Origin of the sequence: Pseudomonas sp. Q11 (assembly GCF_024494355.1) — a bacterium.
Lineage (GTDB): Bacteria > Pseudomonadota > Gammaproteobacteria > Pseudomonadales > Pseudomonadaceae > Aquipseudomonas > Aquipseudomonas hefeiensis.
The window spans coordinates 173,014-269,649 of the sequence record NZ_JAKNQY010000004.1 but is presented as its reverse complement, the minus strand read 5'-3'; the positions used below and the strand labels follow the sequence as shown (position 1 = coordinate 269,649).

Below are 96,636 nucleotides of genomic sequence, written 5' to 3'. Positions count from 1 at the left end.
GCAGTACCCTGAGTTTTGCTCCCACAGGGCAGTACCCTGAGTTTTGCTCCCACAGGGCAGTACCCTGAGTTTTGCTCCCACAGAGCAGTACCCTGAGTTTTGCTCCCACAGGGCAGTGCTCGGAATGAGGCACTAAGGGTGTCATCTGTGGGAGCAAGGCTTGCCCGCGATGACGTTCGCCCAGACACATCCTGCTCCAACATTCCAAGTCAGATCCGTTGCCGCTGTCCTAGCCTTGAGACAAAGGACAGATCAAGGAGGATCACTGATGACGACACTGCCTCACTCCAATCAGTTGCGTTTCGGGCGTTATTCGCAGCCTGGGCAAATTTATTTACTGACGGCGATTACGCGGGATCGCGAGCCGGCTTTTGGCCGCTTCGAGACAGGACGCTTGGTGGTTGATGCCTTTCGCAAGGCCCAGCAAGAACAATTTGCCCATTCGTTGGCCTGGGTGGTGATGCCAGACCATTTTCACTGGCTGATCGAGCTGCAGGGAATCGGACTTTCAAAACTGATGGCGCGAACGAAGTCTCGGACCACGGTCACCTTCAATCGATTGATGCAGCGGCAAGGATCGCTTTGGCAGGCGGGATTCCATGACCGAGCCATTCGCAAGGAGGAAGATTTACACGCAGTCGCACGGTATATCGTGGCGAATCCGCTGCGGGCAGGTCTAGTTAAGAAAATTGGGGACTATCCATTGTGGGATGCCATATGGGTATGAGTCGGTTCAGGCTGTGTCCATGAGGGCCTCATCGCGAGCAAGCTTTGCTCCCACAGAGCAGTACTCACACACACTTTTGCTCCCACATAGCAGTGCTCTGAATTTCCTCCCACAGGGCAGTACTCGGAATGAAGTACTGAGGTTGTCATCTGTGGGAGCAAGGCTTGCCCGCGATAGCAATATGGCTAACCCCGCAAAAACGCCCGATGCAACTCATCCAGCGTCTTAAAGTGATACGCCGGCCCCTCGGCATTCAGCTCCTCATAACTGCCAAACCCATAGCCCACCGCCGCCGCATCCAGCCCATTGCTACTAGCGCCAATCAAATCGTGCTTGCGGTCGCCAATCATCAAGGTATTCGCCGGGTCGAGGCCCTCTTCAGCCATCAGGTGAGCAATCAACTCAACTTTGTCGGTGCGCGTACCGTCCAGCTCACTGCCATAGATCACTTTGAAATGCCGGGCGAAATCGAAGTGGCGGGCGATTTCCCGGGCGAAGACCCAGGGTTTGGAGGTGGCGATGTACAGTTGCCGGCCCTGCTCACCCAAGGTTTCCAGCAGGGGCACTACGCCGTCGAAGACGCGGTTTTCGTACAACCCGGTGACTTTGAAGCGCTCGCGATAAAAATTCACCGCCTCCCAGGCTTTCGTTTCATCGAAGTCATAAAACTGCATGAAGGCCTGCAACAGCGGCGGGCCGATGAAGTGTTCGAGGCGAGTGAGGTCGGGTTCGTCGATGCCCAGTTGGCTCAAGGCGAACTGGATCGAACGGGTAATGCCCTCGCGGGGGTCGGTGAGGGTGCCGTCGAGGTCGAAGAGTACGGTCTGGTAATGCATTGCAGTTCCTGGGAGTAATGGGGCTGCTGCGCAGCCCAGCGGGAGCAAGCTCCCTCGCCACGATGATATGGAGGTGGCAGGCGACCCCGTCAGGCCTGGTCGTAGCCTTCGGCCAGGTGCAGGTCCTTGAGCTTCACGTAGTTCGCCGCGCTGTAGGTGAAAAAGGCGCGTTCCTTGTCGGTCAGTGGCCGGGCCTGTTTCACTGGACTGCCCACATACAGAAAGCCGCTCTCCAGGCGTTTGCCCGGCGGTACGAGGCTGCCGGCACCGATGATCACGTCATCTTCCACCACCGCGCCGTCCATGACGATGCTGCCCATGCCGATCAGGACCCGGCTGCCCACGGAGCAGCCATGGAGCATGACTTTGTGGGCGATGGTCACGTCGTCGCCGATCAGCAGCGGGAAGCCATCAGGATTGAAGGGGCCGGCGTGGGTGATGTGCAGCACGCAGCCATCCTGGACGCTGGTGCGGGCGCCGATACGGATGCGGTGCATGTCGCCGCGAATGACCGTCAGCGGCCAGACGGAGCTGTCTTCGCCGATCTCGACGTCGCCGATCACCACCGCAGTGCTGTCGACAAAAGCACCCTGGGCAAGCCGTGGGTGGTGATTCTGGTACGTGCGAAGGGTCACGATAGGCTCTCTCTTTTTGGCTGATAGCGGCTGCTAGCTGCGGTGAACGTCGATTGTAATTAAGATGGGCCCATGTTTCTTCCAGCCAAGGTGTCAACCGTGAGCGTGAACAACCCTCTTTTGCAACCCTACGACCTGCCGCCGTTCTCAGCGATCCGTGCCGAGCACGTGCAACCGGCCATCGAGCAGATCCTGGCTGACAACCGTGCCGCCATTGCTGAAATCCTCAAGACCCAAGGCCAGCAGCCTACTTGGGCCGGCCTGGTGCTGGCGATGGACGAACTCAATGATCACCTGGGCGCTGCCTGGAGCCCGGTGAGCCATTTGAACGCCGTGCGCAACAGCCCTGAACTGCGTGAAGCCTACGAGGCCTGCCTGCCGGCGCTGAGTGCTTACTCCACCGAGCTGGGCCAGAACCGCGAGCTGTTCCAGGCCTTCGAAGCCCTGGCGAACAGCCCCGAAGCCGCCGGTTTCGACGTGGCGCAGAAAACCATCCTGGAACATTCCCTGCGGGACTTCCGTCTGTCGGGTATCGATCTGCCGCCCGAGCAGCAGAAGCGCTACGCCGAAGTGCAAAGCAAACTGTCGGAACTGGGCAGCCGCTTCTCCAACCAATTGCTGGACGCGACCCAGGCCTGGACCAAACACATCACCGATGAAGCCGCCCTCGCCGGCCTGACCGACTCGGCCAAGGCGCAAATGGCCGCTGCGGCCCAGGCCAAAGAACTGGACGGCTGGCTGATCAACCTGGAATTCCCCAGCTATTACGCAGTGATGACCTACGCCGAAGACCGCGCCCTGCGTGAAGAAATCTACGCTGCCTACTGCACCCGCGCGTCAGACCAAGGCCCCAACGCCGGTCAGAACGATAACACCCCGGTGATGGAACAGATCCTCGACCTGCGCCAGGAACTGGCCCAACTGCTGGGCTTCGCCAACTTCGCCGAGTTGAGCCTGGCGACCAAAATGGCTGAGTCCAGTGATCAGGTCCTCAGCTTCCTGCGCGACCTGGCCAAGCGCAGCAAACCATTTGCCGCCCTGGACCTGGAACAGCTGAAGGCCTTCGCCGCCGAACAAGGCTGCCCCGACCTGCAAAGCTGGGACAGTGGTTTCTACGGTGAAAAACTGCGCCAGCAGCGTTACAGCGTCGCCCAGGAAGCCCTGCGCGCCTACTTCCCGATCGATAAGGTGTTGAGCGGTCTGTTCGCCATCGTGCAACGCCTCTATGGCATCGAGATTGCCGAGCTGAAAGGCTTCGACAGCTGGCACCCGGACGTGCGCCTGTTCGAAATCAAGGAAAACGGCCAGCACGTCGGCCGTTTCTTCTTCGACCTCTACGCCCGCGCCAACAAACGCGGCGGTGCCTGGATGGACGGCGCTCGCGACCGTCGCCGCACCTTCGAGGGCGTGCTGCAAAGCCCGGTCGCCAACCTGGTGTGCAACTTCACCCCGGCCGACAGCGGCAAACCAGCGCTGCTGACCCACGACGAAGTCACTACCCTGTTCCACGAGTTCGGCCATGGCCTGCACCACCTGCTGACCCGCGTCGAACATGCCGGCGTGTCCGGCATCAACGGCGTGGCCTGGGATGCCGTGGAGCTGCCGAGCCAGTTCATGGAAAACTGGTGTTGGGAACCCGAGGGCCTGGCGCTGATTTCCGGCCATTACGAAACCGGTGAACCGCTGCCCCAGGACCTGCTGGAAAAAATGCTCGCGGCAAAAAACTTCCAGTCCGGCCTGATGATGGTCCGCCAGTTGGAATTCTCGCTGTTCGACTTCGAACTGCACGCCACCCACGGCGATGGCCGCAGTGTGCTGCAAGTGCTCGAAGGCGTGCGCGACGAAGTCTCGGTGATGCGTCCGCCGGCCTACAACCGCTTCCCTAACAGCTTTGCCCACATCTTCGCCGGCGGTTATGCGGCGGGTTACTACAGCTATAAGTGGGCGGAAGTGTTGTCGGCCGATGCGTTCTCCAAGTTCGAAGAGGACGGCGTACTCAACGCCGATACCGGTCGCGCCTTCCGTGAAGCGATCCTGGCCCGTGGCGGTTCTCAGGAGCCGATGGTGCTGTTCGTCGACTTCCGTGGCCGTGAGCCGTCGATTGACGCACTCTTGCGCCATAGCGGTCTGACCGAGGATGCAGCGGCATGAGCGAGGGGCCTGTGATTACCAAAAGACGCTTTATCGCCGGGGCAGTCTGTCCGGCGTGCAGCGAACCGGACAAGTTGATGATGTGGAACGAAGACGGCGTGCCGCACCGCGAATGCGTGGCCTGCGGTTATTCCGACACGCTCAACGAACAAGGCCTGTCGGTGCCCAAGGAATTGGGCACCCGAGTCAATACATCGGCGCTAAAAGTCCCGGATGCCAAGGTTCAGGCGGTGCAATTTTTCCCCAATCCCAAGCTGAAGAAAAAAACCGACTGAAATCTTCGGCATCACCTTCCGGGCCGCCCGGCCCGGAAGCGATACATATATACCACCAGGCTTTATCCCTTCCCGCCCAGACTGTTCAGCAAGTCCAGACTGACAGGAAGGCTGCCATGCCCGACGATGACAACCCGCTGTTGCAGGCCTACGACCTGCCCCCTTTTTCGCTGATCAACGCCGAACATTTTTCACCGGCCCTCGACCGGATCCTTGCTCAAAGCCGGGATCAGGTAACCGAAATCATCAAGACCCAGACAGCTTTCCCCACCTGGGACGACCTGGTGCTGGCCATGGACGAAATCCATGCACGATTGAAAGGTTTCAGCTACGTGCTGGAGCGTCTGACCTTGACCAGGACGGGGGACGCCTGGACACAGGCTTGGCGCGACTGCAGCGAACGGTTGCACGATTACCAGAGGTCGCTGAAGCAAAATCCAGAATTGTTTCAACTCTTCCAGCAACTGGCGAACAGCCAGATAGCCAGGCATTTCACATCGGCGAGAAAACGAACGCTGGAAAAGATCCTCCGGCAGTTTCGCCAGAACGGATTGGCACACACCTCACCGGCAGACCTGAAAGACCTGACGCTACGCATCCAAGGCGCCCGGAGCTTGTTCCTGGAGCACTTGCACGAGGCCAATAAAGCCTGGAGCAAAACGTTTGTCGACGAGGCTCAGTTGAGCGGCCTACCGTCGTCTTTCAAACAACGCATGGCCGACCAGGCGCGTGAGGCTGGGCGCAAAGGCTGGTTGCTGACGCTCAATGAGGAATCGTTTCGTATCGTCACCCGCTACGCTGACAATCACCTTTTGCGCAAGCAAATCTATGTCGCCTTCAGCACGCGCGCATCGGATCAAGGGCCGCATGCCGGGGTGTTCGACAACGGCGACGTACTCTCGCAGTTGCTCAGGGATCGTCATCAGTACGCCACCTTACTGGGCTATTTGAATTACGCCCAAATGGCGATCGAGCCGGAGCAAGCCGAGTCGCCCGAACAGGTCCTGTCGTTCTTGCAAGGGCGGCTCGCCCAGCAGCACAGCGCGTTTATCCAAGACGCCGAGCAACTGCAGGCATTTGCCACGACACAAGGTTTCAACGGGCTTGAGCCTTGGAACCTTCAATACCTGGCAGAAAAGCTCCGTCGGCAGACAGCAGGTATTTCAGAGCAAACAGTCAGCGCCTGGTTTGCGCTGGAGTCCACTTTTTCACAACTGCGGCTGATCGCCAGGGACCTGTTCGGCGTGATCATCGCTGAACGTCGGGATGTGGCTACCTGGCATCCGGACGTGCGTCTTTTTGAAGTCCGTGAGCGGGACGAAATCATTGGCTACATCTACTTCGACCCGTTTGAAGTGGCGAACCAGGACGGGTTCCCCAATACCACGACCCTGCGCAACCGTCGCCTCACGGCCGAGGGCCGCCCCCGCCACCCCATCGCCGCCTTGCATGGCTGGTTGCCGCGTGGCTCAAGTGCAGACCCCGTATTACTGGATCATCGGCAGCTACGAATCCTTTTTCATGAATTCGGCCATTGCCTGCACCATGTATTGACTCGGGCAGAATATCGCGGGGTTTCAGGTATCTCGGAGCTTTCCCGGGATACGGCCGAATTTGCCGGAGTATTGTTCGAGAAATGGTGCTTCTCCAAACAGTGCCTGATCCGTATATCAAAGCATCATCAAACCGGGGCGCCCTTACCGGACAAAATCGCCGATCAGTTGCTGGTTTACCTCAATACCCAAACCAGTTGGGACACCGCCGCGTTCTTGCGCGATGCGTTATTCGACATGGAGTTGCACCGCAGCCACGGCGATGGACGTACAGCCCAACAAGTATTCGATCAAATCAGCGGACAAGTAGGGCATCTGCCGGTGTTCGCGAACGAACGTTGGCCCAATGGCCTGGACTACATCGTCACGGGCTATGCAGCCGGGATCTACGCCTATGCCTGGTCAAGGGAATCGGCCAGTACCGTCTTCCAGACATTCAAACGCGATGGACTGTTCAACGCGGCAACGGGCCGGGCATTGCGCGAAACGATCTTCGCACCGGGGGATTCGCGACCGTTGTCCGAATCCATAGTCGCCTTCCGGCACGCAACCGATCATCGCCCGGGGACATCCCCGTGAGGGTCGAGATAATGCGCTGTGGTGGTTGAGTTGACCCAACTTTTCAGGGAGCAAAGAGCAAAAGCGCTGGTGCTGCAATCGCCGTTGGCCAGCGCAATGCGGAGCTTCTCAATATCGGCCCGCATCATGTAACGAATCCCGTCCTTGAAGTGCGGGTTGTTGCCAAAGCCGCCTTCCGTCATTTCATTCAAGGCCTCCTCTTTGCTCCAACCCTGTACGACCACTCTGTACATGGCTGCCACCAACCCGGTGCGGTCCGAACCATGCTTGCAGTGCATCAGCACCGGGCCATCGGCTTCGGCGACCTGAATGGCGCGCAGGGCGGCGAGGATATCGCTGTCGTCCACATGATTGGTGCGATAAGGCAACTGCACTTGCTTGACGCCAGGTGTGGATAACCAATTGGCATCCGACTCCGGCAGAAAGGTGATGACCGTGCCGATGTTGAGTCTCGTCAGCAGAGGCAAGGCATCAGTGTCCGGCAAGGCGCTGCGGTAAAGCGCGAGCGACATTTGATAAAGGTTGTAGCGCTTTTCCACTGGTTGGGCCCATTCGGAAGACCTCGCCTCGTCCAAGTCGGCCGCCAGGGCCTGGGACTCGGCAAATACCAGGCACAAGGACAGAAGAAGCAGCGAGCGGTAATGGCGTTTGAACATGCGTGGACGACCGAAACGAAGAAGAACGAGACCGTCAGTTTCGGCACGAGCCAGTTAAAGGCCTGTGAGCAAGACGTCAACACAACGTGAACACCCTCCATAAGTCGTGGGCTGCTGAACGGCGCTGGTCTAATTCAACTCCAGCGAATACTGTATGTACATACAGCAACGGAGCCTTCCAATGTCCATCTCTCTTCCGCCCCGTGGCCGTGGCACCGCCACCAACCCGCACAACCGCTTCGCCCCGAGTCGCTCGGTGGTCGAAGATGATGGCTGGTATCAGGAAGTACCGCCGACCCAAGGCACCGAAGTGCGGATCGAAACGGCCAAGACCATCATCACCCGCAACACCTCGCCGGATCTCCCGTTCGACCGCTCCATCAATCCTTACCGGGGCTGTGAGCATGGCTGCATCTACTGCTATGCGAGGCCCAGCCACGCTTACTGGGACATGTCGCCCGGGCTGGATTTCGAAACCAGACTGATCGCCAAGACCAATGCCGCCGATGTGCTGGAGGAGCAGCTGTCCGGGCGCGGTTATCAATGCGCGCCGATCAATCTGGGTTCCAATACCGACCCTTACCAGCCCATCGAACGCGAACATCGCATTACTCGTCGGATTCTCGAAGTGCTGCTGCGCTACCGTCATCCGGTGACCATCGTCACCAAAGGCTCGCTGATTCTGCGCGACCTGGACCTGCTGACCGAGCTGGCGCAACAGCGCCTGGTCAAGGTCATGATCAGCCTCACCACTCTGGACGATGAACTCAAGCGCATCCTCGAACCGCGTGCGGCGGCGCCCAAGGCGCGGTTGCGGGCGATCAAGGTCATGCGCGAGGCAGGCATTCCCGTGGGGGTGCTGTGTTCGCCGATGATCCCGATGATCAACGACAGCGAGATCGAAAACCTGCTGGCCGAGGCCCATGCCGCCGGCGCGCAAAGTGCCTCATACATCATGTTGCGCCTGCCATTGGAGGTCGCGCCGCTGTTCGAAGAATGGTTACAAGCGCACTACCCGCAACGCGCAGCTCATGTGCTGAGCCTAGTTCGCCAGAGCCGTGGCGGCGAACTGTATGACAGCCGCTTCGGTTCCCGGATGCGTGGCGAAGGCCCGTTCGCCGACCTGCTGGCCCAGCGTTTCGCCAAGGCGCTCAAGCGTCTGGGGCTAGAACGCCGGGAAGGTTACAATCTCGATTGCAATGCCTTTTGTCCGCCGGGCCGACAGATGTCTTTGATTTGATTAAAGTTGAACGTGAGGCATGGGCTGGCATGACCGGCACTTGCGCTCCCGGCCACACCTGTAATCGTTGTTCTAGAGCCTTTGATTCAGTTTGAGTTAAGTTTCGGCCGCTACCTTGTTCATCGAGTGACTGACAGGTCGAACACCTCGATCTGGATGTTTTTTAACCAGCCACACTGGTCACCAAACCGTCAAAGAGGATGAATCATGAGTGACAAGGATAAACAGCCGTTGGCTGCGTCGGCTTCAGCCCAACCCGAGGCGGAAACCGCCGATGCAGCGCTGCAGCATATTGTTGACGGCTTTTTGCATTTCCATCACGAAATCTTTCCGCAGCAGGAAGAACTCTTCAAGAAACTCGCCACCGCGCAAGCGCCCAGGGCGATGTTCATCACCTGCGCCGATTCGCGCATCGTGCCCGAGCTGATTACCCATAGCTCCCCAGGCGACCTGTTCGTGACCCGCAACGTCGGCAACGTCGTTCCGCCATACGGGCAGATGAACGGCGGCGTCTCTACCGCCATCGAATACGCCGTGCTGGCCCTCGGAGTGCAGCACATCATCGTCTGCGGTCACTCCGACTGCGGCGCCATGCGTGCAGTGTTGAATCCCGACACCCTGGAAAAAATGCCCACGGTCAAAGCCTGGCTGCGCCATGCTGAAGTGGCCAAGACCATGGTCCATGACAACTGCCCGTGCGGCGACGAAAAACAAATCATGCCTATCCTCACCGAAGAGAACGTGATCGCGCAGTTGCAGCATTTGCGAACGCATCCCTCGGTCGCCTCTCGCATGGCCAACGGCCAGTTGTTCATCCATGGCTGGGTGTACAACATCGAGACCAGCGAGATCAAAGCCTACGACGCGGACCAGGGCTGTTTCCTGCCGCTCGATGGCAGCCATCCGATTCCGGTGGCGACGCCTAAAGCGCGCTTCTAACCACTCCTAAACATCCTTGCGTGGTACAAGCCCAGCCTGCCATTTGAGCGGTCGGGCCTTGCCATGCCTGAAGAAAACTTCGGGAGAGTCGCCATGCGTGCTGCTCAATTAAAAGCTGTTCTGCCACGGGAGCTGTTGGCTTCCGTAGTGGTGTTTCTGGTGGCGCTGCCCTTGTGCATGGGCATTGCCATCGCGTCCGGCCTGCCACCGGCCAAAGGTCTGATCACCGGCATCATCGGTGGTCTGGTTGTGGGTTTTCTGGCCGGGTCCAAGTTGCAAGTCAGCGGCCCGGCCGCCGGGTTGGCGGTATTGGTCTTCGAACTGGTTCGCCAGCACGGCGTCGCGATGCTCGGGCCGATCCTGCTGCTGGCCGGTCTTCTACAGTTGCTGGCCGGGCGCTTTCGCCTGGGTTGCTGGTTCCGGGTGACCGCGCCCGCGGTGGTCTACGGGATGCTGGCGGGTATCGGCGTGCTGATCGTGTTGTCCCAGGTCCATGTGATGCTCGACGCGGTGCCGAAACCGTCAGGGCTGGATAATCTGGCGGCGTTTCCTGCGGCAGTGGCTCAGGCGTTGCCGTCCTTCGGCTGGCAGGCTGGTCTGCTCGGTTTGTCGACGATTGCGGTGATGTGGCTCTGGGAAAAGTTTCGCCCCCACAGCTTGCGCTTTGTTCCCGGTGCCCTGCTCGGCGTGGGTCTGGCGACCATTGCCAGCCTGCTGTTGGCCTTGCAGGTCAAGCGCGTGGAAGTCCCGGAGAACCTCGCCGAAGCCATTGATTGGCTGCGCCCGGCCGACCTGCTGAACCTGGCCGACCCCACGTTGCTGATCGCCGCGTTCGCCGTCGCTTTCATCGCCAGTGCCGAAACGCTGCTGTCGGCCGCTGCCGTGGACCGCATGCACAGCGGCGAACGCGCGGATTTCGACCGGGAACTGTCCGCCCAGGGCATCGGTAATATGCTCTGCGGCCTGCTCGGTGCCCTGCCGATGACTGGCGTGATCGTGCGCAGTTCGGCCAACGTCCAGGCCGGGGCGACCACGCGGATGTCGACGATTTTCCATGGCCTGTGGCTGTTGCTCTTCGTGCTGTTGCTGTCCAGCGTGCTGCAGAGCATTCCAGTGGCGAGCCTGGCGGGCGTGTTGGTGTACACCGGTTTCAAACTGGTGGACCTCAAGGCGTTCCGCGGGCTGGGACGTTATGGCCGGATGCCGATGTTCACCTATGCCGCGACGGCGCTGGCGATCATCTTCACCGACCTGCTGACCGGTGTACTGATCGGTTTCGGCCTGACCCTGGCGAAACTGGCCTGGAAAGCTTCGCGACTGAAAATCAGCCTGATCGACCTGCCCCCGGACGGTGAAATGGAACTGCGGTTGGTGGGGGCGGCAACCTTCCTGAAGGTACCGGCACTGACCCAGGTGCTGGGCACCATTCCCGCAGGCGCGACGGTGCATGTGCCGCTCAACAACCTGAGCTACATCGACCATTCGTGTCTGGAGTTGCTGGAAGAATGGGGCCGGGCGAATGCCAGCAAGGGCTCGAAGCTGTTGATCGAATCCCGCGGGCTCAAGCGCAGGCTGGAAGGGCGCTTGCGCACCACGGTGGGGGTGGGCGCAGCGGCTACCTGACACCTTGAGCACAATGTGGGAGCGAGCCTGCTCGCGATAGCGGTGAATCAGTCGACATTAATGTTGCAGGTTCAACCGCTATCGCGAGCAGGCTCGCTCCCACAGGGATCTGTGGTGGACACAATTTCTGTGAACACCCACAAGGGAATGAGCGTTTCAGCCAGATCAAGCCGCCGGTTGATCCAGCTCCAGCCCTACTCCCAACTGCCGCGACAGGCACGGCCAGCGTTTCCAGGCAGCGCCGGTGTCCGGGTTGCTGAGTTTTTCCCGGTAAGACTCCACCGACTCCAGCGCAAAGCTGTCTTCGTCGAGCATTTCATCTACCGCATGATGCACGGCTTCATCGAGCTGATTGGCAAAGGGTTCGCCGATCAAATGGTGAGCGATCAGGTTGGCCACCGTCATATCCAAGGGAATCAAGGGCTGGCCGAAGTGCTTGATGTACAGGTCGTTGACCTCCTCCACCAGCCGATGGGCCAGGTAGGCTTCATCCAGCAGGCTGTCCAGGCCAACGTGACCCTCCATGACCTTGGGTGGCTGGAGGAAAAACTGCTCGGCGATTTTCAGCACCGGTTTGATCTGCGATTCGATGCCAGCTTCGCGGGCCACCTCGTTGGCTGCGTCCAGCAGGTCGGGCACTTGCTCGATGTATGCGGTGACAAAACGGGTCATCACGCCCTTGGCGTCGATGTCCGGTAGTTGGATCGCGGCGTGCAGGTTCGGCAGCTGGGTTTCCAACTGACGCGTCAGCTGGCCGGTCTCGGCCTCGTGTTGTTGGGCTTTTTGGATCTGCTCGCGCAATGCGGCGGTGTTCATGACAACTCCAGGAAACAAGGCAATGAAATAAGAAAGACATAACTTAGCTGGCGCAAAAACACTCCTAAGACCTATTTTTCATAACTGGCTCGTCCTTGATACGCCACCGCTATATCGGTTTGCCATCACTCAGGTTCGCATCCTTCTCCATTCGTGGGCTCTAGCGCAAGCCCTGCCTGTTTCAAACGATTTACGCCATCGCGTTGCGAGGTTGCAGTCGCTGTCTATACTCGGTTTGGAATGGAGTTAGCTGATGACACCCGATTGCATGTGCAGCAAGGCGCGGCGAGTCAAGTTGGTAGTCTGAAGAGCCGATCCCTTGCCGCTGGCGTTACGCCGACGGGATAACAAGAACGATAAGGGGAACCCGCAATGACGCGACATCCACACGTATGGATGGGCCTCCTGTTGTGGTCGATTTTCAGTCCGGCGCAAGCAGCCTGGACTGTGAATATGGCGCCTGGAGCGACACAGATCAGCAATGCAGTGTTCGACCTGCACATGACCATCTTCTGGATCTGTGTAGTGATCGGCATCATCGTCTTCGGCGCCATGTTCTGGTCGATGATAATGCACCGCCGCTCAACCGGCCAAAACGCGGCCAATTTCCACGAAAACACCCGCGTCGAAATCCTCTGGACCATCGTGCCCTTCCTGATCCTGGTTGCAATGGCGGTTCCCGCCACCGCGACGCTGATCAAGATGTACGACTCCAGCGAGTCGGACATCGATATCCAGGTCACCGGCTATCAGTGGAAGTGGCACTACAAGTACCTGGGGCAGGACGTCGAGTTCTTCAGCAACCTGGCCACCCCCGCCGAACAAATCAATAACCAGAGCGCCAAGGGCGAACATTACCTGTTGGAAGTCGACAAGCCGCTGGTGCTGCCGGTCGATGCCAAGGTGCGCTTTCTGGTGACCTCCGCCGACGTGATCCACTCCTGGTGGGTACCGGCGTTTGCGGTCAAGCGCGATGCGATTCCAGGCTTCGTCAACGAAGCCTGGACCCGCGTCGACAAACCCGGCCTGTATCGCGGCCAGTGCGCCGAACTGTGCGGCAAGGACCACGGGTTCATGCCCATCGTGGTCGAGGTCAAGAGCAAGCCCGACTATGAAGCATGGCTGGCCGAGCGCAAGGCCGAAGCGGCGCAGCTCAAAGAGCTGACCAGCAAGGAATGGACCCTGCAAGAGCTCATCGAGCGTGGCGACAAGGTCTATCACACCACCTGCGTGGCCTGTCACCAGGCCGAAGGCCAAGGCCTGCCGCCGATGTTCCCGGCCCTCAAGGGCTCGAAAATCGCCACCGGGCCGATCAAGGATCACCTGAACATTGTCTTCCACGGCAAACCGGGCACCTCCATGGCGGCGTTCGGCAAACAATTGTCGGAAGTCGATATCGCCGCGGTCGTGACCTATGAACGTAACGCCTGGGGCAACAACAAGGGCGACATGGTTACGCCTAAAGAAGTGCTGGAACTCAAACAGGCAGAAAGCCAATGAGCCGGCCTGACGTTTGTTCCCGCAACCGGTCGCCGCTCACAGCCGCGCGCCGCCCAGCCCACTCGTTCGAAGGAGACAGGACATGAGTGCTGTGATCGATGACCACGGTCATGCCGACCACGCCCACGGCCCCGCCAAAGGGCTGATGCGCTGGGTACTGACCACCAACCACAAGGATATCGGCACGCTGTACCTGTGGTTCGCGTTCTCCATGTTCCTGCTGGGCGGCTCGTTCGCCATGGTGATCCGCGCCGAGCTGTTCCAGCCCGGCCTGCAGATCGTGCAGCCGGAGTTCTTCAACCAGATGACCACCATGCACGGCCTGGTGATGGTCTTCGGCGCGGTGATGCCGGCCTTCGTCGGCCTGGCCAACTGGATGATCCCGCTGATGATCGGGGCGCCGGACATGGCCCTGCCGCGCATGAACAACTTCAGTTTCTGGTTGTTGCCGGCGGCGTTCCTGATGCTGGTGTCGACGCTGTTCACCCCCGGCGGCGGGCCGAACTTCGGCTGGACCTTCTACGCGCCGCTGTCCACCACCTATGCGCCGGAAAGCGTGACGTTCTTTATCTTTGCCATCCACCTGATGGGCATCAGCTCGATCATGGGCGCGATCAACGTGGTCGCCACCATCCTCAACCTGCGCGCCCCCGGCATGACACTGATGAAAATGCCGCTGTTCGTCTGGACCTGGCTGATCACCGCGTTCCTGCTGATCGCAGTGATGCCGGTGCTGGCCGGCTGCGTGACGATGATGCTGATGGACATCCACTTCGGCACCAGCTTCTTCAGTGCCGCCGGTGGCGGTGACCCGGTGCTGTTCCAGCACGTGTTCTGGTTCTTCGGTCATCCCGAGGTGTACATCATGATCCTGCCGGCCTTCGGTGCCGTCAGCTCGATCATCCCGGCCTTCTCGCGCAAACCGCTGTTCGGCTACACCTCGATGGTTTATGCCACGGCGGCCATTGCGTTCCTGTCGTTCATCGTCTGGGCGCACCACATGTTCGTGGTGGGCATTCCGCTGGTGGGCGAGCTGTTCTTCATGTACGCCACCCTGCTGATCGCCGTGCCCACCGGGGTGAAGGTGTTCAACTGGGCCAGCACCATGTGGCAAGGCTCACTGACCTTCGAGACGCCGATGCTGTTTGCCGTGGCGTTCGTGATCCTGTTCTCCATCGGCGGCTTCTCCGGGCTGATGCTGGCCATCGCCCCGGCGGACTTCCAGTACCAGGACACCTATTTCGTGGTCGCGCACTTCCACTATGTACTGGTGCCCGGCGCGATCTTCGGGATCTTCGCCTCGGCCTACTACTGGCTGCCGAAATGGACCGGCCACATGTACGACGAAACCCTCGGCAAGCTGCACTTCTGGCTGTCGTTCGTCGGCATGAACCTGGCGTTCTTCCCGATGCACTTCGTCGGCCTGGCGGGCATGCCCCGGCGGATCCCGGACTACAACCTGCAGTTCGCCGACTTCAACATGGTCTCGTCCATCGGCGCGTTCATGTTCGGCACCACGCAGTTGTTCTTCCTGTTCATCGTGATCAAGACCATCCGCGGCGGCGAACCGGCTCCGGCCAAGCCGTGGGATGGGGCTGAAGGGTTGGAGTGGAGCGTGCCTTCACCGGCGCCGTATCACACCTTTACTACGCCGCCGGAAGTGAAATGAACACGCAAGCTTTTGTGGGAGCGAGCCTGCTCGCGATAGGTCCTACGCGGTGTGCCAGGCCCACCGCTATCGCGAGCAGGCTCGCTCCCACAGGGTTTGGTGCAAGAGATGACTGCCATGGCTGACTCGATTTCGCTGAAAAAACTGGTCACGCGCCTGTTGCTGGTGGTGGTGGCGATGTTTGTTTTCGGGTTTGCCCTGGTGCCGATCTACGACGTGATGTGCAAGGCCTTCGGCATCAACGGCAAGACCGCCGGGCAGTACGAAGGTGAACAAGTCGTCGATGAATCGCGCCAGGTGCGCGTGCAGTTCCTGTCGACCAACTCGGTGGACATGGTCTGGGATTTCTACCCCAAGGGCGATGAGCTGGTGGTTCAGCCGGGGGCGGTGAACGAGATGGTGTTCGTTGCCCACAACCCCACCGATCGGCCGATGAGCGCCCAGGCGGTTCCCAGTATCGCGCCGAGCAATGCGGCGGCCTATTTCCACAAGACCGAATGCTTTTGTTTTACCCAGCAAGTGCTGCAACCCGGTGAACGTATCGAAATGCCCATGCGCTTCATCGTTGACCGGGACATGCCCAAGGAAGTGAAGCACCTGACGCTGTCCTACACGCTGTTCGATATCACCGCTCGTCATCCACCGGTGGCTGTAAACACTGACCGATAGCGTGCCCGATAAGGAGAACAATAAATGGCAACTCACGAACACTATTACGTTCCGGCCCAGAGCAAATGGCCGATCATCGCCACCGTCGGGATGTTCGTCACGGTGTACGGCCTGGCGACCTGGTTCAACGACCTGAAGGCTGACCGGCCCGATTCCAACGGCCCGCTGATCTTTTTCGTTGGCGGCCTGCTGGTGGCCTACATGCTGTTCGGCTGGTTCGGCGCGGTGATCAAGGAAAGTCGCGCCGGGCTCTACAGTGCGCAGCTCGACCGCTCGTTTCGCTGGGGCATGAGCTGGTTCATCTTCTCCGAAGTGATGTTCTTCGTCGCGTTTTTCGGCGCCTTGTTTTATGTCCGAATGGTGTCGGCGCCGGGCTTGGCCGGTGAAGGCAGCAAGGGCCTGTCGGAGATGCTTTGGCCGAACTTCGAATACGTCTGGCCGTTGCTGAACAACCCCGATCCCAAGCTCTTCCCACCGCCCAAGGATGTGATCAGCCCTTGGGGCTTGCCGCTGCTCAACACCATCCTGCTGGTCAGTTCCAGCGTCACCGTGACCATCGCCCACCATGCCCTGAAAAAAGGCCATCGCGGTGCGCTGAAAATCTGGCTGGCTATCACCGTGCTGCTGGGTTGCGCCTTCCTGGGCTTCCAGGCCGAGGAATACATCCACGCCTATAAAGAGCTGGGCCTGACGTTGGGCTCGGGAATCTATGGCGCAACGTTCTTCATGCTCACCGGTTTCCACGGCGCTCACGTCACCATCGGCACAATCATTTTGTTCGTGATGCTGATGCGCGTCATGCGTGGGCACTTCGACAACGAACACCAGTTCGGTTTCGAGGCCGCGAGTTGGTACTGGCACTTCGTCGATGTGGTGTGGATCGGCTTGTTCTTCTTCGTCTACATACTCTGAGGCAACCGTTACCAGGGCGGCTCTTTACCAAGGAGCATGCGACACCAACTGGCCGCTGAAAAAGCCCCAGGCGATCAAGCCGACGGTGATAGCGGCCAAGCTGACCCGAATCGTCAGGGCGATGACCAGGCGATTGGAATCGCTTTCGTCCTTGACCAGAAAAAACAGGCCGCTGAACAGGCTCGCAATCGTAGCAATCAGCATCAGGACGATGGCTGCTTTTAGCATTAGGGACACTCCGGGGGGACGCGATGCACGTGAGTATAGCTATCTCGTTCGACAGCTTTGGAACGGCGCCATGAAGGCCTTCCGGCCAGGCATCGTGCCGTCACTGGTGGTAGCGGTTCTGTTGCCGGTGATGGTGTGCCTGGGGTTCTGGCAATTGAGCCGGGGCGAACAAAAGCGCGTGCTCATGGACAGTTACGCCGAACGCCGCGTGGCGCAGCCGATGGCCAGCGTCGAGTTGCAAGAGACGGCGGACCCGGCCTTTCGGCCGGTCAGCCTGCGGGGCCAGTTCGACGCCGAACACAGCATCCTGCTGGATAACCGCCAGCACGACGGCAAGGTCGGCGTGGAGTTGCTACAACCCTTTCTCGACCAGGCGACCGGGCTCTGGCTGCTGGTCAATCGCGGCTGGTTGCCCTGGCCTGACCGGCGCACTCCGCCGGCCTTCAGCACCCCCGAACAAGCGGTGAACCTTCAAGCCTGGGTCTACGTTGCTCCGGGCACCACGTTCCAGCTCCACGCCGACCCGGCCGACGCGCCGTGGCCGCGACTGGTGACCACCGTCGAACCGGACAAACTCTGGGCCGAACTGGGCCGCAACGGTTACGCCTACCAATTACGCCAGCAAAGTGGTCCCGGCGCCTATCGGACCGATTGGCCGGTAGTGGCCATGGGGCCGGAAAAACACCTCGGCTATGCCGTGCAGTGGTTCGCCATGGCGGCGGCGCTGTTCGGCCTTTTCCTTTATCTCGGATGGCACAACGCAGGGAGACAGCATGGGAACCACCATGAATCCAACCAACACGTCTGAGGCACCTACGGCGCGCAACCGTCGCAAGGGTCGCCTGCAACTGCTGCTGATCGTGCTCGGAGTGATCGGCCCGATGATCCTGGCCACCGGCATGTACAAATTCCAGTTCTGGGTCCCGGAAAACCGCAGCTACCACGGCGAACTGATCGGCAACGGCCAGACCCGCGCCGAGATTGGCGTACAGGCCGATGAGCAGCGCTGGCAGATCCTGGTCACGGCGCCGCAGGCATGTTCGGTGGATTGCCGGCAACTGGTGTACCTGGCCCGTCAGGTGCAGATCGGCCTGGGCCGCGACGCCTCCCGCGCCAGCCATGCCCTGGCCATCGCCCAGCCGCTGGACGCGGAATACGACGCCCAGTTGCAACGCGAATACCCCCAACTGCAACGCTACCCGCTGGACCTGCCGGCCTACCAGAAAGGCGCCCAAGGCAGCGGGGAAGCGCAGCTGTGGATCATCGATCCCCACAGCAACCTGGTGCTGCGCTATGACGCCCGGATCAAGGGCAAGGCACTGCTCAACGACCTGCGACATCTGTTGAAACTGTCGAACATCGGATGAGGGCAACGACATGGCCAAACCTGGATTTCGCCTCGCGCTGTTTGCCACGTTGCTGGCACTGATCGTCGTCCTGCTGGGCGCCTATACCCGGCTCACCCACGCCGGCCTCGGCTGCCCGGACTGGCCCGGCTGCTACGGTTTCATCAGCGTACCCAAGAGCGAAGCCCAACTGGCCCATGCCGAACTGCACTTTCCCGACGCCCCGGTGGAAGCCCACAAGGGCTGGAACGAGATGGTCCATCGCTACTTCGCCGGCCTGTTGGGCCTGATGATTACGGTGCTGGCCGCTCGGGCCTGGATGAACCGGCGTCACCCGGGCCTGCCCCTGAAGCTGCCGCTGTTTCTGCTGGCGGTGGTCTTCGCCCAAGCGGCGTTCGGCATGTGGACCGTGACCCTCAAGCTGTGGCCGCAAGTGGTGACCGGGCATTTGCTGGGCGGGTTCGCGACCCTGAGCCTGCTGTTTCTGCTCACGTTGAGATTGTCTGGTGTGTTGCCGGCGCTGACCGTGCCCAAGCGTCTGCAACATTGGGCCACCGCCGGGTTACTGCTGGTAATCGGCCAGATCGCCCTCGGCGGCTGGGTCAGTTCCAATTACGCCGCCGTAGCCTGCATTGATTTCCCGACCTGCCACGGGCAATGGCTGCCCCCGGCGGATTTTGCCAACGGCTTTCATCTGACCCAGCACATCGGCCCGAACTACCTGGGTGGCCAGCTCGACAGCGATGCGCGCACCGCCATTCACTTGACCCACCGTATCGGCGCGTTGCTGGTGACGGTGGTGCTGTTGGGGCTGGCCTGGCAATTGAAGACCGTCGGCATGACACGCCTGGCGGGGCTGGTGTTGGTGGCCCTGGCGGCCCAGATCAGCCTGGGCATCAGCAACGTGCTGTTCCACCTGCCGCTGCCCGTCGCCGTGGCCCACAACGCCGGAGGCGCCGCGCTGTTGTTGAGCCTGGTGCTGGTCAATTATCACGCCCGTACCAGCCTGGTCCGGGTCAAGCATCAAATCCCGCTGCGCTGGCGCTTCAATGCGCATAAACACAGCGCCAGCCCCCTCACAATAAAAGGAGAGATGCCATGGCAACCCTGACCGGTGAACGCCACAGCCAGGCGATCTGGCGCGATTATCTGGAGCTGACCAAGCCCAAAGTGGTGGTGTTGATGCTGATCACCTCGCTGGTGGGCATGTTCCTCGCCACCCGCGCCGGGGTGCCGTGGACGGTGCTGGTGTTCGGCAACCTGGGCATCGCCCTGTGTGCCGGCGGCGCGGCGGCGGTCAACCATGTGGTGGACCGGCGCATCGACGCGGTGATGGCCCGCACCCATAAACGCCCACTGGCCGAAGGTCGCGTCTCACCGGCCGCCGCACTGACCTTCGCCCTGGCACTGGCCGTGGCGGGCCAAGCGCTGTTGCTGGCGTTCACCAACCCGCTGACCGCCTGGCTGACCCTGGCCTCCTTGCTCGGTTATGCGGTGATCTACACGGGTTTTCTCAAACGGGCGACGCCGCAGAACATCGTCATCGGCGGCCTGGCCGGCGCCGCGCCACCATTGCTGGGCTGGGTGGCCGCCACGGGTCATGTCAGCGCCGAACCGCTGCTGCTGGTGCTGATCATCTTCGCCTGGACCCCGCCGCACTTCTGGGCCCTGGCGATTCATCGCAAAGAGGAATACGCCAAGGCCGACATCCCGATGCTGCCGGTGACCCACGGCGAGCACTACACCAAGATCCATATCCTGCTGTACACCCTGGTGCTGCTGGCGGTGAGCCTGATGCCCTTTGTGATCCAGATGAGCGGCTTGCTGTACCTGGTGTGCGCGCTCGTGCTGGGCGCCAGGTTTCTGCAATGGGCCGTGGTGTTGTACCGTGGCAGTCGGCCGCACGCGGCGATCAACACGTTCAAGTACTCTATCTGGTACTTGTTCCTGCTGTTCATTGCCCTGCTTGTAGATCACTACTTACTGTTGAGCCTATGACTCGAACCCAGAAAACCGTCTTCATTCTCGTGGCCGTGATCGCGCTGATCCTCGGCCTGACCATCAATAAAGTGCTGACCGGCAAGGGCGAAGGCGACCCCACGGCGCTGATCGACGCCGGCATCATCCTGCTGCCTCAGAGCCGCAACCTGCCGGACGTAAAAATGACCGACCAGGACGGTCAGCCCGTGGCGATGGACGGGTTGAAAGACAAATGGAGCCTGCTGTTCTTCGGCTACACCTTCTGCCCGGACATCTGCCCGACCACCCTCGCCCAACTGCGCCAGATCAAAAGCGAACTGCCGGCGGAGGCTGTGGATAAGTTGCAGATCGTACTGGTGAGCGTCGACCCGAACCGCGACACGCCCAAGCAACTCAAGCAGTACCTGGGCTACTTCGACCCGCAGTTCATAGGCCTGACCCCGTCATCGATCGAAGACCTGCAGAAGGTCGCCAACGCGGTGAGCATCCCGTTCATCCCGGCGGACACCAGCAAACCCAACTACACGGTCGATCACAGCGGCAACCTCGCCGTCATCGGACCAGACGGTACTCAACGCGGGTTTATTCGTGCGCCGTTGAATAACCAGAAACTGGTGGCGCAGTTGCCGGAGATGCTTAAGCGTAAATAACGGCGCAACCTTTATAGCGCGGGGACTCGCCCCACCCGTAGGAGCTGTGTAGGAGCTGTCGAGTGAAACGAGGCTGCGATCTTGTCCCAGACAATTGAGTCATGAGTGAAAGATCAAAATCAAAAGATCGCAGCCTCGTTTCACTCGACAGCTCCTACCAGTTCCTACCAGTTCCTACCGATCTAGTTTTTTCAGGAACACCGTCATTTCCGCTAGATAGCTATCGCGAGCAGGCTCGCTCCCACACCGGACGGCGGTGAACACAATATCTGCAACACCCCCGCCCCCCTGTGTGGGAGCTTGCTCGCGATGACACCCGCCCAGGCAACCCCGTGGCGAGGGAGCTTGCTCCCGCTCGGCTGCGCAGCAGTCGCAAAACCGGACGATGCGGTTTGCCTGAAGAAATGCAGGGGCCCGCTGCGCAGGCCAGCGGGAGCAAGCTCCCTCGCCACAGGTGGTTTGTGTCGAACCGAATATCCAGCCCAACGCAGCCCCTGTAGTATCTGCAACAGCCCCGCCCCCCTGTGGGAGCAAAGCTTGCTCGCGAAAGCGTCGGGTCAGCTTGCATCAATGTTGAACATGCCGCCCTCTTCGCGAGCAAGCCCGCTCCCACACCGGGTAATGGCCGAACACAGTCTCTGCAACAGCCCCGATCCCCTGTGGGAGCAAAGCTTGCTCGCGATGAAATCGACGCGGTTCCAGACCAAAACAAATCACCCGCATCGCCGGCAAAACCTGCTCCTACAGAACCTGCCTACACACCTTCACCAAGCCACGCATCCTTGCGCCTTTGCCTACAACTACGCCAGAATCCGCCCGCTTGTGCGCCTTGTCTCCGGGTTCTATTGTCTTCCTGCCACTGCCCATCAGTGGTCGGGTTTAGTAGCCCGGATGACATACCGGTCGCATGAGTCTCATCAGTTAGGCATTGCCTGCACTTGATGGTGGCTGTGCGCTTGGCGCCCTCGGGCGCGCCGGTTTTAGGTATGTCACCGGTCTACTAACCTGCGCACAGCCGCCACCCTATCGTTTAGTAGCGAGAGGGTTGCGGCCTAACTGAGAAGACATACCTATGTTCAAAATAACTCCGAATCCGCCAGAAACAGATTCCACTGCTACATCCGCAAAATCCAAAGCCAAGCAGCAAGACGAAACCACCAAACGCGTGCTCGATCACTACTTGCTACCAAAGCCGGATAAATCCCAAGACGACCCCAAACCGGGCCAGCTATTCACCGTTGTGAAAGGCCTCGATAACGAATGCTTGCTCGCCAACCTCAGCGAGACGTTGGCTTCGGCTGATGCCATGGTGAGTGATCTGGCGTTTGATCTGGATGGATCGAGGCGTCATGTGGCGCAGGGTATCCAGCAGCTGATTGAGCTGAGTTCGCTGCTGGCGAATCGGGTGTTGGATAACGTGGAGCCGCGGCAGTAGTATTTTTTCTCCAATGAAAAACCCGACGTTTTGCGTCGGGTTTTGGTTTTTCTATCCATAGAAGTGGACGATTAAACTCGAAATATTCTCAAATTCTTTTCCCGGGTAGCCCACGACTGTCCTTTCTAGCGATAGTCAGCAAACGGACCAGAAGCCGCCGAGCATGAACGACGGCTTCTGAAATGAACGACGGGTAAGATGTATGACTATCTTTGGAATAGGACACGGTATGCCGCTACTCATATGGGATCCTTATGATATTTTCGCCGTGCTTGGCGTCATTCCTTCCCACGATGAATATGAAACGTCACATCAATATTTGATTGAACAAGGCTCACTCAGACTGGAACTCACAATCTGGCAATATGATTCTGATGTAGAAATTCAGATGTGGGAGGCGTCGTTACCAAAACCCATTATCAAGTACACGCTGCTTGGATGTCCCGGTATCCGCGTTGTTAACGATAAGCGCGGCACATTTCTGGAGTTCGCTGCGTCGAACGCTTTCACCGGCCGATATGACGGATACTCGGTAATTCCCTACGGGTTAAGGCTTTGGGTCGATCCACAGTTTTTTCTAGAACCGTTTAGCTACGGGCCTGTTTAAGAGCAAAGGTGGTCACCTACGGATGACCACCACGGTAAAAGCGGTAAAAGGGGACAGATTTATTTCCAGCAAATAAATCCCCTTTTCACTGGTATCTGCAACAGCCCCCGATCCCTGTGGGAGCGAGCTTGCTCGCGATGAAAACGACACGGTTCCAGTACAGAACACCCCGCCCGCATCACCAAAAAATCTCCCTCCTACAGCCCCCACCTACACCCCGCTATCAAGCTACGCATCCTTGCGCCTTTGCCTACAACTACGCCAGAATCTGACCGCTTGTGCGCCTTGTCCCTGGGTTCTATTGTCTTTCCTGCCACTGCCCATCAGTGGTCGGGTTTAGTAGCCCGAGGTAATCGAAGTTGTACAAGCGCTTCTCAAACAGGGCCCAACCCCTGTTCTTGATGGTGGCTGTACGCAGGGCGCTTAGGCGCGCCGGCTTCTTCGGTTCCCCGGTCTACTAACCTGCGTACAGCTGCCACCCCATTGTTTAGTAGCTTCGGGGTGTCGGCACCACATCAGGAACCGAAGCTTATGTTCAAAATTACCCCGAATCCGCCAGAAGCGGCTTCCACTGCTACATCCGCAAAATCCAAAGCCAAGCTGCAAGACGAAACCACCAAACGCGTGCTCGATCACTACTTGCTGCCGAAACCAGACAAATCCCAAGACGATCCCAAACCGGGCCAGCTATTCACCGTCGTGAAAGGCCTCGACAACGAATGCTTGCTCGCCAACCTCAGCGAGACGTTGGCTTCGGCCGATGCCATGGTGAGTGATCTGGCGTTTGATCTGGATGGCTCGAGACGTCATGTGGCGCAGGGTATCCAGCAGCTGATTGAGCTGAGTTCGTTGCTGGCGAATCGGGTGTTGGATAACGTGGAGCCGCGGCAGTAGTATTTTTTCTCCAATGAAAAAACCCGACGTTTTGCGTCGGGTTTCTTTTTGCCTCCGTCCTCCTAGAGTGCTCGAAAACGGCCCAGAGTGTGTAAAAACACCAACCGCGCTATCGCCGCTGAACTCAAATGGGAAGGAATGCCAACGTTTCAAGGTCGATCTCAGCGTAACGCCCCAAATCGGCCTTGTAGAGGCAGATCCTAGAGACCCCAAACTCCGCCTGCAAGAAAGTGACGAGCTGTCTAAGGTTGCCGTTGGCATGCGCCGTGGTCGGACTTACGACAGTCGCACACCCTGGTTCGTCGTCGTAAGTTCTGATCAGGAACATATTCCCATCGTTCTGCACGCTGTAATTATGACCACGGTACTCATACCCTAAATCGTGGTCGACATCGTCAAAACGGGTAGATTTCACTATCTTCACAGCAGCATCCAACATTCGGGTTCCACAAGAGAGACGGAAACGGGCGGAAACGGGGACAGACCACGATTATGCAAGAGACGGAAACGGGGACAGACCACGATTATGAGACGGTCCGATTACAGGTGAGCGCAAAATCGTGATCTGTCCCCAGTTTCCCGCAACAACTCAGATTTTCAGCTCGATCACACGCCCCTAAAAATCGCCGTGATCCATGAAATTATTGGTGTTACGGACGGTGCCGCGTTGTTGAGCAGAGTTGAAAACGAGGCCAAAGTCATTCTTCAGTATCCGTCCGAAAAGATTCAACCAACGCGCAACGGATGCCGTGCAGTGCCTCTATTTAACGAACCTCAGGCATGCGAACCCAGTCTTGATTTGCAGCTGTTGAATGGGTTCGACGCTCTCCTGATCGCCGACTTTCTTGATCACGCCTACCCCGCAGAAGTATTCGTCGCGGTTGAAGATTGGGAGAATGCCCACCTTGGGCTTGCTCCAGGAGCCTTGGATCAAGGTGTAGGTGGCGCCGTTCTGTGGCGTGAAGGAGAACGGTATTTGACACACGCTGCTTCCTGCGACCTGCCCATAGGTCAGGATCAGCTCCTTGTTCACGGCGACCCGGGATTCGATGTAGTCGCCGTTAGAGGGCAGGATTGTGTAACCCGCATAGCATCCATTATCGCTGAAGGTCATGGCATCCAGTCTCGCACCATTTCCAGCCTTGAGGCGAACCGTTGCGGAGGGTTCATTGGGGCCGGGAACGACATACTGCTTGCCCCGCAAAAACGAAGTGCAACCGCTAATTACCAGCGCACCGGCCAACAAGATACAGCGGCTGGACTTTTGATTGAGGTACATCCATCTCTCCCTGATTTCCATTGGGTGCCCTGACCTTTCCGGGGCTTGGGGCTGCCGAATCGCGGGCTGATGATAATGGATTCGGTGGTGTATCAACCAGATTCGGGACCAACAGCTCCCTAGGCACTCACTGAAGCGGCGACAGCCCACGATGATGAGACGGTCCGGCTACAGGTGAATGCAAAATCGTGGTCTCTTTCCGAAGTAGCGCCAAGGGCGTAGACCCAACTTGCAGTTGACGGAGACGCGCATCGACGTAAAATCGCGCCCCCAAAATCAGCATGCGTAGCGGAAAGGAGCTTCGATGCAACGGGTGATGATTGTTGGTCAGCCTGGGTCTGGAAAAAGCACCTTGGCACGTAAGCTTGGCGAGCATACGGGCTTGCCCGTCGTTCATATCGACACTATTCACTGGCTGCCAGGATGGGTCGAACGAACCTGTGACGAAAAAACACGCCTCTGTCGCGAGGCCGAGGCCCGTGATCGCTGGATATTCGAAGGTGGCCATTCAGCCACTTGGGACAACCGATTGAGCCGCGCAGATCTTTTGATATGGATTGATCGATCGGCGACGCTTAGATTCTGGCGCGTACTGCTCAGAACGCTGCTTAAGCACGGTCGATCTCGGCCTGACTTGCCGGAGAACTGCCCCGAACTACTGGCTAATCTGCCGGAATTTTTCAGGTTCATGTGGCGGACGAAAAAATCAGCACGAGCGAAGATGGTACAACTTGTGGCGACTGCGCCATCGGCATGCCGCGTAGTCTGTCTGCGGTCTAATCGGGACACCAGGATTTTTCTCGCGAACATTGGAAATGTCGACTGACTAGGCCCCATCACGATTCTCCTTGGACAAAGGGATTCATTTTCAGAAGATCTCTCCCTTTCCCCAGGTCAGTCTCCCTTTTTCAGTCGTCCCCTTTTCAGTCAAGGCAGGATGCACCGACCGCTGTCGCCCGGCGCAACTGCGACATGACGCTCCCCGCCGTAATCACCGTAGGCGACATTGGGCAACCGCTCGCGGTCAGTGCCTCTGCGACCCAGGTATTGCAGGTATAAAACAGCGAATAGCGACCCTCGGCCTGGTAGAACCGGCTCTCTCCATACAGGCCAGGCCCGAGCACCACCAAGGTGCCCGTCGCTGAGCGGGTGAAGGTCCCGGCCACGAACGCGAGCAGTCGTCGGTAGCCGTCCTCCGTCACCCGCACCTTGATGACCTCGCTTGCGGCGAAACGCCGCCTGGGGTCCCCGTCAATCTTGACCGCATGCAGCACGGTTGCCGTCGACCCGAACAAGGCTCCCAGGGCGAGACTCAAGGTGGCCTGTGGGGCTCGGTAAAAATCCTCGTCACCCCAACCGAACTCAACGAAGTCGCCGTCGCTGAACGCTTCGGCCAGTGCGGGAAGCACCTGAAGCAGATTGGGGCGCGCAATTATCAACCCGGTATGCAGGCCATGATTCACTACATAGAAGGACCGCCAATCACCACCCTCGCCCCTCGGCGGGTCCGACGCGGTAGCGCAGCCGAACAGCGTGAGGACCAGGGCCAGCACTACAATGCGCATACACAAGGGCTTGGAGGCTCGCTAACGAAACGTGGGGAAACCCCAGCGGGGGTTGGCGCTGTATACAAGCATAGATGCTGGCTCGCGCCCTCAGGCAGGCATTCGTGGGCCGCACGGTCGCTTGGTCGTCGAGGCGTTCAGCCGAAAAAAGGGTATTTATTTCCAGCCAATAATTCTGTCCCCTTTTCACGTCCCCTTTTCAGTCCTGTCCCCCTTTTCAGTCCATTATTCGTACTACTCTCTCATCACTAGTGCGTCCGCCGGAGCCATCGACGTGAAAGGAGTGCCAATGCGAAGGACATCTACACAGCGCGGCCATAGCCCAATAATTTGGGCTTCAGCGATTGTCATCGTTATCTTATTCACTGCGGTGGCATACCGAGTGGTAACCCAGTGTGAAAACAGTACATTTCAGCTTATGAAATATATCCAAGTTCAGCTCGGCGGATGCAAGTTGAATGACGAGACAACGAAGACACCTAAGTGGGTTGTATATTTTGAATATGATCAAGGCTCTCCCAATAACTCTGGGGTCGCGACGATTGAAGATGCATATCAGTGGTTTTATCAGCACCCAGGTAAAAAGATATTAGTTGAAGGCCATGCAACGTCCGAGGAAGGAGCGCAGCAAAAACTTGAGGAAGGTCAGGAGAAAATTGGTACTGCCACAATCGAATACGCTATCGCTCTTTCAGATCGGAGAGCTAAAGCGGTGGCTAGTCGTCTAATCCTCAGAGGAATCATTCCATCAAAAGTCGAGACGGTTGGCTACGGGCTGAGCCGGCCAATCGCAACTGGAACAGAGTTTGCCGACGCAAAGAATCGTCGTGCGGAAATAACTATAGAGGATGATGAAAAACATTAGATCTCATTAATAGGGACCCTCGTTAACCGCAACACCATCAAGCTGTGTGGCGAGGAGATATTCCCCTCGCCACACATTGCAGGCCCTCATTCCTGGCGACGCATGAATTCTGCGAAAAGGGGAACTGTAAAATTCAGATATCCGTGATCTGTGCTGTAGATCATTCCCTTGGAAATGATGTTGGCCCGAGTCGGACCAAGCGATGATTGAGGGCGCCCCATCACCTTCGCAACATCAGCGATGGCATAGGGGCCATCGCCAAGGGTGGACATGGCTTTTACAAACTGAACCTCCGAAGGTGTAAGCCGATCGATACGGACCCTGAAGAAGCCCGCATCGAGAGAGGCCAATGTCTCCGAATAAGAATGCTCGACATCGTCAACAGTAATTTCGGGCCCCTCAGCGTTGTTCCATGCCGTAGATGCCCACTCTTGAAGAAAGAACGGATAGCCCTGTGTCCGATCAACAATGCTGTCCAAAGCTGCGGTGTCGATAGAGGCTTGCTCGTCTAGGATCGGCTTTTGAACGGCTTGAGTCGCAGACGGTTGATCAAGCGCCCCCACCTCCGGGTAAAGGAAAAGCCGCTCGGCATATGACTTCGCCTCACCCGCCAGCCGAGCAACTTGCGGAAGACCTGCACCGACCAGCAGCACCGGAAGCCCTTCTTGCGACATGCGATGGATGGAGACAATCAGTGCCGATAGATCTGCTTCGGTGAGGTATTGGACTTCATCAATGAGCAGAATCCAGCCTTTACCGGCGGCCTGTGCGGCTTCACCTATTACAGTAAAAAGATCGGGAAGGTCGTATTGAAGATTTCCGCTATCCGCGAGTCCAGGCTCAGGCTCAACACCCATCTCAATACCGCCAATATCAATCTTGAAGATTGATGCAAAGCTGCGAAGTCCTTTTAGCCCACGATGAGCAATTTGCTTGGCGGCCTCAACGCTGGAGAGCGCGCGCATGACCTTTCGCATTTCAGGATAAAGAAGACGTGCAAGGCTTTCACGTTCTGGCGCCTCCACTTTGGAGACGAGAAGACCTTCCTCCTTTGCAATTTTTCCTATTTCATTCAACAGGACCGTCTTACCCGTGCCTCTTAAGCCAAGGAGCATGATGGAACGAGCACTTCGCCCATTGACGGCTCGTCCACAGGCAATTCTTGCCGCCTCAAGAATCAGGTCGCGCCCCGCCAATTCAGGGGGCCTGCTGCCCGCGCCGGGCGCAAACGGATTACGGTAGGGATCCATGTCGGCCTCACAAAATAGCAAAAACTATAGAAATATAGCCAAAGCTAGCTTAACTAGCTAGCTTTGGCTATATATCACTAGCATTCATTAGAATGCGGATTTATTTCTGATGTTTTCTATGAGTGCTGCGCACTCAAGCGGGAGCAAGCTCCCTCGCCACGGTAGATCGAGTCGCCGGGGGGTATGAGGGGGTATCAGGGGTGGCGGTCCAGTTTCTTGAGAAACAGACCAAAATGGGGACAGATTTATTTCCAGCAAATTCTATCCCCTTTTCGAGCACTGTCCCCTTTTCAGTCAAGGCAGGATGCACCGACTGCTGTCGCCCGGCGTAACTGCGACATGACGCTCCCCGCCGTAATCGCCGCCGTAGGCGACATTGGGCAGCTGCTCGCGGCCAGCGCCTCTGCGACCCAGGTATTGCAGGTATAAAACAGCGAATAGCGACCCTCGGCCTGGTAGAACCGGCTCTCTCCATACAGGCCAGGCCCGAGCACCACCAAGGTGCCCGTCGCTGAGCGGGTGAAGGTCCCGGCCACGAACGCGAGCAGTCGTCGGTAGCCGTCCTCCGTCACCCGCACCTTGATGACCTCGCTTGCGGCGAAACGCCGCCTGGGGTCCCCGTCAATCTTGACCGCATGCAGCACGGTTGCCGTCGACCCGAACAAGGCTCGCAGAGCGAGGCTCAAGGTGGCCTGTGGGGCTCGGTAAAAATCCTCGTCACCCCAACCGAACTCAACGAAGTCGCCGTCGCTGAATTCTTCGGCCAGTGCGGGAAGCATCTGAAGTAGATCAGGGCGCGCAATTACCAACCCGGTATGCAGGCCATGATTCACCACATAGAAGGACCGCCAATCGCCACCCTCGCCCCTCGGCGGGTCCGACGCAGTAGCGCAGCCGAACAGCATGAGAACCAGGGCCAGCACTACAATGCGCATACACAAAGGCTTGGAGGCTCGCTAACGAAACGTGGGAAAACCCCAGCGGGGGGTTGGCGCTATATCTCGGCCAGAAGCAACCATGGCGCTTGGACACTCAAAGCAGCAATACGCAACAAGATATCTCAGAGACCAAGCCTAGCATTCAAAGCTTGGGGCACTTGCCAATGCTCTCCCTAGAGAGCTGGGGTAGAAACGGGACGAATTTATTTTCAGAAAAATTCCCCGGCTTCTTTTCTCCTAACGCAGTAGCAACAAGTACCCCGCCCGCAGGCCAGATGTAGCCGCAAACCTGTGGGAGCAAAGCTTGCTCGCGATTGGGCCAGGTCAGTCGACAACGGGTTTGGCTGGTCTACCGCTATCGCGAGCAAGCTTTGCTCCCACAGATTTTGCGTCGGCTGAGCTTTTAGCGGATCAACAGTGGATTGGGGGTGAATAGAGAAGCAAAGGAGAAAAAGGGACAGATTTATTTCCAGCAAATAATTCTGTCCCCTTTTCACAATGCACCGGTCATCTCCACCTCGGACTACCTGAGCCGCTGAACCGTTGCACCGAGTGGGTAGATGGACGGCCATGCGCGTTCGTCTGCCTGCCGTTTTCGTAGTCTATGCTCATCGTCTGGACCGATCTGGCATGGAGGCTGCCCTCCGCTATATATGGGTTGAGTGAGGTGGGCGATGCAGCTGATCTGTTCAGAGTTCGACGAATTCGAAGAAGCGTTATACGGGGTGCAAGGCCGGTACGTGCTGCGCACGCGACAGCAACGCGACTGGCAACTCAACGTCGTTGACTTGAACGGCGTAGCACTGATGAGTGGCCGCGAGGGCGCCAGCACGGTTTACACCGGCATCGGCCTGCCAGGTTACTTCAACATCTTCCTGCCGCTGACGGGGCATGAGTCCACGGTGGTCGACGGTCATCCCTTCAACCGCCGACGAATCGGCTGGATGGTGCCCAATGCCATGTTCCACATCAACGCGAAAAGCCCGGCCAGTTGGCTGACGGTGGCGATGTCCTGCGAGCTAGTGCTCCGTTGGGCGTCGGTACGTGAAGATGAGTTCGACTTTTGCGTATTGCATCGCAACCTGGTCAGCAACGCTCAGCGCAATCTCGGCCCATTGTTGTGGCTGGCACGTCGTCTGTTCCACATCGAAGCCCAAGCCCCTGAGGTTCTGCACAACGAGGAAGCTGAGGAGGCCGCGCGCCGGGAGGTGATGGATGTGGTCTTCCGCATGCTGCTGCCCGTAGACCCGCTTCACGCCGCACCACGGCACCATCGCGATCACAGAGAGATACTCAAGCGTGCATTGGAGTTGCTGGATACGCTGGAGATCCAGTCCGTTTACACTGAAGACATCTGTCAGGCCGCCTGTGCCTCGGAGCGCACTGTACGCAATGTATTCAACGAGTACCTCGGCATGAGTCCTCATCGGTATCTGATGATCCGCCGCTTGCATGGGATGCGTGATGCCATCCGACATGCAGGCCCTGATGATACGATCACCAGCATTTGCGCACGCTTTGGGGTCTGGGATTTTGGCCGTTTCGCCAGCCTGTACCGCCAGTATTTTGGAACGCTGCCGGCGCAATCGCTCAAGGCCACGAAGGCGTTGTCGCATCCATGATGCTTGAGACGTTCACAGCAGCGTCCGAATCAGGGTTTGGCGGGGGTATTCCCCGAACAGCCTCCGATAATCGGACGCCATTCGTCCACTGTCGGAAAAACCGAAGCGCGAGGCGATATCACTGACGGATGTCGTGTTGGCGTTGGCTACTGACAGTGCGGCACGGACCAGATGTAGCCTGCGAATGTGCAAGTAACGATTCGGCCCTATACCGAATACCTCTTTGAAAATGGAGCGCAAGGTGCGTTCGCTGATGCTTGCATGGCGGCACAAATCGGATAGGCGAATCGGTTTTTCCTCATACACAAGCAGTAGGTCCAGCACCTTGGCGACGCTTTCCTGGTGTTTGGCACCTTGCCATCCGGCTCGCAGTTTTTGTGGGTGTTCCGCGTGTTGGGGCGAGACAGGGACCTTTTGCATTTCAACCTGCCATTCAACTCGTTTCAGGTCGGCTAAGGGTCTCTTAACTCACTGCACTGAACTACGTAAAACAGGCAAAAACACTGAGTGCATGGATCGGCGAAGCTTCGATTCTAATTGCCGTTTTTACGTAGCTCAGCGGCTTTGGCATTGGGATCATCGGCGGCATGTCATAGATGAACTTCCACAAGGTCATTAATCATGAGCAGTCAGGTGCTAGCAAACTCCACTCGCAGAAGCGTCATCAAAGCCCCCTCAAAAAAACCATGGAGTGCATAAAACCATGAGTACCTTCACCACCAAAGATGGCGTGGAAATCTATTACAAGGATTGGGGCAAGGGCCCGGTCGTCGTGTTCAGCCATGGCTGGCCGCTGGATGCGGACAGTTGGGAATCACAGATGTATCACCTGGCCCTTAACGGCTTTCGTTGCATTGCCCATGACCGCCGCGGCCACGGCCGTTCCAGTCAACCCTGGGATGGCAATGACATGGACCACTATGCCGATGACCTGGCCCAATTGCTCGACCACCTGGATGTGAGGGATGCCACGTTGTTCGGTTTCTCCACAGGCGGAGGCGAGGTGGCGAGATACATTGGTCGTCATGGCACCAAGCGAGTGAAGAAGGCCGGCCTCATTTCTGCCGTCCCACCGTTGATGGTCAAGACCGAAGCCAATCCCGGCGGCCTGCCCATTAAAGTCTTCGATGACATCCGCGCAGCCTTCCTGGCCGACAGGTCGCAGTTATTCATCGACATCCCGAGCGGTCCTTTCTTTGGCTACAACCGCCCTGGTGCGAAGCCATCGCAAGGGGTCATCAACGCCTGGTGGATGCAAGGCATGTTGGGTGGGCACAAGAACACTTACGACAGCATTAAGGCCTTCTCGGAAACCGATTTCACGCAAGATTTGAAAAAGTTCGACGTACCAACGCTGATTATCCACGGTGACGATGACCAGATCGTGCCTATCGATGCGGCAGGTCGTGCTTCAGCCGAACTGATCAAGAACAGTAAATTGATCGTCTACGAAGGCGCCCCTCATGGCATTACCGACACCCATAAAGAACGACTGAATGCCGACCTTTTGGCATTTGTAAAATCCTGAGAAGCACATAGCCGGAACGGCGCGTAGTCCCTTCGACTGGAGGCATTCTTATGTTGGGTATGACACCTTTCGGCATGCTGCATACAGCCCTCGCCCTGATAGCAGTGGCAGGGGCAATTGTTACGCTCCTGAGTCACGGCGAAATCAGCTTTCGCACACGATCGGGGCGAATCTATGTGTGGTTCACCGTAGCAACCAGTATCACTGGGCTGTTTATCTTTCACCACGGAGGTTTTGGCGCTCCGCATGTCCTGTCGATCACAACACTAATCGTGTTGGCCATTGCCTATTTGGCAGAGACCCGCGCCAGCCAGCGTGGCCTTTCGCGGTACATTGCCGTTTTGGGTTACTCACTGACTTTCTTCTTCCACTTCATCCCCGGTCTCACTGAGACGGGAACGAGAGTGCCCGTGGGCCACCCAGTTTTTGCTGGTCCGCAGGACCCAACACTCAAGATGCTAGTAGGGGGCTGTTTCCTGATTTACCTAGCAGGCGCGGCCGCGCAAATTGTAAGTATTCGAAGGACACAACGACTCGCCCGTATTGCATGACGCGGTTCGCTGCCGGCCGTATCGTGGTGGAGGGCGGTTGACGCGAACACCGGATGACACGGCGTTACTGATTTGGCTGGAGAGGAGGGGGCCAACTACTTATGTGACCGTCTAAACTTCCTGCGCATACATTAACTATCAACCCGCGCAGGTCGCTGAGGCCTCCTACGCTTGAAGGAGCACGCCATGCACTATCGCATTTTAGGCAACACCGGCCTGCGGGTATCTTCGCTAGCGCTCGGCACCGGCAACTTCGGTAAAGGATGGGGCTATGGCTCCGAGCCGGATGAGGCACGTAAAATCTACAACGGCTACCGTGAAGCGGGGGGCAACTTCATCGATACGGCCGATCAATACCAATTTGGCCAGTCGGAATCAATGCTCGGCGATTTCGTGGCTACCGAGCGCGATGACGTCGTGCTGGCGACTAAATTTTCACTCGGTGATTCACCCGGTGCTGGCGTTCTGCGCTCCGGCAATAGCCGCAAAGCCATGCTCAGCTCGGTGGAAGCGAGCCTTAAGCGCCTCAAGACGGATCGAATTGATCTTTTGTGGGTACATATGCCCGATGGCGTAACGCCTATCGACGAAATTGTACGGGGTCTGGACGACCTGATCCGCTCTGGCAAAGTGCTTTATAGCGGACTGTCCAACTTTCCAGCTTGGCGTGTGGCAACGGCAGCCACCCTGGCCGAGCTTCGTGGTTGGTCTGCAATATCGGCGGTGCAATTGGAGCACAGCCTGGTGGAGCGGTCGGCCGAACGCGAACTTCTGCCGATGGCGGCTGCATTCAATTTGGGAACCGTCGGATGGTCACCGCTAGGAGGTGGTTTGCTGACAGGTAAATACCGCAAAGGGGAAACCGGTCGTGCGCAGGGTTTGGGGGCGGTTATCCACGACGAGAGCAGCGAGCGCAAGACCACGACTGTGGATTCAGTATTGGCGATCGCCGAAGAGACCGGCCATACACCGGGTCAGATCGCAATCGCCTGGGTGCTGGCCAAGGGAACACTCCCCATCATTGGTCCACGCACGCCGGAGCAGATGGCCGATAACCTTGCGTCAGCAGACGTTCACCTGACGGCGGATCAACTGGAGCATCTGGACGCTGTTAGCGCAATAACCCTTGGGTTTCCACACGACGTGGTTGCGGCTTCAGGACCCTCGCTTGCCGGAGGCAAGGCAGACCTCATCGATGCAACGAACCGGATTGTTCGATGAGTATTGTGGGCCCTGACTCCACGGTGCAGGATGCTGCATGAGCAACGGCGACTTTTTACGGAATAAGGGGACCGGACTAAGGGGACAGATTTACTTTCTGATAACTCAGTCTGTCCCCTTCTTCTCCTCAGCCAATCTGCTCAAACCGCCGCCCCTTTTCAGTCCAAAATGACCGACCAGGACGATCAGCCAGTGACGATGGACGGGTTGAAAGATAAATGGAGCCTGCTCTTCTTCGGCTACACCTTCTGCCCGGACATCTGCCGACCACCCTCGCCCAACTGCGCCAGATCAAGAGCGAGCTGCCGCCGGAGGCTGTGGATAAACTGCAGATCGTGCTGGTGAGCGTCGACCCGAACCGCGACACGCCCAAGCAACTCAAGCAGTACCTGGGCTACTTCGACCCACAGTTCATAGGCCTGCCCCCTCATCGATCGAAGACCTGCAGACACTCGCCAACGCGGTGAGCATCCCGTTCATCCCGGCGGACACCAGCAAACCCCACTACACGGTCGATCACAGCGGCAACCTCGCCGTCATCGGACCGGACGGCACCCAACGCCGGTTTATCCGCGCGCCGATGAATAATCAGAAACTGGTGGCGCAGTTGCAGGAGATGCTCAAGCGTAAAATAAGGCCAAGGCGAGGCCTCGGCCTGGGGTGTTCACAAATACTGCATCCAACCCAACTCCCCCTGTGGGAGCGGGCTTGCTCGCGAAAGCGGCAGCTTCGGAACGACTTCAACTACTAAAGTTTCAAAAAAACGAAAGAGGCCACAGGGCCTCTTTCGTTTACTACACCGCCCTATTTGAGCGGTCACCTTGGTGGGCATGTCTCCCCTCGCTTGTCGTTCGAGGGGTTTATTTCACACGGGGCATGTCGATGTAGGTGTCATTGATGCGGTTGAATGTATTGGTGAAGATCGTCAGGGCAATCGTCAGCGAGATCTCTGCCAACTGCACTTCGCTATAGCCTGCCCCACGGATCGCGGCAAAATCAGCATCGGCAATAGTGCCACTGGTCTTTTGCAGCAGTAGCACGAACTTGACCAAGGCATCGCGTTTGTCATCCCCCGTCGAGGCGCCCTGGCGAATCTCAGTCAACACTTGCGATGACAGCCCGGTCATCTTGCCCAACATCACGTGAGCCGCGACGCAGTAGTCACAGCCGGTCTGCTCGCTGACCACCAACTTGATCGTTTCGAGGTCCTGCTTGCTCAGGCTGCCGTTGGCCAGGACCCCTTCGGCGTTGAGTACAGCCGACAGCGCATCAGGCACCAGGTGACCTAAAGCCGCGAACACATTAGGCACTGCACCGCCAGCCATTTTCTTGACTTCGGCATAGACGTCAGCGGTAGCGCCAGTGGCATTTACGATTGCGGGAATTACGATACGGCTCATGGTGAAGCTCCTACACGGTGGGTTAGATGGCTCCACTCTATCCAGCCAAGATGAGCTTGTAGAGACTAAATATTCTTAATATAGTGCTCTAAAGTATCAACCAATGGACAATATCATGACCGTCTCTTCCCGCCAGCAGGACTGGCTCAGCCGACTGCTGGACATGATTACCGTCAAGGGACGCCTGGAAATACGCTGCTCATACGGAGCGCCGTGGCAGGTTGTCTACGAAGACTCGGAACCGGGCGAGATGCCTTATCACGTAGTAGTGCGAGGGTCGGCGCTTCTTGAAACGCCCGGTATGGGAGCGCCGCAGCGATTACAGGCCGGTGACGTGTTGCTGATGCTGCACGGCTCTCAACACGTGCTGCATGACGGAAGCGGAATAACCCCGCCCCAGGCAAACTACCGTGATGAGCTCAACCTGGTTGTCAGCGAAAATACTGGCGCCGGTGAGCAACTGGAAATGCTGTGTGGCCGCTTGGTGATCAAGCCGCCGCATGACCGCTTCATCAGGGACTATTTACCGGGCCGTTTGATCGTCCGTACGGCAAGCCAGGCATCCGACACGCAGACCCATATTCAATTGACCCATCTATTGGCAGTGATGAGGAAAGAGTCACTGGCTGCGAGCCTGGGCGGTAACGCTATGCTAAATGCATTGTCTACCGCGTTGTTCACGATGACTCTGCGCCTGGCAAGCGAATCAGCCGACACGCCAGTAGGTCTGCTGGCGATGGCTGGCCATCCAAGGCTTGCGCCTGCACTGACCGCCATTTTCAACGACCCGGCCCACCCCTGGACGCTGCCCGAACTGGCGGACCTGTGCAACATGTCCCGGGCGACCCTCATTCGCCATTTCCAGGAGAAAGTGGGGAAGTCAGCAAATGCCATTTTGACCGATGTGCGGATGAGCATCGCGGCCAATGAGCTCACCTCCACGACACTTCCCACCGAAGCGATTGCCGAAGCCGTCGGGTATCAATCGGTCGCCGCATTCAGGCGGGCCTTTACCCAACGGATGGGTATGACCCCAGGCGATATTCGCAAATCGACTCACCTCGGCCCGGCTTCCTGAGAGGGCAATCCACACAGAAAAGCCAGGCGCCACCCTGTTTTCGGTGACACCTGGCTTATGGGCAGAACGTGCTGAAATCCTCAGACGGATTTCACTTCTCCCCCGTCCATTCTCAAGGCCGATCCGGTCATCCATCTTGCAGGCGGCGAAACCAGAAACGCCAGCAGGTTGGCAATCTCCTCGGGTTCGCCAAACCTTGAAATTCCGGCGTTCTGCGGAAACTTGATCGTCGCCTCGTCAACACTCATGCCATTTGCAGGCGCCCATTTTTCCAAAAATGAGCGTCGACGCCCCGTCATCACGGGCCCGGGCAAGACGCTATTGACCTGAACGTCGTCCTGGATACCGCGGTCGGCGAAGGCCTTGGCCAACGCCACAATGGCTGCATTGATGGTCGCAACTGCTGCATATCCGGCTTTAGGCACGTCAGCAGAGTTACCCGACATCAATACCACCGAACCTTTGGAAGCCTTCAACGCAGGCCACGCCGCCAGCGTCATCCGCCGTGCACCATGCAACTTGAGCTCGGTACCGCTGCTCCATTGCTCATCCGTCATCTCGAACAGATCAATCTGAGGTACGGCTCCGGCGATGTTCAACAAGGCGTCAATCCTGCCGAACCTGGCCAGCACCTGCTCGACCACCACCTCCGGCATACCGGGTGTTGAGATATCGACATCCACGACCAGTGTTTGAGCGCCAATCGCCTGCACCAGCCGCGAAGTGTCCTTAAGGTTTTCACGATTTCTCGCCACCAAAACGAGTACCTCAAAATCCTTGGCCAATCGAATGGCTGTCGCGCGTCCGATCCCCTGACTTGCACCTGTGACAATAGCTACTGACTTCACCATCGCAATTTGCTCATTCAAAAGGTTGGGTAAGGAGATCAATCGACAACCACGACCATTTTTCCGGCCGCCTCGTTCGCTTCCATGACGCGATGAGCCTCATGGATTTCTCCGAATTTGAAGATGCGCGTCGGCTTGACGTCGAGCCTGCCGGCAGCCGCTTCATGCGCGATTGCCTGCAGCGGGACATCGGCCAATGGAAACCCCTCGGTTCCAAAGACGAAGCTTGCGAAAAAGGTGAGATAGACGCCACTCGACATTTGCAGCAGTGGGTTGAAATCGGCGATTGGCTCAAGCCCGCCCAACCAGCCTGCAAGGCACACACGACCACCCCGACGAACAATCGCCAGCGAATCGATCACCGTGCTGTTGCCCACCAGATCAAGTACGGCATCAAACGTCTTCGCGCCCCTTATACGGGTGGACAGCGACGGCCCCTCCAGCTCAACGACCGAAGCGCCGAGATCCTTGAGCATCTGCGCGCGTTTCTCGCTGCGAGTCGTCGCCACCACTCGTGCTCCCGCGTTCACTGCAAGCTTCACCGCTGCCTGTCCGAACGACGAGGTAGCACCTCGAATAAGAACGGTCTGGCCTTTCTCGATTTCCAGGTTGCGGAAAAGACAGGTCCACGCCGTGGCATAGGTTTCTGGAATCGCTGCCAGCTCGGCCCACGACAGATCCGCGTCGATCAAGGCCACGTTGGAAACCGGCGCACGGGTATAGTGCGCGTAACTGCCGTTGATGGTTCGGCCCAGGCCTCCCATCAATGCAGCCACTTTGGCGCCAACCGGGAATTCGCCTCCCGGGCATGACTTCACGATTCCCACGCACTCAATGCCGCTAACCGACGCAGCTTCTGCCCATTCACCGCGGCGCATGTGCATCTCGGCATGATTGATACCGAACGCCTTGATCTGAATAACAACGAATCCTTCTCTGGCGGTGGGCTCAGGGATGTCTTGGTACACCAGGCTATCCAGACCGCCAAATTTCTCTAGTACGATCGCTTTCATAAGATTCTCCTATAGAGGCCGTATAGGCGCCTAATCTGATTGGCCGCTTGAACGTCGCGTGAAAGGCACCACACCTTCGTCATCCAGGGGAGCCCTGTTGAAATCCGCAGTGGCGAAGGTCGCCATTGAGTAACCTCTCTGCTTTCAGTTTGGAGGTTAGTAATAGCGAAGTAACTTGTCAAATACATTTTGAGCGGTTACTGTTTTTTGAAATTTTTAGCGAAAGAGAGTATTCGATGAGCACCCATTTGCACGGCCCGGCGATGTTCATCGCAGACGCCCCGGCGCTGGACTTCCTCAATTCCATAGCGACCCCGGTCGACGAGATCGTTGACTGGCTTGGCGATGCGCAAGGATTACTTGACTGGCTGCGGCAAGCCGGATGGGTGAGCGACGAGACGCTGGAGCAAATTGCCCAGGAGGCCATGCCTGGGGAGCTCGATATGGTGGCCGCGCAAACCAGAGCGTTGCGCGACTGGTTCAGAGATTTTGTATCGAGGCATCGAGGCAAACCGCTGTCGTCGCAGGCTCTGGACGATCTTGCCGCCCTTAACCGCCTGCTCGCGAGAGACGACGGTTTTACCCAGATAACTGTCGCCGACGGGGCCTCCTCAAGACTCGAGCTTCAGCCCCGCAGGCGCTGGAAAACCCCGGATTCCCTGCTGTTACCCATCGGTGAACAGCTGGCGAAATTCATCTGCGAGGAAGATTTTTCAGACGTCAAGCGCTGTGAAGGTGCCAGCTGTACGCTGATTTTCGTCGATCACACCCGAGGCAAGAAGCGTCGGTGGTGCAGCATGGCGGTCTGCGGTAATCGCGCCAAGGCAGCAGCGCATCGCGAGCGCAAGAAATCCGACGCCGGGTGATACAAAGCTTGAGCGCCGGTTCCAGAGCAGGCGAACGCAGGATTAGCTCGAGAGACACGCCAGAGAAATCTAATAACCCATTAAAACGCATTTGACAGGTTACTTTTCGTGTGCAATCTTCAGATACGCAGCTGCATTGCCTATCCCTGCATACGTCAAAAAGGATCACGTCATGAATACTGCAAGCGCTTCCTCACCGTTGATCAGCCACAAGTTCGCAGACGCAGACGGCGTCAAGGTGTTCTATCGAGAAGCGGGAGACCGCACCCGGCCGACCATGCTTCTGCTTCACGGTTTCCCAAGTTCGTCTCATCAATTTCGCCAGCTCATCCCCCTTCTGGCCCCTCATTTCCATGTCATCGCCCCTGATTTGCCGGGGTTTGGCTTCACCGAAGTCCCAGATGCCAGAGGCTACGTCTACAGCTTCGACGGGCTGGCCAACACGCTGGCGGACTTCGTGGATGCCCTGGCGCTCAAGACCTACTCGATGTTCGTATTCGACTATGGAGCGCCCACGGGGCTGAGACTCGCGCTCAAGCATCCAGATCGCGTCACCGGGCTTGTCAGTCAGAATGGCAATGCGTACCTGGAGGGGCTGGGGGATGCCTGGGCTCCGATCAAGGCCTATTGGGCAGAACCCACCGCTGCGAACCGGCAGGTGATCGCCGATGCCGTGTTGAACCTTGAAGGAACCCGGTGGCAGTACGTGCACGGGGTCAGTCAGCCTGAACTCGTCGCACCAGAATCCTACACGCTGGATGCACTACTGATGGAGCGGCCGGGGAACAAGGACATCCAGCTCGATCTCTTTCTGGACTACGCCAACAACCTGAAGCTATATCCAGCATTTCAAGCGTTCTTGCGTACCCATAGGGTCCCGACACTGGTCATCTGGGGCAAACACGATCCGTTCTTCATCCCGCCGGGCGCTGAGGCCTTCAAACGGGATAACCCGCAAGCGGTGGTCGAGCTTCTGGATACCGGCCACTTCGCGCTCGAGACCCATGCCGGACATATCGCTGCGCGCATCATCGAAGTGATCCGCTGACGCAGGCAGGACCGCCCTTCGCGAGTCGATGCCATGGACGGCTTTGCCTTTCCACGACCTGACGCCCGTCGCGGCCAAGTTGAGTCTATGTCGGTCCACACGCTCACTTTGAAACTTTAGAGCATCTTTTAGAGATATTTAAGACTTATAGGTATTACAGGTCCGCCATAACATGGCGTCGTTGACGAATACCTAACATTCGATGGAGTTTTCCAATGTCACGCATTCACATCCCATTACTGACGCCTGTCACTCACGCTGCGCACCGCGCAGCCCCAGCGAGGAAGCAACCATGAATTACCTGGTCAATCTTCTCGGGCGCTCGAGCCTTATGAAACGCGATCTCGATTACCACCTGCTCCGCGCCGCGATGGTGGTCATTTTCGTCTGGTTCGGCTATGACAAATGGTTCGAGGCAGAGATCACAGACTTGCTGCCATTGATTACCAACGGCCCGCTGATTTCCTGGACAATTCCGGTGCTGGGAGTGAAAGGTACAAGTATCTTCCTGGGCTCTGCCGAATGGACGATTGGCTTGCTGATTTTTCTGGGATTCTGGAACAAGAAACTGGGAATATTGGGCGCTCTCGGGTCTTGCGCCACCTTCCTCGCAACCGTCACGATCATGCCCTTCGCACCCGGAGCATGGCATGAGGGCGCCGGGGGTTTTCCCGCAATGACGATAGTGGCGGCCTTCCTTCTGAAGGATCTGGTGTTGCTCACAGTCTCTGTCTACTTGCTCAAGCAAGATGTTGCTCGGCAGTTAAAGGTGATGGATCACGTAGTTTGAGCCAAATCCTGGCTATCCGAACTGCCTCGCCGATCGTCGTCCTCTGGCAGAATTTGACGCCTCGATTCTAGGCCCAATCGCAAATATCAAAGAAAATGCCGACCATTTAATTGAGCTGATATTACCTGTGGCGGACTCCTGAGAGTCCGCTTTGGGAGCGCCCCGCGCACTGATTTGCAGCTTGTCCAAGGTAAATTACGGACATGTACGTCTCCAGTCAGGTCTTGATGATCAATGTCGATCAGTTGAACCGCAAACCTGTAGGAGCAAAGCTTGCTCGCGATTGGGCCAGGTCAGTCGACAACGGGTTTGGCTGGTCTACCGCTATCGCGAGCAAGCTTTGCTCCCACAGGTTTTGCGCTGTCTGAGCTTTTAGCGGATCGGCAGTGGATTGGGGGTAGGCTTTGTTGTGAGTGCTGCGCGCTGGAGCCAGCCCGGTCAAGCGGGAGCAAGCTCCCTCGCCACAAAAGCGGTTTTGTGTGAATTCAGGGGTGGCGATCCAGTTTCTTGAGGAACACGGTCATTTCTTTTTCGGCTTGTTTGTCGCCGTGGGCGCGGGCGGCTTCCAGGCCTTGTTCCCAGGCTTGGCGGGCTGCCGGTAGATCGCCTTGGCCTTGATGAGCCTTGCCCAATAGTTTCCAGGCTGCTGAATACTTGGGGTCGAATTCGACGCAGCGCTGAAGGTGTTCGGCGGCGCGGGCGAATTCGCCGAGGTCCAGGTAGCCCTTGCCCAGGCCGAAGCGCAGCAGGGAGTTATCCACACCCTTGGCGAGCATTTTTTCCAGGGATTCGAGCATGGGGGTGGGTCCTTTGGGGGTGGGTCAGTGATTGATCTGTTGAATGTTAGATGGCTATCGCGAGCAGGCTCGCTCCCACAGTGGATCTCAATCGATCACAATTTTTGTGAACGTCAGCGAACCCTTGTGGGAGCGAGCCTGCTCGCGATGAGGCCATGACTGCCACCGCAAATTCTGGATCAGAAGAAACTCAACCCCACATGGAACAGCTTCTCCACATCGCGAATGTGCTTTTTGTCCACCAGGAACAGGATCACATGGTCGCCGGTCTGGATCATGGTGTCGTCATGGGCGATGAGCACTTGTTCGTCGCGGATGATCGCGCCGATGGTGGTGCCTGGCGGCAGGCCGAGGTCGCGGATGGCCTTGCCGATGACTTTGCTGGACTTGGCATCGCCATGGGCAATCGCCTCGATGGCTTCGGCCGCGCCACGGCGCAGGGAGTGCACGCTGACGATGTCGCCACGCCGCACGTGGGCCAGCAAGGTGCCGATGGTTGCCAGTTGCGGGCTGATGGCGATGTCGATCTCGCCACCCTGGATCAGGTCGACGTAGGCCGGGTTGTTGATGATGGTCATCACCTTCTTCGCCCCCAGGCGCTTGGCCAGCAGCGACGACATGATGTTGGCTTCGTCGTCGTTGGTCAGGGCCAGGAAGATGTCGGCGTCGGCGATATTTTCTTCCAGCAGCAAGTCACGGTCCGAGGCGCTGCCCTGCAGCACCACGGTGCTATCGAGGTTATCCGAGAGGTAACGGCAGCGCGCCGGGTTCATCTCGATGATCTTGACCTGATAGCGGCTTTCGATGGCTTCGGCCAGACGCTCGCCAATCTGCCCGCCGCCGGCAATCACGATGCGCTTGTTGTTTTCGTCGAGACGGCGCATTTCGCTCATCACCGCACGAATATTGGCCTTGGCGGCGATGAAAAATACCTCGTCGTCCGCTTCGATCACCGTATCGCCCTGGGGCAGGATCGGCCGGTCACGGCGGAAAATCGCCGCGACCCGCGTCTCCACATTCGGCATGTGCTCGCGCAGCTGGCGCAGTTGCTGGCCCACCAGCGGTCCGCCGTAGTAGGCCTTGACCGCGACCAATTGCGCCTTGCCTTCGGCAAAGTCGATCACCTGCAAGGCGCCCGGGTGTTCGATCAGGCGCTTGATGTAGTTGGTCACCACTTGCTCGGGGCTGATCAGTACATCCACCGGGATCGCTTCGTTGTCGAACAGGTCGGCGCGGGTCAGGTAGGCCGCCTCGCGCACCCGGGCGATCTTGGTCGGGGTGTGGAACAGCGTGTGAGCGACCTGGCAGGCCACCATGTTGGTTTCATCGCTGTTGGTAACAGCCACCAGCATATCGGCATCATCGGCACCGGCCTGACGCAGCACCGTAGGCAATGAGCCACGGCCCTGTACGGTACGGATGTCGAGGCGGTCACCGAGATCGCGCAGGCGGTCACCGTCGGTGTCGACCACGGTGATGTCGTTGGCTTCACTGGCCAGATGTTCAGCCAGCGAACCGCCGACCTGCCCTGCGCCGAGGATGATGATTTTCATCCGGTCACTCCTATCGAATCGGTTTTAACCGCGTGCGGCGGCGATCTTGATCAGTTTGGCGTAGTAGAACCCGTCGTGGCCGCCCTCTTGGGCCAGCAACTGCCGGCCATGGGGCTGCTTCACCCCGGCCGGGCTGGCAATGTCCAGCTCCCGGGCACCGGGGGTACGGGCGAGGAAGGCTTCGATCACTTCGGTGTTCTCGGTCGGTAACGTCGAACAGGTGGCATATAGCAGCATGCCGCCGACTTCCAGGGTTATCCACAACGCATCGAGCAATTGCCCCTGCAACACCGCCAATGCGGCGATATCGTCCGGCTGGCGGGTGAGCTTGATGTCGGGATGACGGCGGATCACGCCGGTGGCCGAACACGGAGCGTCCAGCAGGATGCGCTGGAATGGCTTGCCGTCCCACCAACTGGCGGTGTCGCGGCCATCGGCGGCGATCAGTTCGGCGTCCAGGCCAAGACGTTCGAGGTTTTCCTTCACGCGCACCAGGCGCTTGGCTTCCAGGTCCACCGCCACCACGCCGGCCAGCTTCGGCTCGGCCTCAAGGATGTGGCAGGTCTTGCCACCCGGTGCGCAACAGGCATCCAGCACGCGTTGACCGGGCGCCAGCTCCAGCAGGTCGGCAGCCAACTGCGCGGCTTCGTCCTGGACGCTGATCCAGCCGTCGGCAAAGCCCGGCAGCGCGCGTACATCGCCGGGGGTTTCCAGCACGATGCCGTCGCGGCTGTACTGGCACGGGATGGCCGGGATGCCCGCCTCGCCCAGTAACGCCAGGTAGGCATCGCGGGTATGGTGGCGACGGTTGACCCGCAGGATCATTGGCGGATGGGCATTGTTGGCCGCGCAGATGGCCTCCCACTGCTCGGGCCAGAAGGCCTTCAGGGATTTTTGCAGCCAGCGCGGGTGGGCGGTGCGCACCACCGGGTCGTGTTCCAGCTCAGCCAACAGGGCTTCGCTTTCCCGTTGGGCGCGGCGCAGCACGGCATTGAGCAAGGCCTTGGCCCACGGCTTTTTCAGTTTATCGGCGCAGCCTACGGTTTCACCGATGGCGGCGTGGGCAGGCACGCGGGTGTAGAGCAATTGATAGAGCCCCACCAGCAGCAGCGCTTCGACGTCGGCATCGGCGGCCTTGAACGGTTTCTGCAGCAGCTTGGCCGCCAGGGCCGACAGCCGCGGCTGCCAGCGGGCGGTGCCGAACGCCAGGTCCTGGGTGAAACCGCGATCACGATCTTCAACCTTGTCCAGTTGGGTCGGCAGGGAACTGTTGAGTGAGGCTTTTCCGCTCAGGACCGCGGCAAGTGCCTTGGCGGCGGCCAGACGCGGGTTCATGAAGCGTCCGCCGCTTGGCCCAGCAGCGTGCCGACGGCAAATTTCTCACGACGGCTGTTGTACAAATCGCTGAAGTTCAGCGCCTTGCCACCGGGTAATTGCAGACGTGTCAGACACAGCGCCTGCTCGCCACAGGCGACAACGAGGCCGTCCTTGCTGGCACCGAGGATTTCACCCGGCGCGCCCTGCCCCTCGGTGCAGTTGGCCGCCAGCACTTTCAGGGCCTCGCCGTTCAAGGTGCTGTGGCAGATCGGCCACGGGTTGAAGGCTCGCACCAGGCGTTCCAGTTCGATGGCCGGGCGGCTCCAGTCGATGCGCGCTTCGTCCTTGTTCAGTTTGTGCGCGTAGGTGGCGAGGCTGTCATCCTGCACGTCGCCTGCCAGCGTGCCAGCGGCCAGGCCGGCAATGGCCTGGACCACGGCGGGCGGGCCGATCAGTGCGAGGCGGTCGTGAAGGCTGCCGCCGGTGTCTTCGGCGCTGATGGGCGTGCTGACCTTGAGCAGCATCGGCCCGGTGTCCAGGCCGGCTTCCATGCGCATCACCGTGACGCCGCTCTCGGCATCACCGGCTTGCACGGCGCGCTGGATCGGCGCCGCACCGCGCCAGCGTGGCAGCAGCGAGGCATGGCTGTTGATGCAACCCAGGCGCGGGATATCCAGCACCACTTGGGGCAGGATCAGGCCGTAGGCGACCACCACCATCAAGTCGGGCTTGAGCGCGGCCAATTCGGCCTGGGCCTGAGCGTCGCGCAAAGTAGGCGGTTGCAATACCTGCAGGCCGTTCCCCAGGGCCAGTTGCTTGACCGGGCTGGGCATCAGTTTTTGCCCGCGACCGGCCGGCCGATCCGGCTGGGTGTAGACCGCGATGATTTCATGGGGGCTGGCCAGCAGGGCCTTGAGGTGTTCGGCGGCGAACTCGGGAGTGCCGGCAAAGACGATGCGCAGTGGCTCAGTCATGGGAAGCTCTCATTTACAAAGCAGTCGCAAAAGAAAAAGGCTTGCCGCGGCAAGCCTTTGAAGGGGGCGTCAAGCATTCTGGCGATGGAGTTTTTCCAGTTTTTTCTTGATCCGGTCACGCTTGAGGGTAGACAGGTAATCCACGAACAGCTTGCCGTTGAGGTGGTCGCATTCATGCTGGATGCACACCGCCAGCAACCCTTCGGCGATCAGTTCGTAAGGCTGGCCATCCCGGTCCAAGGCCTTGATCCTGACCTTCTGCGGGCGGTCGACGTTTTCGTAGAAGCCCGGCACCGAGAGACAGCCTTCCTGGTACTGCTCCATCTCGTCGGTCAGGGTTTCGAACTCGGGGTTGATGAACACCCGGGGCTCGCTGCGGTCTTCGGAAAGGTCCATCACGACGATACGCTTGTGCACGTTGACCTGGGTCGCGGCGAGGCCGATGCCTGGCGCCTCATACATTGTTTCAAACATGTCATCGACCAACTGACGCACTTCGTCGTCCACTACGGCCACCGGTTTGGCGATAGTGCGCAGGCGCGGGTCTGGAAATTCGAGAATGTTCAAAATGGCCATAAGCTTGATAAATGCACGTGTGAGGTAAAGTCGGGTGGCAGGCCTGGCGTGTCTTGGGATGCAGGCTACCGTTGTAAAACGTTGCTCCTCACATCTTACGGAGCGAGCCACGGGGGCTCTGGCGTTTTACGCGAACGCACATAATAAAGGGATTCACCGCATGAGGAAATCACTACTCGCCCTGCTGCTTCTGGCCTCGGCCGGTATCGCGCACGGGCAAGTGCAACTTCGGGAAGGTTTTCCCCAGCAATACACAGTGATGACGGGGGACACGCTGTGGGACATCTCCGGCAAATACTTGCGTGAACCGTGGAAATGGCCCGAACTCTGGCAAGCCAACCCACAGATCGAAAACCCCAACCTGATTTATCCCGGCGACACCCTGTTGCTGGTCTACGTCAACGGCCAACCGCGGCTGACCCTCAATCGCGGCGCTTCGCGGGGCACCATCAAGCTGTCGCCGCGCATTCGCAGCTCGCCGGTGGCCGACGCGATCCCGAGCATTCCGCTGCAGGCCATCAACAGCTTTTTGCTGAGCAACCGCATCGTCGACACCGCCGAGGATTTCAACAAGGCGCCCTACATCGTTGCCGGCAATGCCGAACGGGTTCTCAGCGGCACGGGAGACCGGATCTTTGCCCGCGGCCCATTCGACGCGAACCAGTCGGCGTACGGCATCTTTCGACAGGGCAAGGTCTACACCGATCCTGAAACCAAGGAATTCCTGGGCATCAACGCCGACGACATCGGCAGCGGTGAAGTCGTGGCTAGCGAAGGCGACGTCACGACCCTGGCCCTGCAACGCACGACCCAGGAGGTGCGCCTGGGCGATCGCCTGTTCAGTGGCGAGGAACGCTCGATCAACTCGACGTTCATGCCCAGCGCGCCGAAATCGGACATCAACGGGCTGATCCTCGATGTACCCCGAGGCGTCACCCAGATCGGCGCCCTGGATGTGGTCACCCTGAACAAGGGAAGCCGCGACGGGCTGGCCGAAGGCAATGTGCTGGCGGTGATGAAGACCGGCGAGACCGTGCGCGACCGCATCACCGGCGAGCAGGTAAAAATCCCGGATGAACGTGCTGGCCTGCTGATGGTTTTTCGTACCTACGACAAGCTCAGCTATGGCTTGGTGCTCTACGCCTCGCGCTCGCTGGCGGTACTCGACAAAGTGCGCAATCCATAACGTGTCTCACAAGTTACCAACAGAGTTATCCACAGCTTGTTCCCGTTTCGGCGGGGCTTAATAACGATCAAGGATGATCCATGTCATTGCCTGAATCTGCTTCGGTTTCCCCGGCGGAACTGGAGGCCCGTCTGCGCCTGCACCGCTTGCCGGAACTGGGCCCCAAACGTTTCATGACCCTGATGGAGGCCTTTGGCTCAGCCTCCAAAGCCATCAGCGCACCGGCCAGCGCCTGGCGAGCGCTGAGGTTGCCCGCGGCGTGTGCCGAGGCTCGGCGCAACCCGGATGTGCGTGACGGTGCCGCCCATGCATTGGCCTGGCTGGAGCGTTCGGCCCAGCATTTACTGATGTGGGACCAGCCTGACTACCCCGCGCTGCTGGCGCAGATCAGCGACGCGCCACCGCTGCTGTTCGTCGCCGGCGACGCGACCATTCTGGAAAAACCACAGCTGGCAATGGTCGGCAGCCGCCGGGCATCGCGACCGGGCATGGACACGGCCGCGGCGTTTTCCCGAAGCCTGGCCGGTGCCGGTTTTGTCATCACCAGCGGCTTGGCCCTGGGCATCGACGCGGCAGCCCATCAAGCGGCACTGGATGTGGGCGGGCAGACAATTGGCGTGCTGGGCACCGGGCTGGAAAATTTTTATCCACAGCGCAATCGTCGGCTGGCGGACGCGATGATCGCCCAAGGCAGCGCGGTGCTGTCGGAGTTCCCGCTGGACGCGCCACCCCACGCCAGCAACTTTCCTCGCCGCAACCGGATCATCAGCGGTCTGTCCCTCGGCGTGCTGGTGGTGGAGGCCAGTATCGCCAGCGGTTCACTGATCACCGCACGCTTGGCGGCCGAACAAGGCCGCGAGGTGTACGCCATTCCGGGGTCGATCCATCACCCCGGCGCCAAGGGCTGTCACCAGTTGATCCGCGACGGTGCGGCGCTGGTGGAAACCGTCGAGCACATCCTTGAGGCATTGCGGGGTTGGCAACAGTTGCCGCTGTCCATGGAACCGGTGCCGGTCACCCATCCACTGTTGCGCTTGCTCCATGCCGCGCCGCTTACCAGCGAAGCGCTGGCCGACGCCAGTGGCTGGGGCTTGCCCAAAGTACTGGCGGCGCTGACTGAACTGGAAATGGAGGGACGGGCGGTCTGTGACAGCGGACGCTGGTTTGCACGCTAGGTTTTATGGGGAAGATCGGTAAACTGCGCACAGCCTTATTTGCGTTGTGGAGAGTCTTTCATGGTCAACAGTTGGCGTGTGCAACAAGCCGCGCGAGAAATTCGCGCCGGGGCGGTGATTGCCTATCCAACCGAAGCGGTCTGGGGCCTGGGCTGCGACCCGTGGAACGAAGACGCGGTGGAGCGCCTGCTGGCAATTAAGTCGCGACTGCCCGACAAGGGTTTGATCCTGGTGGCTGACAATATCCACCAGTTCGACTTTCTGTTCGAAGATTTCCCTGAAACCTGGATGGACCGCATGGCCAGCACGTGGCCGGGGCCCAATACCTGGTTGGTGCCGCACCAGAACCTGCTGCCGGAATGGATCACCGGGGTACACGACACCGTCGCGCTGCGAGTCAGCGATCACCCCACCGTGCGGGACTTGTGCTCGTTGGTGGGGCCGTTGGTGTCCACTTCGGCCAACCCTCAGGGCCGCCCGGCGGCGCGCACGCGGATTCGCGTCGAGCAGTATTTCCGTGGGCAGATCGACCTGGTGCTGGGCGGCAACCTGGGAGGACGCAAGAACCCCAGCGTGATTCGCGACCTGGCGACCGGCAACGTCGTGCGGCCGGACTGATACCGCGTCATCGTTCATCGCGGGCAAGCCTTGCTCCCACAGCTGGAGTAGGGCTTGCTCTCCCGGGTGGAGTGGAGCTTGCTCCCACAGGTGGAAGTAGAGCTTGCTCTCACAGCTGGGAGTAGGGCTTGCTCTCCCGGGTGGAGTAGAGCTTGCTCCCACAGGTGGGAGTAGAGCTTGCTCTCACAGCTGGGAAGGGCTTGCTCTCACAGCTGGGAATAGGGCCTGCTCTCACAGGTGGGAGTAGAGCTTGCTCTCACAGCTGGGAAGGGCTTGCTCTCACAGCTGGGAATAGGGCCTGCTCTCACAGGTTTTACTCTGTGGGAGCAAGGCTTGCCCGCGATGAGGCCATCAGCAACACCCTGTCATTCAGGGCAAAAGAATGGTCGACCCGGTTGTACGCCGCGCCGACAACTCGGCCTGGGCCTTGGCCGCTTCGGCCAGTGGATAGCGCTGATTGATATCCACCGTGAGTTTGCCGCTGCTGATCATGCCGAACAGCTCATCGGCCATGCGCTGCAGGTTCTCGGCGTTATTGGCGTACGTCGCCAGGGTCGGGCGGGTGACGTACAGCGAGCCTTTGGCCGCGAGTATCCCCAGGTTCACGCCGTCCACCGCACCGGAAGCATTGCCGAAACTCACCAGCAGGCCACGGGGCGCTACGCAGTCCAGGGAGGTCAACCAGGTGTCCTTGCCGACACCGTCATAGACCACCGGGACTTTCTTGCCGTCGGTCAGTGCCAGCACCCGCTGTACGACGTTTTCCTTGCTGTAGTCGATGGTTTCCCAAGCACCGTGGGATTTGGCGATTGCGGCTTTTTCCGCTGAGCTGACGGTGCCGATCAACCTCACGCCCAGGGCCTTGGCCCACTGGCAGGCCAAAGAACCCACGCCACCGGCGGCGGCATGGAACAGGATGGTTTCCCCCCCTTTTAGCTCATAAGTCTGACGCAACAGGTATTGCACGGTCAGGCCCTTGAGCATTACGCCAGCCGCCTGTTCAAAACTGATGGATTCGGGCAAATGCACCAGGTTGGCCTCGGGCAACACATGCACATCGCTGTAGGCCCCCAGCGGACCGCTACCATAGGCTACCCGGTCACCGACCTTGAACCGCGTGACGTCTGAGCCGACTGCCTCGACCACCCCCGCCCCCTCGGCCCCCAAGCCCGACGGCAGGGCCGGTGGCGGGTAAAGGCCGCTGCGGTAATAGGTATCGATGAAGTTCAGGCCGATCGCCTTGTTGCTGACCCGCACCTGCTGCGGGCCCGGCTCGGCAGGCTGGTAGCCCACGTACTCGAGCACTTCGGGGCCGCCATGGGAACTGAACTGAATACGTTTGGCCATCTTCACTTTCTCCTTGCCGTGGACTTTTTACCAAGCCTGCTATCGGACTCCTAAGCTTGACCTTCGTCAACTGTGGCGTAGGCAAGTGCGGTGGTATCCTGTGCGCCCATTTGCCACCGGCCCGCTGCAAGCCGCGTAGCGCAGCCCTGATCAAGGTGATGTCATGACCACTCGCACCGAGGCCGTGAAAGCCTACCTGCTCGACCTGCAAGACCGCATCTGTGCGGCCCTGGAAACCGAAGACGGCGGCACTCGTTTCGTCGAAGATGCCTGGACCCGACCCGCCGGTGGTGGCGGTCGCACGCGAGTAATTGAAAACGGGACGCTGATCGAAAAGGGCGGCGTCAACTTTTCCCACGTCTTCGGCAGCGGCCTCCCACCCTCGGCCAGCGCCCATCGGCCGGAACTGGCCGGGCGCGGCTTCGAAGCCTTGGGCGTGTCATTGGTCATCCATCCCCACAACCCTCATGTTCCGACGTCCCACGCCAATGTGCGTTTTTTCATCGCCGAAAAAGACGGCGAAGAACCGGTCTGGTGGTTCGGCGGTGGCTTCGACCTGACGCCTTACTACGGCGTGGCCGAAGACTGCGTGCATTGGCACCGCGTTGCCGAGCAGGCCTGCGCCCCGTTCGGCCCTGACGTGTATTCGCGCTACAAGGCCTGGTGTGACAGCTATTTCCATATCAAGCATCGCAACGAGCCCCGAGGCATCGGCGGCCTGTTTTTCGATGACCTGAACGAATGGGACTTCGACACCAGCTTCGCCTTCATCCGTGCCATCGGCGATGCCTACATCGAGGCTTACCTGCCTATCGTGCGCCGCCGCAAGCAGGACCCGTTCACAGCCAAACAAAGGGAATTCCAGGAGTTTCGCCGCGGACGCTACGTGGAGTTCAACCTGGTCTACGACCGCGGCACCCTGTTCGGGCTGCAATCGGGCGGGCGTACCGAATCGATCCTGATGTCCCTGCCGCCGCAAGTGCGCTGGGGCTATGACTGGAAAGCCGAACCGGGCAGCGAAGAGGCGCGGCTGACCGAGTACTTCCTGCAGGATCGCGATTGGCTGGCGACGGCCTGACGGGGGAATTTCCATGGACCGCTACGTTGTAATGGGTAACCCGATCGGCCACAGCAAATCGCCGCTGATCCACCGTCTCTTCGCCGAGCAGACCGGGCAAGTGCTGGACTACAGCACGCTGCTGGCGCCCTTGGACGATTTCGCCGGTTGCGCACGGGAATTCTTCCGCGAAGGTCGTGGGGCGAATGTCACCGTGCCGTTCAAGGAAGATGCCTTCCGCTTGGCCGACAGCCTGACCAAGCGGGCCCAGCGGGCCGGGGCGGTGAACACGCTGAGCAAGCTGGCTGACGGCCGCCTGCTGGGTGACAACACCGATGGCGCCGGGCTGGTACGGGACCTGACCGTCAACGCAGGTTTAAACCTCAAGGGCAAACGCATCCTGTTGCTGGGAGCCGGCGGCGCCGTGCGCGGCGCCTTGGAGCCGCTGCTGGCCGAAGCGCCAGCCTCGGTGATCATCGCCAACCGCACGGTGGAAAAGGCCGAATTGCTGGCCGAGTTGTTCGCGGACCTGGGCCCGGTCTCGGCCAGCGGTTTCGACTGGCTGCAAGAGCCGGTGGACCTGATTATCAACGCCACATCGGCGAGCCTGTCCGGCGATGTACCGCCGATTGCCACAAGTTTGATCGAACCCGGCATGACGTTCTGCTACGACATGATGTATGGCAAGGAGCCTACCTCGTTCTGTCGCTGGGCCAGCGAACAGGGCGCGCCGGTGGCGATGGACGGCTTGGGCATGCTGGCCGAACAGGCGGGCGAAGCGTTCTACCTGTGGCGCGGGGTACGCCCGGACACCGCGCCGGTGCTGGCCGAATTGCGGCGCCAACTGGCACTTTAAACCGCTGTGGGAGCAAAGCTTGCTCGCGATGAATGCGGCGCGGTCTCTGGAAAAACCGAGGTGCCTGCATCGCGAGCAAGCTTTGCTCCCACATAGCCCCTCGCCACAGGGTGTGTCTACCTTAAGCCCTAGTCTTCGAAATGGATCGGACAGTGCTCCGGCCCTTCCAGCTTCTTCAACTCTTCCACCACATGGGGCCTGGCCCTGCGCAACGTCAGGCTGCGCCCTTGGGTACGCAAGCGCCGCGCTTCCTGGTGCAGCATTTCCACGCCGGAATAATCGATGAAGTTAATCTGCTGCGCATCGATCACCACCCGTTGTGCCTGCAACCGTTGCAGGCGCACTTGCAGGTAATGGCTGGCACCAAAAAAAATCGAACCACCGACCCGCAGGATGTCAGCTTCCCCCTCACAGGAATGTTGTACCCGCGGTTGTGAGGTGCGCTTGAGGTAGAAGAACAGCGACGCCAGCACACCGGCATAGATAGCGGTTTGCAGCTCCAGCAGCAGCGTGGCCAGGCAAGTGAGGCTCATCACCACGAATTCGGCGCGGCTCACGCGAAACAACGCCCGGACGCCGCGATAATCCACCAGCCCCCAGGCGATCAACAGGATGCTGCCGGCCATGGCCGGTATCGGAATGTGCGAAATCAGCTTGGCACCGGTTACCGCAAACAAGGCCACCCACAGTGCCGAGAAAACCCCGGCCAGGGGCGAGCAGGCGCCGGCTTCATAACTGAGGCCGGAACGGGTAAAGGAACCCGCTGACAAGGATCCGGAAAAGAATCCCCCCACAATATTGGAAAGCCCCTGCGCCCTGACCTCCTGGTTCGCATCCAGTAGCTGCCCGGAGCGTACTGACAACGAGCGGGCAATGGACAGGCTGGTCACCAACCCGAGCATGCCCACCGCGACGGCACCGGGCAGCAGGCGCAGGATCAGATCCAGGTCCAGCGGCAGCGCAGAGAAAGGCGGCAAGCGCCCGGCAAAGGCGCTGACCAACGCGACATGCCCGAACATCCCAGGCCATAACCAGACCACCAGACTGCTGATGACTAAAGTTATCAACAGGCTCGGCCAGCGCGGCAGCAGCCGTTTGAGCACGACGCCCAGCACCAGCGTGCCCAAACCGAGAAACAGAGAAGGCTTATCCACAGCCTCGATATGGCTGGCCAACATCAGCAGCCCCTTCAACGCCGTGGCTTCGTTGGGCAGATCAAGACCCAGCAGGTTGGGCAACTGCCCCAGGGCGATCACCACCGCTGCGCCCAGGGTGAAACCCAACACCACCGAGTGTGAGACGAAATTCACCAGCGCGCCGAAACGCAGCAGCCCCAGCAGCCATTGGAAAACCCCCGCCAGCACCGTCAGCAACAAGATCAAGGTGACGTAGTCCTGGCTGGCCGGCATGGCCAGTGGACTGACGCTGGCATACAGGACAATGGAAATCGCCGCCGTAGGACCGCAGATCAGGTGCCACGATGACCCCCACAAGCAGGCAATCAGCACCGGCACAATCGCCGCATACAAGCCGTATTCCGGCGGTAGTCCGGCAATCAGGGCGTAGGCAATCGACTGCGGCAACGCGAGAATCGCACCGCTCAGACCGACGATCAGGTCACGGCCGACACTGGCGCGGGTCTGCCGGGGCAGCCAGCTCAGGAAAGGAAAGAGTGAATGGCGGGTGGGCAATGCCATGGGGCCTCAAGGATGGGGTTTGGCGCAAGAGTATCAGGACAAGGCGCCGTTCTCCCGGTGGCGCGGGGATTTATGTGGGAGCAAAGCTTGCTTGCGAACAGGCACCTCGGTTTCTGAAAGACCGAGTTGTCTTCATCGCGGGCAAGCCTTGCTCCCACATAGATTCCCGCGGAGCACATGATTGTCAGAGCTTGGCCTTCACCGCCGCCAACGCATCCTTGCCATCCAGGGTTTTCACACCGTCCAGCCATTTATCCAGTACCGCCGGGTTGGCTTTGATCCAGGCCTGGGCCGCTTCGGCGTTGCTGATTTTCTTGTTCACCACCTCGGCCATGATGCTGTTTTCCATTTCCTGGGTGAAACTCAGGTTGGTCAACAGCTTGCCGACGTTCGGGCAGGCCTGTGCATAACCCTTGCGGGTCAATGTATAAACGCTGCCCGTGTCGCCGAAGTACTTCTCGCCGCCCTTGAGGTAGTGCATTTTCAACTGCACGTTCATGGGGTGTGGGGTCCAGCCAAGGAAGGTCACGAACTTCTGTTTCCTCACCGCCCGGGAGACTTCCGCGAGCATGGCCTGCTCGCTCGATTCCACCAGTTTCCACTCGCCCATGCCGAAATCATTGGTCTTGATGATTTCCTTCAGGGACAGGTTGGCCGGGGCGCCGGAGCCAATCCCGTATATCTTCTTGCCGAACTTATCGGCAAATTTGTTCAGGTCAGCGAAGTTCTGCACACCGGCGTCCCACACGTAATCCGGGACCGCCAGGGTGAATTCGGTGCCGTCCAGGTTCTTGGCCAGTTGCGTGACATCGCCATTGGCCACGAACTTGTCGTAGAACCCTTGTTGCGCCGGCATCCAGTTACCCAAAAACACATCAACCTGACCGTCCTTGAGACCGCCGAAGGTGATCGGCACCGCGAGGGTGTCGACCTTGGCTTTGTAGCCCATGCCATCGAGCAGAAAACCCGTGATCGCGTTGGTCGCGGCGATGTCACTCCACCCAGGGTCGGCCATCTTTACCGTCTCGCAGCTTTGCTCGGCCCACGCCGAACTGCTAAGCGCCAACAGCCCAGCGGTCAGTACTGTGGATAACTTTTGCATGTGCTTCCCCTTACATTATTGGTTTTGGCAGGGTTGTGGATAACGGGCCTTGCGCTCCAGATCGTCGAGGTCAATGTGGTTGCGCATGTATTGCTGGCTGGCGTCCACCAGCGGCTGGTGATCCCAGCTCTTGAGTTTGCCCAGGGTCAACGCGTGGGCGACGAAACGCCGGCGTCGCTGACTGGCGAGCACCTGTTGATGAATGGCCGGGATATCCCATTTGGCTCGCGCCTCGGCGAGAAAATCCGCGCACAGGGACTGATGTTCAGCCGATTGGCTGAGGTCTTCCAGTTCTTTGGGGTCATTGCGCAGATCAAACAGCAGGCACGGATCATCTTCGCTGTAGATGAATTTCCATGGACCACGACGGATCATCATCAATGGGCTGATGGTGCCTTCGGCCATGTACTCACCAAAGACCTCGTCATGACCGCCCTGCCCCTGCAGATGGGGCACCAGTGACCGGCCATCCAGCGGCATTCCAGGCTCCAGCGTGCCACCGGCCAACTCCACCAGGGTCGGCAGCAAGTCGGCAGTGGACACCGCCGCGCCGACTCGCCCGCTGGCGAACTGGCCCGGTGCGCTGATCAACAGGGGTACACGAGCAGCCATCTCGAACCAGTGCATTTTGTACCAGAGGCCTTTTTCACCGAGCATGTCTCCATGATCACCGGAGAACACGATGATGGTGTCCTCCATCAAGCCGGTGTCTTCCAAGGTTTGCAGTAACTTGCCGACGTTGCTGTCAATGTAGCTGCATGCACCGAAGTACGCGCGGCGAGCATCACGGATCTTATCCACAGGCAGTGGCTTGTCCCACAGGTCATACACTTTCAGCAGGCGCTGGGAATGCGGGTCGAGTTCCGTCTGCGCCGGGGTTTGCGGCAGAGGGATGTCCTTGTCGTCATACATATCCCAGAAGGTCTTGGGAATGGTGTATGGGTCATGTGGGTGGGTCATGGAGACCGTCAGGCAGAACGGCTGGTCGCCATCCTCGCGGATATGGTCGAACAGATACTGCTGGGCCTTGAACACCACCTCTTCGTCAAAATCCAGCTGGTTGGTGCGCACGCACGGGCCGGCCTGCAACACCGAAGACATGTTGTGATACCAGCTTGGCCGCACGTCGGGCTCGTCCCAGTTCACAGACCAGCCGTAATCGGCCGGATAAATGTCACTGGTCAGGCGCTCTTCATAGCCATGTAACTGGTCCGGCCCGCAAAAGTGCATCTTGCCCGACAGCGCCGTGCGATAACCGAGGCGCCGCAGGTAGTGGGCGTACGTCGGGACGTCCGCAGGAAAATCCGCCGCGTTGTCGTAGGCGCCGATCTTGCTGGGCAACTGGCCGCTCACCAAGGTAAAGCGCGACGGTGCGCAGAGTGGGCTGTTGCAATACGCGGCGTCGAACACCACGCCCTGTTCGGCCAGGCGCGACAGATTCGGCAGCTTGATCGGCGAAGGACCATAGATCGGCAACATTGGCGCGGCCATTTGATCGGCCATGATGAAAAGAATGTTCTTGCGCTTCATGTATTCGCGGCATTCCATAGTAAACAGTTATGCGAGATTGCTGCGATTGAGCATGTAGCCCACGTCTTTATGGGTAAAGTCCATGTAAGGCAATGACTAGGATAAGCACAGCTTATGTATGAAGCCCTGGGAGACCTGTCCCTTGACCTGTTCCGCGCCTTTGAAGCGGCGGCCCGCCACCGCAGCTTCACGGCGGCGGCGATCGAACTGGGCACCACGCAACCGGCCATCAGCCAACAAATCAAGCGCTTGGAAGAACAACTGGGTACGCGGTTGTTTGATCGCATCTACCGCGGCATCGAAATGACCGAGGCCGGCACAATCCTGTTCGAGCAAGTTCAGGCCGGTTTGCAGAATATCGACGCAGGATTGAGCGCGATCACCGCTCAGGTCCAGCATGAGGTGCTGCAAGTCGCCACGGATTTTGCCTTTGCCGCCTATTGGCTGATGCCCCGCTTGCATCGGTTTCACGCGGCCAATCCACAGGTGGACGTCAGCCTGGTGACCAGCGAACGCAACCACAACATGCTGCGCACGGATATCGACGTTGCGGTGCTTTTTGGAGACGGTCGCTTCAAACAAGGTGAAAGTCGCTGGCTTTTCAGCGAAGAAGTCTTTCCGGTGTGCAGCCCGCTGTTGCTCAGGGAGCGCTCCCTGCCCTTGTCGGCTCAAGCCTTGTCGGAATTACCGCTGCTGCATTTGCGTGGGGAAAACAGCAGTCACTGGTTCGACTGGAGTGGCGTTTTCCGTGAGTTGGGCATTACCTCGCCACCGGCGCCCGGGCAGTTACGGTTCGACAACTACACCTTGCTGATCCAGGCGGCGATAGGCGGTCAGGGCGTCGCCATCGGCTGGCGATACCTTGTGGATAACTTATTGGCCCAAGGGCTGCTGTGCCGTCCGGTCGCGGAAACGGTGCTGTCGCGCTCAGGGTATTACGTGGTCTTGCCCCAGCGTAAACGGCGCGGGGCGTTGATCAAGCAGTTTGTGGACTGGTTGACGGAGGAGCAGGCCAACAGCGCCGAATCGCTGACGGGTCTGGCATTGCCTTCCATTGCGGGGTGACCAGGCCACATCTATGTCAGCTCAGGAGACTGCGACCGCTCAGGCTAATCGGCGGCGACAAAACTGACATGCTGGCCCACATGCAGGTTCAGGCGCAGCTCATCGGCAATGCCGACGGCCACACGGCCAAGCCGCTCCAGTGATTCGGCCATGCCGGGCTCCAGGCTCGTGCTGACCTGGCTGAAATGCTCGATGCTCAAGCCGGGCGTTGCGTAGGGTGAGTTAATCAGGGTCCATTGCAACGTGCTGTTGTTCAGGGCGTCGAGTACTTCTTCGGCGGCATGGCGCTGCAATACATCGTCCGCCTGCTCCTCGTCAAGCACGGCAAAATCGCCCACCAGAAACAGCCGGGAAATACTCGCCGCCTCCATCCCGGCGATCAGCGCATCCACGGCCAACACCTGCTCCACGGGACCGGGAATGAGCGTGCGCTCCACTTGCTCGCTGTTCATCGGCAACCCCGGGGCGTTCAGCAGGCACACCACGGCATTGGCGCCGGCCACGCTTTGCTTGACCCGCTGGGGATCGTAGAGGTCGCCGGTCTTGGCCCGCAGGCCGGGGCGCGGCGCCAGGGCCGTAAGGTCGTCGAGAACAGCGATGACTTCGTGCTGGCGCCGCAGCATTTCAGCCATCAACGCACTGCCGAGGCTACTCATGGCACCATAGAGCACCACTTTGGTGACCGGGGTTTCGGCATTTTTCATGGCTGTTTTTCCTTTTTTGTCTCGCGTGTAAAGGCTCTGACACACGGGAGCCAACCTCGGTTCGGCAGTTTGCGAGGACAGGCACATGCATCGGATCAAGGGCTACCGCGACCATGCGATCTTCGATTTGTCTGTGGGAGCAAAGCTTGCTCGCGATAAACGCACTGCGGCTCTCCAGTGGAAATTCATCAACTTCATCGCGAGCAAGCTTTGCTCCCACAGTTAAGCCTTGCGCCCCTACAAAAACGCCATTGCCTGCAACGAAAGGTGGCTGAAAGCTTGCGCGATTAGGATCGCCCCCACTACCGGCAACAGACCGGTGGCCAGAAGCGAGTTCCAAAGGCTCGTTAGGCCCTTTTAACAACAACAATGGTGATTCTGATGTCCGCTGCTAGCCGTCCCGTCGCGTCAACTCCCTCCGTCCGTCCCGTGCTTCGCATCCTGCGCTGACCTGTCCGGTCCGCCTTTGCCCGTCGCGCCACGCCTGGAGTATTTCCTATGCTGACTTTCCTTGGCTTTGCCATGATTATCACGTTCATGTTCCTGATCATGACCAAGCGCCTGTCCGCGCTGATTGCCCTGATCATCATCCCGATCCTGTTCGCCCTGTTCGGTGGCTTTGCACCGAAGATCGGTCCGATGATGCTCGAAGGCATCACCAAGCTCGCCCCGACCGGGGTGATGCTGATGTTCGCGATTCTTTATTTTGCCCTGATGATCGACTCCGGCCTGTTCGACCCGGCCGTGCGCAAGATCCTCAAGCTGGTCAAGGGCGACCCGTTGAAAGTTTCGGTCGGCACCGCCGTTCTGGCGCTCGTCGTTTCCCTCGATGGTGACGGCGCGACCACTTACATGATCTGCGTGGCCGCCATGCTGCCGCTCTACAGCCGCATCGGCATGAGCCCACGGATCATGGCCGGCCTGATCATTCTCGCCGGTGGCGTGATGAACATGACCCCCTGGGGCGGCCCGACGGCCCGTGCGGCCAGCGCGCTGCATGTCGATCCGTCCGACATCTTCGTTCCGATGATTCCTGCAATGCTCGCGGGTGTAGTGGCGATCCTGGCGATTTCCTACATGTACGGTAAACGCGAGCGTGCCCGTCTGGGTGAACTGCACCTCGCCGGTGATGACATCGACCACAGCGAAATCAGCGTTTCCCAGTTCCCGGACGCCCGTCGTCCGAAGCTGATCTGGTTCAACGGTGCGTTGACCCTGGCGCTGATGTGCACCCTGATCGCCGGCCTGTTGCCGCTGCCAGTGCTGTTCATGGTGGCCTTCAGCATCGCGATGATCGTCAACTACCCTTGCCTGCAACAGCAGAAGGATCGCGTTGCGGCCCATGCCGGCAGCGTATTGGCGGTGGTCGGTTTAATTTTCGCGGCGGGTATCTTCACCGGTATCCTGTCCGGTACCGGCATGGTCGACGCCATGTCCAAGAGTCTGTTGGCGGTGATCCCGGATTTCCTCGGCCCATACCTGGCGGTGATTACCGCGCTGGTGAGCATGCCGTTTACTTTCTTCATGTCGAACGATGCGTTTTATTACGGGGTGTTACCGGTCATGGCCGAAGCGGCCAGCCATTACGGCATCACGGCCGTTGAAATGGCCCGTGCATCGATCGTTGGCCAGCCCGTCCATCTGCTGAGCCCGCTGGTTCCGTCGACTTACCTGCTGGTGGCCCTGGCCGGGATCGAGTTTGGCGATCACCAACGCTTCACCTTGAAGTGGGCAGTATTGGTTTGCCTGTGCATAATGTTTGCCGCCTTGCTGATGGGGATTTTTCCGCTGTTCAGCACTCTATAAAAGCAATGCCCGCTGCGTCGCCCCTTTCGATAACCGAAGGTGCGGCGCGGTCCAACACTCGCTAAAGGAACTCACATGGAATGGCTGACCAACCCGGAAATCTGGGTTGCCTTCTTAACCCTGACCGCCCTGGAAATTGTCCTGGGTATCGATAACATCATCATGATCTCGATCCTGGTCAGCCGCATGCCCAAGCACATGCAGGCACGCACCCGGATCTTCGGTCTGGCCCTGGCCATGGTCACGCGGATCCTGTTGCTGCTGTCCATCACCTGGGTCATGCGCCTGACCGCCGACCTGTTCGAAGTGTTCGGCCAGGGCATTTCCGGCCGTGACCTGATCCTGTTCTTCGGTGGCCTGTTCCTGCTGTGGAAAAGCTCCCAGGAGATGTACCACGCGCTGGAAGGCGAAGACGAAACCGGCGAGACGCCTGCGGGCACGGGCGGTAGCTTCATCTACACCATCGTCCAGATCGCGATCATCGACATCGTGTTCTCCCTGGATTCGGTCATCACCGCTGTTGGGATGGTCTCCCATGTACCGGTGATGGTCGCGGCAATCGTCGTGGCGGTGCTGGTGATGATGCTGGCGGCGGGCACCATCAGCGCGTTCATCGACAAGCACCCGTCGCTGAAGATGCTGGCGCTGTCCTTCCTGCTGGTGGTCGGTACCGTGCTGATCGCCGAGTCCTTGGACGTGCACGTGCCAAAAGGCTACGTCTACTTCGCCATGGCGTTTTCCCTGGCGGTCGAAGCGTTCAACATCAAGATGCGCACCGCCATGGCGCGCAAGCGCAAGCAGCAGGATCCGGTGAAACTGCGTAAGGATATGCCGGGTCAGTAACCGGGACCGGGCAATGAACGAAGGGGCTCATCGAGCCCCTTTTTCATGCCTGCCGGAAAGTAACCGGATGCAAAACCTGTGGGAGCGAGCCTGCTCGCGATGAGGGCGCTACATTCAACATCTTCATTGGCTAACAGACCGCTATCGCGAGCAGGCTCGCTCCCACAGGGGTTCGTGGTGTCTTTGGTCAATGGTTTTTTATGACAGTTTTGTTTCAAACCCGTCTTTAGCTGTGCAATGCTGGCGCCCGTACCGTTCGCCAACTACAGCTTAAGTACAACGAAGAAAAATGTGGCACCGTCAATTGGTCCCTTTGGGACGCTAACAGGGGGCTTCTTATGCTGACCCTGCTGAACTTGCTCTCTGCCGTGGCCCTGCTGATCTGGGGCACGCACATCGTCCGTACCGGCATTCTGCGGGTCTATGGCACGAACCTGCGTCATGTCATTGGCCAGAACATGTCCAGGCGCTGGCTGGCTTTCGTCGCAGGCATCATGGTCACTGCCATGGTCCAGAGCAGCAATGCCACGGCCATGCTCGTCACTTCGTTCGTCGGCCAGGGCCTGATGGCGCTGACCCCTGCCCTGGCGACCATGCTCGGCGCCGATGTCGGCACGGCACTGATGGCCAGGGTGCTGACCCTGGACCTGTCGTGGTTGTCGCCGCTGCTGATTTTCCTCGGGGTGATTTTTTTCCTGTCGCGCAAACAGACCCGCCTGGGGCAAATGGGCCGGGTCGGCATCGGCTTGGGCTTGATCATCCTGGCGCTGCAATTGATCGTCGAAGCCGCCGCGCCCATCACCCAGGCCCAGGGCGTGAAAGTGATCTTTGCCTCGCTGACCGGCGACATCCTGCTCGATGCGCTGGTGGGTGCGCTGTTCGCGATGATCTCCTATTCCAGCCTCGCCGCCGTGCTGCTGACCGCGACACTGGCCGGCGCGGCGGTGATCAGCCTGCCGGTGGCCATCGGCCTGGTGATCGGCGCCAACATCGGCAGCGGCGTGCTGGCCTTTCTCAGCACCAGCATGCAGAACGCCGCCGGGCGTCAGGTGGCGCTGGGCAGCTTGCTGTACAAGCTGATCGGCCTGTTGTTGATCATTCCAGTGCTCGATCCGCTAGTGGGCTGGCTGGACGGCCTGGATTTCAGCCACCAGGAAACGGTCATCGGTTTTCACCTGCTCTACAACACCGTGCGCTGCCTGGTGCTGCTGCCCAGCGTCGGGCCGATGGCCAGGCTGTGTGCCTGGCTGCTACCGGAGCGTCCAGACACCAATGGCACGGCCAAGCCCCGGCACCTGGACCTCACCGCCCTCGCCACGCCGAGCCTGGCCCTGGCCAACGCCGCCCGGGAAACCCTGCGTATCGGCGATCTGATCGAAACCATGCTCGAAGCCATGCTCGACGTGCTGCGCGGCGGGCAGAGCGCAGTCACCCAACAAGTACGAAGCATGGGCGATGACGTCGAGGCGCTGTGCAGTGCCATCAAACTGTACATGGCCCAAATGCCCCGTGAGGACCTCAGTGAACAGGACAGCCGCCGATGGGCGGAAATCATTGAGCTGGCGATCAACCTGAAGCTGGCCAGCGACCTCATCGAACGCATGTTGCGCAAGGTCCAGCAGCAGAAAACCTCGCAACGTCGGTCCTTTTCCGAGGTTGGCCTGGAAGAGTTGGCGGCGCTGCACAGCCAGTTGATCGCCAATCTGCGGCTGGGATTGTCGGTATTTCTCAGTGCCGACCCGGAGAGCGCCCGTCAGCTGTTGCGTGAGAAACGTCGCTTTCGAGCGCAGGAAAGACGACTGGCCCACGCACACGTCAGCCGTCTACAGCGAAAGATCGTACAAAGCATCGAGACCAGTTCCCTGCACCTTGAGCTGATCGCCGACATGAAGCGCCTCAACTCGCTGTTCTGCGGCAGCGCCTACGTCGTGCTAGAGACGTCCGAGACCGGTGCGCTCGCGGTTGATGAAATTTCCGACGTCACCCATTCGCCTTGAACGACTGGCGCATTGTTCAGTCAGTAAGATTGGCCTGGGCTTAAACCATTCGCACGCAAACCGGCCCCACATCGCCAAGGAAATACATCCGGCTCGACGTGGGGCGCGAATTGTTTGCGATATCGTCCTGCCCGGCACATGGACCTCCAATCAGCCGCCAGGAAGCTCGCTATGCGTTGTCTGTTGCTCGCCGTTCTTTTGCTCGGTTCTGTGCCGGTGCTCGCGCTGGATCGATTCCAGGTCGAAGGCTATATGCTGCCCAACGGCATGCAACTGCTGCTCAAGCCGGGCAGCGAGCGCGGGCACGTGGCGATCCGGCTGGTGGTGGGCGTGGGGCTGGACGATTTCAACTGCGCCGACAAGGAACTGCCCCATCTGCTGGAGCATTTGCTGTTCAGCGGTGTCGATGACGGCGGCGAAGGCGGGCTGGAAGAGCGCATGCAGGCGTTGGGCGGCGAGTGGAATGCCTTCACGAGCAACGCTGACACCACATTCGTCATCGAGGCACCGGCGAGCAATCAACGCAAGGTCCTGGACCTGTTGATGGCACTGCTGACCCGTACCCGCATCGACGACAACGCCCTGCAGGCGGCCAAACGCGTGGTGGAACGCGAGGATGGCGGCCACTACACCCATCTGCAACGCTGGCTCGACCATCAGGACCTGGGCCACAAGGCGGGCAATCAACTGGCAGTGGAATTGGGGCTGCGCTGTGCGGAACGCGCCGAGGTCGGGCAGCTCACCCTTGCCAGGATCGAGCAGGCACGCAAGGCCTGGTATGCCCCGAACAACATGACGCTGATCGTGGTTGGCGACCTGGACCGGTTGTTACCGGCCTATCTGGAACGGACCTTCGGCGAGCTGGAGCCGGTCGAGCCCAGCGCTCACGCGGCGTTGCCGCAGATCCGCTACAGCGCGGTCACCAAGCGCAACCTGATGCGCGGCCTGGTGGGCAATAGCGCCAAGCTTCATTGGCTGTTTCCGGAGCCGGTACTGCAACAGCAGCACGACGAAACCTTCGACCTGCTCAAGGACTATCTGGACTGGGCGCTCTATCGTCAACTGCGTCTGGCCCGCGGCCTGTCCTATGGGCCGTGGGTGGAGCGAGAGGTGTTTGGCGGCGTTGGCTTCTTCAGCCTGAACGCGGACCTGGCCCGCGATGACCTGCCCCAGGCCGAACAAGCGCTGGAGCAAATGCGCACCGCGTTGCTCAAGGATGGCCTGGACCCGGAGAGTTTCGTGCGTATCAAACGAGCGGCCATCGCCCATCAGTCCTGGGCGGTTCAAGGCAACAGCGCGCTGGCCGATTACTATTGGAGCGCCCTGGGCGATTACGACGACGGCCGCTTCACCAATCCGGCCGTGCGCCTTCAGGCAGTGAGCCTGGAACAGGCCAACCAGGCCCTGCGTGAACTGCTCAAGGACCCGGGATACCTGCGCATCGAGAAACCATTGCTCGGGGACGATGAGCTGGTTTGGGGGGTGAGCGGTTTGCTGGGGTTGTTGCTGGTCCTGATCGGCTGGAGATTGCGTCGCAGGGCTTAGAGCGCTCGTCACATCGATGTCCTGGCGATACTCTGTCAGGGATATTTCCTACGACTGACTGCGAACTGCCGAATGCCGAACCTGACTCATTACATCCAGCGCCTTCTTGAATTGATGAAGCGCTATCCAGGGGTCATCGCACTCGGTGGTTTCATCTCTGGGGTCGGCAGTTTCATGCTGGTGGACCGCCAGCAGGGCCTTGCGACCTGGATCGCCATCATCATGCTGGTGAGCTGGGTCTGGCTGATGCTGGAGAATAGCCTGACCCGGCTTTTTGCCCGCATCTTCAAACGGGAAATCCCCCAGCCGCTGCTGCGTTACGCCACGCAGATGATTCACCAGGAAAGCCTGTTTTTCGTCCTGCCGTTCTTTTTCATCACCACCACCTGGAACAGCAGCCAGGTAATTTTCACCGGCTTGCTGGCGGCCTCGGCGCTGGTCTCGATCATTGATCCGTTGTACTACAAATGGCTGGCGCCCCGGCGCTGGGCGTTCCTGGCACTGCACACTTTGACGCTGTTTGCCGCCCTGCTCACTGCGCTGCCCATCATCCTGCACCTGACCACCGACCAGAGCTTCAAGCTGGCCCTGGGCACTGCCATGCTGTTGTCGTTCCCCAGCCTGGCCTCGATCTTTCCAATCCGCACCGTGCGCAACGCCTTGGCGATTCTGTGCATCACGGTGGGGATCGGCGCCGCCGGGTGGGTGCTGCGCTCCTGGGTGCCGCCGGCAACCTTATGGATGACCGAGGTGGCGATCAGCACCCAGTTGCAAGACCGCACGCCGGGCGCCAGCCTGAAGGAAGTCACCGCTGAGCAGATCCGCGGCAATGGCCTGTATGCCTACACCGCGATCAACGCGCCGCGGGGGCTTGATGAGCGGATCTATCACGTCTGGCAATTCAACGGCAAAGAAGTCGATCGCATCGCCCTGGACATTCATGGCGGGCGCAAGGAAGGCTATCGCGCCTGGACCCACAAGCAGAACTTCCCGGAAAACCCCACGGGTAAATGGCAGGTGCGGGTGTTGACGGAAAATGGCCAAGTGATTGGTGTATTGCGCTTCAAGGTCAGCGGTGCGCTCGAGCCTGGGGCAAAATAATGCCGGGCGTGCTATTAGGTAACACTTTTCGAGCCGAACGAGCATGGCGCTTATGACCCCTGGCACTCTGGCTGGCAGTGCCCGACTGGATCGCTCTCACTCCCCGGCGCAGCTATGGATCAGCGGGGACTGGACATTGGCTCATTACACGCAGCTCAAACGCTTGAGCGACTCGCTGCGCGGCCAGTACGACGACAACACGCTGATCGACCTCAACGGCTTGGGTGCCCTCGACACCGCCGGCGCCTCGTTGCTGGTGGAACTGCTGGGCGCCGAGCGGCTGGGCAAGACCGCCGAGCATCGCGATTGCACTTTGTCGTCCGCCGACCGGGCATTGTTGCAGACGGTCTATTGCTCTCTGACCGACTTCTGCGTGCCGATCAAAGAGCCGACGGTGAGTGTCGCGACCCAGTTGTTGACACGCATCGGTCGATCCGTGGACAAGGTCTGGCAAGACACCCTGCAACTGCTGGGCTTTGTCGGCTTGATCCTTGAAACGCTGGCCAGGGGCCTGTTTCGCCCGAAACGCTGGCGCATTACCCCGATGGTTGTTCACATCGAACAGACGGGGCTGGATGCGGCCCCTATCGTCGCCCTGCTGACGTTTCTGGTGGGCGCGGTGGTGGCGTTTCTCGGGGCGACGGTGCTGGCCGATTTCGGCGCCAGTATTTTTACCGTGGACTTGGTGGCGTTCTCGTTTCTGCGCGAATTCGGCGTGCTGCTGACTGCAATTCTCATGGCAGGTCGCACCGCCAGCGCGTTCACCGCGCAGATCGGCTCGATGAAGGCCAACGAAGAAATCGACGCGATTCGTACGCTGGGCCTTGATCCCATCGAGTTGCTGGTGGTGCCGCGAGTGCTGGCGCTGTTGGTTGCGCTGCCGATGCTGACCTTTGTGGCCATGCTCTCGGGCATTGTCGGCGGCGGAGTGGTGTGTGCCCTGTCGCTGGATATTTCTCCGGCGATGTTCCTGACGCTGTTGCAGTCGGACATCGGCGTCCAGCATTTCGTGGTGGGAATGGTCAAGGCGCCAATCTTTGCCTTCCTGATTGCTGCGGTGGGATGCCTGGAAGGCTTCAAAGTCAGCGGCAGCGCCGAGTCTGTCGGGGCTCACACCACCTCCAGCGTGGTGCAGTCGATTTTTGTGGTGATCGTACTTGATGCGGTAGCCGCGCTGTTTTTCATGGAGATGCAATGGTGAGTCGACCTTCCAGGCCGCCCACCGAGGCGGTGATTCAGGTACGTGGTTTGTGCAATCGCTTTGGCCTGCAGAGCGTGCACGAAAACCTCGACCTGGACGTATACAAAGGCGAGATCCTCGCCGTGGTCGGCGGCTCCGGCAGCGGCAAATCAGTGCTATTGCGCAGCATTGTCGGCTTGAACCGGCCCAGTGAAGGGGCCGTGCGCGTGTTCGGCCAGGACCTGCCGAGCCTGCCCCAGGCACAGCGTTCGCAGCTGGAACGACGCTTTGGGGTACTGTTTCAGAAAGGCGCGCTGTTTTCTTCGCTGACCGTGACAGAGAATGTCGCCCTGCCCCTGATCGAACACGCCGGGCTCAGCCGGGCCGATGCCGAGCATCTGGCGGCGGTGAAACTGGCGTTGGCCGGGCTGCCGCTATCGGCGGCGGACAAATACCCCGCCTCGCTGTCCGGCGGCATGATCAAGCGTGCAGCCTTGGCCCGGGCGCTAGCCCTGGACCCGGACATTCTGTTTCTCGACGAACCCACCGCCGGCCTCGACCCCATCGGCGCGGCTGCGTTCGACCAATTGATCCTGACGCTTCGTGACGCCTTGGGCTTGAGCGTATTTTTGGTCACCCATGACCTGGACACCCTCTACACCATCACCGACCGGGTGGCGGTGCTGGCTCAGAAAAAAGTGCTGGTGGCCGACGTCATCGACAAAGTGTCGGAAACCGATGATGCGTGGATTCATGAATACTTCCACGGCCCTCGCGGCCGCGCGGCCTTAACGGCCGCGACACAATTGAACGAGGTCTGACATGGAAACCCGAGCCCATCATGTATTGATCGGCCTGTTCACCGTGATCGTGGTGGTCGGCGCCCTGCTGTTTGGGTTGTGGCTGGCCAAGTCCAGCGTGGACAGCGAGTTCAAGGATTACGAAGTGGTGTTCAACGAAGCGGTCAGCGGCTTGTCCAGAGGCAGCGCGGTGGAATACAGCGGCATCAAGGTCGGAGACGTCGTCAATCTGCGCCTGGACCCGAACGACCCGCGCCGGGTACTGGCACGGGTACGTTTGAGCGCTGAAACACCGGTCAAGCAAGACACCCAGGCCAAACTGGCACTGACCGGCATCACCGGCACCTCGATTATCCAACTCAGCGGCGGCACGCCCAATAGCCCGCCACTGACCGGGCACGATGGCGAGCCACCCGTGATCATCGCAGCGCCCTCACCCATTGCCCGCCTGTTGAACAACAGCGATGACCTGATGACCAGCATCAACCTGCTGCTGCATAACGCCAACGAGGTGTTTTCCTCGGACAATGTCCAGCGGTTGGGCAAGACCCTTGAACACTTGGAGCAAACCACCGGGGTCATCGCCGATCAACGCGGCGATATTCGCCAGGCCATGCAGCAACTGGCATCTGTCGGCAAACAGGCCAGCGCCACCCTGGAGCAGACTACGGCGTTGATGCGCAGCGCCAACGGCCTGCTCAACGAGCAGGGCCAGGAGGTCATGAGCAGCGCAGACCAGGCCATGCAATCGTTGGCCCGCAGCACCGCGACCCTCGATAAACTGCTCAACGACAATCGCGACGCGCTGAACAATGGCATGCAGGGGCTCAATGCCCTGTCGCCGGCCGTGCGGGAATTGCGCGACACCTTGAGCGCGTTGCGGGGTATTTCCCGGCGCCTGGATGCCAACCCCAGCGGCTATTTGCTGGGCAATGACAAGAACAAGGAGTTCACGCCATGAAGCCGTTTGATCGGTTCGTCCGCCCTATCCTCTTGCTGGCAGGATGTGTCCTGATTAGCAGTTGCTCGATTCTGCCCCAGGCCGAGCCCTCAAACGTCTATCGCTTACCCGCGACGCAGGCGCCAGCAGCCCCGGGCACGCCCGTGAGGTGGTCGTTGCGCCTGGCCAGCCCGCAGGCCAGCGAAGTGCTCAACAGCCCTAAAATAGCGGTCATTCCCCACGGCAATCTGTTGAGCAGCTACGCAGCCTCACGCTGGAGCGACCCGGCACCGGTGTTGCTACGCAATCGCTTGCTCGATGGCTTCGCACAGGATGGACGTGTCGGGCTATTGAGTGTCGCCGACAGCAACTTGCAAACGGATCTGGAGTTGGGTGGCCAGTTGCAGGCTTTCCAGACCGAATATCAAGGTGCAGGAGCCAGCGTGGTGATTCGCCTGGACGCATTGCTGGTGCGGGGGTTTGACCAACGCATCCTTGCCAGTCATCGTTTTGAAGTCCGCCAACCCTTGAGCGACGTGCAAGTGCCGGCGGTGGTGCAAGGTTTCGGCCAGGCCAGCGATCGACTGACGGCCGAGGTTGTGAACTGGACGGTGGAACAAGGCCAGCGCCTGGCGATGCCTGCACGTCCCTAAGGGCCCGTTACTGCAATCCGGGCCTGTGGCAAGGGGATAGCGTTCAGCCAAAGAACCAGTAGCAAACGCCGATCGCTGCCACCACTCCGCTGAACTCGGCCAGCAGCGCGCAGCCCACCGCATGCCGCGCACGCTGGATACCCACGGCGCCGAAATACACCGCCAGCACATAGAAGGTGGTTTCGGTGCTGCCCTGAATGGTCGCGGCCACCAGCGCGGGGAAGCTGTCCACGCCGGAAGTCTGCATGGTTTCGATCAGCATCGCCCGGGCGGCACTGCCAGAGAAGGGCTTGACCATGGCAGTCGGCAAGGCGTCGACGAAACGGGTGTCCCAGCCGACCCATTGCACCAGATGCCGGATGCCGTCCAGACCGAAGTCCAGCGCTCCAGAAGCCCGGAGCACGCCAATGGCGCACAGCATCGCCACCAGGTACGGCAGCAACGTCTTGGCGACGTCAAAGCCCTCTTTGGCGCCTTCAATGAAGGCTTCATAAACCTTGACCTTGCGTAGCGCGCCTACCACCAGAAACAGGATGATCAAGCCGAACAGCGTCAGGTTGCCGAGGATCGAAGACAGCCCGGCCAGCGCCGTGGCTGAGAGCGTCGCCAGCAGCGCCATGAAACCGCCCAGTACCAACGCACCCGGAACCAGATAAGCCAGCACTACCGGGTCCCACAGGCGCAGGCGCTGCATGAAGGCCACCGACAACAGCCCCACCAGGGTTGAAGCGCTGGTGGCGAGCAGGATCGGCAGGAACACCAGGGTCGGGTCCGGCGCGCCTTGCTGGGCGCGGTACATGAAAATGGTTACTGGCAACAGCGTGAGCGATGACGCGTTGAGCACCAGGAACAGGATTTGTGCATTGCTGGCGATGGTCGGGCTGGGGTTCAAGTCCTGCAGGGCACGCATGGCCTTCAGGCCGATCGGGGTCGCAGCGTTATCCAGCCCCAGGCCGTTGGCCGCGAAGTTGAGGGTAATCAGGCCGATCGCCGGATGGCCCGCCGGCACCTCCGGCATCAGCCGCAAAAACAAAGGCCCAAGCGCCTTGGCCAGCCAGTCGACAATCCCGGCCTTTTCGGCGATGCGCAGAAACCCCAGCCACAGGGTCAAGGTGCCGAACAGCAGGATCATCACCTCCACCGACAGCTTGGCCATGGCGAAGATGCTTTCGACCATGGCGGCGAAGATCCCGGCGTTACCACCGATCAGCCACTGCGCCAGCGCCGACACGGCTGCCACGATAAAGAAGCCAAGCCACAGGCCATTGAGCATCGGTTAAGTCCCCCGGAAGATGCCGCGAATGATAGCGGGGCTGGCAGAAACGACAAACCCCGGATTTCTCCGGGGTTTGCTTGGCACTGCGCAGGGGCTACAAAAATCCTATGGCAGATACCGTGGGAGATCCTATGGTAGATCCTGTGGCAGATCCTGTGGGAGCCGAGCTTGCTCGCGATGGCGTCGGATCAGTCAGCATTGATGTTGGCTGACACACCGCAATCGCGAGCAAGCTCGGCTCCCACAGGGGTCATGTGTGTCAGCTGTGTCAGCGGCTGGAAACTTCCCCTGCCGGCAACGGTTCTTTGCTGCGCCAGTGGGGCAGGGAACTCCAGTAGCGCTGGCCCTTGGCATCGTCGTACATGCCTTCCCAGCGGGAAATGACCAGCACGGCCAGGGCATTGCCGATCACGTTCAGCGCGGTGCGGGCCATGTCCATGATGCGGTCGACACCGGCAATGAATGCCAGACCTTCCAGCGGAATACCGACACTGCCCAGGGTCGCCAACAACACCACGAAAGAGACACCCGGTACGCCGGCGATGCCTTTGGAGGTCACCATCAAGGTCAGCACCAGCAGCAACTGCTGGCTGATGGACAGATCGATGCCGTACAACTGAGCGATGAAAATCGCCGCGATGCTCTGGTAAAGGGTCGAACCGTCGAGGTTGAACGAATAACCGGTCGGCACCACGAAGCTGCAAATCGCCTTGGGTGCACCGTAGGCTTCCATCTTCTCGATCACGCGTGGCAACACGGTTTCGGAGCTGGCGGTGGAGTAGGCCAGCACCAGCTCATCCTTGAAGATGCGCATCAGTTTGATCACGGAGAAGCCGAACAGACGGGCAATCAACCCCAGCACCATGAAGGCGAAGAAGGCGATGGCGAAGTAAACCAGAATCACCAGCTTCGCCAATGGCAGCAATGATGCGAAACCGAAGTTGGCGACCGTCACCGCGATCAGGGCGAATACGCCGATCGGGGCGTAGTTCATGATCATGTGGGTGACCTTGAACATGCTTTCCGAGACGCCCTGGAACATTTTCACCAGGGGTTCGCGCAGGTCCGATTGCAGGCTGGACAGACCGAGGCCGAACAATACGGAGAAGAAAATGATCGGCAGCATTTCGCCACGTGCAACCGCCGCGAAGATGTTCGACGGGATCAGATTGAGGATGGTCTGGATGAACGCATGTTCATGCTGCACCTCGGCGGCCGTAGCCTGGTACTTGGAAATATCCACCGTTCCCAAGGTACTCATGTCGATGCCGCTGCCCGGCTGGAAGAAGTTGGCCAACAGCAGGCCGACGACGATGGCAATGGTGGTGACGATTTCGAAGTAGAGGATGGTCTTGAGACCGATACGCCCGAGTTTCTTGGCGTCGCCGACCCCGGCAATACCGACGATCAGCGAGGAAATCACAATCGGGATCACGATCATCTTGATCAGACGAATAAAGATATCGCCCGCCGGTTGCAGCACGTTGCTGATCCACCAGGCTTTCTCGGCACTGAAATGGTTGAGCAACGCGCCAATTGCAATTCCGAGCACCAGACCGATGAGGATCTGCCAGGCGAGGCTTAGTCTTGCCTTCTTCATATCTTTACCCTTACTTCAGTTGGACTCGGGCAACTGCCACAAACTGAACCACCCGATGGCGATACGAGTTCGTGCCGCTGCCCCCATATAAGGTCACCCGAGTACGCGCCACAGGCGCATTGGCAGGCGAAAAAAGGCGCAACTATTGCGATGCGAAGGAGGGGCGTCTAATGCCGTAAACGCCTACCCTATGCCGAATCGGCATGAGCCTTGGGAAATGAAACCTATGTAGCAATGGGCGCGAATACGCCATTTCGGCAGGCAAAAGTGCCGTGAACCGGCCATTTCAGCGCAACGGGCTTTTTGTCCTGTGTCGCAAAAAGTGATCAAAGGACAGAAGAATGAAGCACCCTCGAAAGAGCGGACCGACCGGATAAATCTCCGATATACGGTCGGGGGGCAGGGAAGTGGATCGGCATTGAAAAACGATAGCGGTACGGGGAAGGTGACGCGGACATACAATAGCCAACCGCTCTGGCATGAACTTTACAAGGCACGAAGCTCCACGCAAGTTCGCCAGTCACCATGACTTTGCGAACCTGCGTGGAAGCTTTTTCCTGACCCGGCCCTTTCGCAGGCACCCCTTGTGCCCGTAGGTCACTGCGCCCTCAAACGGGCAGAGCGTCCCGGCCCCCTGGTCATGCATCAGCCCTCTTCGAGCTGTGCAGAGGAGAAAAGCAGGGCTGCTTTTCTCGTTTTCAGAATCAGTACCAGTTTGGATCTTTCTTCAGTTGCTCCATTAACAGTTCCTGCATACCTTCATCGGGGTTGCCGAGGAAACGGTAATCGGCATGGCGGGTCGGGGACTTGTCGGCGGGCAGTCCGGCAGGGACCTCAACCAACAGCGCATAGGCCTCGTCCTTGTCGAAACTGAAAGCAACAAACAGGCGCTTGCTGCGGCAGGTCGCCTGGGTTTCGCACAACGGCCCTACCAGGTATTTATCGCCATCTTCCTCAACAGCATTCATCTGCTGCGAATCGCCTGACAGGTTCATTACCCATTCAGGCAGGCGTTCTTCCTTTTCGACCACTTGCTGCCAGGTTTCGACATATTGCGGGTCGGCCTTAAGCAATTGATTGACCCGCATCTGCCCGTCATTGGCCGCCATGGCCATGGCACTGCCGCCCAGTAACAGGGCGGCGGCCAGTCCTTTATATCTCACACTCATGGTCAGCCTCGACCGCGACGGCCAAAGAAGAAGGAAGCGATGAACATCACCAGGAACACGACAAAGAGAATCTTGGCGATGCCCGTGGCGGTGCCTGCGATACCACCGAAGCCCAGTACTGCGGCGATGATGGCAATGATCAGGAAAGTAATTGCCCAGCTCAACATGGTGATTCTCCTTACGCTTTTCTATTTAGTTAGGGTCTTGCGGTGATGGTTCCGGTGCGGTGGACGACCGGTCCATCGAGTTAAAACACCCAGCGCTCTTGGCGGGGCATGTCGTTCGCAGGCTGAACCTGATCGACTTCCATGATTCGCATCGAGGCGGAAACATCCGAGAGGCGGCTGACAGCGCTGAAATGGGTTTGCGGGGCGCGCTGAATCGACAGCAGAGGCGCCTCAGGCTGTTGGCTCTGGTGCCAAAGCATCAACTGCTGGCCTGCAACGAGGGTGATCAGCAGGGCAGCGATAGCCCACAGGCCCTGTTGGATATGCAAGGCAGAGATTCGAAATTGAGCGGCGCGCTGACGATTCATCCTGAAATTCCTCCCACCCCGAGTGGTGATCTGGTTGAGGCGCCTTCACGCCACGTTGAACTGACCATTGCAGTCGGCATGCCAGAATTTTTAACGAGATAAAAGCCTTTTAAATCAGATAGTTATGAATACTCTGTGCGCACGCCGGAACGCATCCTGCACGATGGCTACGACAAGCGTCGTGCGTAATGCACGAACGGCGGGGATAGGCACGATAGAATCTTTTTGAATTGCCCGTCGGAAATAGGTGTCGGAATGAGCAAGCCGTACCGTACGAGACGGGTGCAGGAGCAAAAAAGGGATCCAAATCAATCTTTTAGAAGTCACACACCCACAGGTACGCTCTCGGTGGGTAATATCCCCTCAGAAACAACCATGCAACTTGCCCGATTTTTCTGACACTAACCAACATCATTGATTAAAGGAGCGTAGGAAAAATGGAATCCGCCACTGAGCATCAAGGCCGCATTCTGCTGGTAGACGACGAGTCCGCCATCCTGCGTACCTTCCGTTACTGCCTGGAAGACGAAGGCTACAGCGTCGCCACTGCCAACAGCGCGGCCCAGGCTGACACCCTGTTGCAGCGTCAGGTGTTCGACCTGTGCTTTCTCGACTTGCGCCTGGGAGAAGACAACGGCCTGGATGTGCTGGCGCAAATGCGTATCCAGGCACCCTGGATGCGGGTGGTGATCGTCACTGCCCACTCGGCGGTCGACACCGCCGTTGATGCGATCCAGGCTGGTGCCGCCGATTATCTGGTCAAGCCTTGCAGCCCGGATCAATTGCGTCTGGCGACCGCCAAGCAATTGGAGGTGCGCCAGCTATCGGCACGACTGGAAGCTCTGGAAGGGGAGGTGCGCAAACCCAATGACGGCCTCGACTCCCACAGCCCAGCGATGAAAGTTGTCCTCGAAACCGCTCGCCAGGTCGCCAGCACCGACGCCAACATTCTGATCCTTGGCGAATCCGGCACCGGTAAGGGCGAACTGGCCCGAGCCATCCATGGCTGGAGCAAGCGCGCGAAGAAGTCCTGCGTCACGATCAACTGCCCGTCGCTGACCGCTGAACTGATGGAAAGTGAATTGTTCGGCCACAGCCGTGGTGCATTCACCGGCGCCAGCGAAAGCACCTTGGGCCGGGTCAACCAGGCCGACGGGGGCACGCTTTTTCTCGACGAAATTGGCGATTTCCCTCTGACATTGCAGCCCAAGTTGCTGCGCTTCATTCAGGACAAGGAATACGAAAGGGTTGGCGACCCCGTCACCCGTCGCGCCGATGTGCGGATTCTCGCGGCAACCAACCTCAACCTTGAAGACATGGTGCGCGATGGGCGCTTTCGCGAAGACCTGCTGTATCGCCTGAATGTCATTACCCTGCATCTGCCGCCGCTACGCGAGCGGGTCGAAGACATCCTGACCCTTGCCGACCGCTTCCTGGCCCGCTTCGTCAAGGAATACGCCCGCCCGGCGCGGGGCTTTAGCGAAGAGGCTCGCGAAGCGCTGCTAGGTTATCGCTGGCCTGGCAATATCAGGGAATTGCGCAACGTGGTCGAGCGCGCCAGCATTATCTGTGCACAGGAAAAAGTCGAAATCAGCCACTTGGGCATGGCCGAGCAACCCGTCAACAATGCGCCGCGAATCGGCGCCGCGCTGAGCCTCGACGAACTGGAAAAAGCGCATATTGGCGCGGTGCTGGCCACGGCCGACACCCTTGACCAGGCCGCCAAGACCCTGGGTATCGATGCGTCCACACTGTATCGCAAACGCAAGCAATACAACCTGTGAGCGGCACCTTATGAAATTGGCGATGAAGCTGCGCACACGGCTGTTTCTCAGTATCTCGGCGCTGATCACCGTGGCATTGCTGGGCCTGTTGCTTGGCCTGGTCAGTGTGGTGCAGATGGCCAATACCCAGGAACAATCGGTGCGCGACAACTTCATCCTGCTCGACCTGGGCCTCAAGCTGCGCCAGACCCTGGGCGACCAGTTGATGATCATGCTCGATGACAAGCCCGACCTGGCTGCTCTGGAAGAATCCAAACAGCAATATTTCCAGCTGCTTGACGAGGGCATCGCCCACGAACAGGTACTGGACGATTCAGGCGACAGCTTCAGCAAGGCCAAAGCCGATTACATCAGTTTTCTCGAGGCTTTTTCAGCCGCTCGCCAGCTACCGACCCAACTCACCGGTATCCAGGACGTCACCGAAAAATTCAACGTGCTGCGCACGGGCTTGATCGATGCATATCGGCGGGCCTTGAACAATATCAGCGACACCCAGAACAAAGCTCGCGAGCGCGCGTTGCTGATTTCCGGTTTACTGGGGCTGGTGGGACTGGCGGTGCTGATCATCGGCTTCATCACGGCCCATGGCATCGCCCGACGTTTCGGGGGACCGATCGAAGCATTGGCGGCGGCGGCAGATGACATCGGCCAAGGCAATTTCGAAGTGACGCTGCCGATTTCCTCGGCCGCTGAGTTGAACCTGCTGACCCGTCGTTTCGGCATCATGGCCCAAGCCCTGCGCGAGCATCAGGCCACCAATGTCGATGAGTTACTCGCTGGCCAGCAACGCTTGCAAGCGGTACTCGACAGCATCGACGACGGCTTGCTGATGATCGACCGCCAGGGTCGCCTGGAGCACCTTAACCCGGTGGCCCAGCGCCAGTTGGGCTGGGACGAGGAACGCCTGGGCCAAGGATTGGGCGAGGCCCTGGGACGCAAGGAGTTCGATGAGGAATTGCAGCTGGTGCTGCGCGGTGGAACGCTGGAGCGGGCGCCGGAGGACTTGAGCATTGAGGTGGATGGCGAGTCGCGATTGCTGACTTACAGCCTCACCCCCGTGAGCCATACCCAAGGGCACATCCTTGGGGCAGTGATGGTATTGCACGACGTCACCGAACAGCGCGCTTTCGAACGGGTGCGCAGTGAGTTCGTGTTGCGCGCCTCCCACGAGCTGCGCACGCCAGTGACCGGCATGCACATGGCGTTCGGCCTATTGCAGGAGCGCGTGAATTTTCCCGAGGAATCGCGCGAGGCTGATCTGCTCAACACCGTCAATGAAGAAATGCAGCGGCTGATGCAGCTCATCAATGACCTGCTGAACTTCTCCCGCTACCAGAACGGCTTGCAAAAGCTGACGCTGGCACCTTGCTCCATCGCAGAGTTGCTGGAGTCGGCCCGGCTGCGGTTTGCCACACAGGCCCAAGCCAAGGGTATCGAACTGCTCGTGGCGATCCAGGGCCCGTTGCCACACTTGCATGCCGACGTTGCGCAGCTGGATCGAGTGCTCGATAACCTGATCGACAATGCCATGCGTCACACGGGCGACCACGGCCAGATCCGCCTGCAGGCCCGGCGCCATGGCGAGCGGGTGATCATCAGCGTCGAGGACAATGGTGAAGGCATTCCCTACGGCCAGCAGGGACGGATTTTCGAACCTTTCGTCCAGGTCGGACGCAAGAAGGGCGGCGCAGGTCTGGGCCTGGCGCTGTGCAAGGAAATCGTCCAGCTCCACGGCGGGCGGATGGGCGTTTATTCAAGGCCGGGGCAGGGCACGCAGTTTTATATGGCGCTGGCGGTCTGAGGCGGCTCAAGCCTCGTCGTCCATGCGTCGCCCCAGCAGGCGCCGGCCGCGGGTAATCAGTTCGATCAACTGCACGGCACTCAGCGCGTGGGCAAACAGCCAACCCTGCCCGAAAGTCACCCCTTCGCTGCTCAGGTAGGACGCCTGGGCTTCATGCTCGATGCCTTCGGCAATGACCTTGAGCTGTAATGCATGGGCCATGCGGATAATATGCGGGGCCACGCCACTGCTGGCCGCATCGTGCCCCAAGGCGTCGATGAAGGCTTTGTCGATTTTCAGGCAGTCCACCGGCAAAGTCTGCAGATAGGCGAGGCTGCAATAGCCTGTGCCGAAGTCATCGATCAGCACCTGATGCCCGACATCGCGCAACGATTGCAGGTTATCCCGGGCGACCAGCACATCGACCAATCCGCGCTCGGTCACTTCAAAGGCAATCTGATGCGCCGACACCCGATGCAGCGCCAGCAGGCGGGCGATCACTTCGCCGATACGTGGCACCATCACATCACATGCCGCCAGGTTCACCGAGATGTACATCTGCGGATTGGCCCGCAGTAGCTGGCCCAACTGGTCGAACAGGCGCTGCAGCACGAAGTCGGTGATCTGGCGGATCTGCCCGGTGTTCTCTGCCATCGGAATGAACAGGTCCGGGCTGGTGAGGGTGCCGTCCGGTCGCCGCCAGCGCAGCAAGGCCTCAGCACCGACGCAGTTGCGACTGCGCAGGTCAAAGATCGGCTGGTACAGCACCTGCAACTCTCCGCGCCGGATGGCCCCGTGCAGTTCGGCGTCCATCGACTGACGCTGACGCGCCAGCAGGAATACCTGAAAACCAATCCCCAGGCCCAGTATCAGGCTGATGGGCAGTAACCACCAGGCGTTGGAGGGGATATTGAGGCCATTGCGTTGGGCAATCAGCACCAGTTGATATTCCGGGCTGTCAGTCTGCATCCGATAGATCAGGCGGTTCTGCGTCACTTGCAATGCATTGCGGCTTTTCGAGGGCCAAGGCTCCGTGGGCGGCCAGTATTGGTCGGTCCCTAGCACCGGTATCGCCCGCTCGCCATGATCGAGCACCACCAAAAGGCTGCTGCCGGGAGGCAGATCCACCACATCGGTCAGATGCCCGCGAGAGGTCGCGACCCGAAAGTTGCCGCGCCCCAGCATTAATGCCGCGCGGTTTTCATCGGGTTCGGTGGTGGTATTGAGCCAGTAGCTGTAAGTCGGCCCCCGGATATCAGGCGGCCGTATCACCGATAATCCGCTGCGGCGTGGGCGATTGGAACAAACGCCGCTGCTATCGATATATGCCGCTTCGTAGACAAAGCGGTAGTTGAAGCTGACCTGCTGCAGCGTCGCGATCATGTCGTCGTCGCAGCCGCGCAACGGCTGGTTTTGCAAATCATCGAGGCTTTCGCGCAACTGTCCGAAAAGCTGCTCGAGCCGCTGCAGAAAGCGCTCGCCCTGAGCATTCATCTGATCGCTTTCACGCTGCTGGATTTGCTGGATCACCACGAACAGACTGGCCCCCAGCAACAGCACGGTACTCAGGACAGCCGCCATCATCGCCAGGAAAAACGGGCGATGGAGCCAGCTTTGCAGGGTTTCGCGGGCAGGCGTCATCATTGGTAATCCGAAAGTTACCAATGAGTTATAGCTTCTGATTTGGATTTAGCCCTGACCGTCGGACGGGCGTCATTATTTTGTCTGGTTAAGCACCTGCACAATAGCTGCACTTTGCGCATCTGGCATGCCGTCGAAGCGGGTCGGCCGGAAGCGCATCTGGAAGGCGGCGAGCACATGATGAGTGGCTACATCCCATTCGCCGGTACGGGGCGTCGGGTAGCCGAGGCGAGCCAGCTCGGCCTGGAACCAGCTGGCGTTCGGCACCTGCGCCGCGAAAACTGCCTGCTGGCGCATCACGGCCTGCTCGTCTGGCCAGACGCCCAGCCCTGCTTGCGCCAGGCGCTTCCAGGGGAACAGCGGCCCAGGATCAAGCTTGCGCATGGGGGCGATGTCGCTGTGACCAATGATGTTGCGCGGGTTGATCCCATTACGCTGGGAAATGTCCTTGAGCAATGCGATCAAGGCCTCGACCTGAGCTTCACTGTAGGGATACCAGAGACGCCCGGTGGGCGTATCGACGAAACCTGGATTGACGATCTCAATGCCGATGGAGCTGGAGTTGAGCCACGTCCGGCCGTCCCATTCACTGTCCCCGGCGTGCCACGCGCGCTGGCTTTCATCCACCAGTTTATAAATGGTTGCGTTTTTATCGTCACCGACCAAGTAGTGCGCACTGACTTCGCCATGGGTCAGCAGTGCCAGGGACCGTTCCAGCGAAGCCGAGGTGTAATGCAACACCACGAATTGGATTCGGTTGTCATGATTGACTGAGGGGTGACTGGTATCGAGCCTCGGCCCGCTGGCGCAACCGGCCAAAACCAACAAAGAGACAATGAGCGAGAAGAATTTCATGGCAAGGAGCATTACGCGCTGGAAGTAATGCAACAGTGTAACGTATCGCGATGCGATGATCTGGCTCGTATTCCAGGAGTCACAAAATGGAACAATTGCGTTCAGCCCGGTTCCACGCGGTTACGTCCGGCGTTTTTGGCCCTGTATAGCGCCTGATCGGCTCGTTTAAGCACGGAATCGCTGTGCTCCCCCATTTTGAAGGCGGTCATGCCCACGGACACCGTGATCGTTACCGGCTCTCCCTTGAAGTGAAACGGACAGGCCTCGATAGCGGCGCGCAGGGTCTCGGCGAGTTTGGCACCGGTTGCAAGTGGCGTGTCGGGCACCAGCAGGATAAATTCCTCACCGCCAAAGCGGGCAATGAAGTCACTGCCACGCAAACGCCTGCGCAGCACCGAAGCGATGATCTTCAGCACCCGGTCACCGGCCAGGTGGCCGTAGTTATCGTTGATGCGCTTGAAATGATCCAGATCGAGCATGGCCAGCAGCAGACTGTTGCCGTGCTGCTGCCACTGGGCGACTTCCTGTTCGAGACGCTCGGACCAGGCGGCACGGTTAGGCAATCCGGTGAGCGGGTCGATGAGTGCTTTCTGGCGCTGTTCTTCGAGATTGTCGCGCACGACTTGGGCGTCCTGTTCCATCAGCGCGACGCGCTCGGCCAGGCTTTTGAGGCGAGCAGAAACTTCCCGCTCGCGCTGATCGCGCTGCTTCTGGTGCTGATCCATCGTACCGAGCAGGCCTTCGAGGTGGTTCTCCAGCACTTGCTTGAGCCCCTCCAAATCATCAGCTTCCTGCACGCTGCTTTGCAGGCCATCAACGTGCTCGCGAATCTGGGTGTCCATTTCCCTGGAGACCGACAGGTTATCGGCATGGTCTTCACTGGCGGCCCGCAGACTGCTTTGGAAAGACTCAAGACGATCGTTGAGCCGCTGCAGGTACGCTTCGAACTCATGCTGCCCGGTGTCGGTGATTGCCAGCATGAGCACGGCCAGATCATCGAGAATCGGCAGTAACTCGTACCAGTTCAAGCCATTTTGCAGCCGTTCACGCATGGCCTCGGCTTGAGGGCGATGACGCTCGGGCAGGGTCAAATCGCCCAGCAGGCCCAACAGGGTGTCTTCAATATGCTTGGCCACCGAACTGTAGGAAGGCTCTGGCGAGTCGGGCAGATCGTAATGGTCGCCATCCAGTTCAGACGCTGCCGGCTCGACGGCAGCCGATGGTTCGCCGGGCTCTTCCGGGAGGGGCAGCGACTCGTCCAGGGCTTGCGACGGTTCCTCGGGCATCAGCTCATCAGGGTTCTCGAGGGCGGGTACCGGCACCGTATTTTCTGTGGGAATCGGCGCCGGCTCGGCAGTTTCCTCCTGCACGGTAGCTTCATCTCGTTCCAGAATCGGCTCGGCAGCTTTGGATACCGGCGACGAAGAGAGTTCTGGATCGGGATCGACCATTGGCGGAATGAACGCGACCGGTTCAGGCGCTTCATCGACTGTTGCAGTGTGCCCTGCTACCAATACTGGGTCTGGAGCTGGAACGGGATCGATGACGGCCACAGCCTCAGTGACTAGCTGTGCCGATGTCGGTGTCGGCGGTGCCGTTTTCAATACCGGCACCACGCTGCCCTGGGCAGGCTCGTGCGGCTGGGGGGCGGCTTCTTCCTGGCCGTGGCCGCCAAACAACCGTTGCAGCAGGCCGGGGCGGGGTGGTTCAGCGGGAGCTTCCAGCACACTCAACGCCTGGCCCTGCAAGCTGCTCAATTCGCTGAGCAGCAAAGGAATCTCCCGAGCCTGGTCGACCCGGTCTTCCAACTGCTTGGAGAATTTCTTCAGTGGCCGGCTGACTTCCTTCGGCAGGGGCAAGGTTTGCAACTGAGCAACCAGGGAGGTCAATGCTGCGCTCACCTGTTCGACCCGGGTCTCGCGGCGCTGCTCGGAATCGAGTACGGCTTTCTCCAGGCGTGGCAGAAGAGCGGCGAGGGCGGCATCCATGTCATCGGTGCGCACCACTTCGCGCATTTCTTTCATGCACTGATCAACCGCCCGGTCCGTGCCTTCGGCGGCCAGCGTACTGCGCACCAGGCCGCGACGCAGCAAGTCGAGCCGAGCCGCCCAGCGGCGCTCAAGCTTTTCCTGCTGTTCAATACTCTTGAAGTATTTCTCTCTCCAGCGTTCGGCTTCGTCGCTCATTCATCGGATCCGCGAGGGGGCAGGACTCAGCGCGGGGAATGCATCAGCCGTGAGCGAACCCGGTAGACGAATTTCGACCGCGACAGGCAGGTGGTCGGAAATGGGGTGAGCTAGCACCTCGAACCGCTCGAGGGTCAAGGTCGGGCTCAGCAGAATATGGTCCAGGCAGCGCTGGGGGCGCCAGCTGGGGAATGTCGCTTCGACTTGTGGGGCGAGCAGACCAAGATCGCGCAGCGGTGAATTTTGCAGCAAGTCGTTGGCGTGGGTGTTCATGTCACCCATCAATACCTGGTGCTTGTAGTCACCGATCAGCTCGCGGATGTAGGCCAGTTGCATCGTGCGGGTACGAGCCCCGAGGGCCAGATGCATCATGACCACGATCAACGCCTCCGGACCTTCGCCAAAACGCGCCAGGATCGCTCCGCGCCCCTTGGGACCGGGTAACGGGTGGTCTTCGATCGCCCACGGTCGCAGCCGGCTCAACACACCATTGCTGTGCTGGCCCAGGCGTCCAAGGTTGCGATTGAGTTGTTGGTACCAGTAGGGAAAAGCCCCCAGTTGAGCCAGATGCTCCACCTGATTGACATAGCCCGACCTCAGGCTCCCACCGTCGGCCTCTTGCAGGGCCACCAGGTCGAAGTCTTTGAGCAGGTCGCCGATCTTCTGCAGGTTAACGGCTCGTCCGGTGTGCGGCAGCAGATGTTGCCAGCCACGGGTCAGGTAATGCCGGTAACGCTCGGTGCTGATGCCCACCTGGATATTGAAACTGAGCAACCGCAGGCAGTTGTCGGCAGGCAGGCCCGTGGAGGCGATATGATGCTCATTGACCCGCGGCTGATGCAGGCCAACGATGCGTTCGGTGCTCCAGCGGGCCATGGCGAGCGCCGCGCTTAGTTGGCGGCGGCCTTGGTTGCCGCTCGCTCTTTGGCAATCAGTTGGTCAGCCAGTTCAAGCGCCTGGTTCGCACCACCGGCCGAACCGATATCAAAGCGATATTTGCCGTTGACGACCATGGTGGGTACGCCGGTGATCTCGTATTTCTTGGCAAGTTCTTTGGCTTTGTTGATCTGGCCCTTGATGGCGAAGGAGTTGAACGTCGCCAGAAACTTGTCCTTGTCCACACCTTGGGTGGCGAGGAATTCAGCCATTTCCTCAGGATCGGTCAGACGCTTCTTCTCAACCTGGATCTCATTGAACACTGCAGCGTGAACCTTGTGCTCGACGCCCATGGCTTCGAGAGTCAGGAACATTTGGCCGTGGGCGTCCCATGGACCGCCGAACATGGCCGGAATGCGTACGAAGTTCACATCTGAAGGCAGTTTCTCAACCCATGGGTTGATCACAGGCTCGAACGCGTAGCAATGCGGGCAGCCATACCAGAACAGTTCCACCACTTCGATCTTGCCAGGGACGGCCACCTGAACGGGGTTACTCAATTCGACATAAGGGGCTTTCGATTCCTCGGCGTTGGCTTGGGCGGCCATGCCGAACAGGCTGACAGCGGCGAGCGCGGCGCTGATGATCAGATTACGCATGCTTTACTCCTGGACAATGAGGGGGCCTCGCGAGGCGTGTTTTTCAGACAGGCCGTGACGGGTTCAAGTTCGCTAGTGTAACGGCAGCGGCCACAAAAAAGGGCGGCCAAAGCCACCCTTTTGATGTTTGCATCGACGGATTAATCGAGCGTTAACGTTGCAAGAGATGTAAACCCTCGCAACGCCCGGCTAACGGCCTTAGTGCAGGCCCTGAATGTAGCTGGCTACCGCCGCGATCTCTTCGTCGCTCAGCTTGCGGGCAATGGTGCGCATCATCGCCTCGCCATCATTGGCACGACCGTCTGCTTCCTTGCGGAAATCAGTCAACTGCTTGGCTACGTACTGAGCGTGCTGCCCCCCCAGGTGTGGGAAGCCGGCCGCCGCGTTACCTTTGCCATCAGGCGAGTGGCAACCCGTGCAGGCTGGAAGCCCCTTTTCCAGGTTGCCTCCGCGAAACAGTGCTTCACCACGTGCGACCAGATTTGGATCGGCGGCGCCGACGCTGCCCTTCTGGCTGGCGTAGTAAGCCGCAATGTCCGCCAGGTCCTGATCGTTCAGGTTGGTCAGCAGGCCGGTCATTTCCAGCACGACACGCTTGCCGTCCTTGATGTCCTTCAACTGCTTGGTCAGGTAACGCTCGCCCTGGCCCGCCAGTTTCGGAAAGTTTGGTGCCATGCTGTTGCCATCCGGACCATGGCAGGCCCCACATACGGCGGCTTTCGCCTGGCCGGCGGCGGCATCGCCAGCGGCATGGGCTACGCCGGATATCCCCAATGTCAACAGCAGACTCACGATCAGTTTGTTCATCAGCTAATCCAACTACGGCTAAGGGTTAAAGAGTTATGGACCGGGCTTACTCGCTCATCCACTGGATGATGGCTCGGTAATCCTCGGCACTGCAGTCCATGCACAAACCACGCGGCGGCATCGCCTTGAAACCCTGGGTCACGTGTTGCACCAGCGTCTCCATACCTTTCGCCAACCTCGGCGTCCAAGCTTCCTGATCACCCTTGCGGGGCGCCATGGGGAGTTGGCCGGAATGACAGGCACCACAAACACGGTTGTACACAGCTTCCGGATCCTGTGTAGCCTGAGCGCTGTAAAGCGGCATCAAGACACCGGCAGCTAGCAGCCATTTCGTCATAAAACGACCTTTTCAGGGTTGAGAGCGAGCTGCGTTCTAGTGCGCAATTTCAGTCGGTCGCTCCCGTGAGCTTCATCCTACGCTGGGACAAAGCGCACACAAAATCTGCGGCATTATATACTGGCGTCACTGAAACGGAAACGACACAGCTTGCCGCGTCCATTCCCGACGCCGCCCACATCGGAAATCCCATGCAACTGAAGAACCCCATCCTCGGCCTGTGCCAACAGTCCACCTTCATGCTCAGCGCCGCCAAAGTCGATCAATGCCCCGACGATGAAGGCTTTGAAGTGGCTTTCGCCGGGCGCTCCAACGCCGGTAAATCCAGCGCACTGAACACCCTGACCCATGCAAGCCTGGCACGCACCTCGAAAACCCCGGGTCGCACGCAGCTCTTGAACTTCTTCAAGCTAGACGATGAACGCCGTTTGGTCGACCTGCCCGGTTACGGTTATGCCAAGGTGCCGATTCCACTCAAGCAGCACTGGCAGCGCCATTTGGAAGCCTATCTGGGCAGCCGCGAGAGCCTCAAGGGTCTGATTTTGATGATGGACATCCGCCATCCGATGACCGACTTCGACCTGCTGATGCTTGATTGGGCCGTGGCCAGCGGCATGCCGATGCACATTCTGCTGACCAAGGCAGACAAGCTGACCTACGGCGCGGCCAAGAATACGTTGCTCAAAGTGCAGTCGGAAATCCGCAAGGGGTGGGGTGAGGCGATCACCATCCAATTGTTCTCGGCCCCTAAGCGCATGGGCCTGGAAGAGGCCTACACTGTATTGGCCGATTGGATGGAATTGGCAGACAAAGGCAGCGAAGAGGGCTGAATAAGCCAAATCGCAGGCAAAAAAAACCCCGGACTTCGTATGGGGAGGGGAAGTTCGGGGTCCAAGTTCCGGACCGCTAGGGCGGGGTCCAGATATCTGCCAACACTTAACACAACATAGGAGCATTGAAGGGCTTCACCAGCCTTTCAGAAACTCTGAGTAGCAATTCACGATTTTAGTTCAGATTATTTTTGGAAATAACCCTAGGAATTTTCCGAACTAATGGGGCCAGGACTCGATGTGGCCCACCAGTCTCCCGCCCCAAACAGACCTGCTCAATTTCAGCTGTTAGAACTCAATGCGCCTCGTCCCAGTTGTTGCCCACGCCCACTTCCACCAGAAGCGGCACATCCAGCGCGGCGGCGGCGCTCATGTGCTGGCGAATTTCCTCGCGCACCTGATCAACCAGGTCTTCGCGCACCTCCAGCACCAATTCGTCGTGGACCTGCAGGATGACCTTGGCATCCAGCCCCGACGCACTCAGCCAGCGATCCACAGCCACCATGGCTTTCTTGATGATGTCGGCCGCCGTGCCCTGCATCGGCGCGTTGATGGCCGTGCGTTCGGCCCCTTTGCGCAAAGCCGGGTTTTTCGCATTGATATCCGGCAGGTACAACCGGCGACCGAAAATGGTTTCGACGTACCCTTGCTCGGCGGCTTGGGCACGAGTGCGCTCCATGTACGCCAGTACACCTGGGTAGCGGGCAAAGTAGCGGTCGATATAAGCCTGGGACTGCTTGCGATCCACACCGATCTGCTTGGCCAGACCGAAAGCACTCATGCCGTAGATCAGACCGAAGTTGATCGCCTTGGCGCTGCGGCGCTGGTCATGGGTGACGGCCTCCAGCTCAACGCCGAAAACTTCGGCGGCGGTGGCCCGGTGCACATCCAGGTCATTGCGAAACGCGTGGAGCAGGCCTTCATCCTTGGCCAGGTGCGCCATGATCCGCAATTCAATCTGCGAGTAGTCCGCCGCCAACAGCTTGTAGCCTTTGGGCGCAACGAATGCCTGACGAATCCGGCGGCCTTCGGCGGTGCGGATAGGAATGTTCTGCAGGTTCGGGTCGATGGACGACAGCCGCCCGGTAGCGGCAACGGCTTGCTGATAATTGGTATGGACGCGCCCTGTACGGCTATTGATCTGCTCCGGCAGGCGGTCAGTGTAGGTGCTCTTGAGCTTGCTCAGCGAGCGGTACTGCATCAGCACCTTGGGTAACGGGTAATCCTGCTCGGCCAGTTCGGCCAGTACCGCTTCGGCGGTAGACGCCTGGCCCTTGGCGGTTTTGCTGAGCACCGGCAAGCCGAGTTTTTCGTAGAGGATCACCCCCAGCTGCTTGGGTGAACCCAGGTTGAACTCCTCCCCGGCGATGGCAAATGCCTCACGTTCGAGGGCCACCAGCTTTTCGCCCAACTCGACACTCTGCACCCCCAGCAGGTGGGCATCGACCAGCGCACCCTGGCGCTCAATGCGTGCCAGGACCGGCATCAGCGGCATTTCGATGTCGTTGAGCACCTTGCCCAGGCTTGGCGTGGCCGCCAGTTTTTCCTGCAAGGCCTGGTGCAGACGGAACGTCACGTCCGCGTCCTCGGCGGCGTAAGGGCCGGCCAGTTCCAGAGCAATCTGGTCAAAAGTCAGCTGTTTGACGCCTTTGCCGGCGATGCCCTGAATATCGGTCTTGCTTTGTCCCAGGTACTTGAGCGCCAGACTGTCCATGTCGTGGCGGGTTGCCGTGGAGTCCAGCACATAGGACTCAAGCATGGTGTCGAAGGCAATGCCTTGCACAAGAATGCCGTTGTTTTGATCACCACCGATGGCGCAGTTGGCCAGGATGTTGGTTTCGAACTTGGCGTGCTGGCCGACCTTGAGCTTGTTCGGGTTCTCCAGCAACGGCTTGAGAGTCTTGAGCACCGTGTCGCGATCCAGTTGCTCCGGCACGCCCATGTAGGAATGGGTCAAGGGAATGTAGGCCGCCTCAAAAGGCGCGACCGCAAACGACAACCCTACGAGTTGCGAATGCTGGGCGTCGCTACCGTTGGTTTCGGTGACGAAAGCAAACAGCGGCGCTTGTTCAAGCTTGGCCAGCCAGGCGTCGAAACGTGCCTGATCGAGAATGACCTCGTATTTCGCTTCAACAGCACCGGGCTGTTCGTCGGCGGCTTCGACGATCTCCTGACCGGCACGCTTGGCATCGCGCTGGTTTTCTTCGAACCAGCTCTTGAACTCCAGCAGGGTATACAGCTCGGCGAGCTTCTCGTGATCCGGCTGGCCCATTTTCAGGTCGTCGAGGCCGACATCCAGCGGCACGTCGGTCTTGATGGTCGCCAGCTCGTAGGAGAGGAGGGCCATTTCCTTGTGCTCTTCGAGTTTGGCGGCCAGGGTCTTGGCGCCACGAATTGGCAGCGTGGCGACGATGTCCAGTTGCGCATACAGCTCGGTCAGGCCGCCATTGACGCCTACCAGCAGGCCGGAGGCGGTCTTCGGCCCGATGCCCGGAACACCGGGGATGTTGTCGGAAGAATCGCCCATCAATGCCAGATAATCGATGATCTGCTCCGGAGCGACGCCAAACTTCTCCTTCACGCCAGCCACGTCCAGGGCGCTACCGGTCATGGTGTTGACCAAGGTAATGTGCCCGTCGACCAACTGCGCCATGTCTTTATCGCCAGTGGAGATCACCACTGGACGGTCGGCTGCGGCGCTGCTGCGGGCCAGGGTGCCGATCACGTCATCGGCTTCGACGTTGTCCACGCACAGCAGCGGGAAGCCCAGGGCCTTGACGCTGGCATGCAGCGGCTCGATCTGCACGCGCATGTCGTCGGGCATGCTCGGGCGGTTGGCCTTGTATTCGGCGTACAGCTCATCGCGAAACGTCCCACCCTTGGCGTCGAACACCACGGCGAACGGACTGTCCGGATACTGCTTGCGCAGGCTCTTGAGCATGTTCAGCACGCCCTTGACCGCACCGGTCGGCAGGCCTTTGGAGGTGGTCAACGGTGGCAGCGCGTGAAAGGCGCGATAAAGATAAGAAGAACCGTCCACCAGGACGAGGGGGGCGTGGCTCATGAGCAGGATCAACCTTTTCGGCGGGTCCGGGGCTAGAATAGCGGGACCGTTGACGACAAAGGGACAAGATTATCATGCGTACACTAAATCGCCTGTTACTGGCTGGCTTGTTTGCAATCACCCCGCTGGCCGTCATGGCGGCGGACGACGCTCCCTCGGCGGACCCGGATGTCACCATCCGCACCGAAGGCGATAGAACCATTCAGGAGTACCGGCAAAACGGCTTTTTGTACGCGATCAAGGTCACGCCCAAGAACGGCAAGCCTTATTTCCTGGTACGCGCCGATGGCAGCGACGGAAATTTCATCCGCTCGGATCAGCCGGATATGCTGATTCCATCGTGGAAAATCTTTGAGTGGTAATACCGCTCTGCACTTCAACCGGCGCTCGCTGATGGGCGCCCGTACTGGCAGTTTTTAACCATGTCTGTGTTCACTCCCCTGGCTCGGCCCGAGCTGGAAACCTTTCTCGCCCCTTACGGGCTCGGCCGCCTGCTTGATTTCCAGGGGATCGCCGCTGGCAGCGAAAACACCAATTTTTTTATCAGCCTGGAGCAGGGTGAATTTGTCCTGACCCTGGTGGAACGCGGTCCAGTGCAGGAAATGCCGTTCTTCATCGAGCTGCTGGACGTACTGCATGACGCCGACCTGCCAGTGCCTTACGCCTTGCGTACCACCGACGGCGTTGCACTGCGGGAACTGGCCGGCAAACCGGCGCTGTTGCAACCGCGCCTGGCCGGCAAGCACATCAAGCAGGCCAACGCACAGCATTGCGCCCAGGTGGGGGAGTTACTGGCCCATCTGCACTTGGCGACCAAGGACAACATGATCAAGCGCAAGACCGATCGCGGCCTGGACTGGATGCAGGAGGAGGGCGCGAAGCTGTTGCCGCACCTTGATGCAGAACCCCGTCGGTTGCTGGAGGCGGCGCTAGATGAAATCGCCCACCAGAAAGTAAAAATTCTGGCACTGCCCCGGGCCAACATCCACGCGGACCTGTTCCGCGACAATGCGATGTTCGAGGGCACGCACCTGACCGGGCTGATCGACTTCTACAACGCCTGCTCCGGGCCCATGCTGTATGACGTCGCCATTGCCCTGAACGACTGGTGTTCGGATGACAACGGTGTGCTCGATGGCCCACGGACGCGGGCATTGTTGGGGGCTTATGCGGCACTGCGTCCATTCACGGCCGCCGAGGCCGAGTCATGGCCGACGATGCTGCGCGTGGCATGCGTGCGCTTCTGGCTGTCACGATTGATCGCCGCCGAGTCTTTTGCCGGGCAGGATGTGCTGATCCACGATCCGATGGAGTTTCAGCAACGCTTGGCGCAGCGGCAGACGGTCAGCGCGATGTTGCCGTTTGCCCTCTGACAACAAGCGGATCTGAATGCCTTTGTGGCGAGGGAGCTTGCTCCCGTTGGGGTGCGCAGCAGCCCTAAGATTTTGCGGTCGCTGCGCAACCGAGCGGGAGCAAGCTCCCTCGCCACAGGGTTTGCGCTTGGCAGTTAGAGCGACTCCAGGCATCCCGCCAGATCATTCCCCAACTTCTCCAGCAACTGCTCATACCCTTGCGCCGTCGCAGGGGTATAGCCGCCCAGCGCATCCAGCTCCGCCAGTTTCACCGGCAACCCGGCCACCAGGGTTTCGGCCAGGCGCGGGCGCAGGGGCGGTTCGCTGAAGACGCACGTCTTGCCCACGGTCTGCAAGCGATTGCGCATCGCCGCCACGTGCTGGGCGCCGGGCTGGACTTCGGTGGCCACGGCGAAAACACCGGCGTGCCTGAGCCCGTAGTGGTCTTCGAAATAGTCGAACGCCTCGTGGAACACGAAATACGGCTTGCCCGCGACCCCGGCCAGACGGGTCTTCAAACGCGCATCCAGCGCATCGAGACGCTGGTTGAAACCCTTGAGGTTGCTTTGATAGCGGTTGGCATTGGCCGGGTCGGCCGCGCTCAGGTCAGCAGCCATTTTGGCGGCGATCACCCGCGCATTGGTCGGCGAGAGCCACAGGTGAGCGTCAATAGAACCGGGGCGATGGTCGTGGTCATGCTCGTCGGCGTCATGGTCATCTTCGGCGTGGGAATGACTGTCCTGGGCGAAGTGACGCAACTTGAGCCCCGGCACATCCTGCACCGCGACGGACGGCAACGTACGACCGTTCAGCACGCGCGGCAGGAAGCTTTCCATGTCGGGGCCGATCCAGTAGAGCAAATCCACCGACTGCACCTTCCGTACGTCGGATGGCCGCAAGGCGTAATGGTGAGGTGAAGCGCCGGGCGGCAGCAGCACCTCAGGAGCAGCCACGCCGTCCTGCACCGCGGCGGCGATCAGTTGCAACGGCTTGATGCTGGTGAGCACTTTGACTTCGGCCTGGGCCGGGCCGATCAGCAGAAAACTTGCGACAAAAACGACAAGGATCGAAAAAATTCGGGACACGATGACCACTCGAAGAGGCGAGAACGGGTAACATAATAACGTCTCTCACTAAAATCGTCGCTGCCCATGCCTATTACGCCCCTTGCCAGTCGCCCCCATGATCACTCTCACTGCGTGCACACCGCGCTGTCCGAGGCCGACGCCATCTGCGCGCGCCAAGGGTTGCGCCTGACCGCCTTGCGTCGACGCGTGCTCGAACTGGTCTGGCAAAGCCACAAGCCGCTGGGCGCCTACGACATACTCGCCGTGCTCAGTGAGCAGGACGGTCGCCGCGCCGCACCGCCCACGGTTTATCGGGCGCTGGATTTCCTGCTGGAGAATGGCTTGGTGCATCGCATCTCGTCGTTGAACGCTTTCGTCGGCTGCAATCACCCGGAACACGCACACCAGGGCCAGTTCCTGATCTGCCGCGAATGCCATGCAGCCATCGAGCTGGAGCAGAAGTCCATCAGCGATGCCATCGTTGCCAGCGCCAAAGACGTGGGTTTCGTCGTGGATACCCAGACCGTCGAAGTGGTCGGGCTCTGCGCCGGTTGCCAGGGGGCCTGATGAGCAATGCGTTGATCCGTCTCGAGCACGTAGCCGTGACGTTCGCCGGGCAGAGCGTACTGGATAACATCCACCTGAGCGTGGAACCGGGGCAGATCGTCACCCTGATCGGCCCCAACGGCGCCGGCAAGACCACCCTGGTGCGTGCCGTGTTGGGATTGCTCAAGCCCGACAGCGGCAGCGTCTGGCGCAAGCCGAAGCTGCGGGTCGGTTATATGCCGCAAAAGCTGCATGTCGACCCGACGCTGCCCCTGTCAGTACTGCGCTTTTTGCGCCTGGTACCTGGCGTGGATCGCGAGCGGGCCCTGGCGGCGCTCAACGAAGTCGGGGCCGAACAGGTGATCGACAGTCCGGTACAAAGTGTCTCCGGTGGTGAAATGCAGCGCGTGTTGCTGGCTCGCGCCCTGTTGCGCGAACCTGAGCTGCTGGTGCTCGACGAGCCCGTGCAAGGGGTCGACGTGGCCGGTCAGGCCGAGCTGTACAGCCTGATCACCCGCCTGCGCGACCGTCACCGCTGCGGCGTGTTGATGGTTTCCCATGACCTTCACCTGGTCATGAGCACCACTGACCAGGTGGTCTGCCTCAATCGCCACGTCTGCTGTTCCGGGCATCCCGAGCAGGTCAGCGGCGATCCGGCATTCGTCGAACTGTTCGGAAAGAACGCACAAAGCCTGGCGATCTATCACCATCATCACGACCATGCCCATGACCTGCATGGTTCGGTGGTCAGCGACTCATCTGTTTCTACCCATGTTCATGGAGATGGCTGCAAGCATGGCTGATTTTCTGTTGTACGCCCTGCTCGCAGGCCTGGCCCTCGCGATGGTGGCCGGCCCCCTGGGCTCGTTCGTAGTCTGGCGGCGCATGGCCTATTTCGGCGACACCTTGTCCCACGCGGCCTTGCTGGGCGTGGCCCTGGGCTTTTTGCTGGACGTCAGCCCGGCAGTGGCGGTGACCGTCGGCTGCCTGTTGCTGGCGGTCCTGCTGGTGACGCTGCAACAGCGTCAACCACTGGCGTCCGACACGCTATTGGGCATTCTGGCGCCCAGCACCCTGTCTCTCGGGCTGGTGGTACTAAGCTTCATGCATGACGTGCGGATTGACCTGATGGCCTACCTGTTTGGCGATCTGCTTGCCATCAGCCCCACGGACCTTTCGTGGATCCTGGGCGGCAGCGCGGCGGTCCTTCTGCTGCTGGTGGCGCTCTGGCGCCCGTTGCTGGCGGTTACCGTGCACGAAGAGCTGGCGCGGGTCGAAGGCTTGCCCGTGGTGAGTTTACGGCTGGCGTTGATGCTGTTGATTGCGGTGGTCATTGCCGTGGCGATGAAAATCGTCGGTGTGTTGCTGATTACTTCTTTGCTGATTATCCCGGCGGCCGCGGCACAGCGGCACGCCCGCTCCCCGGAGCAGATGGCCCTGGGCGCGAGCCTGCTGGGCATGCTCGCGGTGTGCGGCGGGCTCGCGCTGTCGTGGTTCAAGGACACCCCGGCCGGGCCGTCGATTGTGGTCAGCGCCGCCGCGCTATTTCTGCTGAGTTTTGTCCTGCCCCGTCGAGGGGTGTAGACTTGCTCGCTTTTTGCGCAAATAGAGAGTCGCAGGAATGAAGCCGTTCGCCTCCCGTTATCTGCTCCTTGTCGCATTTTCCCTGCTGCTGGGCGCATGCCAGAGTTCGCCGCCGGTCGCCCAGACCCCCGATACCCGGGGCCCGGCCATCGCGCAGTTCGAACAGAGCCTGGCCGGCAATGAGCTGGCCACTGCTGAAGATCAACTGGCCGCACTGCAAGCCCGGACGCCCGAGGATCCGTCGCTGGAACCCTACCAGCGGCGCCTGGCCGAGGCGTATTTGCGCCGCAGCCAGATCGATCTGCAAAAAGGCGACGTCAATGCCGCCGCCACCGCTCTGAGCCGTGCCCGCGCCTTGATGCCCAAAGCGCCGGCGCTCACTGGAGAGGTCAACAGCGAAATTGCCGAAGCACGCCGGGTAGAGCTGGAAAAAGCCGAAGCCGCCCTCAAGGCCGCCGAAGCCAAACCGGTTGCCAAGGTCATCGACCCTAGTGCCGAAAGCACGACGGTTGCGCTGAATATCGGCGATATCCAGAAAATGCGTCGACAACTGGATGCCATTGCCGCCGACGTGGTGAATTTTCAATGTGATGTCAGCATCCAGGCGCCGCGCACCGACGATTATCCGTGGTTGGCGACTCTGCTGACCAAGCGGGTCAAGAAGCTTGAGCCGGCGTTCGATTTGAAACTGCAAAAGCAGATACTGCGCAGCGTGCCGGCGCAGATGGTGCTGACACCGCGCAAGCCCTGAAAAGCATCGCGGGCAAGCCTTGCTCCCACAGGTATTGATCTCCTGTGAAGACAAGCCTGGCCCCCACAGGTTAATTCGATCTCCTGTGGAGACAAGCCTGGCCCCCACAGTTAATTCGATCTCCTGTGGAGACAAGCCTGGCTCCCACAGGTTAATTCGATCTCCTGTGGAGACATGCCTGGCTCCCACAGTTAATTCGATCTCCTGTGGGAGCAAGGCTTGCCCGCGATAGCGTCCTATCAGCAACAAAACTCTTTCAGACTACCCTCAAGCCGGAATCGCCTTGGCCTTAGGCTCCCGCGCCCACACCCGATGTTGAGCAATGGCATCGAAGAATGCCGCGAACTTGGCGGCATCCGCGTCAGGAATCAGCCCCGCATCCTCCTCCAGCTTCAACAACACCAACAATTGCCGGGCCTCGCCATTCAGAGCGATGGCCTTCAGGTGCTTGTAGGCTTCCAGTACGTAATGCAGCGCCACGCCATCAGTGCTCAAGGCTTTGATCGATTCCGCGCCGCCCGGCACGAACACCGCGTCAAAGGCAATGGATGGCATACCTTCCATGGACGCATCCACCGGTAACGTTTGCCCATCGGCGGTGGTGACCGGTGCGGAGGTTGGCCCAAGCACTTTGGCGTGCGCCCCCTTGGCTTTCAGGGCCTGCTTGAGCGCATCGATAATCGCCCCATCAACGCCATTGGCCACCAGAACAGCCACCTTGCGGGTCTTGATGTCCCCGGACAGCAGGTTCGCCTGACTCAAGGCCGGGGATTGCTCCAGCGAAGGTTTCGGTACGTCCACGGTGCAGGCAGTCGGTGCTGGCAACCCCAGGTTTTTTGCCACCCGCGCGGCCAGCTCCAGATCAATATTGGCGAGGATTTCATTGACCTGGCGCGCCCGAATGAACGCCCGCTCCACCTTGCCCAGCTCAAAGCTGTAAGCCGCAATGATGTGTTCCTGCTCGTGGGGGCTCATGCTCTTGTAGAACAGCCGCGCCTGGGAAAAGTGATCGCCAAACGACTCGCTGCGCTGGCGAATCTTGTGGGCATCGATGCGCTCTGGATAACTTTCGAAGCCGCCGTCCTGCGGGCCGGGCGGGGTTTCCTTCGGCCAGCCGCCGTCGATGGAGTTCGGCTCGTAGGAAGCGCGTCCCTTGTCGATGGTGGTGCGGTGCATGGCGTCACGCTGGCCGTTATGCACCGGGGTAATCGCCCGGTTGATCGGCAACTCATGAAAATTCGGCCCCCCGAGTCGGCTGATTTGCGTATCGGTGTAGGAAAACAGCCGGCCTTGCAGCAGCGGATCGTTGGTGAAATCGATCCCCGGCACGATATGCCCAGGGCAGAACGCGACTTGCTCGACCTCTGCAAAGAAGTTATCCGGGTTGCGGTTCAGTACCATCTTGCCCAGGGGCGTGATGGGAACGAGTTCTTCGGGGATGATCTTGGTGGGGTCGAGAAGGTCGAAGTCGAACTTATGCTCATCTTCCTCGGCGACAACTTGTACGCCAAATTCCCATTCCGGGTAGTCCCCCATCTCGATCGATTCCCATAGATCGCGACGGTGGTAGTCCGTATCTTTACCGGCGAGCTTCTGCGCTTCGTCCCACACCAGCGAACAGGTGCCGACGGTGGGGCGCCAGTGGAATTTGACGAAGCTGCTCCGGCCCTCGGCGTTGATCATGCGGAAGGTGTGTACACCGAAACCCTGCATGGACCGCAGGCTCTTGGGAATGG

92 protein-coding genes and 1 pseudogene (1 of these 93 only partly in view) are annotated in these 96,636 nt (G+C 59.5%); 54 read left to right on the top strand and 39 right to left on the bottom strand.

Annotated elements, in window-relative coordinates; genetic code table 11:
- The first annotated feature begins 268 nt into the window (after window positions 1-268).
- On the top strand, window positions 269-727 hold the full coding sequence (locus MA884_RS07010; RefSeq protein WP_256229709.1) for a transposase: 459 nt from the start codon (window positions 269-271) through the stop codon (window positions 725-727).
- Between the two features lie 185 nt (window positions 728-912).
- Here the strand turns inward: MA884_RS07010 and MA884_RS07005 are convergent, their stop codons facing one another.
- Both MA884_RS07005 and MA884_RS07000 read right to left on the bottom strand, forming a co-directional pair.
- Window positions 913-1,563, bottom strand: a complete 651-nt coding sequence (locus MA884_RS07005; protein ID WP_256229707.1) for an HAD family hydrolase — start codon at window positions 1,561-1,563, stop codon at window positions 913-915.
- 89 nt (window positions 1,564-1,652) lie between these two features.
- Window positions 1,653-2,198, bottom strand: coding sequence for a gamma carbonic anhydrase family protein (locus MA884_RS07000; protein WP_256229706.1), 546 nt, complete (start codon window positions 2,196-2,198; stop codon window positions 1,653-1,655).
- Between the two features lie 99 nt (window positions 2,199-2,297).
- On the opposite strand from MA884_RS07000, the gene prlC reads away from it, so the two are divergent.
- The 3 genes from prlC (at window position 2,298) to MA884_RS06985 (ending at window position 6,756) form a co-directional block, all read left to right on the top strand.
- Window positions 2,298-4,349, top strand: a complete 2,052-nt coding sequence (gene prlC, locus MA884_RS06995; RefSeq protein ID WP_256229705.1) for an oligopeptidase A — start codon at window positions 2,298-2,300, stop codon at window positions 4,347-4,349.
- Entirely contained in the window at window positions 4,346-4,624 is a 279-nt protein-coding gene (locus tag MA884_RS06990) for a YheV family putative zinc ribbon protein (RefSeq protein ID WP_047230061.1), read from the top strand. The genes prlC and MA884_RS06990 overlap by 4 nt, the downstream gene beginning before the upstream one ends.
- A 140-nt stretch (window positions 4,625-4,764) precedes the next feature.
- Entirely contained in the window at window positions 4,765-6,756 is a 1,992-nt protein-coding gene (locus tag MA884_RS06985) for a M3 family metallopeptidase (RefSeq protein ID WP_256229704.1), read from the top strand.
- Here MA884_RS06985 and MA884_RS06980 read toward each other — a convergent pair.
- Window positions 6,732-7,412 carry a tyrosine-protein phosphatase gene (locus tag MA884_RS06980; RefSeq protein WP_256229703.1) on the bottom strand — a complete coding sequence of 227 codons (681 nt, stop codon included), beginning with the start codon at window positions 7,410-7,412 and terminating at the stop codon, window positions 6,732-6,734. The two genes, MA884_RS06985 and MA884_RS06980, sit on opposite strands and share 25 nt — an antisense overlap.
- Before the next feature lie 181 nt (window positions 7,413-7,593).
- Between MA884_RS06980 and MA884_RS06975 the strand changes: the two genes are divergently transcribed.
- From MA884_RS06975 to MA884_RS06965, 3 genes are all read left to right on the top strand, one after another.
- The gene (locus tag MA884_RS06975) at window positions 7,594-8,652 is read left to right on the top strand and encodes a PA0069 family radical SAM protein (RefSeq protein WP_256229702.1); all 1,059 of its coding nucleotides are present in this window, start codon (window positions 7,594-7,596) and stop codon (window positions 8,650-8,652) included.
- Window positions 8,653-8,859: 207 nt separating this feature from the next.
- Complete coding sequence (locus MA884_RS06970; protein WP_047230057.1) at window positions 8,860-9,591, top strand: carbonic anhydrase; 732 nt, start codon at window positions 8,860-8,862, stop codon at window positions 9,589-9,591.
- Between the two features lie 93 nt (window positions 9,592-9,684).
- The gene (locus MA884_RS06965) at window positions 9,685-11,214 is read left to right on the top strand and encodes a SulP family inorganic anion transporter (protein ID WP_256229700.1); all 1,530 of its coding nucleotides are present in this window, start codon (window positions 9,685-9,687) and stop codon (window positions 11,212-11,214) included.
- Between the two features lie 165 nt (window positions 11,215-11,379).
- Here MA884_RS06965 and MA884_RS06960 read toward each other — a convergent pair whose 3' ends face one another.
- Window positions 11,380-12,030: a hypothetical protein gene (locus MA884_RS06960; protein WP_256229699.1), complete on the bottom strand. Its 651-nt coding sequence runs from the start codon at window positions 12,028-12,030 to the stop codon at window positions 11,380-11,382.
- Window positions 12,031-12,402: 372 nt separating this feature from the next.
- On the opposite strand from MA884_RS06960, the gene coxB reads away from it, so the two are divergent.
- From coxB to MA884_RS06940, 4 genes are all read left to right on the top strand, one after another.
- Entirely contained in the window at window positions 12,403-13,530 is a 1,128-nt protein-coding gene (gene coxB, locus MA884_RS06955) for a cytochrome c oxidase subunit II (RefSeq protein WP_256229698.1), read from the top strand.
- Window positions 13,531-13,612: 82 nt separating this feature from the next.
- A complete protein-coding gene (gene ctaD / locus MA884_RS06950) occupies window positions 13,613-15,199 on the top strand; it encodes a cytochrome c oxidase subunit I (RefSeq protein ID WP_047230053.1) in 1,587 nt (528 codons plus the stop codon).
- A gap of 117 nt (window positions 15,200-15,316) precedes the next feature.
- The gene (locus MA884_RS06945; protein WP_256229697.1) at window positions 15,317-15,868 is read left to right on the top strand and encodes a cytochrome c oxidase assembly protein; all 552 of its coding nucleotides are present in this window, start codon (window positions 15,317-15,319) and stop codon (window positions 15,866-15,868) included.
- A gap of 24 nt (window positions 15,869-15,892) precedes the next feature.
- A complete protein-coding gene (locus MA884_RS06940) occupies window positions 15,893-16,780 on the top strand; it encodes a cytochrome c oxidase subunit 3 (RefSeq protein WP_256229696.1) in 888 nt (295 codons plus the stop codon).
- A gap of 24 nt (window positions 16,781-16,804) precedes the next feature.
- Here MA884_RS06940 and MA884_RS06935 read toward each other — a convergent pair whose 3' ends face one another.
- The gene (locus MA884_RS06935; protein ID WP_256229695.1) at window positions 16,805-17,008 is read right to left on the bottom strand and encodes a twin transmembrane helix small protein; all 204 of its coding nucleotides are present in this window, start codon (window positions 17,006-17,008) and stop codon (window positions 16,805-16,807) included.
- Window positions 17,009-17,078: 70 nt separating this feature from the next.
- Here MA884_RS06935 and MA884_RS06930 point away from each other — a divergent pair, with 70 nt between their 5' ends.
- The 8 genes from MA884_RS06930 to MA884_RS06895 all read left to right on the top strand — a co-directional run bounded on the left by MA884_RS06930 (window position 17,079) and on the right by MA884_RS06895 (window position 23,920).
- A complete protein-coding gene (locus MA884_RS06930) occupies window positions 17,079-17,816 on the top strand; it encodes an SURF1 family protein (protein ID WP_256229694.1) in 738 nt (245 codons plus the stop codon).
- The gene (locus MA884_RS06925) at window positions 17,782-18,375 is read left to right on the top strand and encodes a hypothetical protein (RefSeq protein WP_256229693.1); all 594 of its coding nucleotides are present in this window, start codon (window positions 17,782-17,784) and stop codon (window positions 18,373-18,375) included. Before MA884_RS06930 ends, MA884_RS06925 begins: the two co-directional genes overlap by 35 nt.
- Window positions 18,376-18,385: 10 nt before the next feature.
- The gene (locus MA884_RS06920; protein ID WP_256229692.1) at window positions 18,386-19,465 is read left to right on the top strand and encodes a heme A synthase; all 1,080 of its coding nucleotides are present in this window, start codon (window positions 18,386-18,388) and stop codon (window positions 19,463-19,465) included.
- The gene (cyoE, locus tag MA884_RS06915; RefSeq protein WP_256229691.1) at window positions 19,453-20,352 is read left to right on the top strand and encodes a heme o synthase; all 900 of its coding nucleotides are present in this window, start codon (window positions 19,453-19,455) and stop codon (window positions 20,350-20,352) included. Before MA884_RS06920 ends, cyoE begins: the two co-directional genes overlap by 13 nt.
- Window positions 20,349-20,984 carry an SCO family protein gene (locus tag MA884_RS06910; protein WP_256229690.1) on the top strand — a complete coding sequence of 212 codons (636 nt, stop codon included), beginning with the start codon at window positions 20,349-20,351 and terminating at the stop codon, window positions 20,982-20,984. Before cyoE ends, MA884_RS06910 begins: the two co-directional genes overlap by 4 nt.
- Window positions 20,985-22,056: 1,072 nt before the next feature.
- Window positions 22,057-22,419: a DUF6124 family protein gene (locus MA884_RS06905; protein WP_256229689.1), complete on the top strand. Its 363-nt coding sequence runs from the start codon at window positions 22,057-22,059 to the stop codon at window positions 22,417-22,419.
- A 229-nt stretch (window positions 22,420-22,648) separates the two neighbouring features.
- Window positions 22,649-23,026: a hypothetical protein gene (locus MA884_RS06900; protein WP_256229688.1), complete on the top strand. Its 378-nt coding sequence runs from the start codon at window positions 22,649-22,651 to the stop codon at window positions 23,024-23,026.
- A gap of 531 nt (window positions 23,027-23,557) precedes the next feature.
- The gene (locus MA884_RS06895) at window positions 23,558-23,920 is read left to right on the top strand and encodes a DUF6124 family protein (protein WP_256229687.1); all 363 of its coding nucleotides are present in this window, start codon (window positions 23,558-23,560) and stop codon (window positions 23,918-23,920) included.
- A gap of 124 nt (window positions 23,921-24,044) precedes the next feature.
- Here the strand turns inward: MA884_RS06895 and MA884_RS06890 are convergent, their stop codons facing one another.
- The gene (locus MA884_RS06890; RefSeq protein ID WP_256229686.1) at window positions 24,045-24,359 is read right to left on the bottom strand and encodes a hypothetical protein; all 315 of its coding nucleotides are present in this window, start codon (window positions 24,357-24,359) and stop codon (window positions 24,045-24,047) included.
- A gap of 321 nt (window positions 24,360-24,680) precedes the next feature.
- Window positions 24,681-25,199, bottom strand: coding sequence for a hypothetical protein (locus MA884_RS06885; protein ID WP_256229685.1), 519 nt, complete (start codon window positions 25,197-25,199; stop codon window positions 24,681-24,683).
- A 304-nt stretch (window positions 25,200-25,503) separates the two neighbouring features.
- On the opposite strand from MA884_RS06885, the gene MA884_RS06880 reads away from it, so the two are divergent.
- Complete coding sequence (locus MA884_RS06880; protein ID WP_256229684.1) at window positions 25,504-26,025, top strand: AAA family ATPase; 522 nt, start codon at window positions 25,504-25,506, stop codon at window positions 26,023-26,025.
- 97 nt (window positions 26,026-26,122) lie between these two features.
- On the opposite strand, the gene MA884_RS06875 is transcribed toward MA884_RS06880, so the two are convergent.
- Window positions 26,123-26,764, bottom strand: a complete 642-nt coding sequence (locus tag MA884_RS06875; protein WP_256229683.1) for a DUF2459 domain-containing protein — start codon at window positions 26,762-26,764, stop codon at window positions 26,123-26,125.
- Between the two features lie 289 nt (window positions 26,765-27,053).
- On the opposite strand from MA884_RS06875, the gene MA884_RS06870 reads away from it, so the two are divergent.
- Window positions 27,054-27,629 (top strand): OmpA family protein, encoded by a 576-nt coding sequence (locus tag MA884_RS06870; protein ID WP_256229682.1) that lies wholly within the window; start codon window positions 27,054-27,056, stop codon window positions 27,627-27,629.
- Window positions 27,630-27,715: 86 nt separating this feature from the next.
- On the opposite strand, the gene MA884_RS06865 is transcribed toward MA884_RS06870, so the two are convergent.
- Both MA884_RS06865 and MA884_RS06860 read right to left on the bottom strand, forming a co-directional pair.
- Window positions 27,716-28,879, bottom strand: coding sequence for an ATP-binding protein (locus tag MA884_RS06865; protein ID WP_256229681.1), 1,164 nt, complete (start codon window positions 28,877-28,879; stop codon window positions 27,716-27,718).
- A 290-nt stretch (window positions 28,880-29,169) separates the two neighbouring features.
- Window positions 29,170-29,814, bottom strand: coding sequence for a DUF2459 domain-containing protein (locus MA884_RS06860; RefSeq protein WP_256229680.1), 645 nt, complete (start codon window positions 29,812-29,814; stop codon window positions 29,170-29,172).
- Between the two features lie 677 nt (window positions 29,815-30,491).
- Between MA884_RS06860 and MA884_RS06855 the strand changes: the two genes are divergently transcribed.
- A complete protein-coding gene (locus MA884_RS06855; protein ID WP_256229679.1) occupies window positions 30,492-31,439 on the top strand; it encodes a helix-turn-helix domain-containing protein in 948 nt (315 codons plus the stop codon).
- A 12-nt stretch (window positions 31,440-31,451) separates the two neighbouring features.
- Here MA884_RS06855 and MA884_RS06850 read toward each other — a convergent pair whose 3' ends face one another.
- Window positions 31,452-31,859 carry a helix-turn-helix transcriptional regulator gene (locus MA884_RS06850; RefSeq protein ID WP_256229678.1) on the bottom strand — a complete coding sequence of 136 codons (408 nt, stop codon included), beginning with the start codon at window positions 31,857-31,859 and terminating at the stop codon, window positions 31,452-31,454.
- A gap of 283 nt (window positions 31,860-32,142) precedes the next feature.
- Between MA884_RS06850 and MA884_RS06845 the strand changes: the two genes are divergently transcribed.
- The 4 genes and pseudogenes from MA884_RS06845 to MA884_RS06830 all read left to right on the top strand — a co-directional run.
- Entirely contained in the window at window positions 32,143-32,967 is an 825-nt protein-coding gene (locus MA884_RS06845; RefSeq protein ID WP_256229677.1) for an alpha/beta fold hydrolase, read from the top strand.
- Between the two features lie 50 nt (window positions 32,968-33,017).
- A complete protein-coding gene (locus MA884_RS06840; protein WP_256229676.1) occupies window positions 33,018-33,518 on the top strand; it encodes a hypothetical protein in 501 nt (166 codons plus the stop codon).
- Window positions 33,519-33,704: 186 nt separating this feature from the next.
- Window positions 33,705-34,739 (top strand): aldo/keto reductase, encoded by a 1,035-nt coding sequence (locus tag MA884_RS06835; RefSeq protein WP_256229675.1) that lies wholly within the window; start codon window positions 33,705-33,707, stop codon window positions 34,737-34,739.
- 117 nt (window positions 34,740-34,856) lie between these two features.
- Window positions 34,857-35,370, top strand: a pseudogene (locus MA884_RS06830) (SCO family protein); the annotation flags it as partial.
- Between the two features lie 229 nt (window positions 35,371-35,599).
- Here the strand turns inward: MA884_RS06830 and MA884_RS06825 are convergent.
- Entirely contained in the window at window positions 35,600-36,139 is a 540-nt protein-coding gene (locus MA884_RS06825) for a carboxymuconolactone decarboxylase family protein (RefSeq protein ID WP_256229674.1), read from the bottom strand.
- A gap of 115 nt (window positions 36,140-36,254) precedes the next feature.
- On the opposite strand from MA884_RS06825, the gene MA884_RS06820 reads away from it, so the two are divergent.
- Window positions 36,255-37,217, top strand: a complete 963-nt coding sequence (locus tag MA884_RS06820; RefSeq protein ID WP_256229673.1) for a cupin domain-containing protein — start codon at window positions 36,255-36,257, stop codon at window positions 37,215-37,217.
- Between the two features lie 80 nt (window positions 37,218-37,297).
- Here the strand turns inward: MA884_RS06820 and MA884_RS06815 are convergent, their stop codons facing one another.
- Together MA884_RS06815 and MA884_RS06810 are read right to left on the bottom strand one after the other, a co-directional pair.
- Entirely contained in the window at window positions 37,298-38,068 is a 771-nt protein-coding gene (locus MA884_RS06815) for an SDR family oxidoreductase (protein ID WP_256229672.1), read from the bottom strand.
- Window positions 38,069-38,103: 35 nt separating this feature from the next.
- Window positions 38,104-39,078, bottom strand: coding sequence for a zinc-binding alcohol dehydrogenase family protein (locus MA884_RS06810; RefSeq protein ID WP_256229671.1), 975 nt, complete (start codon window positions 39,076-39,078; stop codon window positions 38,104-38,106).
- 236 nt (window positions 39,079-39,314) lie between these two features.
- Here MA884_RS06810 and MA884_RS06805 point away from each other — a divergent pair, with 236 nt between their 5' ends.
- The 3 genes from MA884_RS06805 (at window position 39,315) to MA884_RS06795 (ending at window position 41,782) form a co-directional block, all read left to right on the top strand.
- Window positions 39,315-39,944 (top strand): ABATE domain-containing protein, encoded by a 630-nt coding sequence (locus tag MA884_RS06805; protein ID WP_256229670.1) that lies wholly within the window; start codon window positions 39,315-39,317, stop codon window positions 39,942-39,944.
- A 172-nt stretch (window positions 39,945-40,116) separates the two neighbouring features.
- Window positions 40,117-40,992, top strand: a complete 876-nt coding sequence (locus MA884_RS06800; RefSeq protein ID WP_256229669.1) for an alpha/beta fold hydrolase — start codon at window positions 40,117-40,119, stop codon at window positions 40,990-40,992.
- Window positions 40,993-41,284: 292 nt separating this feature from the next.
- Complete coding sequence (locus MA884_RS06795; protein ID WP_256229668.1) at window positions 41,285-41,782, top strand: YkgB family protein; 498 nt, start codon at window positions 41,285-41,287, stop codon at window positions 41,780-41,782.
- A gap of 485 nt (window positions 41,783-42,267) precedes the next feature.
- On the opposite strand, the gene MA884_RS06790 is transcribed toward MA884_RS06795, so the two are convergent.
- From MA884_RS06790 to def, 5 genes are all read right to left on the bottom strand, one after another.
- Entirely contained in the window at window positions 42,268-42,579 is a 312-nt protein-coding gene (locus tag MA884_RS06790) for a tetratricopeptide repeat protein (protein ID WP_256229667.1), read from the bottom strand.
- 179 nt (window positions 42,580-42,758) lie between these two features.
- Window positions 42,759-44,132 (bottom strand): Trk system potassium transporter TrkA, encoded by a 1,374-nt coding sequence (trkA, locus tag MA884_RS06785; protein WP_047229820.1) that lies wholly within the window; start codon window positions 44,130-44,132, stop codon window positions 42,759-42,761.
- Between the two features lie 24 nt (window positions 44,133-44,156).
- On the bottom strand, window positions 44,157-45,467 hold the full coding sequence (gene rsmB / locus MA884_RS06780; RefSeq protein ID WP_256229666.1) for a 16S rRNA (cytosine(967)-C(5))-methyltransferase RsmB: 1,311 nt from the start codon (window positions 45,465-45,467) through the stop codon (window positions 44,157-44,159).
- On the bottom strand, window positions 45,464-46,423 hold the full coding sequence (gene fmt / locus MA884_RS06775; protein ID WP_256229665.1) for a methionyl-tRNA formyltransferase: 960 nt from the start codon (window positions 46,421-46,423) through the stop codon (window positions 45,464-45,466). Before fmt ends, rsmB begins: the two co-directional genes overlap by 4 nt.
- Before the next feature lie 69 nt (window positions 46,424-46,492).
- A complete protein-coding gene (gene def, locus MA884_RS06770; RefSeq protein ID WP_214916336.1) occupies window positions 46,493-46,999 on the bottom strand; it encodes a peptide deformylase in 507 nt (168 codons plus the stop codon).
- 160 nt (window positions 47,000-47,159) lie between these two features.
- Here def and MA884_RS06765 point away from each other — a divergent pair, with 160 nt between their 5' ends.
- From MA884_RS06765 to MA884_RS06755, 3 genes are all read left to right on the top strand, one after another.
- A complete protein-coding gene (locus tag MA884_RS06765; protein WP_256229664.1) occupies window positions 47,160-48,185 on the top strand; it encodes a LysM peptidoglycan-binding domain-containing protein in 1,026 nt (341 codons plus the stop codon).
- 80 nt (window positions 48,186-48,265) lie between these two features.
- Window positions 48,266-49,360: a DNA-processing protein DprA gene (gene dprA / locus MA884_RS06760; protein WP_256229663.1), complete on the top strand. Its 1,095-nt coding sequence runs from the start codon at window positions 48,266-48,268 to the stop codon at window positions 49,358-49,360.
- A 60-nt stretch (window positions 49,361-49,420) separates the two neighbouring features.
- Entirely contained in the window at window positions 49,421-49,978 is a 558-nt protein-coding gene (locus tag MA884_RS06755) for an L-threonylcarbamoyladenylate synthase (protein WP_256229662.1), read from the top strand.
- A gap of 369 nt (window positions 49,979-50,347) precedes the next feature.
- Here the strand turns inward: MA884_RS06755 and MA884_RS06750 are convergent, their stop codons facing one another.
- On the bottom strand, window positions 50,348-51,325 hold the full coding sequence (locus MA884_RS06750; RefSeq protein ID WP_256229661.1) for an NADPH:quinone reductase: 978 nt from the start codon (window positions 51,323-51,325) through the stop codon (window positions 50,348-50,350).
- Window positions 51,326-51,488: 163 nt separating this feature from the next.
- On the opposite strand from MA884_RS06750, the gene hemF reads away from it, so the two are divergent.
- Both hemF and aroE read left to right on the top strand, forming a co-directional pair.
- Window positions 51,489-52,403: an oxygen-dependent coproporphyrinogen oxidase gene (gene hemF, locus MA884_RS06745; protein WP_256229660.1), complete on the top strand. Its 915-nt coding sequence runs from the start codon at window positions 51,489-51,491 to the stop codon at window positions 52,401-52,403.
- A gap of 13 nt (window positions 52,404-52,416) precedes the next feature.
- Entirely contained in the window at window positions 52,417-53,238 is an 822-nt protein-coding gene (aroE, locus tag MA884_RS06740; protein ID WP_256229659.1) for a shikimate dehydrogenase, read from the top strand.
- Between the two features lie 128 nt (window positions 53,239-53,366).
- Here the strand turns inward: aroE and MA884_RS06735 are convergent, their stop codons facing one another.
- The 3 genes from MA884_RS06735 to betC form a co-directional block, all read right to left on the bottom strand.
- Window positions 53,367-54,935 carry a SulP family inorganic anion transporter gene (locus MA884_RS06735; protein ID WP_256229658.1) on the bottom strand — a complete coding sequence of 523 codons (1,569 nt, stop codon included), beginning with the start codon at window positions 54,933-54,935 and terminating at the stop codon, window positions 53,367-53,369.
- Window positions 54,936-55,119: 184 nt separating this feature from the next.
- Window positions 55,120-56,037 (bottom strand): choline ABC transporter substrate-binding protein, encoded by a 918-nt coding sequence (gene choX, locus MA884_RS06730; RefSeq protein ID WP_256229657.1) that lies wholly within the window; start codon window positions 56,035-56,037, stop codon window positions 55,120-55,122.
- A gap of 15 nt (window positions 56,038-56,052) precedes the next feature.
- Complete coding sequence (betC, locus tag MA884_RS06725; protein WP_256229656.1) at window positions 56,053-57,567, bottom strand: choline-sulfatase; 1,515 nt, start codon at window positions 57,565-57,567, stop codon at window positions 56,053-56,055.
- A gap of 114 nt (window positions 57,568-57,681) precedes the next feature.
- On the opposite strand from betC, the gene MA884_RS06720 reads away from it, so the two are divergent.
- Window positions 57,682-58,632 carry a LysR family transcriptional regulator gene (locus MA884_RS06720; protein WP_256229655.1) on the top strand — a complete coding sequence of 317 codons (951 nt, stop codon included), beginning with the start codon at window positions 57,682-57,684 and terminating at the stop codon, window positions 58,630-58,632.
- A 44-nt stretch (window positions 58,633-58,676) separates the two neighbouring features.
- Here the strand turns inward: MA884_RS06720 and MA884_RS06715 are convergent, their stop codons facing one another.
- Complete coding sequence (locus MA884_RS06715; protein WP_256229654.1) at window positions 58,677-59,336, bottom strand: NAD(P)-dependent oxidoreductase; 660 nt, start codon at window positions 59,334-59,336, stop codon at window positions 58,677-58,679.
- A 498-nt stretch (window positions 59,337-59,834) separates the two neighbouring features.
- Between MA884_RS06715 and MA884_RS06710 the strand changes: the two genes are divergently transcribed.
- The 9 genes from MA884_RS06710 (at window position 59,835) to MA884_RS06670 (ending at window position 70,201) form a co-directional block, all read left to right on the top strand.
- The gene (locus MA884_RS06710) at window positions 59,835-61,142 is read left to right on the top strand and encodes a CitMHS family transporter (RefSeq protein ID WP_256229653.1); all 1,308 of its coding nucleotides are present in this window, start codon (window positions 59,835-59,837) and stop codon (window positions 61,140-61,142) included.
- Window positions 61,143-61,217: 75 nt separating this feature from the next.
- The gene (locus tag MA884_RS06705) at window positions 61,218-61,985 is read left to right on the top strand and encodes a TerC family protein (protein ID WP_256229652.1); all 768 of its coding nucleotides are present in this window, start codon (window positions 61,218-61,220) and stop codon (window positions 61,983-61,985) included.
- A gap of 338 nt (window positions 61,986-62,323) precedes the next feature.
- Window positions 62,324-63,982, top strand: a complete 1,659-nt coding sequence (locus tag MA884_RS06700; protein ID WP_256229650.1) for a Na/Pi cotransporter family protein — start codon at window positions 62,324-62,326, stop codon at window positions 63,980-63,982.
- 171 nt (window positions 63,983-64,153) lie between these two features.
- On the top strand, window positions 64,154-65,527 hold the full coding sequence (locus tag MA884_RS06695; RefSeq protein ID WP_256229649.1) for a pitrilysin family protein: 1,374 nt from the start codon (window positions 64,154-64,156) through the stop codon (window positions 65,525-65,527).
- A 72-nt stretch (window positions 65,528-65,599) separates the two neighbouring features.
- Entirely contained in the window at window positions 65,600-66,628 is a 1,029-nt protein-coding gene (locus tag MA884_RS06690; RefSeq protein ID WP_256229648.1) for a DUF5924 family protein, read from the top strand.
- A 52-nt stretch (window positions 66,629-66,680) separates the two neighbouring features.
- The gene (locus tag MA884_RS06685) at window positions 66,681-67,829 is read left to right on the top strand and encodes an ABC transporter permease (protein WP_256229647.1); all 1,149 of its coding nucleotides are present in this window, start codon (window positions 66,681-66,683) and stop codon (window positions 67,827-67,829) included.
- Window positions 67,823-68,629, top strand: a complete 807-nt coding sequence (locus MA884_RS06680; protein ID WP_256229646.1) for an ABC transporter ATP-binding protein — start codon at window positions 67,823-67,825, stop codon at window positions 68,627-68,629. The genes MA884_RS06685 and MA884_RS06680 overlap by 7 nt, the downstream gene beginning before the upstream one ends.
- 1 nt (window position 68,630) lies before the next feature.
- Window positions 68,631-69,569 carry an MlaD family protein gene (locus MA884_RS06675; RefSeq protein WP_256229645.1) on the top strand — a complete coding sequence of 313 codons (939 nt, stop codon included), beginning with the start codon at window positions 68,631-68,633 and terminating at the stop codon, window positions 69,567-69,569.
- Window positions 69,566-70,201, top strand: a complete 636-nt coding sequence (locus MA884_RS06670) for an ABC-type transport auxiliary lipoprotein family protein (protein WP_256229644.1) — start codon at window positions 69,566-69,568, stop codon at window positions 70,199-70,201. Before MA884_RS06675 ends, MA884_RS06670 begins: the two co-directional genes overlap by 4 nt.
- Window positions 70,202-70,244: 43 nt before the next feature.
- On the opposite strand, the gene MA884_RS06665 is transcribed toward MA884_RS06670, so the two are convergent.
- The 5 genes from MA884_RS06665 to MA884_RS06645 all read right to left on the bottom strand — a co-directional run bounded on the left by MA884_RS06665 (window position 70,245) and on the right by MA884_RS06645 (window position 74,781).
- Entirely contained in the window at window positions 70,245-71,474 is a 1,230-nt protein-coding gene (locus MA884_RS06665) for a nucleoside recognition domain-containing protein (protein WP_256229643.1), read from the bottom strand.
- 271 nt (window positions 71,475-71,745) lie between these two features.
- Window positions 71,746-73,077, bottom strand: coding sequence for a glutamate/aspartate:proton symporter GltP (gltP, locus tag MA884_RS06660; RefSeq protein ID WP_256229642.1), 1,332 nt, complete (start codon window positions 73,075-73,077; stop codon window positions 71,746-71,748).
- A 704-nt stretch (window positions 73,078-73,781) separates the two neighbouring features.
- Window positions 73,782-74,246, bottom strand: coding sequence for an inhibitor of vertebrate lysozyme family protein (locus MA884_RS06655; RefSeq protein WP_256229641.1), 465 nt, complete (start codon window positions 74,244-74,246; stop codon window positions 73,782-73,784).
- Between the two features lie 2 nt (window positions 74,247-74,248).
- Window positions 74,249-74,413, bottom strand: coding sequence for a DUF1328 domain-containing protein (locus MA884_RS06650; protein WP_003177151.1), 165 nt, complete (start codon window positions 74,411-74,413; stop codon window positions 74,249-74,251).
- Window positions 74,414-74,493: 80 nt separating this feature from the next.
- Entirely contained in the window at window positions 74,494-74,781 is a 288-nt protein-coding gene (locus MA884_RS06645) for a hypothetical protein (RefSeq protein WP_256229640.1), read from the bottom strand.
- Between the two features lie 437 nt (window positions 74,782-75,218).
- Between MA884_RS06645 and algB the strand changes: the two genes are divergently transcribed.
- Both algB and MA884_RS06635 read left to right on the top strand, forming a co-directional pair.
- Window positions 75,219-76,565 carry a sigma-54-dependent response regulator transcription factor AlgB gene (gene algB / locus MA884_RS06640; RefSeq protein ID WP_256229639.1) on the top strand — a complete coding sequence of 449 codons (1,347 nt, stop codon included), beginning with the start codon at window positions 75,219-75,221 and terminating at the stop codon, window positions 76,563-76,565.
- A 10-nt stretch (window positions 76,566-76,575) separates the two neighbouring features.
- Window positions 76,576-78,366: an ATP-binding protein gene (locus tag MA884_RS06635; RefSeq protein ID WP_256229638.1), complete on the top strand. Its 1,791-nt coding sequence runs from the start codon at window positions 76,576-76,578 to the stop codon at window positions 78,364-78,366.
- A gap of 6 nt (window positions 78,367-78,372) precedes the next feature.
- Here MA884_RS06635 and MA884_RS06630 read toward each other — a convergent pair whose 3' ends face one another.
- The 7 genes from MA884_RS06630 to MA884_RS06600 all read right to left on the bottom strand — a co-directional run bounded on the left by MA884_RS06630 (window position 78,373) and on the right by MA884_RS06600 (window position 85,706).
- Window positions 78,373-79,986 carry an EAL domain-containing protein gene (locus MA884_RS06630; protein ID WP_256229739.1) on the bottom strand — a complete coding sequence of 538 codons (1,614 nt, stop codon included), beginning with the start codon at window positions 79,984-79,986 and terminating at the stop codon, window positions 78,373-78,375.
- Window positions 79,987-80,061: 75 nt separating this feature from the next.
- On the bottom strand, window positions 80,062-80,841 hold the full coding sequence (locus MA884_RS06625) for an N-acetylmuramoyl-L-alanine amidase (RefSeq protein ID WP_256229637.1): 780 nt from the start codon (window positions 80,839-80,841) through the stop codon (window positions 80,062-80,064).
- Between the two features lie 101 nt (window positions 80,842-80,942).
- Window positions 80,943-83,027, bottom strand: a complete 2,085-nt coding sequence (locus MA884_RS06620; protein ID WP_256229636.1) for a GGDEF domain-containing protein — start codon at window positions 83,025-83,027, stop codon at window positions 80,943-80,945.
- On the bottom strand, window positions 83,028-83,903 hold the full coding sequence (locus MA884_RS06615) for an endonuclease/exonuclease/phosphatase family protein (RefSeq protein WP_256229635.1): 876 nt from the start codon (window positions 83,901-83,903) through the stop codon (window positions 83,028-83,030).
- Between the two features lie 14 nt (window positions 83,904-83,917).
- Complete coding sequence (locus MA884_RS06610; protein WP_256229634.1) at window positions 83,918-84,562, bottom strand: thiol:disulfide interchange protein DsbA/DsbL; 645 nt, start codon at window positions 84,560-84,562, stop codon at window positions 83,918-83,920.
- A gap of 198 nt (window positions 84,563-84,760) precedes the next feature.
- On the bottom strand, window positions 84,761-85,369 hold the full coding sequence (locus MA884_RS06605; RefSeq protein ID WP_256229633.1) for a cytochrome c: 609 nt from the start codon (window positions 85,367-85,369) through the stop codon (window positions 84,761-84,763).
- 46 nt (window positions 85,370-85,415) lie between these two features.
- A complete protein-coding gene (locus MA884_RS06600; RefSeq protein WP_003196231.1) occupies window positions 85,416-85,706 on the bottom strand; it encodes a cytochrome c5 family protein in 291 nt (96 codons plus the stop codon).
- Between the two features lie 191 nt (window positions 85,707-85,897).
- Here MA884_RS06600 and yihA point away from each other — a divergent pair, with 191 nt between their 5' ends.
- Window positions 85,898-86,536, top strand: a complete 639-nt coding sequence (gene yihA, locus MA884_RS06595; protein ID WP_256229632.1) for a ribosome biogenesis GTP-binding protein YihA/YsxC — start codon at window positions 85,898-85,900, stop codon at window positions 86,534-86,536.
- Window positions 86,537-86,831: 295 nt separating this feature from the next.
- Here yihA and polA read toward each other — a convergent pair whose 3' ends face one another.
- The gene (gene polA / locus MA884_RS06590) at window positions 86,832-89,600 is read right to left on the bottom strand and encodes a DNA polymerase I (protein ID WP_256229631.1); all 2,769 of its coding nucleotides are present in this window, start codon (window positions 89,598-89,600) and stop codon (window positions 86,832-86,834) included.
- A 74-nt stretch (window positions 89,601-89,674) separates the two neighbouring features.
- On the opposite strand from polA, the gene MA884_RS06585 reads away from it, so the two are divergent.
- Window positions 89,675-89,962, top strand: coding sequence for a DUF2782 domain-containing protein (locus MA884_RS06585; protein ID WP_047229784.1), 288 nt, complete (start codon window positions 89,675-89,677; stop codon window positions 89,960-89,962).
- Window positions 89,963-90,022: 60 nt separating this feature from the next.
- Complete coding sequence (locus MA884_RS06580; RefSeq protein ID WP_256229630.1) at window positions 90,023-90,973, top strand: homoserine kinase; 951 nt, start codon at window positions 90,023-90,025, stop codon at window positions 90,971-90,973.
- Between the two features lie 134 nt (window positions 90,974-91,107).
- Here the strand turns inward: MA884_RS06580 and znuA are convergent, their stop codons facing one another.
- Window positions 91,108-92,037 carry a zinc ABC transporter substrate-binding protein ZnuA gene (znuA, locus tag MA884_RS06575; protein ID WP_256229629.1) on the bottom strand — a complete coding sequence of 310 codons (930 nt, stop codon included), beginning with the start codon at window positions 92,035-92,037 and terminating at the stop codon, window positions 91,108-91,110.
- A 66-nt stretch (window positions 92,038-92,103) separates the two neighbouring features.
- Here znuA and zur point away from each other — a divergent pair, with 66 nt between their 5' ends.
- Genes zur through MA884_RS06555 form a run of 4 tightly spaced genes read left to right on the top strand, consistent with a single transcriptional unit; the run spans window position 92,104 to window position 94,900 of the window.
- Window positions 92,104-92,586, top strand: coding sequence for a zinc uptake transcriptional repressor Zur (gene zur / locus MA884_RS06570; protein WP_256229628.1), 483 nt, complete (start codon window positions 92,104-92,106; stop codon window positions 92,584-92,586).
- Window positions 92,586-93,368, top strand: a complete 783-nt coding sequence (znuC, locus tag MA884_RS06565) for a zinc ABC transporter ATP-binding protein ZnuC (protein WP_256229627.1) — start codon at window positions 92,586-92,588, stop codon at window positions 93,366-93,368. The genes zur and znuC overlap by 1 nt, the downstream gene beginning before the upstream one ends.
- Complete coding sequence (gene znuB, locus MA884_RS06560; protein ID WP_256229626.1) at window positions 93,361-94,149, top strand: zinc ABC transporter permease subunit ZnuB; 789 nt, start codon at window positions 93,361-93,363, stop codon at window positions 94,147-94,149. Before znuC ends, znuB begins: the two co-directional genes overlap by 8 nt.
- 37 nt (window positions 94,150-94,186) lie before the next feature.
- Entirely contained in the window at window positions 94,187-94,900 is a 714-nt protein-coding gene (locus MA884_RS06555) for a PA5502 family lipoprotein (RefSeq protein WP_256229625.1), read from the top strand.
- Window positions 94,901-95,167: 267 nt separating this feature from the next.
- Here the strand turns inward: MA884_RS06555 and katE are convergent, their stop codons facing one another.
- A protein-coding gene (katE, locus tag MA884_RS06550) for a catalase HPII (RefSeq protein WP_256229624.1) crosses the window boundary here: on the bottom strand, window positions 95,168-96,636 show its 3' portion. The gene runs 670 nt beyond the window's last position; only the last 1,469 of its 2,139 coding nucleotides appear in the window; the start codon falls outside the window, past its right edge; it ends in the stop codon at window positions 95,168-95,170.

Bases quoted from the DNA above. Each gene is read 5' to 3' on its own strand.
- MA884_RS07010 (WP_256229709.1), top strand. From the start codon at position 269: ATGACGACACTGCCTCACTCCAATCAGTTGCGTTTCGGGCGTTATTCG.
- MA884_RS07005 (WP_256229707.1), bottom strand. From the start codon at position 1,563: ATGCATTACCAGACCGTACTCTTCGACCTCGACGGCACCCTCACCGAC.
- MA884_RS06990 (WP_047230061.1), top strand. From the start codon at position 4,346: ATGAGCGAGGGGCCTGTGATTACCAAAAGACGCTTTATCGCCGGGGCA.
- MA884_RS06980 (WP_256229703.1), bottom strand. From the start codon at position 7,412: ATGTTCAAACGCCATTACCGCTCGCTGCTTCTTCTGTCCTTGTGCCTG.
- MA884_RS06975 (WP_256229702.1), top strand. From the start codon at position 7,594: ATGTCCATCTCTCTTCCGCCCCGTGGCCGTGGCACCGCCACCAACCCG.
- MA884_RS06970 (WP_047230057.1), top strand. From the start codon at position 8,860: ATGAGTGACAAGGATAAACAGCCGTTGGCTGCGTCGGCTTCAGCCCAA.
- MA884_RS06965 (WP_256229700.1), top strand. From the start codon at position 9,685: ATGCGTGCTGCTCAATTAAAAGCTGTTCTGCCACGGGAGCTGTTGGCT.
- MA884_RS06960 (WP_256229699.1), bottom strand. From the start codon at position 12,030: ATGAACACCGCCGCATTGCGCGAGCAGATCCAAAAAGCCCAACAACAC.
- coxB (WP_256229698.1), top strand. From the start codon at position 12,403: ATGACGCGACATCCACACGTATGGATGGGCCTCCTGTTGTGGTCGATT.
- ctaD (WP_047230053.1), top strand. From the start codon at position 13,613: ATGAGTGCTGTGATCGATGACCACGGTCATGCCGACCACGCCCACGGC.
- MA884_RS06945 (WP_256229697.1), top strand. From the start codon at position 15,317: ATGGCTGACTCGATTTCGCTGAAAAAACTGGTCACGCGCCTGTTGCTG.
- MA884_RS06940 (WP_256229696.1), top strand. From the start codon at position 15,893: ATGGCAACTCACGAACACTATTACGTTCCGGCCCAGAGCAAATGGCCG.
- MA884_RS06935 (WP_256229695.1), bottom strand. From the start codon at position 17,008: ATGCTAAAAGCAGCCATCGTCCTGATGCTGATTGCTACGATTGCGAGC.
- MA884_RS06930 (WP_256229694.1), top strand. From the start codon at position 17,079: ATGAAGGCCTTCCGGCCAGGCATCGTGCCGTCACTGGTGGTAGCGGTT.
- MA884_RS06925 (WP_256229693.1), top strand. From the start codon at position 17,782: ATGGGAACCACCATGAATCCAACCAACACGTCTGAGGCACCTACGGCG.
- MA884_RS06920 (WP_256229692.1), top strand. From the start codon at position 18,386: ATGGCCAAACCTGGATTTCGCCTCGCGCTGTTTGCCACGTTGCTGGCA.
- cyoE (WP_256229691.1), top strand. From the start codon at position 19,453: ATGGCAACCCTGACCGGTGAACGCCACAGCCAGGCGATCTGGCGCGAT.
- MA884_RS06910 (WP_256229690.1), top strand. From the start codon at position 20,349: ATGACTCGAACCCAGAAAACCGTCTTCATTCTCGTGGCCGTGATCGCG.
- MA884_RS06905 (WP_256229689.1), top strand. From the start codon at position 22,057: ATGTTCAAAATAACTCCGAATCCGCCAGAAACAGATTCCACTGCTACA.
- MA884_RS06900 (WP_256229688.1), top strand. From the start codon at position 22,649: ATGCCGCTACTCATATGGGATCCTTATGATATTTTCGCCGTGCTTGGC.
- MA884_RS06895 (WP_256229687.1), top strand. From the start codon at position 23,558: ATGTTCAAAATTACCCCGAATCCGCCAGAAGCGGCTTCCACTGCTACA.
- MA884_RS06890 (WP_256229686.1), bottom strand. From the start codon at position 24,359: ATGTTGGATGCTGCTGTGAAGATAGTGAAATCTACCCGTTTTGACGAT.
- MA884_RS06885 (WP_256229685.1), bottom strand. From the start codon at position 25,199: ATGTACCTCAATCAAAAGTCCAGCCGCTGTATCTTGTTGGCCGGTGCG.
- MA884_RS06880 (WP_256229684.1), top strand. From the start codon at position 25,504: ATGCAACGGGTGATGATTGTTGGTCAGCCTGGGTCTGGAAAAAGCACC.
- MA884_RS06875 (WP_256229683.1), bottom strand. From the start codon at position 26,764: ATGCGCATTGTAGTGCTGGCCCTGGTCCTCACGCTGTTCGGCTGCGCT.
- MA884_RS06870 (WP_256229682.1), top strand. From the start codon at position 27,054: ATGCGAAGGACATCTACACAGCGCGGCCATAGCCCAATAATTTGGGCT.
- MA884_RS06865 (WP_256229681.1), bottom strand. From the start codon at position 28,879: ATGGATCCCTACCGTAATCCGTTTGCGCCCGGCGCGGGCAGCAGGCCC.
- MA884_RS06860 (WP_256229680.1), bottom strand. From the start codon at position 29,814: ATGCGCATTGTAGTGCTGGCCCTGGTTCTCATGCTGTTCGGCTGCGCT.
- MA884_RS06855 (WP_256229679.1), top strand. From the start codon at position 30,492: ATGCAGCTGATCTGTTCAGAGTTCGACGAATTCGAAGAAGCGTTATAC.
- MA884_RS06850 (WP_256229678.1), bottom strand. From the start codon at position 31,859: ATGCAAAAGGTCCCTGTCTCGCCCCAACACGCGGAACACCCACAAAAA.
- MA884_RS06845 (WP_256229677.1), top strand. From the start codon at position 32,143: ATGAGTACCTTCACCACCAAAGATGGCGTGGAAATCTATTACAAGGAT.
- MA884_RS06840 (WP_256229676.1), top strand. From the start codon at position 33,018: ATGTTGGGTATGACACCTTTCGGCATGCTGCATACAGCCCTCGCCCTG.
- MA884_RS06835 (WP_256229675.1), top strand. From the start codon at position 33,705: ATGCACTATCGCATTTTAGGCAACACCGGCCTGCGGGTATCTTCGCTA.
- MA884_RS06825 (WP_256229674.1), bottom strand. From the start codon at position 36,139: ATGAGCCGTATCGTAATTCCCGCAATCGTAAATGCCACTGGCGCTACC.
- MA884_RS06820 (WP_256229673.1), top strand. From the start codon at position 36,255: ATGACCGTCTCTTCCCGCCAGCAGGACTGGCTCAGCCGACTGCTGGAC.
- MA884_RS06815 (WP_256229672.1), bottom strand. From the start codon at position 38,068: ATGGTGAAGTCAGTAGCTATTGTCACAGGTGCAAGTCAGGGGATCGGA.
- MA884_RS06810 (WP_256229671.1), bottom strand. From the start codon at position 39,078: ATGAAAGCGATCGTACTAGAGAAATTTGGCGGTCTGGATAGCCTGGTG.
- MA884_RS06805 (WP_256229670.1), top strand. From the start codon at position 39,315: ATGAGCACCCATTTGCACGGCCCGGCGATGTTCATCGCAGACGCCCCG.
- MA884_RS06800 (WP_256229669.1), top strand. From the start codon at position 40,117: ATGAATACTGCAAGCGCTTCCTCACCGTTGATCAGCCACAAGTTCGCA.
- MA884_RS06795 (WP_256229668.1), top strand. From the start codon at position 41,285: ATGAATTACCTGGTCAATCTTCTCGGGCGCTCGAGCCTTATGAAACGC.
- MA884_RS06790 (WP_256229667.1), bottom strand. From the start codon at position 42,579: ATGCTCGAATCCCTGGAAAAAATGCTCGCCAAGGGTGTGGATAACTCC.
- trkA (WP_047229820.1), bottom strand. From the start codon at position 44,132: ATGAAAATCATCATCCTCGGCGCAGGGCAGGTCGGCGGTTCGCTGGCT.
- rsmB (WP_256229666.1), bottom strand. From the start codon at position 45,467: ATGAACCCGCGTCTGGCCGCCGCCAAGGCACTTGCCGCGGTCCTGAGC.
- fmt (WP_256229665.1), bottom strand. From the start codon at position 46,423: ATGACTGAGCCACTGCGCATCGTCTTTGCCGGCACTCCCGAGTTCGCC.
- def (WP_214916336.1), bottom strand. From the start codon at position 46,999: ATGGCCATTTTGAACATTCTCGAATTTCCAGACCCGCGCCTGCGCACT.
- MA884_RS06765 (WP_256229664.1), top strand. From the start codon at position 47,160: ATGAGGAAATCACTACTCGCCCTGCTGCTTCTGGCCTCGGCCGGTATC.
- dprA (WP_256229663.1), top strand. From the start codon at position 48,266: ATGTCATTGCCTGAATCTGCTTCGGTTTCCCCGGCGGAACTGGAGGCC.
- MA884_RS06755 (WP_256229662.1), top strand. From the start codon at position 49,421: ATGGTCAACAGTTGGCGTGTGCAACAAGCCGCGCGAGAAATTCGCGCC.
- MA884_RS06750 (WP_256229661.1), bottom strand. From the start codon at position 51,325: ATGGCCAAACGTATTCAGTTCAGTTCCCATGGCGGCCCCGAAGTGCTC.
- hemF (WP_256229660.1), top strand. From the start codon at position 51,489: ATGACCACTCGCACCGAGGCCGTGAAAGCCTACCTGCTCGACCTGCAA.
- aroE (WP_256229659.1), top strand. From the start codon at position 52,417: ATGGACCGCTACGTTGTAATGGGTAACCCGATCGGCCACAGCAAATCG.
- MA884_RS06735 (WP_256229658.1), bottom strand. From the start codon at position 54,935: ATGGCATTGCCCACCCGCCATTCACTCTTTCCTTTCCTGAGCTGGCTG.
- choX (WP_256229657.1), bottom strand. From the start codon at position 56,037: ATGCAAAAGTTATCCACAGTACTGACCGCTGGGCTGTTGGCGCTTAGC.
- betC (WP_256229656.1), bottom strand. From the start codon at position 57,567: ATGAAGCGCAAGAACATTCTTTTCATCATGGCCGATCAAATGGCCGCG.
- MA884_RS06720 (WP_256229655.1), top strand. From the start codon at position 57,682: ATGTATGAAGCCCTGGGAGACCTGTCCCTTGACCTGTTCCGCGCCTTT.
- MA884_RS06715 (WP_256229654.1), bottom strand. From the start codon at position 59,336: ATGAAAAATGCCGAAACCCCGGTCACCAAAGTGGTGCTCTATGGTGCC.
- MA884_RS06710 (WP_256229653.1), top strand. From the start codon at position 59,835: ATGCTGACTTTCCTTGGCTTTGCCATGATTATCACGTTCATGTTCCTG.
- MA884_RS06705 (WP_256229652.1), top strand. From the start codon at position 61,218: ATGGAATGGCTGACCAACCCGGAAATCTGGGTTGCCTTCTTAACCCTG.
- MA884_RS06700 (WP_256229650.1), top strand. From the start codon at position 62,324: ATGCTGACCCTGCTGAACTTGCTCTCTGCCGTGGCCCTGCTGATCTGG.
- MA884_RS06695 (WP_256229649.1), top strand. From the start codon at position 64,154: ATGCGTTGTCTGTTGCTCGCCGTTCTTTTGCTCGGTTCTGTGCCGGTG.
- MA884_RS06690 (WP_256229648.1), top strand. From the start codon at position 65,600: ATGCCGAACCTGACTCATTACATCCAGCGCCTTCTTGAATTGATGAAG.
- MA884_RS06685 (WP_256229647.1), top strand. From the start codon at position 66,681: ATGACCCCTGGCACTCTGGCTGGCAGTGCCCGACTGGATCGCTCTCAC.
- MA884_RS06680 (WP_256229646.1), top strand. From the start codon at position 67,823: ATGGTGAGTCGACCTTCCAGGCCGCCCACCGAGGCGGTGATTCAGGTA.
- MA884_RS06675 (WP_256229645.1), top strand. From the start codon at position 68,631: ATGGAAACCCGAGCCCATCATGTATTGATCGGCCTGTTCACCGTGATC.
- MA884_RS06670 (WP_256229644.1), top strand. From the start codon at position 69,566: ATGAAGCCGTTTGATCGGTTCGTCCGCCCTATCCTCTTGCTGGCAGGA.
- MA884_RS06665 (WP_256229643.1), bottom strand. From the start codon at position 71,474: ATGCTCAATGGCCTGTGGCTTGGCTTCTTTATCGTGGCAGCCGTGTCG.
- gltP (WP_256229642.1), bottom strand. From the start codon at position 73,077: ATGAAGAAGGCAAGACTAAGCCTCGCCTGGCAGATCCTCATCGGTCTG.
- MA884_RS06655 (WP_256229641.1), bottom strand. From the start codon at position 74,246: ATGAGTGTGAGATATAAAGGACTGGCCGCCGCCCTGTTACTGGGCGGC.
- MA884_RS06650 (WP_003177151.1), bottom strand. From the start codon at position 74,413: ATGTTGAGCTGGGCAATTACTTTCCTGATCATTGCCATCATCGCCGCA.
- MA884_RS06645 (WP_256229640.1), bottom strand. From the start codon at position 74,781: ATGAATCGTCAGCGCGCCGCTCAATTTCGAATCTCTGCCTTGCATATC.
- algB (WP_256229639.1), top strand. From the start codon at position 75,219: ATGGAATCCGCCACTGAGCATCAAGGCCGCATTCTGCTGGTAGACGAC.
- MA884_RS06635 (WP_256229638.1), top strand. From the start codon at position 76,576: ATGAAATTGGCGATGAAGCTGCGCACACGGCTGTTTCTCAGTATCTCG.
- MA884_RS06630 (WP_256229739.1), bottom strand. From the start codon at position 79,986: ATGACGCCTGCCCGCGAAACCCTGCAAAGCTGGCTCCATCGCCCGTTT.
- MA884_RS06625 (WP_256229637.1), bottom strand. From the start codon at position 80,841: ATGAAATTCTTCTCGCTCATTGTCTCTTTGTTGGTTTTGGCCGGTTGC.
- MA884_RS06620 (WP_256229636.1), bottom strand. From the start codon at position 83,027: ATGAGCGACGAAGCCGAACGCTGGAGAGAGAAATACTTCAAGAGTATT.
- MA884_RS06615 (WP_256229635.1), bottom strand. From the start codon at position 83,903: ATGGCCCGCTGGAGCACCGAACGCATCGTTGGCCTGCATCAGCCGCGG.
- MA884_RS06610 (WP_256229634.1), bottom strand. From the start codon at position 84,562: ATGCGTAATCTGATCATCAGCGCCGCGCTCGCCGCTGTCAGCCTGTTC.
- MA884_RS06605 (WP_256229633.1), bottom strand. From the start codon at position 85,369: ATGAACAAACTGATCGTGAGTCTGCTGTTGACATTGGGGATATCCGGC.
- MA884_RS06600 (WP_003196231.1), bottom strand. From the start codon at position 85,706: ATGACGAAATGGCTGCTAGCTGCCGGTGTCTTGATGCCGCTTTACAGC.
- yihA (WP_256229632.1), top strand. From the start codon at position 85,898: ATGCAACTGAAGAACCCCATCCTCGGCCTGTGCCAACAGTCCACCTTC.
- polA (WP_256229631.1), bottom strand. From the start codon at position 89,600: ATGAGCCACGCCCCCCTCGTCCTGGTGGACGGTTCTTCTTATCTTTAT.
- MA884_RS06585 (WP_047229784.1), top strand. From the start codon at position 89,675: ATGCGTACACTAAATCGCCTGTTACTGGCTGGCTTGTTTGCAATCACC.
- MA884_RS06580 (WP_256229630.1), top strand. From the start codon at position 90,023: ATGTCTGTGTTCACTCCCCTGGCTCGGCCCGAGCTGGAAACCTTTCTC.
- zur (WP_256229628.1), top strand. From the start codon at position 92,104: ATGCCTATTACGCCCCTTGCCAGTCGCCCCCATGATCACTCTCACTGC.
- znuC (WP_256229627.1), top strand. From the start codon at position 92,586: ATGAGCAATGCGTTGATCCGTCTCGAGCACGTAGCCGTGACGTTCGCC.
- znuB (WP_256229626.1), top strand. From the start codon at position 93,361: ATGGCTGATTTTCTGTTGTACGCCCTGCTCGCAGGCCTGGCCCTCGCG.
- MA884_RS06555 (WP_256229625.1), top strand. From the start codon at position 94,187: ATGAAGCCGTTCGCCTCCCGTTATCTGCTCCTTGTCGCATTTTCCCTG.